The sequence below is a fragment of the Formosa sp. Hel1_31_208 genome (assembly GCF_900104785.1).
Taxonomy (GTDB): Bacteria; Bacteroidota; Bacteroidia; order Flavobacteriales; family Flavobacteriaceae; genus Psychroserpens.
On sequence record NZ_LT629733.1, the window covers coordinates 2,397,033 to 2,512,375 of the forward strand.

110 protein-coding genes and 2 pseudogenes (2 of these 112 cut by a window edge) are annotated in these 115,343 nt (G+C 34.7%); 46 read left to right on the forward strand and 66 right to left on the reverse strand.

What is annotated here, in order from left to right; all coding sequences use genetic code 11:
- A protein-coding gene (nth, locus tag BLT57_RS10830; protein WP_091425630.1) for an endonuclease III crosses the window boundary here: on the forward strand, window positions 1-154 show its end. The gene continues 536 nt to the left of window position 1, outside the view; only the last 154 of its 690 coding nucleotides appear in the window; its start codon lies beyond the left edge, outside the window; it ends in the stop codon at window positions 152-154.
- On the opposite strand, the gene BLT57_RS14140 is transcribed toward nth, so the two are convergent.
- Both BLT57_RS14140 and BLT57_RS10835 read right to left on the reverse strand, forming a co-directional pair.
- Window positions 151-294: a hypothetical protein gene (locus BLT57_RS14140; protein WP_172827448.1), complete on the reverse strand. Its 144-nt coding sequence runs from the start codon at window positions 292-294 to the stop codon at window positions 151-153. The two genes, nth and BLT57_RS14140, sit on opposite strands and share 4 nt — an antisense overlap.
- 57 nt (window positions 295-351) lie before the next feature.
- Window positions 352-936, reverse strand: a complete 585-nt coding sequence (locus tag BLT57_RS10835; protein WP_091425631.1) for an RNA polymerase sigma factor — start codon at window positions 934-936, stop codon at window positions 352-354.
- 230 nt (window positions 937-1,166) lie between these two features.
- Here BLT57_RS10835 and uvrA point away from each other — a divergent pair, with 230 nt between their 5' ends.
- Entirely contained in the window at window positions 1,167-3,950 is a 2,784-nt protein-coding gene (uvrA, locus tag BLT57_RS10840; protein ID WP_091425633.1) for an excinuclease ABC subunit UvrA, read from the forward strand.
- Between the two features lie 2 nt (window positions 3,951-3,952).
- Here the strand turns inward: uvrA and BLT57_RS10845 are convergent, their stop codons facing one another.
- Complete coding sequence (locus BLT57_RS10845) at window positions 3,953-5,050, reverse strand: DUF3667 domain-containing protein (protein WP_091425634.1); 1,098 nt, start codon at window positions 5,048-5,050, stop codon at window positions 3,953-3,955.
- A gap of 225 nt (window positions 5,051-5,275) precedes the next feature.
- Here BLT57_RS10845 and BLT57_RS10850 point away from each other — a divergent pair, with 225 nt between their 5' ends.
- Window positions 5,276-5,956, forward strand: a complete 681-nt coding sequence (locus tag BLT57_RS10850) for a hypothetical protein (protein WP_157717178.1) — start codon at window positions 5,276-5,278, stop codon at window positions 5,954-5,956.
- An 86-nt stretch (window positions 5,957-6,042) separates the two neighbouring features.
- On the opposite strand, the gene BLT57_RS10855 is transcribed toward BLT57_RS10850, so the two are convergent.
- Window positions 6,043-6,579, reverse strand: coding sequence for an aspartyl/asparaginyl beta-hydroxylase domain-containing protein (locus tag BLT57_RS10855; protein ID WP_091425638.1), 537 nt, complete (start codon window positions 6,577-6,579; stop codon window positions 6,043-6,045).
- Window positions 6,580-6,828: 249 nt separating this feature from the next.
- Here BLT57_RS10855 and BLT57_RS10860 point away from each other — a divergent pair, with 249 nt between their 5' ends.
- Window positions 6,829-8,007 carry a hypothetical protein gene (locus BLT57_RS10860; protein ID WP_091425639.1) on the forward strand — a complete coding sequence of 393 codons (1,179 nt, stop codon included), beginning with the start codon at window positions 6,829-6,831 and terminating at the stop codon, window positions 8,005-8,007.
- Between the two features lie 120 nt (window positions 8,008-8,127).
- On the opposite strand, the gene BLT57_RS10865 is transcribed toward BLT57_RS10860, so the two are convergent.
- The 4 genes from BLT57_RS10865 to BLT57_RS10880 are packed head-to-tail and all read right to left on the reverse strand — an operon-like array spanning window position 8,128 to window position 13,619.
- Window positions 8,128-9,588 (reverse strand): polysaccharide biosynthesis C-terminal domain-containing protein, encoded by a 1,461-nt coding sequence (locus tag BLT57_RS10865; RefSeq protein WP_091425641.1) that lies wholly within the window; start codon window positions 9,586-9,588, stop codon window positions 8,128-8,130.
- Window positions 9,588-10,865, reverse strand: a complete 1,278-nt coding sequence (locus BLT57_RS10870; RefSeq protein ID WP_091425642.1) for a glycosyltransferase family 4 protein — start codon at window positions 10,863-10,865, stop codon at window positions 9,588-9,590. Before BLT57_RS10870 ends, BLT57_RS10865 begins: the two co-directional genes overlap by 1 nt.
- Before the next feature lie 12 nt (window positions 10,866-10,877).
- Window positions 10,878-13,310, reverse strand: a complete 2,433-nt coding sequence (locus BLT57_RS10875) for a YfhO family protein (RefSeq protein WP_091425644.1) — start codon at window positions 13,308-13,310, stop codon at window positions 10,878-10,880.
- Window positions 13,311-13,340: 30 nt separating this feature from the next.
- Complete coding sequence (locus BLT57_RS10880) at window positions 13,341-13,619, reverse strand: DUF4834 family protein (RefSeq protein ID WP_091425645.1); 279 nt, start codon at window positions 13,617-13,619, stop codon at window positions 13,341-13,343.
- Between the two features lie 103 nt (window positions 13,620-13,722).
- Between BLT57_RS10880 and BLT57_RS10885 the strand changes: the two genes are divergently transcribed.
- Both BLT57_RS10885 and BLT57_RS10890 read left to right on the forward strand, forming a co-directional pair.
- Window positions 13,723-14,706: a transporter gene (locus BLT57_RS10885; RefSeq protein WP_091425647.1), complete on the forward strand. Its 984-nt coding sequence runs from the start codon at window positions 13,723-13,725 to the stop codon at window positions 14,704-14,706.
- 12 nt (window positions 14,707-14,718) lie between these two features.
- A complete protein-coding gene (locus BLT57_RS10890) occupies window positions 14,719-15,840 on the forward strand; it encodes a GTP cyclohydrolase (protein ID WP_091425648.1) in 1,122 nt (373 codons plus the stop codon).
- Window positions 15,841-15,894: 54 nt separating this feature from the next.
- Here BLT57_RS10890 and BLT57_RS10895 read toward each other — a convergent pair whose 3' ends face one another.
- The 3 genes from BLT57_RS10895 to BLT57_RS10905 all read right to left on the reverse strand — a co-directional run bounded on the left by BLT57_RS10895 (window position 15,895) and on the right by BLT57_RS10905 (window position 20,486).
- On the reverse strand, window positions 15,895-17,154 hold the full coding sequence (locus BLT57_RS10895) for an aminotransferase class I/II-fold pyridoxal phosphate-dependent enzyme (protein WP_091425651.1): 1,260 nt from the start codon (window positions 17,152-17,154) through the stop codon (window positions 15,895-15,897).
- A gap of 159 nt (window positions 17,155-17,313) precedes the next feature.
- On the reverse strand, window positions 17,314-18,351 hold the full coding sequence (locus tag BLT57_RS10900; RefSeq protein WP_091425653.1) for a PLP-dependent cysteine synthase family protein: 1,038 nt from the start codon (window positions 18,349-18,351) through the stop codon (window positions 17,314-17,316).
- 74 nt (window positions 18,352-18,425) lie between these two features.
- Window positions 18,426-20,486, reverse strand: a complete 2,061-nt coding sequence (locus BLT57_RS10905) for a S9 family peptidase (RefSeq protein ID WP_091425656.1) — start codon at window positions 20,484-20,486, stop codon at window positions 18,426-18,428.
- A gap of 63 nt (window positions 20,487-20,549) precedes the next feature.
- On the opposite strand from BLT57_RS10905, the gene BLT57_RS10910 reads away from it, so the two are divergent.
- Window positions 20,550-20,873 (forward strand): YbaB/EbfC family nucleoid-associated protein, encoded by a 324-nt coding sequence (locus BLT57_RS10910; RefSeq protein ID WP_091425658.1) that lies wholly within the window; start codon window positions 20,550-20,552, stop codon window positions 20,871-20,873.
- Between the two features lie 6 nt (window positions 20,874-20,879).
- Here BLT57_RS10910 and BLT57_RS10915 read toward each other — a convergent pair whose 3' ends face one another.
- Together BLT57_RS10915 and BLT57_RS10920 are read right to left on the reverse strand one after the other, a co-directional pair.
- Window positions 20,880-21,896, reverse strand: a complete 1,017-nt coding sequence (locus BLT57_RS10915; protein WP_091425660.1) for a low specificity L-threonine aldolase — start codon at window positions 21,894-21,896, stop codon at window positions 20,880-20,882.
- Window positions 21,897-21,899: 3 nt separating this feature from the next.
- Entirely contained in the window at window positions 21,900-24,308 is a 2,409-nt protein-coding gene (locus BLT57_RS10920) for a zinc-dependent metalloprotease (protein WP_091425661.1), read from the reverse strand.
- 132 nt (window positions 24,309-24,440) lie between these two features.
- Here BLT57_RS10920 and prfB point away from each other — a divergent pair.
- The 5 genes from prfB to BLT57_RS14080 all read left to right on the forward strand — a co-directional run bounded on the left by prfB (window position 24,441) and on the right by BLT57_RS14080 (window position 27,885).
- Window positions 24,441-25,551 (forward strand): peptide chain release factor 2 gene (gene prfB / locus BLT57_RS10925; RefSeq protein WP_157717179.1). Its coding sequence is split into 2 segments (ribosomal slippage): window positions 24,441-24,503 and window positions 24,505-25,551, totalling 1,110 coding nucleotides; the frame shifts between segments, so codons are not numbered across the junction.
- Window positions 25,552-25,565: 14 nt separating this feature from the next.
- Window positions 25,566-25,907, forward strand: a complete 342-nt coding sequence (gene arsC / locus BLT57_RS10930; protein WP_091425664.1) for an arsenate reductase (glutaredoxin) — start codon at window positions 25,566-25,568, stop codon at window positions 25,905-25,907.
- Between the two features lie 42 nt (window positions 25,908-25,949).
- Complete coding sequence (locus tag BLT57_RS10935; protein WP_091425666.1) at window positions 25,950-26,360, forward strand: hypothetical protein; 411 nt, start codon at window positions 25,950-25,952, stop codon at window positions 26,358-26,360.
- 126 nt (window positions 26,361-26,486) lie between these two features.
- A complete protein-coding gene (locus BLT57_RS10940; RefSeq protein WP_091425667.1) occupies window positions 26,487-27,749 on the forward strand; it encodes a carboxypeptidase regulatory-like domain-containing protein in 1,263 nt (420 codons plus the stop codon).
- Window positions 27,724-27,885, forward strand: coding sequence for a hypothetical protein (locus tag BLT57_RS14080; protein ID WP_157717180.1), 162 nt, complete (start codon window positions 27,724-27,726; stop codon window positions 27,883-27,885). The genes BLT57_RS10940 and BLT57_RS14080 overlap by 26 nt, the downstream gene beginning before the upstream one ends.
- A gap of 69 nt (window positions 27,886-27,954) precedes the next feature.
- Here BLT57_RS14080 and BLT57_RS10945 read toward each other — a convergent pair whose 3' ends face one another.
- On the reverse strand, window positions 27,955-28,137 hold the full coding sequence (locus tag BLT57_RS10945) for a hypothetical protein (protein WP_091425669.1): 183 nt from the start codon (window positions 28,135-28,137) through the stop codon (window positions 27,955-27,957).
- 216 nt (window positions 28,138-28,353) lie between these two features.
- On the opposite strand from BLT57_RS10945, the gene fumC reads away from it, so the two are divergent.
- The 4 genes from fumC (at window position 28,354) to hutI (ending at window position 34,099) form a co-directional block, all read left to right on the forward strand.
- Window positions 28,354-29,751 carry a class II fumarate hydratase gene (gene fumC, locus BLT57_RS10950; protein WP_091425670.1) on the forward strand — a complete coding sequence of 466 codons (1,398 nt, stop codon included), beginning with the start codon at window positions 28,354-28,356 and terminating at the stop codon, window positions 29,749-29,751.
- Between the two features lie 79 nt (window positions 29,752-29,830).
- Window positions 29,831-31,282 carry a T9SS type A sorting domain-containing protein gene (locus BLT57_RS10955; RefSeq protein ID WP_091425672.1) on the forward strand — a complete coding sequence of 484 codons (1,452 nt, stop codon included), beginning with the start codon at window positions 29,831-29,833 and terminating at the stop codon, window positions 31,280-31,282.
- A 64-nt stretch (window positions 31,283-31,346) separates the two neighbouring features.
- Window positions 31,347-32,756, forward strand: coding sequence for a T9SS type A sorting domain-containing protein (locus BLT57_RS10960; protein WP_091425673.1), 1,410 nt, complete (start codon window positions 31,347-31,349; stop codon window positions 32,754-32,756).
- 104 nt (window positions 32,757-32,860) lie between these two features.
- On the forward strand, window positions 32,861-34,099 hold the full coding sequence (gene hutI / locus BLT57_RS10965) for an imidazolonepropionase (RefSeq protein WP_091425674.1): 1,239 nt from the start codon (window positions 32,861-32,863) through the stop codon (window positions 34,097-34,099).
- A 65-nt stretch (window positions 34,100-34,164) separates the two neighbouring features.
- On the opposite strand, the gene BLT57_RS10970 is transcribed toward hutI, so the two are convergent.
- Window positions 34,165-35,046, reverse strand: coding sequence for a chromosome partitioning protein ParA (locus tag BLT57_RS10970; RefSeq protein ID WP_091425677.1), 882 nt, complete (start codon window positions 35,044-35,046; stop codon window positions 34,165-34,167).
- Between the two features lie 121 nt (window positions 35,047-35,167).
- On the opposite strand from BLT57_RS10970, the gene BLT57_RS10975 reads away from it, so the two are divergent.
- Both BLT57_RS10975 and BLT57_RS10980 read left to right on the forward strand, forming a co-directional pair.
- The gene (locus tag BLT57_RS10975) at window positions 35,168-36,190 is read left to right on the forward strand and encodes a formimidoylglutamase (protein WP_091425679.1); all 1,023 of its coding nucleotides are present in this window, start codon (window positions 35,168-35,170) and stop codon (window positions 36,188-36,190) included.
- Window positions 36,177-36,644 carry a GNAT family N-acetyltransferase gene (locus BLT57_RS10980; RefSeq protein WP_091425680.1) on the forward strand — a complete coding sequence of 156 codons (468 nt, stop codon included), beginning with the start codon at window positions 36,177-36,179 and terminating at the stop codon, window positions 36,642-36,644. The genes BLT57_RS10975 and BLT57_RS10980 overlap by 14 nt, the downstream gene beginning before the upstream one ends.
- 37 nt (window positions 36,645-36,681) lie before the next feature.
- Here the strand turns inward: BLT57_RS10980 and BLT57_RS10985 are convergent, their stop codons facing one another.
- The 7 genes from BLT57_RS10985 to BLT57_RS11010 all read right to left on the reverse strand — a co-directional run bounded on the left by BLT57_RS10985 (window position 36,682) and on the right by BLT57_RS11010 (window position 45,071).
- Window positions 36,682-38,382, reverse strand: a complete 1,701-nt coding sequence (locus tag BLT57_RS10985; RefSeq protein ID WP_091425682.1) for a DUF4199 domain-containing protein — start codon at window positions 38,380-38,382, stop codon at window positions 36,682-36,684.
- An 87-nt stretch (window positions 38,383-38,469) separates the two neighbouring features.
- The gene (locus tag BLT57_RS10990; protein WP_091425684.1) at window positions 38,470-39,012 is read right to left on the reverse strand and encodes a hypothetical protein; all 543 of its coding nucleotides are present in this window, start codon (window positions 39,010-39,012) and stop codon (window positions 38,470-38,472) included.
- Window positions 39,013-39,057: 45 nt separating this feature from the next.
- Window positions 39,058-40,293, reverse strand: a complete 1,236-nt coding sequence (locus BLT57_RS10995) for a DUF6638 family protein (RefSeq protein WP_091425685.1) — start codon at window positions 40,291-40,293, stop codon at window positions 39,058-39,060.
- Between the two features lie 48 nt (window positions 40,294-40,341).
- On the reverse strand, window positions 40,342-42,306 hold the full coding sequence (locus tag BLT57_RS11000; protein ID WP_091425687.1) for an AAA family ATPase: 1,965 nt from the start codon (window positions 42,304-42,306) through the stop codon (window positions 40,342-40,344).
- Between the two features lie 46 nt (window positions 42,307-42,352).
- The gene (locus BLT57_RS11005) at window positions 42,353-43,390 is read right to left on the reverse strand and encodes a hypothetical protein (RefSeq protein ID WP_091425688.1); all 1,038 of its coding nucleotides are present in this window, start codon (window positions 43,388-43,390) and stop codon (window positions 42,353-42,355) included.
- Between the two features lie 22 nt (window positions 43,391-43,412).
- Window positions 43,413-43,592: a hypothetical protein gene (locus BLT57_RS14085; protein WP_157717181.1), complete on the reverse strand. Its 180-nt coding sequence runs from the start codon at window positions 43,590-43,592 to the stop codon at window positions 43,413-43,415.
- 138 nt (window positions 43,593-43,730) lie between these two features.
- Window positions 43,731-45,071: a microtubule-binding protein gene (locus tag BLT57_RS11010; protein WP_091426765.1), complete on the reverse strand. Its 1,341-nt coding sequence runs from the start codon at window positions 45,069-45,071 to the stop codon at window positions 43,731-43,733.
- Window positions 45,072-45,240: 169 nt separating this feature from the next.
- On the opposite strand from BLT57_RS11010, the gene BLT57_RS11015 reads away from it, so the two are divergent.
- Window positions 45,241-46,035, forward strand: a complete 795-nt coding sequence (locus BLT57_RS11015; protein ID WP_091425690.1) for an MBL fold metallo-hydrolase — start codon at window positions 45,241-45,243, stop codon at window positions 46,033-46,035.
- A 103-nt stretch (window positions 46,036-46,138) separates the two neighbouring features.
- Window positions 46,139-46,369 (forward strand): hypothetical protein, encoded by a 231-nt coding sequence (locus tag BLT57_RS11020; RefSeq protein ID WP_091425692.1) that lies wholly within the window; start codon window positions 46,139-46,141, stop codon window positions 46,367-46,369.
- Between the two features lie 218 nt (window positions 46,370-46,587).
- Here the strand turns inward: BLT57_RS11020 and ettA are convergent, their stop codons facing one another.
- The 8 genes from ettA to BLT57_RS11060 form a co-directional block, all read right to left on the reverse strand.
- Window positions 46,588-48,279 (reverse strand): energy-dependent translational throttle protein EttA, encoded by a 1,692-nt coding sequence (gene ettA, locus BLT57_RS11025; protein WP_091425693.1) that lies wholly within the window; start codon window positions 48,277-48,279, stop codon window positions 46,588-46,590.
- Window positions 48,279-48,461: a CAL67264 family membrane protein gene (locus BLT57_RS11030; protein WP_040249340.1), complete on the reverse strand. Its 183-nt coding sequence runs from the start codon at window positions 48,459-48,461 to the stop codon at window positions 48,279-48,281. The genes ettA and BLT57_RS11030 overlap by 1 nt, the downstream gene beginning before the upstream one ends.
- Window positions 48,462-48,562: 101 nt before the next feature.
- Complete coding sequence (locus BLT57_RS11035; RefSeq protein ID WP_091425695.1) at window positions 48,563-49,279, reverse strand: pirin family protein; 717 nt, start codon at window positions 49,277-49,279, stop codon at window positions 48,563-48,565.
- Between the two features lie 25 nt (window positions 49,280-49,304).
- Window positions 49,305-50,177, reverse strand: coding sequence for a pirin family protein (locus tag BLT57_RS11040; RefSeq protein ID WP_091425696.1), 873 nt, complete (start codon window positions 50,175-50,177; stop codon window positions 49,305-49,307).
- Window positions 50,178-50,234: 57 nt separating this feature from the next.
- Window positions 50,235-50,672, reverse strand: a complete 438-nt coding sequence (locus BLT57_RS11045) for a MarR family winged helix-turn-helix transcriptional regulator (protein WP_091425698.1) — start codon at window positions 50,670-50,672, stop codon at window positions 50,235-50,237.
- Between the two features lies 1 nt (window position 50,673).
- On the reverse strand, window positions 50,674-51,204 hold the full coding sequence (locus tag BLT57_RS11050; protein WP_091425700.1) for an NADPH-dependent FMN reductase: 531 nt from the start codon (window positions 51,202-51,204) through the stop codon (window positions 50,674-50,676).
- A 20-nt stretch (window positions 51,205-51,224) separates the two neighbouring features.
- Window positions 51,225-51,587: a DoxX family protein gene (locus BLT57_RS11055; protein WP_091425702.1), complete on the reverse strand. Its 363-nt coding sequence runs from the start codon at window positions 51,585-51,587 to the stop codon at window positions 51,225-51,227.
- Between the two features lie 145 nt (window positions 51,588-51,732).
- Window positions 51,733-53,481 (reverse strand): agmatine deiminase family protein, encoded by a 1,749-nt coding sequence (locus tag BLT57_RS11060; protein ID WP_091425703.1) that lies wholly within the window; start codon window positions 53,479-53,481, stop codon window positions 51,733-51,735.
- Window positions 53,482-53,633: 152 nt separating this feature from the next.
- Here BLT57_RS11060 and BLT57_RS11065 point away from each other — a divergent pair, with 152 nt between their 5' ends.
- Both BLT57_RS11065 and BLT57_RS11070 read left to right on the forward strand, forming a co-directional pair.
- Window positions 53,634-55,262: an acyl-CoA carboxylase subunit beta gene (locus BLT57_RS11065; RefSeq protein WP_091425705.1), complete on the forward strand. Its 1,629-nt coding sequence runs from the start codon at window positions 53,634-53,636 to the stop codon at window positions 55,260-55,262.
- Window position 55,263: 1 nt separating this feature from the next.
- A complete protein-coding gene (locus BLT57_RS11070; protein WP_091425706.1) occupies window positions 55,264-56,532 on the forward strand; it encodes a nitrate/nitrite transporter in 1,269 nt (422 codons plus the stop codon).
- Here BLT57_RS11070 and BLT57_RS11075 read toward each other — a convergent pair.
- The 6 genes from BLT57_RS11075 to BLT57_RS11100 all read right to left on the reverse strand — a co-directional run bounded on the left by BLT57_RS11075 (window position 56,529) and on the right by BLT57_RS11100 (window position 62,552).
- A complete protein-coding gene (locus BLT57_RS11075) occupies window positions 56,529-57,866 on the reverse strand; it encodes a M24 family metallopeptidase (protein WP_091425707.1) in 1,338 nt (445 codons plus the stop codon). The two genes, BLT57_RS11070 and BLT57_RS11075, sit on opposite strands and share 4 nt — an antisense overlap.
- 96 nt (window positions 57,867-57,962) lie before the next feature.
- Entirely contained in the window at window positions 57,963-58,580 is a 618-nt protein-coding gene (locus tag BLT57_RS11080) for a hypothetical protein (protein ID WP_091425709.1), read from the reverse strand.
- A 79-nt stretch (window positions 58,581-58,659) separates the two neighbouring features.
- Window positions 58,660-59,736, reverse strand: coding sequence for an AMP-binding protein (locus tag BLT57_RS11085; protein WP_091425710.1), 1,077 nt, complete (start codon window positions 59,734-59,736; stop codon window positions 58,660-58,662).
- 18 nt (window positions 59,737-59,754) lie between these two features.
- Window positions 59,755-60,717 (reverse strand): CPBP family intramembrane glutamic endopeptidase, encoded by a 963-nt coding sequence (locus tag BLT57_RS11090; protein ID WP_091425712.1) that lies wholly within the window; start codon window positions 60,715-60,717, stop codon window positions 59,755-59,757.
- 10 nt (window positions 60,718-60,727) lie between these two features.
- The gene (locus tag BLT57_RS11095; RefSeq protein ID WP_091426766.1) at window positions 60,728-61,777 is read right to left on the reverse strand and encodes an o-succinylbenzoate synthase; all 1,050 of its coding nucleotides are present in this window, start codon (window positions 61,775-61,777) and stop codon (window positions 60,728-60,730) included.
- 85 nt (window positions 61,778-61,862) lie between these two features.
- On the reverse strand, window positions 61,863-62,552 hold the full coding sequence (locus BLT57_RS11100; protein ID WP_172827449.1) for a DUF2490 domain-containing protein: 690 nt from the start codon (window positions 62,550-62,552) through the stop codon (window positions 61,863-61,865).
- A gap of 177 nt (window positions 62,553-62,729) precedes the next feature.
- Here BLT57_RS11100 and BLT57_RS11105 point away from each other — a divergent pair, with 177 nt between their 5' ends.
- Window positions 62,730-63,626, forward strand: coding sequence for a sterol desaturase family protein (locus tag BLT57_RS11105; RefSeq protein WP_091425713.1), 897 nt, complete (start codon window positions 62,730-62,732; stop codon window positions 63,624-63,626).
- A 1-nt stretch (window position 63,627) separates the two neighbouring features.
- The gene (locus BLT57_RS11110) at window positions 63,628-64,419 is read left to right on the forward strand and encodes an SDR family oxidoreductase (protein WP_091425715.1); all 792 of its coding nucleotides are present in this window, start codon (window positions 63,628-63,630) and stop codon (window positions 64,417-64,419) included.
- A 2-nt stretch (window positions 64,420-64,421) separates the two neighbouring features.
- On the opposite strand, the gene BLT57_RS11115 is transcribed toward BLT57_RS11110, so the two are convergent.
- The 6 genes from BLT57_RS11115 to menD all read right to left on the reverse strand — a co-directional run bounded on the left by BLT57_RS11115 (window position 64,422) and on the right by menD (window position 70,319).
- Complete coding sequence (locus tag BLT57_RS11115; protein WP_091425716.1) at window positions 64,422-65,099, reverse strand: metal-dependent hydrolase; 678 nt, start codon at window positions 65,097-65,099, stop codon at window positions 64,422-64,424.
- Between the two features lie 185 nt (window positions 65,100-65,284).
- A complete protein-coding gene (gene menA / locus BLT57_RS11120) occupies window positions 65,285-66,190 on the reverse strand; it encodes a 1,4-dihydroxy-2-naphthoate octaprenyltransferase (RefSeq protein WP_091425718.1) in 906 nt (301 codons plus the stop codon).
- Window positions 66,191-66,205: 15 nt separating this feature from the next.
- Window positions 66,206-67,045 carry a 1,4-dihydroxy-2-naphthoyl-CoA synthase gene (locus tag BLT57_RS11125; RefSeq protein WP_091425720.1) on the reverse strand — a complete coding sequence of 280 codons (840 nt, stop codon included), beginning with the start codon at window positions 67,043-67,045 and terminating at the stop codon, window positions 66,206-66,208.
- A gap of 95 nt (window positions 67,046-67,140) precedes the next feature.
- Window positions 67,141-67,977, reverse strand: a complete 837-nt coding sequence (locus tag BLT57_RS11130) for a S1 RNA-binding domain-containing protein (RefSeq protein ID WP_091425722.1) — start codon at window positions 67,975-67,977, stop codon at window positions 67,141-67,143.
- A 159-nt stretch (window positions 67,978-68,136) separates the two neighbouring features.
- Window positions 68,137-68,475: a DUF2853 family protein gene (locus BLT57_RS11135; RefSeq protein ID WP_091425724.1), complete on the reverse strand. Its 339-nt coding sequence runs from the start codon at window positions 68,473-68,475 to the stop codon at window positions 68,137-68,139.
- Between the two features lie 83 nt (window positions 68,476-68,558).
- Window positions 68,559-70,319, reverse strand: a complete 1,761-nt coding sequence (menD, locus tag BLT57_RS11140) for a 2-succinyl-5-enolpyruvyl-6-hydroxy-3-cyclohexene-1-carboxylate synthase (RefSeq protein ID WP_091425725.1) — start codon at window positions 70,317-70,319, stop codon at window positions 68,559-68,561.
- 96 nt (window positions 70,320-70,415) lie between these two features.
- Here menD and BLT57_RS11145 point away from each other — a divergent pair, with 96 nt between their 5' ends.
- Together BLT57_RS11145 and BLT57_RS11150 are read left to right on the forward strand one after the other, a co-directional pair.
- On the forward strand, window positions 70,416-73,658 hold the full coding sequence (locus BLT57_RS11145; RefSeq protein ID WP_091425727.1) for a S41 family peptidase: 3,243 nt from the start codon (window positions 70,416-70,418) through the stop codon (window positions 73,656-73,658).
- Window positions 73,659-73,672: 14 nt separating this feature from the next.
- A complete protein-coding gene (locus tag BLT57_RS11150) occupies window positions 73,673-74,023 on the forward strand; it encodes a ribose-5-phosphate isomerase (RefSeq protein WP_091425729.1) in 351 nt (116 codons plus the stop codon).
- Here the strand turns inward: BLT57_RS11150 and BLT57_RS11155 are convergent.
- A complete protein-coding gene (locus BLT57_RS11155) occupies window positions 74,020-75,138 on the reverse strand; it encodes a chorismate-binding protein (RefSeq protein WP_091425731.1) in 1,119 nt (372 codons plus the stop codon). The two genes, BLT57_RS11150 and BLT57_RS11155, sit on opposite strands and share 4 nt — an antisense overlap.
- 3 nt (window positions 75,139-75,141) lie before the next feature.
- Window positions 75,142-75,567, reverse strand: coding sequence for a PaaI family thioesterase (locus tag BLT57_RS11160; protein WP_091425732.1), 426 nt, complete (start codon window positions 75,565-75,567; stop codon window positions 75,142-75,144).
- Window positions 75,568-75,607: 40 nt separating this feature from the next.
- Between BLT57_RS11160 and BLT57_RS11165 the strand changes: the two genes are divergently transcribed.
- Window positions 75,608-76,243 (forward strand): alpha/beta hydrolase, encoded by a 636-nt coding sequence (locus BLT57_RS11165; RefSeq protein ID WP_091425734.1) that lies wholly within the window; start codon window positions 75,608-75,610, stop codon window positions 76,241-76,243.
- Window positions 76,244-76,247: 4 nt separating this feature from the next.
- Complete coding sequence (locus tag BLT57_RS11170) at window positions 76,248-76,820, forward strand: GNAT family N-acetyltransferase (protein ID WP_091426769.1); 573 nt, start codon at window positions 76,248-76,250, stop codon at window positions 76,818-76,820.
- A 44-nt stretch (window positions 76,821-76,864) separates the two neighbouring features.
- Here the strand turns inward: BLT57_RS11170 and BLT57_RS11175 are convergent, their stop codons facing one another.
- Window positions 76,865-77,812 carry a nitronate monooxygenase family protein gene (locus tag BLT57_RS11175; RefSeq protein ID WP_091425736.1) on the reverse strand — a complete coding sequence of 316 codons (948 nt, stop codon included), beginning with the start codon at window positions 77,810-77,812 and terminating at the stop codon, window positions 76,865-76,867.
- A gap of 185 nt (window positions 77,813-77,997) precedes the next feature.
- Between BLT57_RS11175 and BLT57_RS11180 the strand changes: the two genes are divergently transcribed.
- Entirely contained in the window at window positions 77,998-78,498 is a 501-nt protein-coding gene (locus BLT57_RS11180; protein ID WP_091425737.1) for a nicotinate-nucleotide adenylyltransferase, read from the forward strand.
- An 81-nt stretch (window positions 78,499-78,579) separates the two neighbouring features.
- On the opposite strand, the gene BLT57_RS11185 is transcribed toward BLT57_RS11180, so the two are convergent.
- Window positions 78,580-79,809 (reverse strand): class I SAM-dependent rRNA methyltransferase, encoded by a 1,230-nt coding sequence (locus BLT57_RS11185; protein ID WP_091425739.1) that lies wholly within the window; start codon window positions 79,807-79,809, stop codon window positions 78,580-78,582.
- A 100-nt stretch (window positions 79,810-79,909) separates the two neighbouring features.
- Window positions 79,910-80,641, reverse strand: coding sequence for a bacteriorhodopsin-like (locus BLT57_RS11190; RefSeq protein WP_091425741.1), 732 nt, complete (start codon window positions 80,639-80,641; stop codon window positions 79,910-79,912).
- Between the two features lie 113 nt (window positions 80,642-80,754).
- Here BLT57_RS11190 and BLT57_RS11195 point away from each other — a divergent pair, with 113 nt between their 5' ends.
- Entirely contained in the window at window positions 80,755-81,657 is a 903-nt protein-coding gene (locus BLT57_RS11195; RefSeq protein ID WP_091426770.1) for a Brp/Blh family beta-carotene 15,15'-dioxygenase, read from the forward strand.
- Window positions 81,658-81,715: 58 nt separating this feature from the next.
- On the opposite strand, the gene dnaK is transcribed toward BLT57_RS11195, so the two are convergent.
- On the reverse strand, window positions 81,716-83,623 hold the full coding sequence (gene dnaK / locus BLT57_RS11200; RefSeq protein ID WP_091425742.1) for a molecular chaperone DnaK: 1,908 nt from the start codon (window positions 83,621-83,623) through the stop codon (window positions 81,716-81,718).
- Window positions 83,624-83,814: 191 nt separating this feature from the next.
- Between dnaK and BLT57_RS11205 the strand changes: the two genes are divergently transcribed.
- Both BLT57_RS11205 and BLT57_RS11210 read left to right on the forward strand, forming a co-directional pair.
- The gene (locus BLT57_RS11205) at window positions 83,815-84,318 is read left to right on the forward strand and encodes a hypothetical protein (RefSeq protein ID WP_091425744.1); all 504 of its coding nucleotides are present in this window, start codon (window positions 83,815-83,817) and stop codon (window positions 84,316-84,318) included.
- A 110-nt stretch (window positions 84,319-84,428) separates the two neighbouring features.
- Entirely contained in the window at window positions 84,429-85,853 is a 1,425-nt protein-coding gene (locus tag BLT57_RS11210; protein WP_091425745.1) for an L-serine ammonia-lyase, read from the forward strand.
- Window positions 85,854-85,857: 4 nt separating this feature from the next.
- Here BLT57_RS11210 and BLT57_RS11215 read toward each other — a convergent pair whose 3' ends face one another.
- Window positions 85,858-86,316, reverse strand: coding sequence for a nuclear transport factor 2 family protein (locus tag BLT57_RS11215; protein WP_091425746.1), 459 nt, complete (start codon window positions 86,314-86,316; stop codon window positions 85,858-85,860).
- Window positions 86,317-86,421: 105 nt separating this feature from the next.
- Here BLT57_RS11215 and panB point away from each other — a divergent pair, with 105 nt between their 5' ends.
- Together panB and BLT57_RS11225 are read left to right on the forward strand one after the other, a co-directional pair.
- Window positions 86,422-87,240, forward strand: coding sequence for a 3-methyl-2-oxobutanoate hydroxymethyltransferase (gene panB / locus BLT57_RS11220; RefSeq protein ID WP_091425748.1), 819 nt, complete (start codon window positions 86,422-86,424; stop codon window positions 87,238-87,240).
- A gap of 16 nt (window positions 87,241-87,256) precedes the next feature.
- On the forward strand, window positions 87,257-87,961 hold the full coding sequence (locus tag BLT57_RS11225) for an RluA family pseudouridine synthase (RefSeq protein ID WP_369825367.1): 705 nt from the start codon (window positions 87,257-87,259) through the stop codon (window positions 87,959-87,961).
- Window position 87,962: 1 nt separating this feature from the next.
- On the opposite strand, the gene BLT57_RS11230 is transcribed toward BLT57_RS11225, so the two are convergent.
- From BLT57_RS11230 to BLT57_RS11275, 10 genes and pseudogenes are all read right to left on the reverse strand, one after another.
- Window positions 87,963-88,619, reverse strand: a complete 657-nt coding sequence (locus BLT57_RS11230) for a sensor histidine kinase (protein ID WP_231928689.1) — start codon at window positions 88,617-88,619, stop codon at window positions 87,963-87,965.
- Between the two features lie 110 nt (window positions 88,620-88,729).
- On the reverse strand, window positions 88,730-89,440 hold the full coding sequence (locus BLT57_RS11235; RefSeq protein ID WP_157717182.1) for a hypothetical protein: 711 nt from the start codon (window positions 89,438-89,440) through the stop codon (window positions 88,730-88,732).
- A 15-nt stretch (window positions 89,441-89,455) separates the two neighbouring features.
- On the reverse strand, window positions 89,456-89,977 hold the full coding sequence (locus BLT57_RS11240; protein WP_091425752.1) for a hypothetical protein: 522 nt from the start codon (window positions 89,975-89,977) through the stop codon (window positions 89,456-89,458).
- A 91-nt stretch (window positions 89,978-90,068) separates the two neighbouring features.
- Window positions 90,069-90,893, reverse strand: a complete 825-nt coding sequence (locus BLT57_RS11245; RefSeq protein ID WP_157717183.1) for a biotin-dependent carboxyltransferase family protein — start codon at window positions 90,891-90,893, stop codon at window positions 90,069-90,071.
- 16 nt (window positions 90,894-90,909) lie between these two features.
- Window positions 90,910-91,641, reverse strand: coding sequence for a 5-oxoprolinase subunit PxpB (pxpB, locus tag BLT57_RS11250; RefSeq protein ID WP_091425756.1), 732 nt, complete (start codon window positions 91,639-91,641; stop codon window positions 90,910-90,912).
- Window positions 91,642-91,650: 9 nt separating this feature from the next.
- On the reverse strand, window positions 91,651-92,385 hold the full coding sequence (gene pxpA, locus BLT57_RS11255; protein ID WP_197675471.1) for a 5-oxoprolinase subunit PxpA: 735 nt from the start codon (window positions 92,383-92,385) through the stop codon (window positions 91,651-91,653).
- A gap of 6 nt (window positions 92,386-92,391) precedes the next feature.
- Window positions 92,392-93,618, reverse strand: coding sequence for an Nramp family divalent metal transporter (locus BLT57_RS11260; RefSeq protein WP_091425757.1), 1,227 nt, complete (start codon window positions 93,616-93,618; stop codon window positions 92,392-92,394).
- Window positions 93,619-93,622: 4 nt separating this feature from the next.
- Window positions 93,623-96,850 carry a S41 family peptidase gene (locus BLT57_RS11265; protein ID WP_091425758.1) on the reverse strand — a complete coding sequence of 1,076 codons (3,228 nt, stop codon included), beginning with the start codon at window positions 96,848-96,850 and terminating at the stop codon, window positions 93,623-93,625.
- Window positions 96,851-96,917: 67 nt separating this feature from the next.
- Window positions 96,918-98,030: a DUF2891 domain-containing protein gene (locus tag BLT57_RS11270; RefSeq protein WP_091425760.1), complete on the reverse strand. Its 1,113-nt coding sequence runs from the start codon at window positions 98,028-98,030 to the stop codon at window positions 96,918-96,920.
- Window positions 98,031-98,072: 42 nt separating this feature from the next.
- Window positions 98,073-98,786 (reverse strand): annotated as a pseudogene (locus tag BLT57_RS11275) (YifB family Mg chelatase-like AAA ATPase); the annotation flags it as partial.
- Window positions 98,787-98,838: 52 nt separating this feature from the next.
- On the opposite strand from BLT57_RS11275, the gene BLT57_RS11280 reads away from it, so the two are divergent.
- The gene (locus tag BLT57_RS11280; protein ID WP_091425761.1) at window positions 98,839-100,608 is read left to right on the forward strand and encodes a recombinase family protein; all 1,770 of its coding nucleotides are present in this window, start codon (window positions 98,839-98,841) and stop codon (window positions 100,606-100,608) included.
- Window positions 100,609-100,633: 25 nt separating this feature from the next.
- Here the strand turns inward: BLT57_RS11280 and BLT57_RS11285 are convergent, their stop codons facing one another.
- A complete protein-coding gene (locus tag BLT57_RS11285) occupies window positions 100,634-101,323 on the reverse strand; it encodes a recombinase family protein (protein WP_091425762.1) in 690 nt (229 codons plus the stop codon).
- 169 nt (window positions 101,324-101,492) lie between these two features.
- On the opposite strand from BLT57_RS11285, the gene BLT57_RS14290 reads away from it, so the two are divergent.
- The 3 genes from BLT57_RS14290 to BLT57_RS11295 all read left to right on the forward strand — a co-directional run bounded on the left by BLT57_RS14290 (window position 101,493) and on the right by BLT57_RS11295 (window position 102,758).
- A complete protein-coding gene (locus tag BLT57_RS14290) occupies window positions 101,493-101,624 on the forward strand; it encodes a hypothetical protein (protein ID WP_255361751.1) in 132 nt (43 codons plus the stop codon).
- A gap of 139 nt (window positions 101,625-101,763) precedes the next feature.
- The gene (locus tag BLT57_RS11290) at window positions 101,764-102,132 is read left to right on the forward strand and encodes a hypothetical protein (protein WP_091425764.1); all 369 of its coding nucleotides are present in this window, start codon (window positions 101,764-101,766) and stop codon (window positions 102,130-102,132) included.
- Window positions 102,133-102,194: 62 nt separating this feature from the next.
- Window positions 102,195-102,758: a hypothetical protein gene (locus tag BLT57_RS11295; RefSeq protein ID WP_091425765.1), complete on the forward strand. Its 564-nt coding sequence runs from the start codon at window positions 102,195-102,197 to the stop codon at window positions 102,756-102,758.
- Window positions 102,759-102,866: 108 nt separating this feature from the next.
- On the opposite strand, the gene BLT57_RS11300 is transcribed toward BLT57_RS11295, so the two are convergent.
- The 3 genes from BLT57_RS11300 to BLT57_RS11310 all read right to left on the reverse strand — a co-directional run bounded on the left by BLT57_RS11300 (window position 102,867) and on the right by BLT57_RS11310 (window position 104,661).
- A complete protein-coding gene (locus BLT57_RS11300) occupies window positions 102,867-103,181 on the reverse strand; it encodes a hypothetical protein (RefSeq protein WP_091425766.1) in 315 nt (104 codons plus the stop codon).
- A 66-nt stretch (window positions 103,182-103,247) separates the two neighbouring features.
- Entirely contained in the window at window positions 103,248-103,604 is a 357-nt protein-coding gene (locus BLT57_RS11305) for a hypothetical protein (RefSeq protein ID WP_091425768.1), read from the reverse strand.
- Between the two features lie 124 nt (window positions 103,605-103,728).
- Window positions 103,729-104,661 (reverse strand): hypothetical protein, encoded by a 933-nt coding sequence (locus tag BLT57_RS11310; RefSeq protein ID WP_091425769.1) that lies wholly within the window; start codon window positions 104,659-104,661, stop codon window positions 103,729-103,731.
- 269 nt (window positions 104,662-104,930) lie between these two features.
- Here BLT57_RS11310 and BLT57_RS11315 point away from each other — a divergent pair, with 269 nt between their 5' ends.
- From BLT57_RS11315 to BLT57_RS11345, 7 genes are all read left to right on the forward strand, one after another.
- Complete coding sequence (locus BLT57_RS11315) at window positions 104,931-106,145, forward strand: phospholipase D-like domain-containing protein (RefSeq protein WP_091425771.1); 1,215 nt, start codon at window positions 104,931-104,933, stop codon at window positions 106,143-106,145.
- Window positions 106,117-106,719 carry a hypothetical protein gene (locus BLT57_RS11320; RefSeq protein WP_091425772.1) on the forward strand — a complete coding sequence of 201 codons (603 nt, stop codon included), beginning with the start codon at window positions 106,117-106,119 and terminating at the stop codon, window positions 106,717-106,719. Before BLT57_RS11315 ends, BLT57_RS11320 begins: the two co-directional genes overlap by 29 nt.
- Window positions 106,709-107,809 (forward strand): tetratricopeptide repeat protein, encoded by a 1,101-nt coding sequence (locus tag BLT57_RS11325; RefSeq protein ID WP_091425774.1) that lies wholly within the window; start codon window positions 106,709-106,711, stop codon window positions 107,807-107,809. The genes BLT57_RS11320 and BLT57_RS11325 overlap by 11 nt, the downstream gene beginning before the upstream one ends.
- A 158-nt stretch (window positions 107,810-107,967) precedes the next feature.
- A complete protein-coding gene (mutT, locus tag BLT57_RS11330; RefSeq protein ID WP_091425776.1) occupies window positions 107,968-108,360 on the forward strand; it encodes an 8-oxo-dGTP diphosphatase MutT in 393 nt (130 codons plus the stop codon).
- The gene (locus BLT57_RS11335) at window positions 108,335-108,679 is read left to right on the forward strand and encodes a nucleotide pyrophosphohydrolase (protein WP_091425778.1); all 345 of its coding nucleotides are present in this window, start codon (window positions 108,335-108,337) and stop codon (window positions 108,677-108,679) included. The genes mutT and BLT57_RS11335 overlap by 26 nt, the downstream gene beginning before the upstream one ends.
- Complete coding sequence (locus BLT57_RS11340) at window positions 108,676-109,842, forward strand: MrcB family domain-containing protein (RefSeq protein ID WP_091425779.1); 1,167 nt, start codon at window positions 108,676-108,678, stop codon at window positions 109,840-109,842. The genes BLT57_RS11335 and BLT57_RS11340 overlap by 4 nt, the downstream gene beginning before the upstream one ends.
- 60 nt (window positions 109,843-109,902) lie before the next feature.
- Entirely contained in the window at window positions 109,903-110,340 is a 438-nt protein-coding gene (locus tag BLT57_RS11345) for a hypothetical protein (protein ID WP_091425781.1), read from the forward strand.
- A 94-nt stretch (window positions 110,341-110,434) separates the two neighbouring features.
- On the opposite strand, the pseudogene BLT57_RS11350 reads toward BLT57_RS11345, so the two are convergent.
- A pseudogene (locus BLT57_RS11350) lies at window positions 110,435-111,277 on the reverse strand (YifB family Mg chelatase-like AAA ATPase); the annotation flags it as partial.
- Between the two features lie 306 nt (window positions 111,278-111,583).
- Between BLT57_RS11350 and BLT57_RS11355 the strand changes: the two are divergent.
- Window positions 111,584-113,056 carry a DASS family sodium-coupled anion symporter gene (locus BLT57_RS11355; RefSeq protein WP_091425785.1) on the forward strand — a complete coding sequence of 491 codons (1,473 nt, stop codon included), beginning with the start codon at window positions 111,584-111,586 and terminating at the stop codon, window positions 113,054-113,056.
- Here BLT57_RS11355 and BLT57_RS11360 read toward each other — a convergent pair.
- A complete protein-coding gene (locus tag BLT57_RS11360) occupies window positions 113,053-114,018 on the reverse strand; it encodes a YheT family hydrolase (protein ID WP_091425787.1) in 966 nt (321 codons plus the stop codon). The genes BLT57_RS11355 and BLT57_RS11360 overlap by 4 nt on opposite strands.
- 14 nt (window positions 114,019-114,032) lie before the next feature.
- Window positions 114,033-115,343, reverse strand: the 3' portion of a protein-coding gene (locus BLT57_RS11365) for a CocE/NonD family hydrolase (protein ID WP_172827450.1). 573 nt of this gene lie beyond the right edge of the window; only the last 1,311 of its 1,884 coding nucleotides appear in the window; the start codon falls outside the window, past its right edge; its stop codon occupies window positions 114,033-114,035.

Here is a 115,343-nt window from a genome sequence, read left to right on the forward strand (position 1 = left end):
AATTATTTGGTACGGCCGAGAATACTCTCCAGCACGTGGTTGGGATTTAGAAAAAGATATTATTACTAAAACTATTGGCAGAGCAACAGTCTTAAAAGAGTACTACAAAAAAAAAGTCCTGAAGACTAACGATTCAGGACTTTTTCAAATTTAGTTTTGAAGTGCTTCAAACTTCAAATTATTACAATGTATAACACTTAAAGCCTTGCTGTAATTCAAAAGAAAATCCACTGTCTCTTCTTTTGGGTTTAGGTTGTTTTGTTTTTGGGGACATTCTGAGTAAAGTTTTGCCATTTTACGTTTTTTAGTTTGTTATAATCACATAAACGCAACAAAACTTAACTTATTGTATCAATTTGTTAAAATGATATTATTCTTGTCTATTACCTTCCTCAAATTTATGAGTGCATAACGCATTCTGCCTAAGGCAGTATTAATGCTCACACCTGTTCTATCAGAGATCTCCTTGAAACTCATATCGCGATACATACGCATCATAAGGACCTCTTTTTGATCTGCAGGTAATTCTTCAATCAAACGTCTTAGATCACATTCTACCTGATCTTTAATTAATCGTTTTTCAGCATTTAAAGATGAATCTCCTAACACAGAAAATATATTGAAATCACCAGAATTATCAAATTTTGGCATACGATTATTCTTTCGGAAATGATCAATCACCAAATTATGAGAAATACGCATTACCCAAGGTAAAAATTTACCTTCTTCATTGTATTTTCCAAGTTTTAAGTTCTTAATGACCTTAATAAAGGCATCCTGAAAAATATCTTCAGTGATATCTCTATCAAAGACTTTTGAATAAATAAAACTGTAAATTTTCTGTTTGTGTCTGTGGATGAGAATTGAAAGGGCACTTTCATCTCCATTCATGTAGTTCTTAACTAAAACAGCGTCTGTGATAAGTTCGTGTCTCATAATTATTACTTTAAATGCAAAGAATTAATCTTAGCTTGGGGTTAAATTTTATAAAGTAATATTATGTTATAGGCAACTATCTTTGAACTGTTTATGTTCCAAATATAACAACATTCATTCCGAAATTCCAAAAAAAACCGAGAAACTTTAACATTTTAATGAGTTGATATCCATTTTATAAGCTTCTATAAAAGCACTATCTTTGCACATTCTTATTCGCAAAAACACCAATGAACAGTAACATTCTAGACCTTAATCCGAAGGAAAATATCATTATTAAAGGAGCAAAATTGCATAACCTTAAAAATATTGATGTTGTTATTCCAAGAAATAAACTCGTAGTGATTACAGGTTTGTCAGGTTCAGGGAAGTCTACTTTAGCATTTGACACCTTGTATGCCGAAGGTCAGAGACGTTATGTAGAAAGTTTATCGAGTTATGCTCGTCAGTTTTTAGGTCGGCTCAATAAACCTAAAGTGGACATCATTAAAGGTATTGCTCCTGCCATTGCTATTGAACAAAAGGTCAATAGTACTAATCCAAGATCTACGGTAGGTACAACAACTGAAATCTACGATTACCTTAAGTTACTATTTGCGAGAATTGGTAAAACCTACTCTCCTATTTCTGGAAAATTAGTTAAAAAACATCGCACAAAAGATGTTCTAGAATTGGTGAAGTCTTTTAATGATCGTGAAAAATTACTCCTCCTATCTCCTATTCATTTAGAAGAAGGGCGAACCATGGAAGACAAACTTAATGTTTTGAAACAACAAGGTTATGCTAGGGTTCAGCGCAACGAAACAGTAGTTCGTATTGAAGAAGCACTAGAGCAAAACCTTAAAACAGATATCTACTTAGTCGTAGATCGAATTATTGTAAAACACGAAGAAGATTTTTATAACCGATTAGCGGATGCCATAGAAACAGCTTTTTTTGAAGGTAAAGGGACTTGTGTCATTGAATCGTTATCAGACCAAAAACGTACAGAATTTAATAATCGATTCGAACTAGATGGAATGACCTTTTTGGAGCCTAATCCTCATTTATTCAGTTTTAATAACCCATATGGGGCGTGTCCTAAATGCGAAGGTTATGGCGATGTTATAGGTATCGATTTAGATTTAGTTATTCCAAATACAGGGTTATCCATATATGAAAATGCTATTTTCCCTTGGAGAGGTGAAAGTATGAGTTGGTATCGAGACCAATTGGTTAATAACTCACATAAGTTTGATTTCCCTATTCACAAACCGTTCTTTGAACTTACCAAAGAACAAAAACAGTTGATTTGGGAGGGTAATCAATATTTTGAAGGTTTGAATTCATTTTTTACTGAATTAGAATCGAAAGCCTATAAAATCCAAAATCGCGTCATGTTATCGCGTTATCGCGGAAAGACAAAATGTAATGTCTGTAATGGAAAGCGTTTACGTGAAGAGGTTAATTATATTAAAGTCAGTACTGTTACGATTACCGATTTAGTAGAAATGCCTTTAATAAAGTTGACTAGTTTCTTCAAACAATTAGAACTGGACACTCATGATACTACCATTGCCAATCGTTTATTAAAAGAAATCAATAACCGATTATCATTTTTAGGTAATGTTGGTTTAGACTACCTCACGTTAAACCGGAAATCTAATACTTTATCCGGTGGTGAAAGTCAGCGTATCAATCTTGCGACCTCTCTAGGAAGTAGTTTGGTTGGATCAATGTACATATTAGATGAACCGAGTATTGGATTGCATCCAAAAGACACTGAAAAACTGATCCAAGTGTTAAAAGCCCTTCGGGATTTAGGAAATACTGTCATTGTTGTAGAACACGATGAAGATATTATGAAAGCGGCCGATGAAATCATTGATATTGGTCCTGAAGCAGGTACTTTTGGCGGTGAAGTTGTGGCTACTGGGACATTTAAAGAGATTTTGAAATCAACGTCTTTAACTGCACAATATCTAAACAAAACATTAGAAATAGAAGTTCCTAAACAAAGAAGAACATCCAAATACCAAATTGATATTTTGGGTGCAAGAGAGCACAATCTTCAAAATATAGATGTAACCTTTCCATTGGAAATGCTTACAGTAGTGACAGGAGTTTCAGGGAGTGGAAAAAGCACCTTGGTAAAAAAGATCTTATTTCCGGCAATCCAAAAACAACTTACCGGATTTGGAGACAAGCCGGGTCAATACACAGAACTTAAAGGCAATTTTAAAAACATCAAGCAAATTGAGTTTGTAGATCAGAATCCCATAGGTCGTTCGTCTCGCTCCAATCCTGTGACTTACATCAAAGCTTATGATGACATTAGAGCCTTATTTTCTAATCAGAAATTGAGTAAAATTCGAAATTATCAAGCCAAACATTTTAGTTTTAATGTAGATGGTGGTCGCTGTGAAACCTGCAAAGGTGATGGTGAGGTGACAATCGAAATGCAATTCATGGCCGATGTACATCTGACTTGTGAAGTTTGCAATGGAAAGCGCTTTAAAAAAGATGTTTTGGAAGTTGCTTTTGAAGGAAAAAATATTGATGATATTTTAAAAATGACTATCGATGATGCCATTGACTTCTTTGAGAAACATATGGTTACAAAAATTAAAAACAAACTACAACCTTTGCAAGATGTCGGTTTAGGCTATGTCGCTCTAGGGCAAAGTTCGTCTACACTATCAGGAGGTGAAGCACAGCGAATTAAACTAGCTACTTTCCTAGGAAAAGGATCAAAAAGTGACAATGCACTCTTCATTTTTGACGAACCAACCACTGGTTTGCACTTTCATGATATCCAAAAACTACTCACATCATTTCAAGCACTTATCGCAAAAGGTCACTCAATAATTGTAATTGAACATAATCTTGAACTCATTAAATGCGCCGATTATATCATAGACTTAGGCCCTGAAGGAGGCAGTCGTGGCGGACAACTTATTGCGCAAGGGACTCCAGAGGATATTGTTAAAAATAAAAACTCTATTACAGGTGAATTTTTAAAGGATAAACTTTAAAATCAAGAGGTCAAAAACGAAAACACTAGCATCAATCCTGCTGCTGTTGGTATCACAAAGAGTAAAAACACAAAGGTGATCACTCCGCTCTTAATCCATGTAAGAAACCAATGCTGCACATAAAACCTTTTAAGGGCGATGAAAAAATAGATATAAGTTGATATAGCAATTAGCCAATCAACCCAATCCGGAATGTCATAAACAAATCTATTGACAGCGAACAAAATACTAAATACTGTAAATAAGAACGAAAAGTAATAAAAGCTAAACACCAAATGATGAGCGTACTTTCCTTTATTGAAATAAAATATCTTTAATATCAAAGCAAATAAAGGTAGTAAGAAAAACATCGAAATTGGAATGCTATCAAAAAATGCTTGAATCACAGCTCCAGCACCCTTTCCCTCAGTCAAATTTAGCATTCTAGCAAAGAAACGTCGTTCTATAAAACCCGCATCATCAGACATACCCATTTCTTTATAAATAATGTCTTTATCAGCACCAGCAGCAACGAGAGAATCCACTTTCTTTTTATCAAAATCCCACGAGGTATTTAAATTCTTTGGATTTGCAGCCTGCGTTTTTAAAATAGAATCTGTAATCTGAAAATCTTCATCTTTAAGTCCAAGTGCCTCCGAGTTATCTTTCAATGGCTTCATTAATTTTGCCATTTGCACAGAATCTAACGTTGGTTTCATACTATCTAATTCCGTTTGTATCGCATCTGATTTAACGACTTTCTCATTTAGTTTATTCGCCTCTTGCACTAGCTCTCTGGTACTAAAAGATATGATAAAAAAGAAAACTACCGAAATGAACAGATACATTTGCGCTGGATGAAGGTAAAGCAATCGTTTACCTTCCAAAAACTTTTTGGCAAGATAGCCTGGCCTCAATAAAAGTGGTAAAAAACTCTTTAAAAAACGTGCATCAAATGAAAAATAGTTACTTATCGTGTTGTAAAACAAAACACTAATTGTAAGTTCTTCATTAGTTTTTTGACCGCAATGTGGACAAAAGTCATAGTGCTCTTTGAGTTCTTTGTCACAGTTTTGACACTGTAAAGATTCATCTGTAGTCTGTAAAGATTGATTTGCCATAGGAAAGCTCTAGTTGGTGATATAAATGTAATGAATAATTTGATGTCTCAGCCTATCTACAAAACTTAGAAATTCTTCACAACCTCTAACCTACCACTCAATAAATTGATTTTAAGCGCTTTATATGTTTTGGCACACATATTGTTTCATTAGAGGCATATAGCGTAAGTCTTAAAGCTTCTAAACGAGTTAGAAGTGCAGACTAAAATCTAAAACCTTAATACTATGAAAAAACTAGTACTATTATTTACAGGATTGTTAATGGGATTAACAACTGTAGCAACAGCAGAAACTATGACTGCATCACAAGGAACAGATTTTGATAATTCACGCTATCGTTTTGCCGAACCTATAGTGTTCATTGAGCGTGGTGTGGAATTCTTAATCTTTCCTGACGGAAGTTTTGATTTCAACACAGACCTCTATAATAACGTTTCAAACGTGTATTATAGAAGCCCAAGAACCCGAAGAGGTTCTGTGAACACCACATACGGTGCTCCAGGAACAACCACAAGAAGTCATTATACCAACAATGGGATAAGAGGTGTGATCATTACACACAACAGTAATGGACAAGTGCGCAGAATTGGCAACGTTTTTATTAATTATGATAGACAAGGACGCATCAAACGCGCTGGAACCGTATACATGAGCTACCAGAGAAGAAATGGTGTGCTTAGACAAGTTGGTGGTTTACGAGTAAACTACAACCGCTGGGGAGAAATCATTCATATCAGTGGAATTGTCAACCAAAACAATGCCCAACTTAATTGTGGAGTGGGTTCTGGACTTGGCGGTTATGAATATAATGATTTAGGAGATTACGGAGATTTTGACGAAGATTACTATTACTACCGTAAAAATGGTAAAGTAAAAAAGCAAAAGAAACGTCAGTTTAAATCTTAATTTTTTTAGTTTGTTGTTCACATTGAATGTGAATCTATAAAAGGTCCCGTTAGACATTAATATGTCTGCGGGGTTTTTGTATTCTATTAAAAAGCTTTGGGTTGCGAAATATCTTCTATTAATTGACGTAATAAGTCATTAGGAACCATGTCAATAGTGAGATTTACACGTTCTGTATCTCCATAATTTGTGATCCTATGTGGATCTGTTAGTTTTAAATACCAACATTCTCCTGGCTGCATCAATACAGGAACTCCATTGAGATAAAAAGTAACCTCATTTGAAGTAATTATTGGAATCGTTAAACGAATTACCGAGCGCTCCACTTCTATCCCCATTGTAGGATCAGTATGCTCTCTTACTTCCGAATGTGGTGCTAATCGCAGTAATCTTACCAATGTAACTTTAGTGATTTTACAAAAAAAATCTACAATACTTTTAAAATATGTCGATTTATTTAATTCATCAGCATTCAACCAATCTGTCCAAGACCCATCTGCATAATCCTCCGCTGGAGGAGGCAATGGTAGGGATGAATCAATTACATGCGCAGGGCCCCTAAGCTGAATGACATTATAATATTCAAAATCTCGCGCTTTAAGAGCTTTATATTCATCATGCATTTTTTTTATATCAAACTGATAAGGCAGTTTTACACGATCATTAATCGTTATGTTTTCTTATACAATGTCCATCTTATGAGTTCAAATAGTGATTGTTTTTAGATAGCTCTAAAATAAAATGATTGTGCCTATTCTATATGGGTAATTCTACCTGTTTTTAGCTAGAAACAATTCTAGACTATCATTTCAATTTCAATCTTTGGCACACTAATTGTTTTATCATAACTATAATCAAAAACCCATACAATTATGAAACGACTAGTAACACTTTTTACCGCATTGCTCCTTATTGGAATAACGGTAAATGCAGGAACCACCAACAACGCAGTATCTGATTTTTCAAACAACTTTGTTAGAGGTTATGGTAATTCTTTCATATTTGTTGAAAATGGAATTGAGTTTTCAATTTTTCCTGATGGACAGTTTGATTTTTACATCCCAAATTATGGACCCAATGTTAATGTAGGCTTTAATTCACCTAATGTATCAATAAGTTTTAATACAGGATTCGATTATAATCCTTATGTACAGTATGATGAATTTGGTGCGATCATTCAAATTGAAAATACACCCATATTTTATGATTATTACGGAAGAATCACTCAAGTAGGTAATGTTAATATTAACTATAATACTTGGGGTCGTATTGCTCGAGTTGGAGGGTTATTTGTTCACTACAATAGGCTAAGAGCTTTTACACATTGTTCAGGTTTTATAAATGTATATAACAGAGGCTATGTCTTTAGACCATGGCACCGATTTTATGCTGTTCCGGCTGTTAACTACTGCATAGTTTATGCACATCCATATAGACAGTTTTACACGCCTGTTCGACATACATGGTACCGACCATATAGAGACAATTATAGACAGCCTGTAAGAATTAATAGCAGACGTGGAGCTGTAGCTACAACTGGTCGTCGTTCATCTAACTATAGTGATCGATACAGACAAGATAACAGCAACGGACGTCGCGGAGACAGAGCTGCAACATCAAGACTAGGGAATGATCAAAGAGCATTGACTTCTAATACAAGACGTGGTAACGAAAGAGGATTGTCAACAAATTCTTCGAGCAACACAAATACAAGAGCTATAACGAGATCTGATAGAGATGCAAGAGCAAACACTAGAACTATTAGAAATTCTAATGTCTCACCTCGACCAACTAGAGCGAATTCTGGTAATGTGACCAAATCACCTAGAACTGTGTCTAACAATAAAACGAATACTAGAACCGTTAGAAAAAATACGACTGTTAGAAAACCAAAAACTAATAATACTCGTATATCTAGTAACAACCGAAGTAACAAATCTTCAAAAACTGCAACACAGTCTAGAAGTAGAAAACAGTCTTCGGCAAAAAAAGCAAATACAAGAACGTCATCTAAAAGCACAAGAACAGCAAGAACTAGATCACGTTCATAACCTTATAAACGTTTTGGTTGGTTAGTAGATTGTCCCGTAAGTCGTATGCCTCAAAGCACCTTATGGGACTTTCTCGTTTTGAGCCCTGCATAAGTAGGGCTCTTTTATATCTCAAGGGTTTTAATCTCTAAACTTTAAAAACTTTAATACTGTTTGAGTAATATCGTCAGAAATGTTAAACTTTAAGACCAATACAGCGTAGACAATAGCGATAAGCGTAGATTTCAGTGAGATGTTTAATAACGGATGAAAAGGAAAATCCCAGAAGTAAAACCCTAAAGTTAAAAGCACGAGCAAGACTGTAATTTTTAATGTTTCCGATGTGAACGGAAGCATATTAAACTTAAGCTTAACAAATATAACTTTGATGGTATTATATATTACAATCGCAATAAAAGTTGCAAGTGCTGAACCATTAATGCCATATAAAGGAATAAAAACCATATTCAGTGTAATAGCCATGATAGCTAGTATTACACCAAATATCAATACAATACGATAATGATCACTATTGAATAATATGGCATTATTATTACCCAACAGGTTATCATATAATTTTGCCAGACTGATTAAAAACACCACTAGCAACCCACCACTAAACTCAGACGGAATAATCCTATATAATTCCTGAATATTAAGAACAATAAGAAGAAAAATTAATCCACTAATAACATATAAGGTTAAAGAACTGCGCTGATACAAATCTTTGAGGTCTTTTCGATTATTATCATTTAAAAACTTAGCCGTTAGAGGTAATAGAATTTGATGCATAGCTCTTTGTGGCACCGCAATTACCGTTGCAATAAAAACGGCTACACTGTAATAGGCGATAGTCTTAATATCTAAATAATTATTTAGCATAAACTTATCAAGATCTAAAATGATAGTCGCTACAGAGCCTGCAATAATAATTAATGATGCATATTTCAATATGTCAGTGAGGTTGTCAATTTTAGAAAACCGAAATACAGGCAGTCTTTTCTCAAAAGCATACAACATCATGACAATGGCTCTTAATGCATAAATTCCAACGACACCCATTAAAAACTGATCTACCGAAATAAATTCGAAAAACAACGACAGCAACAATAACATGGCACCCACCCTATGAAAGACCTCCTTCATGAAGTTTCCAAATACAGTTTGCATCTGTACTTTTACCCAGGCATAACCTACTTCAAAATAAGCCATAGAGATAGCTGTAATAAATATATACCACAGATAAGCTCTTACAATGGTGTTTTTACTAGATAGTAAATCGGCAATGATGTCGTAAGCGAAATAGCCAATAATCGCAATTGGAATTGCAAAGACTAATGGTAAAAATAACATTAGTGTTAAAAAACTATTTAATGAGTTTTTTGATCGAAATGATGAATAAAATTTTACGATGGTATTGTGAACCCCAAAGGCCATAAGCGGCATCATGATATTAGCCGCTGAAAGAATATAAGCCACTAATCCATAGTAGTCATCAGAAAGAAAATTAGTATATAAAAATAGTGCGTTTATAGCCCCAATTCCAAAGCCTAAATAGGTTGTAATCGTATTTCGTAAGGATTGATGAAGAACAATTCCCATTAGATGATTTCAGACAACATTTTGGTTAACGACTTTCTACTATATTGCTCCAATCCTATAGCATTTACGACTAAAGTATCAGATTTATATGCTTCAAAATACAATAAAATTTGCGATTTGATACGTTCTTTATCGCTGTAGTAAAAATAACAACCTGTATTTGTAGACTTCAAAATTCGTTCTACATCTGAGTCTTTAGGTCCAACTGAAATAATTGGTGTTGATGACGCCATATACTCAAATAACTTGCCTGGTATGATGACTTTGGTGTCTTCAGAATCTATTTCAACCATCAACAATACACGTGATGCCATTTGTTGTTTTATAGCATCTTCATGTGGCAAATAACCCAAATTATTCAAATAACTATCCAGTTGATTTTCTTTCAAGGTTTGTAACACCTCTTCACTAACAACACCAATCAATTTTAATTGAAATTCCTCTTTGAAGTCGTCATTCTCATCAATAAGTTCTGTGATTGCTTGCCATAATTGTTTTGGGTTACGTTCTGACAACAATGAACCTATATGGGCTAACGTGAATTTTTTATCTTTCGGTGGTCTTTGTATATGATGAGAATCATACCCATTGGTTATTACGGAAATGGGTTGAGTCGTTTTCGATAAAAATTCCTGTTTTGTGTTTTCACTAGTGACAATAATATGATCTGCCAATTGTAATACATTAGACTCCAGTGCCAAGTGTTTTTCTTCGGATGATTTACTTAATTTTAAAGCTTTATGATAACCAATGGTTGTCCATGGGTCTCTAAAATCGGCCAGCCAAGTCACATTTAATCGATGTTTCAGTTTTAAACCTATAAGATGTAAACTGTGTGGTGGACCAGTAGTTATTACAGTTTTAATTTGATGCTTTTGTATATAGTCTGAAAGAAACACGACCGATGGTTTTACCCAATTTTTACGTGCATCAGGAATAAAAAAATTACCTCGAATATACAGCATTAACTTTTGAATCACTGACTGTTTCTTTGACTTCGGAATGACACCAGAACTGATTTTTTTGGAACTTTCACTAGACAACACACTTGCAAAACGATAAGGCTCATTTATAGGCTGTTTAATAACTTTGATGTTATCTGCAACCTCATTTAATAAACTCTTATCAACAATCGGATAACTCGGATTTTCCGGACAATACACAATGGGTTCTATTCCAAATTCAGGCAAATATTTTACAAACTTTAACCATCTCTGCACACCAGGACCTCCCGCTGGTGGCCAATAATATGTGATAATCAAGATTTGTTTTTTCATTATAAAAACGACCTAGTGTGCTGATTCCTTTCTTAATCCAAACCACAATCCACCAAGGAGTAATAGTCCAAAGATTACTGAGCTTGCTAAAGAAATTGTACTTCCTGTTTCTACAACCTGTGGTACAAACTTAAATACAATCTCATGATTACCTGCAGGAATATGGAGTCCGCGAAGTGCATAGTTCACGCGTTGAATTGGCGCCTCTTTACCATCAATAGTTGCTTGCCATCCGTTTCCGTAGTACATTTCAGAAAAAACCGCAAAACCAGTATTAGTATTCGTCGACTCGTATTTTAAATAGTTAGGTTTAAATTCGGTCAAGGTGATTATTGAGGTAGAATCAACTGTAAAACGTGTGGAGCTTAAATCAGGAGCTGTGGTTACCGCTTTTCGAAACGTTTCTAAGCTATCTAGTGACTTAATCTCAGTATTAGCAGAATTTAATTTTTCCAATTCACTTATGAACCAAGCATTACCATTAGCATCTTCATTCACAAATGGAAATATTTGTCCCTCTTCTTCGGCTATAATGTATTTCGCGTTGAACATATTGAGGACATTCATATTATTTCTAGAAATATGAAAATCAAATAACTCTTCAAAACGTTTTAGTTTTGCCGCGTGATAACCATTTAATGAATTATGAAAATAAGCTGCTTTTGCAGGCGCTCTACTACCCTCTTGTGAAATATCCCAAACTCTGAAATGTGCATCATCTTGCAAAATTTCTTTATCAGCAGCATTTGCCTGATACGGCTTGTTTACTTGAATAGCAGAAATAAAATTATCAGTGTTTACATAACGTCGGTCTACTCCAACCAAATCAAATAGAATTAAGACGGCAAATATGCCTACCACTAAAGTTTCCGATAGTTTCTTTTTTAGAAACATGAAAATTGTTGCCGCAGACAATAACACTAGTGCCAATGTGCGTAATGTGTCATGAGTAAAAAACGCTTGTCTATCTTCTTTAAGTGCGTCAATAAAGCCTATGCCATATTCACCATAAACCTGTCTATAATAACCGTCATTAGCACCAACAAAATCAAATAAGGAAGATTTGAATACTAAAAATAATAATGCTAATCCTCCAGTGATTAAGGTTGAATATTTTAAAGCTTTGAGTTTGTCTTCAACCTTGTCAAAATTATTAAAAAGCTTGACTAATCCAAAGATGGCCATCACTGGAATGCAGAGTTCCAAAAGTACCTGTATCGAGCTTACAGCTCTAAACTTGTCATACAACGGCACATAGTCAATAAAGAAATCGGTTAAGAATCCTAAATTTTTACCAAAAGATAATAATAACGAGAGTATCGTGCTTCCAACAAGCCACCATTTAAGTCTTCCTTTCATCAAGAATAGTGCAAAAACAAACAAAAATATAACAACTGCTCCTATATAGGCAGGTGCTTCAACAATAGGTTGATCTCCCCAATATGTTGGTGCATTTTTTGACTCTTGTAGGGCCTGTGTTGGAGTCGCTCCTATCTTTCTGAAGAATTCATAAATCTCCGAATCTTTACCAACATCTTCTCCACTACCTCCACCCAATACGCGTGGAATAAATAAATTAAAGGTTTCTGTAAAACCGTAGCTATACTCAGTGATATAATCTTTACTCAACCCTGAAATAGTCTCCTTTGGAGTTCCATCAGGGTTAATAGTCAATTCTGTTTTACCTCGAGTACTTTCTTTTACATACTCTTGAGTTGCCATGATATTAGTAGCATTGAGCCCTATGGCTAAAATTAAGGCAACAATCATAACTCCTACCGCCTTAAAAAAATGTGGTAGTAATTGTTTTTTGTAGGCATCTACTAGATATGCAATGCCCAAAACGAGTACAAGCAACATCAAATAATACGTCATTTGAAAATGATTGGCACCAATTTCTAAAGCTAAAGCAACTGCTGTGAGTAAAAATCCTAATATATATTTTTGCCGAAATGTGAGGATAATACCGCTTAAAACTAACGGCATATAGGCAATAGCGTGTGCTTTACTATTGTGTCCCACACCTAAAATTATAATCATATAGGTTGAAAACCCAAAGGCTAATGCGCCCAGTGCTGCTAGTTTAAAATCTACCTTAAAGGATAATAATAAAATGTAAAAGCCTATAAAATAAATGAATAGATAGTCGGCTGGGCGCGGCAAAAATCGCAATACCGAATCTAGTTTCTTAATATAGTTGTGAGGATAGCGCGCACCTAGTTGATACGTTGGCATTCCTCCAAAGGCACTATTAGTCCAGTAGGTTTCCTCTCCGGTAGCTGCTTTAAAATCTTTTTGTTGTTTTGACATGCCTATATAGTGCATGATATCACTTTGAAAGATTTGTTTCCCTTGTAAAACCGGACTAAAATACGCTAATGAAATGACCACAAACCCTGTAAGAATCAAAAGGTGTGGCAAAACTTTTTTAAATGAAAATTGCATAGAATGATTGACTTTCAATAGACTCGAAAATTAGTCAATTTCTTCGTAATCTATGTACTCTCCTACTTTTTTATTTGAAGATGAATCTCTATTTGGCACTTTATCAATTACGGTTTCACCCTCTTTATGCTGTGGTCTAGGGTCTTGTTGCTGCTGAAACTGTCCCCCAAATTTCTCTTGCATCTTCTTTGACATATAGCGCACGAGATACGGTGCAAAAATACGGGATAAAATTTTTATTCCGTAATACACCAAAAGTATAATGAGGATGGTCCTTAAAAACCCTGTTAATGATGCTTCCTGTAACATTACTTTAAATTTAATTCAAAAATACAATTATATGTCTTTAAAAAACTGATTCGTTACTTAAAAAAAATATAAATTCTCTATATTTGACTTAAATCGACAACCTATGAATCTCACCAAAAACGTTCTATTATTTGCAGCTTTATTAGTTACACAGTTGACCTTTGCTCAATATACAGAAGTGATTAACTCTAATAGACCTGGAGTTTCTAGAAGTGCTTTTTCTGTAGGAACCAATGTTGCTCAAATTGAAGTTGGCCCTTATATCATTAAGGAAGAACATACACCTCTCAAATATGAAGTTTCTGGATTTGGCGCTGATTTCTCAGTACGCTATGGGTTGTTATTTGAACAGTTAGAACTTAACTTAGAAGGGACTTATCAAAATGATACTTTCACCGATAGACGTTCTGCTATTATTTCAGAAGATTCGCGCTCTAATTTTAAAAGTTTTACCATTGGTGCGAAATATCTAGTGTATGATCCATATAAAAATTCTGAAGAAGAAGATAAACCTAATATATACAGCTATCACGCGAACCGCTCATTTAAGTGGAAATCACTCATACCCGCTGTTGCCGTTTATGCTGGTGCAAATTTTGATTCTAAAAACAATCCATTTACAGCTCCTGGCATCGAAGGCTTTAGTCCGAAAGTAATGGTTGCGACACAAAACAATTTTGCAGGAGGCTGGGTATTAGTAACCAATATTTCTAAAGATCGTATAGGTACTGATTTTTCAGATTTCCAATACATCATCACTTTAACACATTCTTTTAGTCCACAATGGGTGGTTTTTGGAGAAACACAAGGTATTAAAAGTGATTTTTATGCCGATAATTTATTACGCTTTGGAGGTGCCTATTTATGGAGTAAAGATTTCCAGTTAGATACAGCGGTAACGTTCAACACAAAAGATACACCTTCAGTATTTGCTGTTAATTTTGGAATGTCATACCGTTTCGATTTTCATAAGGATAAAGAAATTGACAACGGTACTTCTCGCAAAGATGCCGATAAGAGGAAGCCTAAGAACAAAAAAGGCAAAAAGAAAAGAACTGATGATTTTGACGATGACGGAAGTCTTTAAGCCAAGCTATATATGATAACAGTTAAAGAACTATTTTCTAAAAAGGAATTGAAGACATTTGTCAAATTTCCTTTTAAACTTTATAAAGACTCTCCATACTGGGTACCACCTATTATTAAACAAGAATTAGAAACTTTTAATAAAGACAAGAATCCTATTTTTAAAGATGCTGAAGCTAGATACTTTTTAGCTTATAAAAATAATGAGATTGTCGGACGTATTGCAGCTATTATCAATTGGCTCGAAGTTAAGGACCAAAATCAAAAGAAAATGCGTTTTGGTTGGTTTGATTTTATTGATGATCAAGAGGTTTCAGCAGCGCTACTGGCTGAAGTTGAACGCATCGGAAAAGAGAACAACCTTGAATATACAGAGGGACCAGTTGGGTTTTCAAATTTGGATAAAGTTGGTGTAATGACTGAAGGTTTTGACAGTATAGCTCCTATGGTTACTTGGTACAATCATCCGTATTATGTCAAACATTACGAAGCATTAGCTTATAAGATTGAAAAGGAGTATTCAGAAAGTAAGTTTCCTTTTGAGAATGTTAAACCCGAATTTTTCAAAAAGGCTCAAGAACTTATCAAACGTCGTTATCAACTAACAGCATTAAAGTTTACTAAGACTTCTGAAGTCATGCCTTATACTGATAAGATGTTTGATTTGTTTAATGAAAGTTATTCCTCATTATCATCATTTGTAGCCATTACAGATATACAAAAAGAGTATTTTAAAAAGAAATTTATCAGTTTTGTGAATCCGGAATACATCAAGTTTGTTGTAGACAAAAATGATGATTTAGTTGGGTTTGCCATTGTAATGCCTGCATTTGCAAAAGCTTTACAAAAAGCTAATGGAAAGTTGTTTCCCTTTGGTTTTAAACATATACTGAAAGCGAAGAAGAAAAGCAAGGATGTGATTTTTTACTTAATTGGGATTCACCCAAGCTATCAAAATAAAGGTGTTCATGCTGTTATTTTTAATGAATACTATGAAACTTTTACAGAATTAGGAATTAAGACGTGCTATAGAACTCCAGAATTAGAAGACAACGAAGCGATACATAAAATTTGGAAACACTTTTTTCCAGTGGTATATAAACGTCGTAAGACATTTCGAAAGAATCTTAAATAAAAAAGTCGCTTAACCTTCAAGTTTAGCGACTCATTCATTTATATATTTTAGTTACTACTCACCCATTGCAGCCATAACTGCAGCAGATAAGCGTTTGTAAGTTCCATTTTCTAAACGTTCTCTAATTGTATCGAAAGCATCAAGAGTTTCACTCACATCCTGCAGTGTATGCGTCGCTGTAGGAATCATTCGCAATAGAATCAATCCTTTTGGAATTACTGGATACACCACAATAGAACAGAAAATACCATAGTTTTCACGTAAATCTCGCACTAAAGCCATAGCTTCAGGTATGCTCCCTTTTAAATATACTGGAGTTACACAACTTTGTGTTGTTCCAATATCAAAGCCCCGTTCTTTTAATCCAGACTGAAGTGCGTTAACATTCTCCCAGAGTTTTTCTTTCATTTCTGGCATAGTTCTTAGCATTTCTAAACGCTTTAATGCACCAACTGTAAGTTGCATTTGCAGCGATTTTGCAAACATCTGAGAACGTAAGTTATATTTTAAATAATCTATAATTTCTTTATCTCCAGCAATAAAAGCTCCAGTACTCGCTAAAGATTTTGCAAATGTTGCGAAGTATACATCGATGTCATCTTGAACACCTTGCTCTTCACCTGCTCCCGCTCCTGTTTTACCGAGAGTTCCAAATCCGTGAGCATCATCAACTAGAAATCTGAAGTTAAATTTCTTTTTAAGCTCTACAATTTCTTTTAAGCGTCCTTGTTCACCTCTCATTCCAAACACACCTTCAGAAATCACAAGAATCCCTCCTCCAGTTTGTTCTGCCATTTTAGTAGCACGCTCTAAATTTTTCTCTAAACTTTCAATATCATTATGCTTATAGGTAAATCGTTTTCCCATATGCAAACGCACACCATCAATAATACAAGCGTGAGCATCTACATCGTAAACAATAATATCATCTTTAGCGACCAAAGCATCAATCGTAGACATGATTCCTTGATAACCAAAATTTAATAAATATGCAGCTTCCTTACTTACAAAATCTGCAAGTTCATTTTGAAGTTTTTCATGAAGATCTGTATGACCAGACATCATTCGCGCTCCCATTGGATAGGCTGAACCATATTCTGCAGCGGCCTCTGCATCAACCTTACGAACCTCAGGATGGTTCGCCAAACCTAAGTAATCGTTTATACTCCAAGTAATCACTTCTTTTCCTTGGAACTTCATTCTATTAGAAATTTGCCCTTCTAGCTTGGGAAACACAAAGTATCCTTCAGCTTGAGAAGCCCATTTTCCTAAAGGTCCTTTATCCTTATAAATCTTCTCAAATAAATCCTTCATTAAAGCGAGTTTTTAGTCTTATTAGTTGGGACAAAATTAGGTAATTATATTATGACAGCATAATATTTTTATGAACCAATGTTTATATCCCATTTTAACATAAAAAACCTATCACGATGATACGTGATAGGAGTTATATGTTTTTTTCATTATCGTTTACTATTTTATGTACTGAATTTTTTCAGCAGTTTCTGTCTGACTATCAAAAAATCCTTGATCTTGCATCCATGAATCACTATAAACTTTACTCATATAACGTGAACCATGATCTGGAAATACAACAACTACTTTATCTCCTGATTTAAACTCTCCTTCGTCATTCAATTGTTTTATGGCTTGCATTGCAGCCCCACTAGTATACCCAACAAATAAGCCTTCAGATCTAGAGATTTCTCTCGCAGTATGAGCACTTTCTTCATCTGTTACTTTTATGAACTTATCAATAAGATCGAAATCGGTTGCTGTAGGAATTAAATTTTTTCCTAAACCTTCAATTCGATATGGATAAATCTCTTTATCATCAAATTCACGAGTCTCGTGATATTTCTTTAATACCGAACCATAAGCATCAACACCAATTACTTTAATCCCCGAGTTTTGCTCTTTTAAGTATTTTGCAATACCTGAAATTGTTCCTCCAGTTCCACTACAAGCTATCATATGTGTGATTTGCCCTTCTGTCTGTTCCCAAATTTCAGGACCTGTTGTATTATAATGAGCGTCTATGTTTAAGGCATTAAAATACTGATTAATATAAATTGACCCCTTAATTTCATCATGTAAACGCTTAGCTACCTGATAGTATGATCTCGGATCATCTGCACTCACATTTGCGGGACAAACATATACTTGTGCACCCATAGACTTTAACATGTCAATCTTATCAGCAGAAGACTTAGAACTCACTGCCAGTATACACTCATACCCTTTTATGATACTCACCATTGCAATACTAAAACCAGTATTACCCGATGTCGTTTCAATAATAGTATCTCCTGGAGTTAAGATGCCTTGTCTTTCAGCTTCTTCTATAATATGAAGTGCAATTCTGTCTTTTGACGAGTGACCTGGATTAAAGGCTTCTACTTTAGCATAGAAATCTCCCTCAAACCCTTCAGTCATTTTATTTAATTTGATGAGGGGTGTTTTACCTATTAACTGTAAAACATTATCAAATACTTGTATGTCTTTTTTCATAAATGCTATTTATCAGTTTCATCTTTGTCAGAAAAGAAACGTAAAACCTTGCAAAATTAACATTTTTTTTTGAATTAGCTAGAAATTCCCTCTAACTCTAACAAAAATGCAAATTCTTTCGCGTCCTCTTTTAAAGCGTCAAATCGCCCAGAAGCTCCGCCATGACCCGCTTCCATATTAGTCAACAAGTACAGTTTGTTAGTATCCTGTTTATAAATTCTCAACTTTGCTACCCACTTTGCAGGTTCCCAATACTGCACTTGAGAATCATGTAAGCCCGCCGTTACCAATAAGTGAGGGTAGCTTTGTTTTTTGATATTATCATAAGGTGAGTAGGACTTCATATAGTTGTAATACGTTTCCTCATTCGGATTTCCCCATTCATCATATTCTCCTGTAGTAAGAGGAATAGAATCATCAAGCATTGTTGTTACAACATCTACAAAAGGTACTGCTGCAATAATACCATGATATAATTGTGGCGCTTCATTAAGTATGACACCCATTACTAAACCTCCAGCACTTGCTCCCATTGCATATAAATGTTCTTTAGATGTGTAGTTTTGCTTAATTAAATGTTTTGAGCAATCTATAAAATCGGAAAACGTGTTTTTCTTATCAAGTAACTTGCCCTTTTCATACCAAGGTCTACCTAAATATTCACCGCCTCTCACATGGGTAATGACATAAATAAATCCGCGATCCAGCAGAGATAATCTAATTGTAGAAAAATATGGATCTACAGTAGAGCCATAACTTCCATAGGCGTATTGCAATAAGGGAGCTGTCCCATCGAGCTTGGTGTCCTTCCGCCTTACTAATGACATTGGGATTTTAGTCCCGTCTTGTGCTGTTGCCCAAATGCGTTCAGACGTATAATTATTTTTATCAAATGTGGGATCTAAAACTTCTTGCTCTTTCTTGATTTCCTTTGTATGGGTTGTCATATTAAAATCAATCACTGATGCCGGTGTTGTTAAGCCATTGTATGTGTAACGTAAAATATCAGTGTCAAAATCAACATTTGTACTCAAATTAGCAGTGTAGGTTTCACTCTTAAATGGTAAATAATAATCAACGGTATTGTCCCAACGCTTAATTCGTATCTGGTTCAGACCATTAGAACGTTCATTAATCACCAAGAACGCTTTAAAAATTTCAATATCTTCAAGTAAAACATCCTCCCTATGTGGAATCACCTCAACCCAATTTTTAAGTTCCGTTTGAGTTTCATGTGTTTTCATTAATTTGAAATTGGTAGCTTTATTTAAATTTGTTAAGATATAAAAGTGATTTTTAAAATGAGCAAGACTATATTCTAATCCGCGTATTCGTTTTTGAAACACCGTAAAACTATCATCAGGTTTATCCGATTTCAGAATATGAAATTCATTAGTTAGCGTACTATAGCAGGCTATAATAATATATTTCCTTGATTTTGTCTTGTATACGGCCACTCCAAATGTTTCATCTTCTTCGGTAAACACCAAAGTATCTTGATCTGCAACATCACCCACTTTATGTTTAAAAATTTGATTCGCCCTTAAAGTTTGCTCATCTTTTTTAGTATAAAACAAGGTAGCATTGTCACTGGCCCATGTCGATGAACCCGTTGTATTCTTAATACAATCAGGGAAAACCTCTCCGGTAATTAAATTTTTGATTTGAATTTTATACTGTCGTCTACCAACTAAGTCCGTTCCAAACGAAATCATTGTGTTATCAGGACTCACACTTAGTCCTACCAATCTAAAATACCCATGATCTTCTGCCATTTGGTTGCAATCAAAGAGCAATTCTTCTTCTGCTTCTAAGTTTTCTTTTTTACGCGTATAGATCGGATAGTTCTTTCCTTTTTGATATCTAACAATGTACCAATAACCATTATATTTATAAGGAACTGAGGTATCATCCTGTTTGATTCTCGCTTTCATTTCTTCAAACAGTGACTTCTCAAAGTCTTTGTTATGTGCGGTTTCTTGTTCGTAAAAATCATTTTCAGCCTTAAGATAATCCAATACCTCTTGGTCATCTCTTTCGTTAAGCCAAAAATAATTATCTAATCGCGTATCGTTATGGATAGTTAATTGCTTTGAAATCTGTCTGGCAATAGGTGCTTGAGTAATCGTCTTCATTTTCTTTTTAAAAAGTGCGGCAATTTAGTAATTTTGCATCTGATAATTTTAATACTTAACATTATGTTTGGAGATATGATGGGAATGATGGGGAAACTCAAAGAAACCCAAAAGAAAGTAGAAGAAACAAAAGAGCGCTTACACAGTGTTTTAATTGATGAGAAGAGTCATGATGAAAAACTAAACGTAACGATTACCGCCAATCGGACCATAAAAGCAATTGATATTGACGATGAATTACTTCAGGACAAAGATATGCTTGAAGATTATCTAATTCTTACTATCAACAAAGCAATTGCAAGAGCAACTACCGTGCATGAAACTGAGGTGGCTGCTGTGGCTAAAGAAGGTATGCCTAATATCCCTGGAATGGATATGTTTAAATAACGGCGTTTAAAAGTTATTGAGCACCTCTAAAAGTCGGTGATGCATAGCGTCAGTGTAATCTAAATGTGTCACCATTCGCAACTTATTGCTTCCCATACCAATTATGTGAATATCATGATCTCTAAGTTGTTTTAAGAACTCACTTTCATCGACATGACTTTCAAGCTCGAAAATTACAATATTAGTTTCTATGGGTTCAACTTTTTTGATAATTGACATATCTTGCAAGACCCCTCCTATCTCTTGTGCTTTTTTATGATCATCAGCTAATCGATTCATATTATGATCTAGAGCATACATGCCAGCTGCTGCTAAATATCCAACTTGTCGCATGTTACCTCCAAAAACTTTCCTAAGACTAATCGATTTTTTCATTATGTCTTCATCTCCTATCAATACTGAGCCAATCGGACACCCAAGACCCTTGCTCAAGCATACAGAAATAGTATCGAAAATAGCTCCATATTGTTCAGTCGTTTCATTTTTAGCCACTAAAGCATTCCATAATCGTGCTCCATCTAGGTGATAGCCTAAGTTATGTTTGTCGCAAACAGTTCTAATTTGTTGTAATTCTTCAAAATTCCAACACGCCCCTCCTCCTTTATTGGTTGTGTTTTCAATTTCCACCAAACTTGATTGACTGTAATAAAATTCAGAAGGGTTTATGGATGCAATCACTTGTTCTGTAGTGAACATCCCTCTATGCCCATCAATAAGATTACAAGAAACACCACTATTAAAGGCGGCTCCTCCTGCCTCATAATTAAAAATATGAGCATACTTATCACAAATTATCTGTTCTCCAGGATTCGTATGTAATTTAATAGCTGTTTGATTTGCCATGCTTCCAGAAGGAAAAAATAGTGCTTTTGGCTTTCCAAACATTTTAGCTAAGCGTTCTTCCAAAGCATTTACAGTGGGATCTTCTTTAAATACATCATCTCCAACTTCAGCAGTCATCATAGCGTCTAACATCCCCTCGGATGGTTTTGTAACGGTGTCGCTTCTTAAATCTATTCTCATGTCTTAATATTCATTATAATTACAAAAATCACTTCCAATGGGAGAGCCATCTGGAATTTTTGGTGTTTTTTCAAGTTTAAACTTTTCTGGATGCTCTCTAAATTCTCTAATCATCAAACCGTATTGAGTCGCATAAGGAGATGGTTTCTTTTTATCTGATAGATAATTTCTCAAAAGAGTATTGATGGCATCATTTGCTTTAGCTTTCACTTGCAAAAAGGAGTTATCACTCACTGCTAAATTCATCATATGTATTAATACGCGTTCATTAATAAGTTGCTGAATTTGATTGATATACGCATCTTCATAACGCTTACCAAAAGACGCCTCTAAAACCTGAAGTAGCATGTCATCAAATCCCAGTTGCTTATCGTCTAAACTTTGTTGCTGAATCATTCTGTTAGCACGCTGGGGATGTAATAATAAACTTAACGTCATATCACTTGCTGTTGCCGCTGCACTCATAGGATCAAAAGCGACACCTGTTTTTCCTGTAAATGATTCACGACTTCTATAATATCCAAATGCTCTTGGCGGAAAGAGTTCTAATTTATCCTTGGGAATAGCTAATGCCTCCGCAGAAATCGTATTTAAAATTTGATTTAATGCCTCTTTTTGATTCTTAACAGCTATGGGTTTTACAATATCTTGACCACCACCTTTAATAGCGTAGTTATAATCTAATCCACCTACGACCTTTGTCGCCGCTTCAGTTTGATACCGATGGAAAAAATAAAGTGGTACAAACACATCTTCCAATACCGAATACGGTTCGCCTTGTCTAATATTATCTTTTGAAAAATTAGAAATCGCTTTTGCTCTTATTTGTAATATATTGTCTAATTCTTCAGAAGCACTTTTACCATTATCCCATAAGTGGGCTAGTGCATGCGCCCCACCTTGAGCTCTCGCATCAGAATCAGTAATAAAACGATGTCCTGCAAAAGTAGCAACCTTTAATAGGTTATTTAAAGCTTCTTTTTCATCTTGATTCTGGCTGAATTCAGAATAACTATAGCCCACAGTCACTTTATCCCAATCTCCTATACCTCTGGCATAGGCGTCACTAAAGTCAATGTTTCCATTGGTCATTTTAATTGTAGGGTGTGGATAATCCATAACCGATGATCTGTCATTAGTACTCGCTGCAAAATTATGTGCAAAACCAATAGTATGACCAACTTCGTGAGCACTTAACTGACGGATTCTTGCTAATGCCATATCAAGCATGGGTTGATAATTATCATCACGTTCAGCAAATGGTTTGTCCATTAGTGCCTGAGCAATTAAAAAATCCTGACGAATACGCAAGCTTCCTAAGCTCACATGTCCTTTAATAATTTCTCCGGTTCTTGGATCAACGACACTACCTCCATAACTCCATCCTCTTGTTGAACGATGTACCCACTGGATAACATTATACCGACAATCCATAGGATCGGCATCTTCTGGTAGCATTTTAACTTGAAAAGCATTTATAAATCCGATAGCATCGTAAGCCTCATTCCACCAACGAGCACCTTCCAAAAGTGCTGAGCGCACAGGCTCTGGAGTCCCTGGATCAAGGTAATAAATAATAGGCTCCTTAGCTTCACTTCGTGCTAATTCAGGATCCTTCTTTTCTAAGCGATGTCTTATGATGTAACGCTTTCTAATTGGTTCTTGAATTGGTGTTGCGTAATCAAGATACGACATCGCAATTGCACCACTTCGCACATCAAACTCACGCATTTTATACGAATCATCTGGCAATTCAATAAAACTATGATGTTGGATAACAGACACCAGTGAAGCTGTTGGCGCAACACTTCTTATGTTTCGGCCTTTTGGCTCACCTTTAAAAGTTAATAACGCTTCAAACTCTACATTTTTGGGAAACGCTTTCGTTCTATTCAAGGCTAATGCACTTTTACTCGCATCAACTTTATAAGTGCCTTCAGATTTCAGACGATTAGCTACACCATGTGCATCAAGCAGTAAAAATGGGGTTAGGTCTATGATATAAGCACCTTCCTTCTCTTCAACTATTTTAAAGCCATATAGTACCGACTTGGCGAACGCTTGTTCGATACTCTTTTTTTCCAAGGTATTATTCGTTATGGCTCGATAATCCATGTTAGGTTGAACCAGTAACAACTTATTTCCAGCTTTCTTAAATTTCACCAATCGTTCTTGACCTAATTGTCCTCGGTCTAAACCAATGTCATTAGATCCGATACCTGTAGCTAATGAATTGATATAAAGAAACTCTTTTTCTAATGCTTTTACTTCCAGAAAAATTTTATCTGTCGCAACTTCATAATGAAAATTAAAGAAACCGTTATATGATTCGAGATTTTTCTTCGTTAGAACTTGAGCAAAATTTAGACTTACAGCTAAAAGAAAGACGAGTAATGATAATTTTTTTTTCATAGCAGTGATTTATGCCATAAAACTACGTAATTTCATACAAATGACACGATTGGGAAATCAAAATCATCAGATTTTTGAGTTAAAATTTTTTCTGTTGAATTTATATATTAATTTCGCTGAAAAGAACATGTTATGATAACATCAGATCATATAAAGGATCTCAATTCACGCCTTGACAAACTAAGGCACTATCTTTGACATAGATGCCAAACTCATAGAAATTTCTAACGAAGAAGAACAAACTTTCGACCCAAATTTCTGGAATGACTCTAAAAAAGCCGAATTGGTAATGAAGTCGATTCGTGAGAAAAAAAGTTGGGTTCAAGATTATAATACCTCAAAAACTTTAATTGAAGACCTTGAAGTCATTTATGAGTTTTTCAAAGAAGAAGAAGCCTCTGCCGACAATGTACAAAGTCGCTACAATAAAGCACTTTTACTTATTGAAAAACTAGAATTCAAGAACATGCTATCTGCTGAGGGTGACTCCCTAAGTGCTGTTCTTCAAATTACAGCTGGTGCTGGCGGAACAGAATCTTGTGATTGGGCAAGTATGTTGATGCGTATGTATTTGATGTATGCTGAAAAGAGCGGGTTTAAAGTCAAAGAACTTAACTTTCAAGAAGGTGATGTCGCTGGTATAAAAACGGTAACATTAGAAATTGAGGGTGATTATGCCTTTGGTTGGCTAAAAGGTGAAAATGGTGTACATCGTTTAGTACGTATTTCTCCTTTTGATAGCAACGCTAAACGCCATACTAGCTTTGCATCTGTCTATGTATATCCTTTGGTGGATGATACTATTGAAATTGATATCAATCCAGCAGATATTGAAATCACTACAGCGCGCTCTAGCGGTGCTGGTGGTCAAAATGTAAACAAAGTAGAAACAAAAGTACAACTAACGCACAAGCCCTCTGGTATTCAAATTTCATGTTCAGAAACACGCTCGCAACATGATAACCGCTCACGTGCAATGCAAATGCTAAAATCTCAACTCTATGAGATTGAATTGCAAAAGCAAATGGCACAACGCGAAGATATTGAAGCTGGAAAAATGAAAATTGAATGGGGAAGTCAAATCCGTAATTATGTCATGCATCCTTACAAATTAGTCAAAGATGTGAGGTCAGGTCATGAAACTGGAAATGTCGATGCTGTCATGGATGGTGATATTGAACCATTCTTAAAGGCCTATCTCATGATGATGGGGCAAAAAGAAGAACATTCAAACGAATTATAATCTAATAAAACCACATGATTACTATCTATCACAACCCAAGATGTCGCAAATCTAGAGAAGGATTACAGCTCATAGAAAATTCTGGCAAAGATTTTGCAATCATAAAGTATTTGGATGAGCAATTTTCCGAAATACAACTAAAAAAAGTGATTTCGCTTTTAGAAATATCACCTTTAGAATTAGTTCGGAAAAATGAACCCATCTGGAAATCTGATTTTAAAGGCAAAACCTTAAGTGATGAGGCGATTATTTCAGCAATGGTAAATCATCCCAAATTGATAGAACGACCTATTGTTATCAACGGTAAAAAAGCTGTGGTCGGCAGGCCACCAGAGCAGATATTAGAAATTATTTAGTAAAAAATATAAACATTTGTCAAACTTATTATCAAACATAAAATGAAAACATTTAACCTCACTGTACTGTTATGCTTTACTTTAATGAGCACTGCATTTTCTCAATCTCGAGAAGAAAAGGCCAAACTTAAGTACGAAGCGCAAATGGAAGAAAAGAAAGAAGAATACATTAGCGATTTTTTGGCAACATTAAATATTGATGATTTTCAAAAAGAAATTATTGCGCAAACCATGGAGTCTTACTTTGAAGAATTTAAAAAGATAAACATGCTGGGACTTCGCGAATTAGAGCGGCAAGAGCTCATCAATAAATTAGATGACTCCCATTTTAAAGATGTTAAAACCATGGTTTCAGAGGATGATATGTCAAGCATAATGGATGCTGTTAAAGGCAAGTGGAAAAAAAACAGTAAAAAAAAGAAAAAGAAACGAAAAGAGAAGAATAAGAACTAACTTACTTTCTAACTACTTATTTTGAACGACTTAAAATAAGAAGGTCATTTGTTGCTTTAACAAAGGATTAACCATAAGTCTTTTGAATTGGCTTTACTTTTGCACAAAATGTAAATCAACTTTGAAATGAAGCTAAAAATACCAAGCCAACTACTACTCTGTTTTTTATCTGTAATGAGTTTTGCTCAGAATGAAGTAACCGTCTCTGGAACTGTCATTGATGCAGATGATAAGGCACCCTTAGAGTATGCAACCGTATCATTTTTCAGTAAAAAAGAAAATAGAATGGTAACGGGTGGTATTACAGATACTAAAGGTGTATTTAAAATTGATGTTCCTGTTGGTGTATATACTGTTGCAGTAGAATATTTGTCTTATAAAACCAAAACTTACGAAGATAAATCCATTGAAAAAGATATAAATCTCGGCACTGTTACTTTGGCTTTGAATTTGGAAGCGCTTAAAGCTGTAGAAATCATTGCTGAGCGCACTACAGTAGAAATAAAATTGGATAAGAAAATTTATAATGTTGGAAAAGATCTCACTGTGAGAGGTGGCACAGTAAGTGATGTTTTAGATAATGTGCCTTCTGTTTCTGTGGATGTTGAAGGCAATGTAGCCCTTCGTGGAAATGATGATGTTCGAATATTAATTAATGGTAAACCATCTGGACTTGTTGGTTTAAACTCTACCGAAGCCTTACGCCAATTACCTGCGGAAGCTATAGAGCGTGTGGAAGTTATTACTGCGCCTTCTGCCCGATACGACGCTGAAGGTACCGCTGGTATATTAAATATCATTTTAAGACGAAGTAAACTTCAAGGCATCAATGGTGCGATTACAGTTAATGCTGGTTATCCTTCACAAGCTGGTATATCAGGAAATATCAATTATAGAACAGGTGATTTCAACTTTTTCAATACAACTAGCTATAACTACAGAAATGTCCCTGGAAATTCTTTTTCTGATACTGAATTTTTTCCAGATAATAACCGATTAGAAGAAACACGTGATTTTGATCGTATCCGTAAAGGACTAAATTCTAATTTTGGCGTGGAATGGTACATTAATGACTCAGCATCTTTAACCACTTCCATTCAATATCGCAACAGCAATAACGAACGAGAATCTAATAATTTTATAAGAGAATTTGATACAAATGGACTTCTAACGTCATCAAGAACTCGTTTTGACCCTGAGTTTGAAGATGATAAAACAATACAATATACTGTCAATTTTGATAAGCAATTTGGCGATAATAGTGATCACCGATTAACCTTAAACTTTCAATATGAAGAAAGTTCGGAATTGGAGGAATCACTTATTGTTCAAGATAATGTTCCTGTTGAAGACGTGGCCACAGATGAAAATCAAGACCGCATATTTTAATTCAGAAAGCGAATTTCAATGGCGCGTAAGAACATTTAATGTCTCTTTTACTTATCGCTTTAATCAACAGAAAAATCGTGAACGCGATGGACGCGGCAATAATGGTGGTGGAGATGATTTTGACTTTGAAGGTTAATTCCTAAATGATGCCATAAAAAAAGGAAACCAATTTGATTTCCTTTTTTATTTATGAGATTTTACAAGTTTAGAGACTATCAGCCTCACGTTTTGCCTTCTTTTCTTCTTTAATTTCTTTCATACGCTCAATTAGCGAACCACCAATCCAATATGGTACTACAAATGTGATTAAGAAAATCATTAACCAAAACCCTATGGTTAAGATGGTTAAAAATGCTAAAAATCCTAAATATTGGTCAAATTCAAACATGTGGTTTTTTTTTATTACTGCAAAGATATAATAAAGCCATTTATTTTGCAATAAGAAAGGTGAGAATTATTATCAGTTTATCAAAAAATATAATATTACTAAAAATGCTAAATCTCTTGTTTTATCTTTATTTTTCAGACTAATAAAAGCCTGAATTCTATCAAAAAAACCCATCAAAAACCCTAACTTTGTAGCTGTGAAATTACATTATATATTATGGATTATAGAATAGAAAAAGATACCATGGGCCAGGTTAAAGTGCCTGCCGATAAACTTTGGGGTGCACAAACGGAACGCTCGCGTAATAATTTTAAAATTGGCGCACCTGCCTCCATGCCATTAGAAATTGTTTATGGCTTTGCTTACCTTAAAAAAGCCGCAGCATATACCAACGCTGAACTTGGCGTTTTAGATACTGAAAAACGGGATTTAATAGCACAGGTTTGTGACGAAATTCTTGAAGGAAAACATGATGACCAGTTTCCATTGGTTATTTGGCAGACTGGTTCTGGAACCCAAAGCAATATGAATGTCAACGAAGTTATCGCCAATCGTGCGCATCAAATAGCTGGAAACATAATTGGTGAAGGTGAAAAAACGATTCAACCCAATGATGATGTAAATAAATCACAATCGTCTAACGATACCTTTCCTACTGGAATGCACATAGCTATCTATAAGAAAGTGTTAGAAACAACAATTTCTGGTGTTATCAAATTGAGAAACACCCTTCATGAGAAATCTGTAGCCTTTAAAAATGTAGTCAAAATTGGTCGTACACATCTTATGGATGCGACCCCTTTAACACTAGGACAAGAATTTTCCGGCTACGTATCTCAATTAGATCATGGGCTTAAAGCTCTAGAACATACCTTACCACATTTATCTGAGTTAGCTCTAGGAGGAACTGCTGTAGGAACTGGTTTGAACACCCCTGAAGGCTACAGCGAATTGGTCGCTGACTATATCGCTAAATTTACTGAACTCCCTTTCGTTACTGCCGACAATAAATTTGAAGCACTAGCGGCTCACGATGCACTCGTGGAAACCCACGGTGCTTTAAAACAGATAGCTGTCTCTTTAAATAAAATTGCGAATGACATTCGTATGATGGCTTCAGGACCTAGAAGTGGGATTGGTGAGATTATCATTCCTGCTAACGAACCTGGAAGTTCAATCATGCCTGGTAAAGTTAACCCAACACAATGTGAGGCACTAACCATGGTTTGCGCACAAGTCATGGGTAACGATGTTGCAGTAACTGTAGGTGGTACTCAAGGACACTATGAACTTAATGTATTTAAGCCAATGATGGCGGCGAACGTATTGCATTCAGCCCAACTCCTAGGTGATGCTTGCGTAAGTTTTGATGAGCATTGTGCTTCTGGCATTGAACCAAATCATGAAGTTATCAAGCAATTACTCAATAATTCCTTGATGCTCGTAACCGCTTTGAACACAAAAATCGGGTATTATAAAGCTGCGGAAATCGCTAATACCGCGCACAAAAATGGAACTACCTTAAAGGAAGAAGCCATTAATTTGGGCTATGTAACGGCTGAAGACTATGATGCATGGGTTAAACCTGAGGACATGGTTGGCACTCTTAAATAACGATAAAACGCAAAATATTCCGATAAACGGATGTGTTATTGATACTTTAAGCTATATTAGCACCTAAAACTAATTGATTATGAAAAAAACTTTACTTTATGTATTAACGATTGCTGGTATTAGCAATTTAGCTTATGCTCAACCTTTCGCTGCCAGCCAAATAATTGATCCAAATACAGGTGAAGAGCCTTATGAAATTGCTTCAGGAGATCTAGATGGTGATGGTGATATCGATATTGTTATGGCAACTTACAATGCCGCTGGTACTCAAGACAACATTAAATGGTATAAAAATGATGGTTTTGGTAATTTTAAGTTTGAACCTGTTGATTTGACAGATCCTTTTAATCCTCTCGTTTCATCAACTATAACTTGGATAGACGGTTTAACAGTTGCTGATGTAGATGGCCAATTTGGTGATGACATCATAGTTACTTCAGTACTTGATGATAAATTAGTCTATTTCCCTGCCCTGGCTTCTGGCGAAGGTTTTGGTAACGAAGTTGTTATTGATGGTACGTTAGCAGCTCCTGGAGAAGTTATTGCTGGTGATATCAATAACGACGGACATATAGATATTGCTACTGTGGTTTATACTGACAATAAAACTGTATGGTATTCTGGTGATGGAGCCGGTAATTTTACAAGTGAAGCGGATATCGAAAACGGTACCGTAGATGGTGCCTATTATATGGACCTAGGAGACTTTGATGGCGACGGTGATTTAGATGCACTTGTTGGTTTTGCAAACTCCCAAACTGTGGAAATATATTACAATCAATATGATGGAATGAACGCTGCGACTGCAACATTTACCCAAGATTTGGAAACAGTAAGTAGTGGTAATTCTTTTTTATTGCAAGTTGCAATTGCTGATGTTAATAATGATGAGGTCATGGATATTGTCCTCCTCGATAATTCCTCCGGTGATGTTGAATGGATTGAAAAAGCTAAAGATGCTGTGCCTGCTCCACCTAACCCAATATCTAATGAGCTTATAATTGATAGGCCTGGAAGATTTGCTGTTGTTGATATTAATGGTGATATGCAAAACGATGTCATCCTTACCGACAGTGGTGTCGTGGATGTAGCGATACTATTTTTTCAAGGTGCTGATAATGCTGCACCAAGCGCAACCCCAACAACAATAATAGATAAGAATATTCAAATGCAGAATATTACCATTGCAAACTTTGACAATTTAAGTGGTGACATACATTTGGATATTGCCGTTGTTGGTAATTCTAGTGATACAATAGAATGGATTAAAAATGAACAATCCACCCTAAGTGTACCTGAGTTTACTTCTGATGCATTGAGTATTTATCCAAATCCGGCAAGAAACATATTAAATTTTTCAGGAATGTCTTCGGAAAATTTAGATCTTGAAATTTTTGATATTGTTGGTAAATCGGTGATGCGTACTTCTATTGCACAAAATGAAAACTTAGATATCACAAACTTACAGAGTGGTATGTATATCATTAAATTTAATAATCTAAGTGACACACTAAAATTCATTAAACACTAATAATTATGATCCTTATTATAAGCTGATAAATCTTCGATTCATTGGCTTATTTTTTTCAATCGCTATGTATAAATTATCAATTTGTAGTTTGCTCATACTTCTTGCATGTTTCGATGTACTCGGACAAACAACATTTACTAAAACACAATCAATTGCACTCCCAATACCTGGAGGTAATGCGCCGTATAATATAGCCTCCGGACTTATTGATGATGATAGCTATCCAGATATTGTGGTGAGTACCACACTTGGTGACACCGTTTATTGGCTAAGAAATGATGGCACAGGAAACTTTACGCTACAGCCAACTCCAATTGGAATATTAGACAGTGCTGGAGGGGTGGCTATTGCAGATATTAACGGTAATGGATTTAACGATGTGGTATCTACCTCGTCAATCGATGGAACTTTGGTTTGGTTTCCAAATGATGGTTTAGGCAATTTTGGAGTTGAACAACCTATATCTTCTTCTTTGAATGGACCCGGACAAGTCTATGTAAGGGCTATCGATAACAATTCCACATTAGATGTGGCAGTTTCGGCTTATAATGGTAATGAGGTTGTTTGGTTTGCTAATGATGGTTTAGGTAATTTCAGTTCAAAAAATATTATCAATAATACCATCCCTAGTCCTGGTGCTTTTGCAATGAAAGATATTGATTTTGACGGTGATATTGATAGTGTAATTGCTAATGCCGTTGCTTTTGGCACACCTAATGACTGCAGAATAGAAGTGTTCTATAATGATGGTGATGGTAATTTTACAGCGGATACTAATGCCGTTTCAGTGAATACCAAAGATTATATTTTCAGTGTGATGGCTGAAGATGTTGACAACGATTCAAGTTTAGATATATTAGTCACCGATCTTACTGGAAATGCATCTTGGTTTAAACGCACTCAAATTTCACCAGGCACAGCAACATACAGCGAAACTGTGATTCCATCTAGTATTGCTAATCCAGCGTGTTTGGACTTGAGAGATCTCGATAATGATAATTTGAAAGATTTTATCCTTACCAGCGCTGCGTCTGGTTCTGGCAATGACATCATTTGGTTTAAAGGCGATGGTTTGGGAAATTTTGGTCCTGAACAAATTATTGATGCAACTCAAAATCAAGCGTACACGATTACCTTTGCCGATTTCGAAAATGATGGTGATCTTGATACGGCAACAATTGCCTATGCAGATGATCGAGTGAATATATTTCGAAATGAAAACATCACCTTATCCCTTCCTGCAATAGATAGTCACGAGGTTAAGGTGTATCCCAATCCAGTTTCTAACCAATTATACATTCAGTTAAACACCGAAGTATCGTTTTCAATTTCAATTTATAATAGCATTGGTCAATTAATTGCCTCCCAAACAATTTCAAATAACAACTTTATCGATGTGTCTCATTTTGAGAGTGGTGTATATTTTATTAATATCAATAATTACGCTAAAAGTTATAAGTTTGTAAAGTACTAAGGCACAGTATAAAAATTTAAAATACTACCTCTTCTTGGTATTGGGTCGCTTTTTTTTGTCAAAGATTTATATATTTATGACATCAATGATTCATACCTAACCAAATGTCTTTACTTATTATCAATATCAAAGAACTCATACAAGTAAGAAAAACTAACGTCACCATTGTTACTGGCGAAGACATGAAAGTCTTGCCTATTCTAAAAAATGCGTATTTACTTATTGAACATGACACAATTGTAGAGTATGGCCCAATGGAAGATTGTGATGATATTGAAGCCGAAGAAGTTATTGATGCAAGTGGTAAAATTGTTCTTCCAACATGGTGTGATTCACATACGCATTTAGTTTATGCTGGTGATCGCGTTCAAGAATTTGTTGATCGCATTGATGGCTTATCATACGAGGAGATAGCTAAACATGGTGGTGGCATCTTAAATTCGGCTGAAAAGCTCCAAAATACGTCAGAGGATGAGTTATACAACCAAGCCGCTAAGCGATTAACCGAAGTTATTAAAATGGGGACTGGAGCCATTGAAATTAAGTCCGGTTATGGTTTAACCGTTGAAGCCGAACTAAAAATGTTACGCGTTATTAAACGTTTGAAAAAGGATTTTCCTGTGAAAGTGAAACCTACATTACTAGCAGCGCATGCATTACCTAAAACCTTTCAAAAAAATAAAAAGAGTTTTATCGATTTGGTAGTTAATACGATGATTCCTGCTGTAGCTGCAGAACATTTGGCAGAATATATAGATGTGTTTTGTGAAAAGGGCTATTTTGATCTTAAAGATACCGAACAGGTTCTAGAAGCTGCCAAAGCACATCGCTTAATTCCGAAAATACATGTTAACCAATTCAATGCTTTTGGAGGAGTTGCCCTAGGAGTTAAATACAATGCGTTGTCAGTAGACCATCTCGAAGAACTAGCTCCTGAAGATATTCCAGCATTGCAAAACTCCAATACCATGCCAGTTGCATTGCCTTTGTGTTCCTTCTTTTTAGGAATTCCCTATACACCAGCACGATCACTTATTGATGCCGGTTTACCATTAGCAATTGCTAGTGATTATAATCCAGGGTCTACACCTAGCGGAAACATGAATTTTGTAGTTGCGTCAGCATGTATTAAAATGAAGTTAACACCTGAGGAAGCTATCAATGCGGCAACGATAAATGGTGCCTATGCTATGGGAATTTCTAACCAATATGGAAGTATTTGCCGAGGAAAAAAGGCGAATGTAATCATTACTAAAGAAATTCCTAATTATCAATTTTTACCTTATGCTTTCGGTGATAACCATATCGATACGGTAATCATTAATGGCCAAGTCTATAACTAATAGTATCAAAAAAACCCGAAAGCATCTAAACGCTTTCGGGTTTTTAACCTAAAACATGGTATGTCTTATTTCAGTGTAAATTCTGAAGAAGACACTAAATCTTTTTCATTAAATACATTAACGATATAACGCCCTTTCTCGAATTCATCATTTGGTGCAACAAATTCACATATATTTAAATTTCTGTTTTCATAATTAAACTTACTAATCAAACTATAGTTTAGCACAACATCTTCAAACTGAACTTGCTCATTAGCACCTAAAATATTGTTTTTAGGGTCTAAAACCTGAACATAGAGTTCTTTGTCACCTGCTCCGACTAAAGCGTTCTTAGCGATTGTAAAACAGACTCTTATTTTATCGCTACGACTTGCTCGTTCAGTTGGAATGAGCTTACCTGAACTTCGCTCAATCACTCCAAACCCTTTAAGATTTACAGTTTGTAATATAGCTGCGTTTTCTACAACTTCAGCCAATTGTGTATTTTGAACCAAAAGCGAATCTGTAAATACGGTACGTTCTGCTAATTGCACACTCGTACTATCGAGGGTTGTTGCTAATAAAGAATTTTCAACTTTGAGCTTATCATTTTCGGCTAAGATGACATTCATTTCATCTTGTAGTGCCAAAAATCTCTTTTTATATCGCCATAAGCTATTGACACTATTTTGTGAAATTTTTAATGAATCCATCAAACCTTGAATACGCTCTCTGGCATCTACAAGCTTCTCGCTCGTATCTTCGTTTTCTAAAATAGCCACATCATATTGTTTCGCCATCGTACTTAAATCTGCCATGACTTGTTCTTTCTCTCTGGTGAGAGTGGCTTCATTTTCCTTTTTCTCTTTGTACAACTTAGAGGTGTAAAACCCTGTACCTAAAAATAATGCTAATAGAATTCCTAAAGCAATTTTTAATCCGATATTCTTACTATTTGAATTTTCCATAAGTTACTTTTCTTTCTAATTAATAATTAAACGCTAATTCTTTTATATTTATTTGACTTTGTATAAAGCTGAATACAAAAAAACTGTACTTTTAATATTCCAAAATTAATCAATTTTGTTAATGGAACACTTAAAACCTTTTACAAGTTCAGATTTAAAATCCCTTTTAAACAAACGCTCAAAGGAATCAAAGTTTGGAGAACACATCTCTATACTTTCCGACTACAGCAATATATACGAGCAGCTTATTAATTTAGACGTCAACTATGTGATTTTTGGAATTAAAGAAGATGTAGGTGTGTTCGCTAATTATGGTCATACCGGGACCTCTAGGGCTTGGGATGCCGTAATTAAAAGTCTATTAAACATGCAAAGTAATGCCTATACCCATCCAAAAAAAGTATTAATACTGGGCCATTTGGAGTTTGATACTTATCAAAGTAAGATTAACGAATTAGATCCTCACATAAAAAAAGACATTACTAAAGCGCGTAAACTAGTCTCTAAAATTGATCAATCTGTTGCATTTCTCGTGTCACAAATCGTTAGTGCAGGTAAAATACCAATCATTATTGGAGGAGGCCATAATAATGCTTTTGGAGCTATAAAAGGAACAGCATTAGCCTTGAAGAAACCAATAAATGCAGTGAATTTTGATGCGCATCATGATTTTCGAGCAGAGGAAGGCCGTCATAGTGGCAACGGCTTTAGTTATGCTTTTGCTGAAGGTTTTCTAAAACAGTATTTTGTTTTTGGGCTACATGAAAACTACACTTCAGAGAAAATATTTAATACTCTAAAAAAAATTAAAGAAGTAGCCTTTACAACTTTTGAATCCATAGCGATTCGGAAAGAAGTTAAGTTTAAGGCTGAATTACAACGTGCTTTAGATCATATGTCGACCACAAAGTTTGGATTAGAAATAGACTGTGATGCTATTCAAGATATTCCTAGTAGTGCTATGACACCTAGCGGATTTTCTGTAAATCAAACCAGACAATTTGTTCATTATTTTGGATCACAAGAGCATGTCGGTTATTTGCATATTTGTGAAGCTGCTCCAACAGTTATGAACGAAACACAAGTTGGCAAACTCATTTCACACCTTATTACCGATTTTATAAGAGCCCATGAGACCGTTTGATATTATTCCTTTTGACACTAGCTATTCAAAAGACTTTTACCGTTTAAATATCGAATGGCTACGAACCTATTTTTATGTAGAGCCTTTTGATGAGGAAGTTTTAAGCAACCCTGAAAGCTATATCATCAATAAAGGCGGATATATTTTCTTTGTAAAAAAAGACGAAGTTATTTTAGGGACGGTAGCTTTAATGCCTACCGAAACGCCTTTAGTTTTCGAATTAACAAAAATGGCTGTTTCACCCGAAGAACGTGGTCAGAATATCGGACAGCAATTACTTCAATATTGCATAGATTTTGCTAGAGAACAACAGTTCAAGTCACTCATGCTCTACTCTGCCACCAAATTAAAGAATGCCATTTATATTTATAGAAAATATGGGTTTGTAGAATTAAAACTTGAAAAAGATAGTCCATATACCCGAAGTGATATTAAAATGGAATTAAAATTATAAAGTTTGTCATGCGCTACTAAAACCAAAAAGGGGCTGATTACAGTTCGTTTTCGCTCAAAGCCTTCAGGGAATCAATTTTTCGTTTCAAAGCTTGAATTTCCTTAGACTTATCAGTTGCTTTTGGAATAGTCGTTAAAGAATCTATAGTTTCCTGGAGGTCTTCATCTGTGATTTCTTTCTGATAGTAGTAGCCTATTCCTTCACTAGCTCGCCATGCTTCGCCTAATTGCTCATACACCTCTTTATCCCACGTACTTGGATGCTTGACATCAATCCATATGACATCGCGATATTCGCTATCAATTAAAACTAAATCTGGTGTTGCAGCACCATCAAATTGTTGAGAATTCGTATCACTGATAGCTGATATAGTTCCTAAAAAGAACATGCGTTTACGTCCTGCAATATCTTTGATATAAGGTCTAAACTCTACTGGTGTATTGGCAGTCCAATCTATTTCTTTTCTTGACTCCTTGACTTTTAGAGGCATTGCCGAAACACCTGCATAACCTTGTTTTTTAGTTGCATGATCATAGTAATATAGCTTATCCATTCCATCAGCAGGAACAAACACACTGTAGCTCAAACTTGTACGCTCATCGCCTACAGGTTCTAATCCGAACCAGTGATACAATCCACTATAAGCATCGCTTTCTGAACCCGCAAAATCAAAATCGGTAACAAATGGTTGCTGGTTTTGATCTTTTGGCATGTCAGGAATTTTAACAGCTGTTTCCATATTCCATGGCAGTGGATCACTAAAGCCTCCCAGAAACTTTAAAGACTCTGCTTGAAGTCTTGATACTTTTTCAGACAAAGTATTTTGTTTATTCAAATATGGGAAATCTTTCATTTCATCAGGCCCAATAAAGGTACCTTTACCAATAGCAATGCGCTCTAAATAATCATTAAAGTCGTGTTCTCCATTCTCTATTACCATCACGCCTCCGAAACTAGGGTAAGGAAAGAAAAAGCCCTTCCATTTAATTAAACTTACCACTTGTACCCAAGCTCCTGCATCATTTTTCATGTAAAAAGTATCACTCGGCTCGTAATTTAATAACATCCAAGGATTGAATCGCTGCACAACCGCGTTGTACGTGTTACGGCTAAACTTTAAAGATTCTCCAATAGAAAATGTTACTGGTATTCGATTTTCCGCAGAAAACCTTGGAAATGGTGTTGTACTAGATACAGAAAACACCTCTTCTGTATTATCACTAATACGCTGCATAATATATTTCTCACTTGGCTGAATAGCCATAGTCCATTTGTTTTGGTCATCCACGCGAACCAAATGAGGTAAAGAGACATCTTTTGTTTCACCAACACTTTCATTTGCCATCGAAAAGATATTTCTCAAGGGCTGAATCCGCTCATTTTGCGTAAGCGGTAATTCGTTGATTTCAACTTTATTTAGGTTATTAAAGACATTATAGGTTTTCATATAATCATAAAGTCCAAGATGCCATCCTAAGACATATAGCAGACCGAAAAAAACAATCAACAAACCAAGAATACCGAGACGTTTTCCTGTACTAGCTTGATTTCTGAATTTTCTTAAACCAAAAAACAATACAACTAAACTCAATAGTATAATAAAGATGTATTTTCGAAAAAACAGTAAAACAGGTTGATAATCATCGCGCAATACAAACAATGCTATGAGTAAGAGTATCACAAGAAAAACAACGATGCGTTTTTGCTTTTTTCCTTTGTTCCAGTAAGATCTAATCATTAGTTATATGTTGTTGTTTTGCGCTACCACGCCGAATCAATTTATATGTATTGGATGCCACATCAACTGTGGAATAACCGTCGAATATTACATTAAACCTTTATCTTTCAAACGATCTCTTGCAGATTTCTCTTCAGATTTAGATTTAGACTCTATTTTGGGGTCCTCTTGAGTTTCCTGAACAGTTTTATTGTCCTTGTTTTTTAAATCGTCGATAAAGTCCTTTCCTTTTTCTACTGCATGTTCGATCTTCTCTTCTATGGAATCACTTTGTTCTTCAATGACTTTACTCGACTTGATCACAAAATTAGCCACATAGGTTCCTACTATAGTTCCTAGTATGGTTGATGAAAAGGCTGACAAGCCATTATAACTCCCGAAAATTTCGAATGGTGTTAAAAACTGCACTAATACTGCAACAATTAAGAATAATGACACCACAAAAATCAATCGAGGAATAAAAGTTTGCTGATAAATGAACCCTTTTTTACTATCTGGAGTCATTTGTAATTCTTTACTATTGACCATTTTATTGACAAATCGATAAGCGCCATTACCATTAGATTCTCTCCAGTAAAGAAAGATCCCAAAAAGTATCGAAGCTATAAATATGATTAATTCTAGTCCCATGAGTATTGTGTTAATTAGACGCTTTATAAAGTTAGTCTAAATTTCTTAAATATTGTTACTAATCGTCTCTATGACCCAGTCTTGAAATGAGTCGCTCCACGTATCATACTGCTTATAAAACTCCTGTTTATCATACCAATACAAGAATAGTACATCCTTTGGAGCTATATTTACTAATAACTTCCATATAAGATCTTGGTGTTTTGGATGTAAACTAGAATGAGGCTCATGCATCGCTTCAAATAAGTCAGCATCAACGATATCTGCAATCTTGAATTGATTACTCGTTTCTAATTTTTCTAAATACCGCTCAACACTCATCACTTTTTTGCGTGTATTGATATCTACTTTATTCAAATAACTCTTAAATAATAAGGAGTCGTTCAATATATCTCTGATAGGATGTTTGGTGTCTTTTAAATATTGAGCAAACTCAAACTTCTTTATTCGATCGTAACGTTTGGTGTTTACGATTTCCTCTAAATCATAGGCGATAATAATATGGTCTCGAAGTTTTTCTATGAGTTCAGGCTGTGAAATATGAAAAATCAGCACGTCATGAATGGTGTCTTTAATGGATTCTCTATACCACTTTTGATCTTCAAATACTACGATTGGTGAAATAAAATCTCTCAATACATAAACGCCTCCAAACGATTTGGTATAAAAAGAATCGGTTTGAAAGAGCAAAGGACTAAGGTTTAAATCGCGTTCTCTAAGATCACCATATTTAAGGGCTGAATCAAGAAGTTCTTGATGAATATCCTCATCAATAAAATTATTACCATGCTTAAATCTTTCTATCAACTGTAATTGTTCATCTCTTACATGATCGAGGTTTTCAATAAGGTGAAAACGGATGGTAACTGTTTGATATTTCAAAACATCTAAAGGTTCATAGAACGCATCAATACCTTGGTCAAAATCTATACAGATTGCTGAATCTCTAGTAATATCATTGATTTTATCACCATGTGTTTTAAAGACCAATTGCATCATATCTCGATCAAAAGTATGATACGGTAAGTATACCGGTTTTTTATTTTGAAGGGGCGAAATAATAATTCCATGTGGATTAGACTCTCCATTACATAGATAGTTCTCATCTCCTTTCTCTTCGGCAATTTCAGGGCTCCAACCCATCCCATCAATAGAAAAATGAGCAAGCTTTGTTTCGGTAAAGCCCATTTTCAGTAAGCATTTATTATAACGTTCCACTAGCTTTCCTGATACTGGAATGAGTTCGCTTCGATATAGATTTGCTGCTATAAGTTTGTTCATTATTATTTTCCCCTTAGTTGAGAATCATAGGTTTTTAATTTCGCTATTTTATGAGTTTAATTTCCCAAATCGCTCTCTAGCTTCACTATCAATATTCAATTGATTAACTCTAGCGTCTACTTTACGTTTAAAGTCAGTATCTGCAATGGTCGCAACGTTATCGAGATATCTCACCACTTCTTGTCGGCGGATTTCAGAAAAATCTAAACCTTTCATATTGGCGCGCATCAATTCTTGCAACATATTGTATTTGGTGTCATAATCTTTTTTGAAATAAATTTCTGGGTTTTCAAACCAATCTTCTTCTAAATCAAAATCTGTTAAGCGCAATGAAATGGCACTTTGAATATTACGCACATCTCTAGATGAGAAAAACGGAAATATCTTCTGAATTTCCGTATACAAATTTGCAAAGAATAAGTGCTGATTTGTTTTAAAATTATTTTCAATTTTATCATAGGCTTCTAAAACGCGTTCCTCGGATGGTTTATCCGAATGTTTTAATATCTCACCCATGTTTTTAGCTAGGCCTTGGTCTTGAAGATAGCTATAGTTTTCAGGACCTTGCATGTTGACAAAGTCTGGCATTGTATCATCAAATTTTCGCCACCATAAATGATCCTGATCTAAAAAATCATACTCTGTTTTGGCACCATCAATTTTAAATCGACCCTGCACACGTGAAATTACGGCTTTATCCAACATTTCTGGAAGATTTGTAAATAAGCCTATCGAGCTATTTCCATAATTCACAGCATAAGCTCCTTCGGTGTATCTTAGAAACACACCTATAACCTCTTTAACACCGGCAGAAACACCTTGAGCGGTGCGCTCTTGCAAATTATTTTCTGCATCATCGATTGGTGCAAAGATTAATTTTGAAGGATCTTGTAGTGGTTTCATCCACTCCACCATCTTCTCTGCTGAACCACCTTGAAAGGTCGAAATCAATGTGTCTGGCATAGGGTGAAACAAAAACGGAATATCTAAGCTGTCACAATGTTCTTTAAGTCGTGTCGCAATTGCTGCTATCAACATACTCTTTCCAGTTCCTGGAATACCATAACCCATAAATACAGGCATAAAACCGCCGAGTTCTTGAAACGGATTCTTTTTAGCTGTAAAGTCATAGCTTAACATACGCTCGGTTAAACGACGTGCAAAATGCTTGGCGTCTCTATTTCCAACGATTTGTTCAAACTGAATTTTATTAAATTCAACGCTCTTAGCGGCTCCTTGAAATATGTTCTCCCATCCTGAAACGGCAAAATCAGAGTTCTCTAACTTATAGGTTCTATCGGAAATCGTTTCAGTGTACTCCAAGCTACTTTTACGCATTTGGATTTCAGCAATTAAGGCTTCAAAAAAGACAACGGTAAAATCGATGACATCTTTATCTGTTTTAATAATTTCTGGATGACCTAAATATTTATCATAATAAAATAAGGCACATGAAATACCTTTCAAAGGCGTCATTAAAGACACCTCTGGAATTCCGGCAAACTTATTCTTCATCACACTTAAGTCATCAGAGGCCAGCGTTTGAAGATCATGTAAAATTTTATAGGCTGTCGAAAAGAGCATGAACGCGGTCGCCGTTTGCATTTTACTTTCATATTCTCGTTTTCCCGAATTATCAAGGGCTGTTCTGTTTTCGGCTAGACTAGATAATCCTGAAGCATCATAATAGCTATCTTTAATCCATATTCCCAGGGCAATTCCTTCTTGCACTGCATACAGAGTTTGGTTCAAATAAATTGGAATAGCTATTGATTCTGGCAGTAAGCGTTTTTTTAATTCAAGAATGGTTTTTGAAACAGAAGTAATTTCGGTTCCTCCATTTCCTTTAGCTCTCGACAAATACAGTAAGATCGACTCATCCTTATTATCTTTATCTTTGTTTTTTGCCCGTTGACCTTGTTCCCATTGTATACTTTTAATATAAGATGTAGCTTCATCACGAAGCATGTCAAGTTCATTTTGTTTGATAGGAAAGGTAGAATTATGTTCCATGTTTTAGTTTTCGATATTCTGTTTGGTATCCCAAACTTATCTGCTTTTATTTTAAACCTGAAATTTGAATTGGTGCTTTTGCCAATGTATTCATTATCTCTGGTGTTTTATTATAAAGTAATTGTATAATACGATGTGGTGCAAAGACATATTTTTGACGGTATATATCGTCCCATCTTTGAAAAATTTGTTTGTTAAAGAAACTACCCTCTTTAAATTCACTTCTTGAAGACACTTCGTTAATTTTTAGCGAGATGGCATAAGATTCTAAAGGAATGGTCTTTTTGGAGATCCCTTCAAGAATAGCATGTGTAATTGCATTTTCATCTTTTGCAAACACATTGTGAATTGGTCCCAAATCGACACGTTTAATTAATTTAGGAGATACTTTTGGTAATCTTTTATCAATGCCATAAGCCATCATATCTAGAGCCAATTCTCTATCGGCAACAGTTTTGAGCGCATAATAGATTTCCTCCCGGTCATTTTGAACATTATTACCGTCATAATTAAAATACATATAGCAAATAAACGGTCGGTTATGAGATACTTCATAAAAACTCCAACTCACTAAATATTCACCAGGTGAACCTTCAGGTGCCTCTATAATTTTTCCTTGTACGAATCGATTAAAAATATATTCTTTTTTTGCAGACGTATAATACACAATTGACGAGGCCTGAAACAGTTTACGTTTAGCAATAGGTTCTTTCTTGCGCAATAGGGTATCTAAAAATTCTTCTTTTAATAATTCAACATCTGTTAATTTGCCCAAATACTCTTCGCGTAAACCGAGATCATTAAATAAATAGCGGAATTCTAAATAATTTGGAAATCCAGATTCGGTAAGATCGACCTTCATATTTTCCTCATCATCATACATATATTTCACGCGCATGGCTTCGATAGAGTACAGTAATAAATCGGAGTATTGTTTGAATAGAAGAATTTCTTTTTTATTCAATAGTTCTTTTTGCTGCACAGCCACAATAAGTTCTTTGAGCGAAAAGTCTATCATTTTGTGATAGAAAACGTACTGCTCTTTAGAATCTAATACTGCCGAATCTAATGGTGTTACAATCATGTTTTACTATAAATTCTAAAATTTATAAGTTGTATTTTTCGTTACAAATGTGTGTTTCGGTGGTTATTTTTTCTCCTGCTTTCCCGTAGGTAACTATAGAAGTTCTTTCACATTCTGAATGGTCATTTGAGACATACATGAACGTTATTAGACCAGCACCAACTATCACAATTGCTAGTGATATTAAAAACAATTTTTTCATTTCTATAGTTTGCGTTAAGGATGGAGCGCTTGTTGGAGCTCTCCCGATAACTATCGGGAAGCGACTTGCGAGAGCCTGACCTTCTTCGCTTAGCCTCGTTTAAGGAGGGTAAATGAAGAAGGAAACGCCATCAAAAATTTATGACAACATATCATCATCTTTAGCCTCTGGTTTTGGTTCACCTTCTGGCTCACCTCCATCAGCCGGTGCATTTGGATCTGCTTTATAATACTCATCAAAAATTTCTTTCATATCAATTCCGTAACGATCTGCAAAATTCTTTTGGATCTCAGAATCTTTAGATCTAATCTCCTTTAGAGCCTCTGCGTAGCTACCATAGATTCCTTGCATTACCTTTTCATGAACCGGAATATTATCCATCATTTCCTGACGTGCTTTGGCAGATGCCGTATGCATTGCTGCTAAAGTTTCACCAATATGCTCATCGGTTTTCACCCCTAAATGTTCTAAAATAGCAGCAAATTCTTGATCGGTTCTAGCTTTTAAAGCGACGATATAACCGTCATAGTACTTCAAACGTTCATCTGTATCACTTTTAAGCTTCGCGCGATGAGTTTGTAAGTTGCTTCGCAAAGATGTCAATACTTTAATAGTTAAATTGTGTTTATGCACAAAACTGTCTTTAGACGCTGCTAAAGTCGTGTAAGCATTCTTTAGCCCTTCTAGTTCTTCTACCTGTTGTTCTAGTTGCGTCACCTTTTCTAACGCCTCAGAGTACTCTGTTGATTGTTTATCGGCTACTTCTTCAAGTGCCTGACGTGCTTGTTTTAACAAAGCATATTTCTCTTCCAGTTGTGTTTCTACTTGCTTCTTTTTCTCTAAAGCTTTGGTATGGTTATTACTTGCTTCAACGATTGCTATTTTCAAACTTTCTTCAACTTCTTTAATCTCAAGTTCTCTGTCTTTTAAACGTTTAATAGCGGCTTGACTCTTAAACGACAACTCATTGAGTAAAGTCTGAACGTCAGCACTTTCAATACGCTGTTGAAATAAAGCTTTTGCTTTATTATCAGAAGCATCGCGTTCCTTTTGAGCCGCAACCAATTCATCTTCGGCCTTTTTGATCTTACTTTTTCTTCCCCATAGATTATTCCACCACGTATCTGGTGTGTTTTGAGCGTCTTCAAGTTCAACTTTAGCGCGTTCTAATCGCTTAACAGCATCATCAATTATTTTTTGTTCTGCTGCATTTAAGGCAGAAAACCCTTCAAACATAATACCTACCTCATCCTGATAATCGGTAAGATCTTTAATGGCATCCAGCAATGTAGATCTATCCTTTTCCGCCATATCAACAACATTATCTAGGGTTGCATTTAATATTTTCTGACGACTTTCCGGATCATCCTCTTGTGCCAACTTAGACTTCATTTGGTCTATAGCCTTTCCCCAATTAACATCTACTTTATCGGTTTTTTCGTTGGAATTCGTTTCTAATAAATCAAAATCATCAGGCATATTATGTTGTGTATTAAGTTGAACAATATTTATGATAAGCAATTTCGTCAAAAAATATGATTTTTAAAACTTAATCTGCTTAAAATATCAGTAGTAAAACTTAATGTTTTGTTACAAACTTTACAGACTTATCATTTGTTTTTATCTTTATCATTAAAAATAATTAACTATGAAAAAATTAAATTACCTCCTGTTTTTAACTTGTTTAAGTATTATTGCATGTAAAACAGAACCCAAAGCGCAATTAGCCGATACCGCGGACAAAGGGAATACGGAACTGGTTGCTGAAGATCCTTCAGAAAATAAGCGCTTAGAAATCAATCCTATTTCACATGCTACTATGGTGTTACAATATGGTGATGCTATCATCTATGTTGATCCTACTGGAGGTGCTGATGCTTTTAAAGAATTTTCAACTCCGGATATTGTTTTAATTACAGATATTCATGGGGATCATATGGATATTGAAACTTTAAAAGACATAGATTTATCTTTGACGACAATCATCGGACCTAAAGCTGTTATAGATCAACTCCCTAAAGATTTAGCTAAAATAATGGTGACGTTAAATAATGGTGACTCTTATGAACCTAAAAATGTATCTATAGAAGCAGTTCCAATGTACAATCTACGTGAAGAAGCTTTAAAATTTCATGAGAAAGGGCGTGGCAATGGATATGTATTGACCATTGGAGGCGAACGTATCTACATTTCAGGTGATACTGAAGATATTCCAGAAATGAGAAGTCTAGAAGCTATTGATAAAGCTTTTGTTTGTATGAATTTACCATATACCATGACTGTTGAAAAAGCAGCTGATGCTGTACTAGCCTTTGAACCTAAAGAAGTATATCCTTATCACTACAGAGGAACCGACGGATTGAGTGATACCACCAAATTCAAAACGCTTGTGAACGAAGGAAATGCGGATATAGAGGTTATTCAACTGAATTGGTATCAATAACCATATAGAAAAACATCGACAAAGTGTAAGTTTTCATAGATAAATAACTTGTGTATTAAATATTATTGTATATTTGAGAACCAAATCTTAACAACGAAGTGTAATGCTAACCACTTATACAACAAATATTTCCCTTGCAAGCACGATGCAACTTACAATAGTACTTATCGTAACAGCGTCTATTTTTCTAGTATTTATTGCGGTTGCAATTTTCAAGATGTACAAGCTGAAAGCTGAGAACAAACGATTAACTGATAATAGTTTTTACAAAACTAAAGTCGATAAAAGTTATCAGGACTTTACTGATGGTCATTTATACGATAACAACAATTAATATATGGATACCGCGCTCGCTAAGATAACTACAATTTTATCTATTGCAGTAATAACCATATGAGGTTTGTTAGTCTTAAATTTAATTAAAGTTCATTCCTTAAAAAAAGAAAACAAGGTGCTCAAACAACAAATTAAAAACAAATAAAAAAAGCCAGCGAATGCTGGCTTTTTTGTTTTATCAATACTTTAAGGTTGCTCTAACAACTATTTACTAGTTTATCTAACTAACTTTTTATACTTGATTCGTTTTGGCATTAAATCACCGCCTAAGCGTTTCTTTTTGTTCTCTTCATAGTCTGAAAAACTTCCTTCAAAGAAATACACTTGACTATCCCCTTCAAAGGCTAAAATATGTGTACATATACGATCTAAAAACCATCTATCGTGAGAAATCACTACTGCACAACCTGCAAAGTTTTCAAGCCCCTCCTCTAAGGCTCTAAGTGTATTGACATCTAGATCATTTGTTGGCTCATCTAAAAGCAGGACATTTCCCTCCTCTTTTAGTGTCATTGCCAAATGCAAACGGTTCCGCTCACCTCCTGAAAGTAAGCTTACCTTTTTATTTTGTTCACTTCCAGAGAAATTAAATCGACTTAAATAGGCTCTTGAATTTACTTGCTTTCCGCCCATCATAACAAGTTCTTGCCCGTCACTAAAGTTTTCCCAAATTGATTTGTTTGGATCGATATTAGAATGCGCCTGATCGACGTATGCAATTTTAGTCGTTTCACCAACAACAAACTCCCCTTTATCTGGTGTTTCCTCTCCCATAATCATACGGAAAATTGTGGTCTTACCAGCTCCATTTGGACCAATAATACCAACAATCCCAGCTTGTGGTAAATTGAAATTTAAATCTTCATATAGTAATTTATCTTCATAACCTTTACTTACACCCTTAGCCTCAATAACATTGGTACCTAAACGTGGACCGTTAGGAATATAAATTTCTAGTTTTTCATCCAACTGCTTTTGGTCTTGACTCATTAATTTGTCATAGTTATTCAAACGCGCTTTTTGTTTGGTTTGACGACCTTTAGCTCCTTGGCGTACCCATTCTAATTCTCGTTCCAGGGTTTTTTGACGCTTAGATGCTGTCTTGCTTTCTTGGGCCATACGCTTAGATTTTTGATCTAACCATGATGAGTAATTTCCTTTCCATGGAATACCTTCACCTCTATCAAGTTCTAGAATCCAACCCGCCACATTATCTAAAAAGTACCTATCGTGTGTTACCGCAATTACCGTACCTTTATATTGTGCTAAATGATGTTCTAACCAATGCACTGATTCAGCATCTAAGTGGTTAGTTGGCTCATCTAATAGCAAGACATCTGGTTCTTGTAATAATAAACGACACAAGGCCACGCGACGACGTTCTCCACCAGACAAAACTCCAATCTTCTTATCTCCTTCTGGCGTGCGTAAAGCGTCCATAGCAATCTCTAATTTGGTATCTAGTTCCCAAGCATTAGAAGCATCAATTTGATCCTGAAGCTCTGCTTGACGATTCATTAGCTTTTCCATTTTGTCTGGATTGCTATATACTTCTTCTAAACCAAATTGGTCATTAATTTTATTGTACTCATCAAGAATTGCTACAGTTTCAGCAGCACCTTCACGCACCACTTCCATCACTGTCTTATCATCATCAAGTTTTGGTTCTTGCTCTAAATAACCTACAGAATAATCTTGAGAGAATACGACGTCTCCTTGATAATTTTTATCAACACCAGCTATAATTTTCAACAAGGTTGATTTACCAGAACCGTTAAGACCTAAAATTCCAATTTTTGCTCCGTAAAAAAAGCTTAAATAAATATTTTTTAATACCGGTGTGTTTGCTGATTGATACGTTTTAGTAACACCAGACATTGAGAAAATTATTTTTTTATCATCACTCATTATACTCTACCTTTTAAAGCGTTAAAGACCCATGCTATAGCGAAAAAACCAATACCTACAGCTGCAAACCCCCAACCTGCCACGTCATCATATCGAAATGCGCCAAGAGCAATTAAACCTAATCCTACTATTATCATTATTGTGGTAGCCCAAGCCAACACTGTATTTTTATTCATTGCCATAATTCTATTGTTTGTATAGGGAATTACAAATATCGCATTTTTAAACTAAAAAAAGCATCCTTAATAAGAATGCTTTTTAGTACTTAATTAAATTATTTTAATTATTTCATAGGAACCTCAAGGATAACCAATTCTGAATTATTTATTGCTTTTATTTTCATAGTGTTTAACTCGGAAACACCTATTGCGTCTCTTTTTACTAAAGCGATATTGTTCACTTCAATACTTCCCTCAATCACAAATACATAGAAACCATTATATTCAGATTTCACATTTAGATCCAAAGTATGCGCTGCATCTAAATTAGTTCTGTAAATGAATGCTTGCTGACTTATTGGTAAGGCATCACCTTCTAATTGATTCTTAGGAGCAACTACAGTTTGTAACTGATTTTTTCGCCCTTGGAAAGAAAATTTTCGTTGTTCATAGTTGGGCTTAACACTCATTTCCTCAGGAATAATCCATAACTGCAAAAAGTTCACCTCATCCGTCTTACTATCATTAAATTCAGAATGGGTTAAACCTGTACCTGCACTCATTACTTGGACTTCCCCAACTTCTATAGCACGCTTATTTCCCATACTATCTTTATGAGATAATGCGCCTTTTAACGGGATCGAAATGATTTCCATATTTTGATGGGGATGTGTCCCAAATCCCATTTTAGGTTGCACTACATCATCATTTAACACTCGAAGTACTCCAAAATTCATGCGTTCCGGATTTTGATAACTTGCGAAACTGAACGTATGGTGTGATTTCAACCATCCATGATTTGCGAATCCTCGTGTCTCTGCTTTATGTATTATCGTTTTCATATCTATCTTTTTTTAGCAATTATTATTAGTTTGCTGGAAGAAATCCCATTTTACCCATTTGATAATCTCTCATAGCTTCCATTAATTCTGTTTGTGAATTCATCACATATGGTCCGTAAGTCGCAACAGTTTCTTTTAACGGCTCTCCAGACAAGAATAATAATATACTATCTGTTTCAGCTTTTATGGTAATTCCATTACCATCTTGCTGAAACTCCATTAATTGATTGTGGTCCAACTCTAAAGCTTCAACACCATTAATCGTTACTTTTCCTTTAAGTAGGTACAATAAACTTTGATGCATATTGGAATAAGAAATACTTTGTTCTCCGCCAGCTTTTGCATCAATCATAAATGCGTTAACCGCTGTTTGCGTTCTAATTTTCCCATATAAGTCATTTAATTCACCTGCAATTATTCTGGTTTCTATTTTACGGTCTTCGGAAATAATCACGTTAAATTCCTCGTGTTTTGCATGTTGATAATTGGCTGGAATCATTTTCTTTTCTGCCGGAAGATTCAACCACAACTGAATTCCTTCAATAGTTCCGCCTTTTATTACAAATTCTTTAGAAGGTTTCTCTGCATGAATAATTCCGCGTCCAGCTGTTGTCCATTGCACGTCACCAGCTTGAACAATACTTTCATGACCTAAAGAATCACGATGTAGCTGCTCCCCTTGAACTAAAAATGTAACAGGTTCAAATCCGCGATGCGGATGTGGACCTAGGTCAAACGGGTTATTAGTTTCTGATATTTCATAAGGACCATAATGATGTAGCAAAACAAAGGGATCGATCATTTCAATGGCCTGTGTTGGAAATGGCTGTCTCAATCGTATTGGACCCATATTAACGAAGTGACTTCGTCCTGCTCTTTTTATTGTATTTAGTTTCATTTTATTTTCATTTCATTTTAATAGTCTCCATGGAAACTATTTTGTTAAAAAAATACGCTAACGTATTTTATCTAGCAGATTACTTAGCTGATCTGCTTCTTTTTCGCTTAAATTTTCTAATAAATCTTCTTTAAACTCTTTAGAGATAAGATCTATTAAATCAAGCCCTTTGTTAGTTATTTGAATATGAACTACTCTTCTGTCTTCGGGGCAAGGTAATCGTTCAATGAACTGTTTATCACATAATTTATCCATTAATCGGGTTGCGTTGGGAGCACGTTCAAGCATTCGTTCTTTTATGGTTTGTACTTTAATAGGCTTACCTGCTCCACGAAGAATTCTTAAAATATTAAACTGTTGTGGCGAAATCCCAAAAGGTTTAAAAAAAGCATTTTGATGGCTACTTATCCAGTTGGCTGTATAAATAATATTTAGTAATGCTTTTACTTTACTATTTGGAAACGTAGAGTTTATATCTTTGGAAATGTCTCCCATTTTACAAACTCTCTTGAAATTGTTTAATCTCTTCTAACAATTCCGTATTTAAATTAGCATCAATGATTTGTCCATTTTCAAAGTGAGTGCCAAAAGATGGAAGTGAGAATTTCCCAACAATATTGGCGTCATGTCGTGGAAATCGATCAGCTGCTGCTTCTAATACAGATTCACCTCCTCGACCACCTGGTGATGTTGCCATTAAGAGCATAGGTTTTCCAAAAAATGTTTTAGCTTCAATTCTGGACATCCAATCAAATAAGTTTTTAAAAACTGTTGCATAACTGCCATTGTGTTCTGCAAGTGATACGACTATGCCATCAGCTGATTTGATATGCTCTAAAAATTGTTTTGCATTATCTGGAATTCCATGCTCAATTTCATGGTCCATACCGTATAAAGGTAAATCAAAATCGTTGAGATCTAATAATTGTACTTCAGCCCCATCTACCTTAGATGATGCATATGCTACTAATTCTTTATTTATTGAGTTTTTACTGTTGCTGCCTGCAAATGCTAATATTTGTTTCATATATCTACTTGGTTAATTTTTTATTGTTGTACGCGAGTTCTTTTGTGAAAAATGTACGATATTATCAATAGAATCAAAGCAATAATCGCTACACCTTGTTCTCCATCTCCTATCATGTAGTGTGCAAAAAACGCCAAAACGAAAGCATAAAAGAAGCCTGCGTAAGCCCATTCCTTGATTGTTTTTAATCTCGGCATCCATAGTACCACCAGTCCTAATAACTTTATGACTGCATATGGATAAATGATATAAGTTGGATATCCAAAACTGGTAAATGCGTTTACAATATCTTCATATTTAATGAAATACATACTAACAGAAAACAGCAAAAGCATTGTAAGCAAACCTGTAGCTGTATAATAAATAAGTCTATCTTTTTTCATTCTAACATCGCACTGAGTTTACAAATATAGAATAAAATTATTTATATTCCAAGGAATATACTTCCTAGGCATAATGTTGTTGTTTATGGAATAAAAAAAAGTACTTTTTCAAGCACTTTTTTTATTATGAGTAATCACTACAATTTTAAAGTTTAATAATCTTTTTATTTACAGTCCCAAAATCACCTTCGAAAACGACATATAGCATACCTTGCCATTCGGCATTCAACTCCAATTCTATACTTCCTCTACTGACAAGAATATTATCCTTAAATAACTGTTGCCCTAAATTATTATAAATAGAGACATCGATGAGGCCATTAAGATTATTGACATTAAAAGACACATTATCTTTTGTAGGGTTTGGATACGGCGCCGAAATATTATAATCTGCCCAATCTTCTATGGAAAGTGTACTCGTTGATGTTGTCCAAAATCCTGATGGAGCAACTAACGGTCTGGTTAATACCTTACCAGAATTGGCTTCGGCTGCAATATAATAATCAATATTAGTGGCGCTAGCCGCGAGAGGTAAATCTGCGGTCCAATCATCACCACTAACATAGGACATGGCAGTTTCATTAAATGTTAGATTCCCTATTTCTCTCCAAAATACTGTGGCATTAGTTATTCCCGAAACATGTTTAATGAGAGCATCTATGGTAATTGTTGTACCTGTATTTACTATATCCACTGGTTGATGGACTATCCATAGTGGTTCAGCAACTCCTATCGTATGTGTAATACAATGTATTGCTCCACTTGATGCGATAAGATTTTCTCCACTGTTATCCACGTCAATGCCAACGACATTATATCCTGGCATTAATTCTTCATATTTATCAAGTGCAGGTCCATCGACAGATGGTCTGTATGTTGGTACAAGAATGGATTTGTTTAAAATTAACGAATTACTAAATGTGCGATAGTAGCCACCATTATCTGGATAGAGTCCTGATGTACTTGGCGGTGAATCTATCCATTCTACTTTATACGGTGTCCCAAAAGGGGATTGAAAATTATTAAGCACATATTGCATATTTGCTTCAATCTGAGGTCCATCGGCTACTCCACTAGGATATCTGCTCACCAATAAAGTTTCCTCATCCAACAACTTCATATGCATATCTATATGATGGATACCGTCATAGGGTAAAGTTGGCATTTTAATATAATTTGAAATTCCCATGTAATTATACATGATATTGTCAATTTCCGTTTCTGTTTTTACTGTTACACCGTAGGGATTGCCTGCTTCATTTTCTTCTAAAATAAGTTCTGAAGCAAATGCGTTCCCTAAGCCGTCAGACATGTAATTACCTCCTGTATTAACCATGTCATTGGTGCCCGAATCTGTCACATAAATAGGCAGACCAAGCATATTTGCGTGCTCAGTTGGTACAACATCATCATCTGGTCTTGGTCGATTATAAATCCAATCTACTAAACCTCGTTCTCCTACATCATCCGTATAAATAGTATTACCGGCATAATCACGAATCCAAATACTATTGGAAGCCACGTTTAAAAAAGAGACATTAGTTAAATCGATACCATTTGAGCTTAGGTAATTTGATACCGAAGTCTGGTTCTGTGTGACGATAATGACTTTACATTCAGTCACCCCTACTTGGACAATTTGACGTAAAATATTTTGATATCCAGACGTCCATCTTACAACAAGATATTCAACCTCTTCCCATTCAGCAGCTGCTCTTACAGCGCCTGAAGGGGCTGCAGAAGTTGTTGTGCTTCTAAATTGAAATTGAGAGACTAAGGTCTTTTCGTTTTCGGATAGACCTTTTGGTAGGGTTTGCTCTTCTTGAGCGACGTTAAATTGGATAAAAAATAACAGACAAATAAAGACAGAAAGCTTCTGTTTAATTGATTTCATAATAGGTAGGTTAATGATTTGGTAATTCAAATATATAAAATAATAAATTAATCTACTGATTTCTAGTTATTCTAGGTTTCACCTTCGAACTATAAAGATGCTTTCGTTTAAGTATTAACTTTCGTATTTTTACAACAACAAAAATTAAATGAATGGATTTAAACTTCAATAAAAACGAAGATCACAATAAATTACTTCTTTCCGAATTAAAAAGACGACTGGCAAAGGTCAAATTAGGTGGCGGAGAAAAACGTATTGAAAAACATCACGCTAAAGGTAAAATGACAGCAAGAGAGCGTGTTGATTACCTCTTAGACTCAAAGAAATCATCGATAGAGATTGGTGCTTTTGCTGGTGAAGACATGTATGCAGAACACGGTGGTTGTCCGTCTGGTGGCGTTGTCGTGAAAATAGGTTACGTTAAAGGGAAACAGTGTATCGTTGTAGCTAATGATGCTACGGTAAAAGCTGGAGCATGGTTTCCTATTACAGGAAAAAAGAATTTAAGAGCTCAAGAAATAGCTATAGAAAACAGATTACCCATAATTTATTTAGTAGACTCTGCTGGCGTTTATCTTCCTATGCAGGATGAAATTTTTCCTGACAAAGAACATTTTGGGAGAATTTTCAGAAATAATGCGGTTATGAGTAGCATGGGAATCACACAAATTGCGGCAGTAATGGGCAGTTGTGTTGCTGGTGGTGCCTACCTACCAATTATGAGTGACGAAGCTTTAATTGTAGATAAAACAGGAAGTATCTTCTTAGCTGGAAGCTATTTAGTAAAAGCAGCTATAGGAGAAACTATTGACAATGAAACTCTAGGTGGTGCTGCCACACATTGTGAAATTTCAGGAGTTACAGACTATAAAGCAAAAGATGATAAAGATGCATTGGAAACCATTCAACGATTAATGGATAAAATTGGTGATTATGATAAAGCTGGTTTTAATCGTGCTGCTTCAAAAAAGCCAAAAGAACAACCAGATGAAATTTTCGGAATTGTTCCACGTTCTAGAGCTGATCAATATGACATGAAAGAGGTTATCAAGCGATTGGTTGATAATAGTGAATTTGACGAATATAAAGAAGGTTATGGACAAACCATTATTACTGCTTATGCCAGAATAGACGGCTGGGCTGTCGGTATCGTAGCCAATCAACGTAAACTAGTAAAAACCAAAAAAGGTGAGATGCAGTTTGGAGGTGTGATTTATAATGATAGCGCTGATAAAGCTACGCGCTTCATCGCAAATTGTAATCAGAAGAAAATACCTTTAGTCTTTTTGCAGGATGTCACTGGTTTTATGGTAGGCAGTAAATCTGAACATGCCGGTATTATTAAAGACGGTGCCAAAATGGTGAATGCGGTTAGTAATTCGGTAGTACCAAAATTCACTATTATTATTGGTAATAGTTATGGTGCTGGGAATTATGCCATGTGCGGAAAAGCATACGATCCAAGATTAATTGTAGCTTGGCCAAGTGCTGAATTAGCTGTGATGAGTGGAAACTCTGCCGCGAAAGTATTATTACAAATTGAAAAAGCGTCCTTAGAAAAGAAAGGTGAAAAAATCACCACAGAAAAAGAAAAAGAACTTTTCGATACTATAAAAAACAGATACGATAATCAAGTGTCCCCTTATTATGCCGCAGCGCGCATATGGACAGATGCTATTATCGATCCCTTAGACACCAGAACATGGATTAGTATGGGTATTGAAGCCGCTAACCATGCCCCTATCAAAAAAGCTTTTAATTTGGGTGTGTTGCAAGTTTAGGATGCAACAAAAATCAATAAATAAACAGCCTCCATATGTTATCATCTTATTGATTTTAGCAGCAGAGGCTGTTTTTATTTTACCCTTTGTCTTACAACGTATTTTCAGACCCACTTTTTTAGAGACATTTGCTATTAATAATGAAGAATTAGGCTATTGTTTTTCAGTATATGGTATTGTGGCTCTATTTTCTTATTTATTTGGAGGGCCTTTAGCTGATAAGTTTCATCCTAAAAATTTAATGGCATCGGCACTTTTATTGACCGCCTTAGGAGGTGTTTATCTTGCTTCCTATCCCTCTTTAGAAAACCTGAGACTCCTATACGGATATTGGGGTTTTACCACCATATTTTTGTTCTGGGCTGCGATGATTAAAGCGACCCGAATATGGGGAGGTCAAGACAAGCAAGGTGTTGCCTTTGGTTTCTTAGATGGTGGACGAGGTTTAGTTGCCGCTGCTTTCGGTTCTGTTGGTGTTTTAATATTTGCCTTATTCATTGATGTTGATGTTTCCGATAGCTCATTATTAGACCGAAAATACGCCTTTAAACAAGTCGTATTAACGTGTTCAGCTATCGTAGCATGTATTAGTGTGTTGGTCTTCTTCTTTCTAAAACCAATTAAAGCAGATATGAGTACAGGCGCACATCTCAAATACTTCGACTTATCGGCTTTTAAGCAACTTATTAAAATGCCCTCTATACGATTACTTATGCTCATTATTCTTTGTGCATATACTGGTTATAAAGCCACCGATCTATTCACACTTTACGCTACAGACGTCATGGGATATGATGCCATCAAATCGGCGAGTGTAGGAACATCATTATTATATGTGCGACCGGTGATTGGAGTGGTTATTGGGTTCATGGCAGACAGAACACGTGCTTCATTATGGCTTGTGATAGGATTTATATTAACCATGTTATCAAGTATCATCTTTACTTTGGATATCGTCAATGCTAGCACTACATTACTTTTTATCATTAATATCTTACTAATGGCTATTGGCGTGTATTCTTGTCGTGTCTTGTATTTTGCTACTTTAGAAGAAGCTAAGATACCTGTTGCTTTAACTGGAACTGCAGTAGGTCTCGTGTCTGTTGTTGGCTATACCCCAGATATTTTCTCTGGACCAATGTTTGGCATACTTGTCGATAATCCAGATAAAGTTGCCGGATTACAAAATGCATTTTTGGTACTCACTTTGTTTAGTATCATTGGTTTATTAGCCTCTTTTCGGTTTTATAAGCTGCACAGGAGATCTTAATTCCCTTGATGAGTTTTTACTCTAGGAATCGTTAGAAGTTTTGTTTGTCTACCATTGACATATCGAAATCCGTCTTCTCCATAAAAACCTGCCTCTTCAAGCATTATTCTGATATCTCTTTTCCACTCAGGAATAGTGACTGTTGTATTCAATTCAATAGCATAAACGGTATTTGGATATAGAGGATAATCACCTGTTCCCGCGACACCTCCTTGAGAATCCCACATACCTATAGTAGGGCCTGAAGAATGTCCGTAGCTCCCTAAAGGATGGGTATAAATAGACGGTTTTAAACCTTCAGCTTTTGCTTCAGATAAGGATTTTAATAGAATTTCATTACCTGTTCTACCCGTTACAAAATTCATTGTAAATATATCTTGAACGCGATTCCCCGCTTTCAATGCATTAACTAAAAACTGTGGCGCTACTGTTTCATTGGGTTTTAGAACATAAGCCAATTCCTGACAATCAGTATTAAGACGCAAATAGGTAATTCCGAAATCACAATGCACTAAATCACCTGGCAATATAACCAATTGTTCAGGTCGATCTGAAAAGGAATACAAATGTCCTTTTAAATCATCTTTTGTACGCTGTACATCTACTGTGGGATGAAACCATGTTTTCAATCCGAGATCGCTTACCTTTTGTCGCATCCACCACTCTACATCGGTTGTACTCGTTATACCAGGTGTAATTACCTGCTCTGAAAAAGCTTCTGCAATAATATCATGCGTAATATCTACGAGTTGATGATATATCACCATTTCACGTTCTGTTCGAGTTTCTATCCACCCAATGGCCAACTTTTCAGCTGAAACAACTTTACTATGACGACTTTTTGGTAAATAAGACATGAATTCTTCATAGTCGGTTTTTACTAGGCCATCGGCAATATTAAAATGCGTTGAAAAGTTAAGACCGATAGTTTTTGGGTTTCGTTCTTCAATGAGTTGCATAAGCCTTTTCCATTGATTTGGTTCTTTGTCTTTATCCCAAGCTGAAATGATATTATCTCCAAAATTGTAACGAGCTACTGCTAATTTTTCAATGGTATTTTTGACTTGATCTCTATAAAATAAAATAATGGTACGTCGTCTAGCATTTAACCAGGTTGCTGGCAACATCGTTTTTAGCACTGGATCTTCATTGTATTCTCTAGAAATCACAATCCACATATCAATATTTGCGCGGTCCATCAATTTCGGTAAGAGATTATTAAAACGATCGGCCAATATCTCATCTATGATTTGAGCTTGATGTTTAACATCTAAGACCTGCTGCGCATTAATTTGAGTGATTAGAAATAAGGTAACAATCCAGAATTTTTTCATGAGTAAACAATTTTCCCTAAAAATATGGATTATTCAGCTTCAAAAAAAGCACTAATGCTATAGAGACCTAAGAATTAACAACTTTAGCACCTAGGCTTAGTCTTTGATGACCGAAATTATTTGAGGCAACAGAGTAATTGCAGTAAGCCAAACGGCATTGCCTTTTTTAGGATTTTCTGTAGTATTTGAATTAACTATTGCCGGATTTGCTGAAGCTCTAGCGATCATTGCTTTCGGATTTCTAATCATTACAATAGTACTTTGTACATCTTCTACTTTTGTGGATTCCGCAAAAGTGTATGCGACTTCTATACCATCTTTTTGAGGTTCCTTTATACTTGATTTTAAATGTTCGAGGGTATAAGTAATCCCTTTTAGATCTTTGGCAGATACTCTATTTAGTGCAATACCATTCAACCCAGAATAAGCAATTAAAGATAAGTGATCTTCAGTACTTAACCTCTTTGATATTAATTTAAATGCCTGTTTAAGGATGACTTTGTCCTCTGCTATTAAATCCCCAACAGGTGTTTGAAGAAGAAATATATAGTGTTCTGGATTCTCCGTAGAGTCTTCCTTTTTATTTTCAATATGATCAACAATAAAAGTAATTAGGTTGTCAATAGATACTGATTTCGTGTTGATGTTCTGGTCTTGGGTATTTCCTAAAAAAGAAACTAGGATGCATACGAGTGTTGTGATTTTTGTTTTCATTCTCCTTGGTTTTTAAATTCATATTAAACTTACAACCAATAGATTACACTTAAAACCTACAATGAGGGAAAGGGTGGTTTCAATGAGTAACCTTACCGAGAATGACATCCAATGTTTTTTGTCTTTGGATTTTTGCATTAGGTGTTTCAAGAAATTTCGGAATGTGGTACACTGTTTTCGGAATTTCAAACTTTTCCAATCCACTATAAACCTCAGCATCTAGTTGGTTAGATTCGGCTTCTATAACCATAATCACTTTTTCCCCTAAATCTTTATCCTTTTCCGAAGTGATAAAAAATCGTTTGTCAATCTTGTCCTGAAGCTTTGCCTCTATGAGCTCTGGAAACAACTTTACGCCTCCAGAATTAATCATATTGTCATACCGACCAATAATATCAAATTCGGTATCCGAAATCATATCGACGACATCGTTGGTCAACACTACATCTTTTGAAAGTTCTTTAGCGTCAATAACTAAGCAATCCCTATCATCTTTTGAAATGAATATGTCTCTTAAAATTTTAAAATGAGTTTGATTTTCCGACGCATGATTTAATTGGCGGACAGCAATATGGCTCACGGTTTCTGTCATGCCATAAGTTTCAAATACTGACGCTTTAACCTTCTGAAGTTTTATTCTTAAATCGTTTGATACTCTCGCGCCACCAACGATTAAAACTTTTATATGATCTAATCGCTGTATAGAATTTTGCAACTGTAATGGAATCATAGCACAAAAGTCATAGGCTTTTTGATCATCATAAGACGGGATAGAAGAAGGAGCTACAATATCTAACTCTAAACCCAAAATCATTGCTCTTACCAGCATCATTTTTCCAGCAATGAACTGACTTGGCAAACAGTGTAATGCCTTATTTCCGGGCTCCAACCCAAAATAATCTCCAGTCATAACAGATGAGTTCACCATCTCCTGCTTTTTAATCTTTATAAGCTTTGGAAGCCCTGTTGAACCCGAAGTTTTTGTTAGCACATCATCTTTATCATCTAACCAATCTAACAAAAAATCTCCCACCGTTTTCTCATAAACTTCTCCTTCTTTTACCAAATTATAGGCAACTTCTTTGAGTTCATCATGATCAAAGTGAAAACCATTGAGTTTAAATCTTAGATGTATTTTATCAAATGTTGGTGTCATATGCGTACCATCTCAAAATTAAGATTCTCCAATAACTTTGTAATCTTCAGTAGGCGGCTCATGAATTTCACCAAATAGTTTTTCTTTCCAATTTCTCCAATGATAGACTTTTGAAAAAATAAATATGATAATTGGAAAAATAATAAATACCGGTAATACCATATCAATAAAACTCAGTTCAGGCTCTGCAACATCCTTTAAAATAGAGTGTGTTTGAAATGCGGTCCAATCTGAAGTAACTAATAAAGCCGTAAATAAGTTATTAGCAGCATGAAACCCTAAAGCCAACTCAATTCCTTCATCCATTAATGTAATGATTCCTAAAAACAACCCTGTTCCTATGTAATACATAAGCAAGCCATATCCTAATTTTTCAATTTCAGGATTTGCAAGGTGAAGGCATCCAAATATCACTGAGGTCATTACTAAAGGAAACCATCGGTTTTTTGCTAACATCCCAAAACCTTGCATAAGATAACCTCTAAAAACGTATTCTTCTAAACTTGTTTGTATTGGTATTAAGGCGACAGCAATAACTAATAAAATTAAGAATCGCTGTGGTTCGAAATTAAATTCATAACCTTCTGGCGATAAATAAAAGTAATCGATTAATGTCAAGCCAGACGAAATGATTCCCCAAAAAATAAAGGCAAACCAAATCCGTTTCCAGTCTAACTTATTCCTAGACGTCGCAATTGCTCTTAAATTTTGACCATGTAATGTTTTTAATAACAATTTAAGCGCAATAAAAGCAACGACAAACGAAATCAGAATAAGAAATAAAAACGTGTTTGGTTCTAAAATCGTAAACAGGGCGCTTTCATCCAATAAATCAACATTCATTCCATCTTGGACAGTCTTATAAATTATGGCTACTATTAATGGAACTTGGCCAATAAATGATGCTGCGGCGATAATAACAGATCCAATAAGGTATCTCCAGAAATCGTGTTTTGCATTATATGCTTGTGCTATAAACATAAGTGTAAATTTAAATTTTTATATCAAGTTGAGACAAATCCCAAGGGTGTTCATTTTCGTAGCGCAATGTACCATTTTTTACAACTAATGACGAATCAAAATTATTGGTATACAAACTCCCTGTGCCCAGCCCCTGTGGTAATTTGTTCTTAAGCGTGTATGTCCATTGAGCAATGGCATTTAAACCTATATTACTTTCTAATGCACTCGTTACCCACCACCCAATTTGTTGACGTGCCGCGAGGTCAATCCATTCTTTACTGCCTTTAAAGCCTCCTATTAATGTTGGTTTTAAAATAATGTATTGCGGGTTAATAATTTTTAAAAGTTCTTGTTTTTTAGATTCTGAAAATAGGCCTATTAATTCTTCATCTAAAGCAATAGGTAAAGGCGTCTCTTTGCATAATTTTGCCATCTCTGCCCATTGTCCTTGTTTGATGGGTTGTTCAATAGAATGTAAATCAAACTCAGATAAACGTTGTAATCGATGTAAAGCTTCCGATGGTAAAAATGCCCCATTAGCATCCACTCTGAGTTCTATATCATGAATCGTGAATTCATGTCTTATAAATTTCAACAGCTCCAATTCTGTATCGAAATCTATGGCGCCAATTTTCATCTTTATACAACGAAACCCCGTTTTAAGCTTGTCTTTGATTTGTTGCTTCATAAAGTCTTTAGTTCCCATCCATATGAGGCCATTAATGTCAATAGGAGCCTGCTTTTGTGTGAATGCTGAAGGAAATAATTCAAAACTATCTCGACTAGACAGCGACTTAAAGGCTATCTCTAACCCAAACTGAATACTAGGAAATTCGGTAAGCTCATCTCGTAATTTTTCTAAGCCTAAATGGATATTACTACAAGTCCATTCTAGTTTTGTTTCAAAATCTGGTCTATCATCAATACTTAGACCTCTAAACATTCCACATTCGCCAATTCCAAACCTACCATTTTCTCTAAGTATCATAAACCAAGTGTCCTTTGTTTTTAAGACACCTCGTGATGTTCCACTGGCTTGTTTAAATTGTAGCGTATAGGGTTTGTATGTTGCGTTAATCATAAGTGCAAAAATAAGCATAATAAAAAAGTTGTCATTTGATTAAGACACCAACTTCATGACTAAGCTTAGTTTATGAATTCATTTAAAATTTGTGGTGAAAACTAAATTGTAGTTGACCTTTCCCTGCGGTAACAGTTTTCTGATTCATCCAACCTAATTGAAACCGCATTCCTTTTTTTAAAACATAACCAATACCTATGTAGGTTCTATTTCTATCAAAAAGCTCTACCTCTCTATCATCTCCAATATCGGTTTGACCATTAATAAATAATTCGTTATACAGTGCCGCATAGACGGCTCCTTTTTCTAAAGCACTTTTATTAAAAGGCACATTCATAAATAAGTTATAGCGATAACGCGTTCTAAAATCCTGATTTTCTACAAAACGCTGCTCATATCGAAATCTGTGAGTTAGATAAATACGTTTACCTAATGATTGTGAAAACAAGGCTTCTTGGTATATACGATGTTCTCCAGATGTGTCATTAGATTCTCCAATTTCACCTGAAGTGATATTTGCATATCCTAAGGTTAATAACACATCAGTATCTTTTGGTGTGAAAGTAATTCCTGTTCTTAGTAATAATTGTTCTAAATCTCCAATTGTGTTCCAATTCCGATATTGTATATCACCTTGTATACCAAATTGACTGTCTTCAAATTGATGGTTAAAAAAGTACATATACCATGCTCCCGTTTGAGACTGATTTTCTTGTGCATTAGTTGTCTTAAAAAAGAAAATAACAATAATAAAAAGGCTTATATTTCTCATATTAATTATTTTAGTTGCAAATTTAATATTATTATTAACTATGCGTATTACGCTCATATTTAAAGTCATTATTAATGTATTGTTTTTTCTAATAATTTTGAAGACGAGTTCTTTATATGTTTCATAAAACCGCTACTAAACAAACTATTTTGTAACTTAGTTGATACTTAAATTTAAATGCAAGATCCTAACTTTCCTAATATTATTCTTTATGCCATTCCCTTTTTTGTTTTGGCTATGCTCTTAGAATTATTTGTTACAGTGAAACAAGGGGTTAAAACCTACGAAACCAGAGACGCCTTCGCATCTATCGCTATGGGTTTAGGAAATGTGTTTTTAGGTTTTATAAGCAAAGCCATAGTATTCGTTATCTTTTTTTATATCTACGAGCATTTTAGATGGTTTACTATTCCTATTGCGTGGTGGAGTTTTATTTTAATTTTCTTTGTTGATGATCTTGCCTATTATTGGTTTCATCGTATTTCGCATGAATGCCGCTTGTTTTGGGCATCTCATGTGGTGCACCATTCGTCGCAACACTATAATTTAAGTACTGCCTTGCGACAAACCTGGTCAGGTGGGTTTTATTCATTTGTATTTTGGCTATGGCTGCCATTGTTAGGGTTTCATCCTGGAATGATCATATTTCAAATGTCTGTGAGTTTATTGTATCAATTTTGGATACATACCGAAACCATCGATAAATTACCGAAGTGGTTAGAAGCCGTTTTCAATACACCATCCCATCATCGCGTACACCACGGAAGTAATCCCTTATATTTGGACAGAAATCATGCAGGTATATTGATTATTTGGGATAAGTTGTTTGGCACCTTTCAACCAGAATTAAAAGAAGAACGAGTGGTCTATGGTTTAGTGAAAAATATTGACACCTATAATCCTGTGAAGATTGCTTTTCTAGAGTGGTTCGATATGTTTAAGGATGCGTTTTCTGGTCATAAATCATTAAAAAACAGATTTTTATATTTGATCAAACCACCAGGCTGGAGACACGATGGTAGTGGAAAAGTAAGTGAGGACTTAAGAAAAGAATGGGAAATTAACAATTCATAATATGACATTTGATGATAAAGTTATTTGGATTACAGGTGCCTCAAGTGGTATAGGTAAAAGTCTCGCTATTGCCCTATCAGAATATAACTGTAAACTCATTTTATCTGCTCGACGTGTCATAGAATTGGAAAAGGTTAAAGTATTGTGCAGGCGTCCTGATCAAGTCTTCGCACTTCCTTTAGACTTAGAAGACGTACATGCTATGAAAACCATTACTGCCACTGCGATTTCTACCTTCGGAACTATTGATGTTCTCGTTAATAACGGAGGAATAAGTCAACGCTCTCCAATCATTGATACGACTATTGAAGTGGACAAAAAACTTATGGATATTGATTATCTGGGCACAGTTGCACTATCCAAAGCATTGTTGCCTCATTTTGTGGCACAGCAAAGCGGTCATTATGTTGTGGTTTCAAGTTTGATGGGAAAATTCAGTTCTCCTTTGCGCTCAGCATATTGCGGCGCCAAACATGCGCTGCATGGTTTTTTTGATGCCTTACGTATGGAGCACGATAAGGACAATATCATGGTCACTATGATATGTCCAGGATTTGTCAATACTAATGTCGCCAGAAATGCTTTAACTGCTGATGGCAGCCAGCAAGGTTACCAAGATGAAATGACAGAAAACGGACTCGATGTTGATTTATTTGTCAAAAAAATGATAAAAGCCATACGCAAAGGAAAGTATGAGGCTTACATTGGTAAGTTTGAAGCTTTTGGTGTCTATGTGAAACGACTCTCGCCACGTTTACTGCATTGGCTAGTGTCGAGGAGTAAGGTTAGATGATTTTACAACTCAATGCTTTCACCAATTTCCAATAACATCAAATCCTTATCCTTATCAAAAAATTTACGTTTAGCAGCTTCATGATCAATTTCGATATAGCCAAAAGTATCATAGTGGTAGCCTAATACTTTATCACATTGGATAAAGTCACTGGCATGAATGGCTTCTTCAATTCCCATGGTAAAATTGTCTCCAATTGGTAGTATGGCTAAATCAAGTGTAGTGAACAATGGAATAAGTTTCATATCCATTGTAAGGGCAGTATCGCCCGCGATGTAAATGTTTTTATGTTCACCTTCAATCACAAACCCTCCTGGCTGACCTCCATAGCTACCATCAGGAAAAGACGACGTATGAATGGCATTCACATATTTTACAGTACCAAATTCAAAATCCCATTGTCCTCCATGATTCATAGGGTGGTTTTCGATACCCAGTTTGTCATAATGGGTCGCTATTTCAAAATTAGATACCACGACTGCCCCTGTGCGTTTTGCAATGGCTTCTACATCAAGAATATGATCTTGATGTGCATGAGTGACCAAAATATAATCGGCTTTTAAATTGCTAATGTCAATATGAGCAGCTTTCGGATTACCAGAAATAAAGGGATCTACAAGAATGTTAATATCTTCTATTTTAAGTCCTAAACAGGCGTGGCCGTAAAAAGTGATTTGCATGGTTGGTATTATTTTAGTTGAAGCTCTAAAGTACGAAAAAACTCAGACAGATTTGAGAAATATGTCTGAGTTTTAAAGCCCCAAATTTTATTGCCAACAGAATAGCAATTCGTGCCGACCTACAAAATTTCTAGCTTAAATATACGAATTAAATAATTGATTTACAAACTTTTATGTTAAAAATATTATAAAATGTAGCCGAGTCCTAAAAGGATGGATAATACAAACGTTGTCAATGCTAACACTTTTAATTGCGGATCAAATTCTTGAGGTGTGGTCGCTTTTATTATTGTATTGAGATGAATAAGCAATGGAATATATGCCACATAGAAGAGTAAGTTATAAAAACTAGAAAAATATAATATCGAAAATATAAACGAAATGAGTATCGCTAAAACGATAAGTGTGATATGATACTGCTTTGCTTTTTTCTTTCCTAGTTTAACAGCTAAAGTTTGTTTTCCAGCTATAATATCAGAATCGATATCTCTCATGTTATTCAGATTAAGAACGCCAACGCTTAATAAACCTAAAGTGATTGCCGGAAGGATGACATGATGATCCACTTGTTTCGTATAAAGGAAGTAACTACCAATAACGCCCAACAATCCGAAAAATAAAAACACAAATACATCTCCTAAACCTTTATACCCATAAGGTGAGCTGCCTACCGTATAATTAATTGCTGCATAAATAGATAATCCTGATAAGGCAAAAAACAATAAGGCATATAGAAAATACTTACTTCCAAAGGATACAAAAATCAAGCCTACTGTTAAAATAATCACCACAAGGATGTTTATTTTAATTCCATCAAACATTTCTTCTGGAGTAATAGCTCCACTTTGAATGGCACGCTCTGGGCCTATTCTATCTTCATTGTCGGTTCCTCTTACGCCATCACCGTAATCATTAGCTAAATTAGAAAGCACTTGTAAACTTATAGTCAATAACATGGCAAAAGCCATAATCATCCCATCAAATTTGCCATTAAAATGGGCGAAACAAGAGCCAATAATGATTCCCGAAATAGATAGTGGTAAGGTACGAAGCCTAAAAGCTGAAATCCAAGGCTTTATATTTTTAAGCATAACGGTGTGTTAAGTTTATGGAATCCACTTTTTATCAAAGTTAGGCTTTCGTTTTTCTAAAAAAGCATCTCGCCCTTCTTTCGCTTCGTCGGTCATGTATGCGAGACGAGTTGCTTCACCAGCAAACACTTGTTGCCCAACCATCCCGTCATCGGTAAGGTTCATAGCAAATTTCAACATTTTAATTGAGGTGGGTGATTTCGCTAAAATCTCTTGTGCCCAATCATATGCGGTATCTTCTAACTCATTATGAGGGATTACAGCATTAACCATTCCCATTTCAAAAGCCTCTTGAGCTGAATAGTTTCTTCCAAGGAAAAAGATTTCACGTGCGCGCTTTTGTCCAACCATCTTTGCTAAATACGCCGAACCATAACCTCCATCAAAACTTGTGACATCAGCATCGGTTTGTTTAAAAATAGCATGTTCTTGGCTGGCTAAGGTTAAATCACAAACTACATGAAGACTATGACCACCTCCTACTGCCCACCCAGGTACTACTGCTATGACGGCTTTTGGCATAAAACGAATTAATCGTTGTACTTCTAGAATATTCAAACGATGATATCCATCATCACCTACATAACCTTGATGTCCTCGTGCTTTTTGATCTCCTCCTGAACAAAAACTCCAAATACCATCCTTAGTTGATGGTCCTTCAGCTGAAAGTAACACAACACCAATATTGACGTCTTCATTAGCGTTATAAAGGGCGTCGTAAAGTTCACTGGTTGTTTTTGGGCGAAATGCATTTCTAACATTTGGACGATTAAAAGCAATTCTTGCCACGCCATTGCACTTCTTATAAGTTATGTCATCATAGGTTTTTGCAGTTACCCATTCGGCTTTTTTCATAGTCAAAAATATTTTATGCAAAAATACTGCTTTTATATCTAATACGTCAATCCAAAACGTTGATTAAAACCATAGTATATCTAAAGACTCGCTAACTAGTTTGCCAGTCTAATACCGTCCGCCTCAATAACGATTAGACGCTGCTTATATAAGGTGCCTATAGCTTTTTTAAACGTTTTTTTACTCATCTGTAATTCGCGTTTTATAGCTTCTGGATTCGACTTGTCATTGAGTGGTAAAAATCCATCAGAACTGTCTTCCAAATACTGCATCACAATATCTGCGTTAGGCTCAATTTTACGATAGCCTATTTTACCTAAAACAATGTCTAGTTTATTATCTGGTCTTACCTTTTTAACGAAACCTTTTAGTCGGTCACCAACACTAATGTCTTTAAAAATATCTTCAGAAAATATCAATCCTAAATGCTCATTATTCACTATTACATTCATTCCCAATTCTGAGGGATGAGACACGATTAAATCGACTTCATCAAACTGCTGTACGGTCAAGTTCGTGTTATCTAAAAACCGATTGGTTTTACTAGACGCTACTAAACGGTCGGTTTCTTCATCCAAATAACAATAAACCAGATACCAACCACCTGCTTTCATTTTAAAAGCTTGTTCTTTAAATGGGCAGAAGAGTTCTTTTACCATTCCCCAATCTAGAAATGCACCATGAGATGTGACTTGATTACATCGTAATAATGCAAAATCGTCACGAACAATATAAGGCTCATCAGTAACTGCAACAGGACGTTCTTCGTTATCTAAATAAACAAAAACCTCAATTTCTTCCCATACTTTAAATGATTCGGGAACATAACGGTTAGGGAGCAAAATTTCATTACCCTCTTTATCGGCCAAATATAATCCTTGATCCGTTTCACGAATGATTTCTAATATATTGTAGTCTCCAATTCTTATCATGCGTCAAAGATATAAAAAGACTTTAAGACCACTTCGTTTTTAGACTTTAGATATCTCATGCTTTAATAACAAATGTCATCCTGATATGATTTTTGAACTAAAAAAGCGTTACAATTCACAAAGAACTGTAACGCTTAATATACTTAGCTAAGATTCAGATTAATACACTGATTCTTTCTTGAAGTGTTTTGTTAATAAATAATAAACAACAGCTCTGTATTTGTTTCGGTTAGATTTTCCGTAGGTTTCAATCACTGCATTAATACCTTTGTCTAAATCCGCGCTATCTTTTAAACCAAGTTTCTTGATTAAAAAATTATTTTTTACTGTTTTCAATTCTGATTCATCCGATCCTGAAACTGTTGCTGAGTCGGCGTTGTAAATTGAAGGTCCGCAACCTATGGTTACTTTAGTCAATAAATCCATATCTGGATTTACTCCACATTTGTCTTTTAAATCTGCAGCATATTTTACTATCAAATCATCTCTTTTACTCATCTTAATACTATTTTACGATTAATAAATTATTGTACTATAAATATAGCTATTAATAAGACACCTAAAAATGAGATTGGTCACATTTATTTGACATAGTTAAAATAATCTAGCAGTATTGTATCATTTGCCGTTCTTGGTGTAAATATTTCAAGAAGTCGTGGGCTTTTAGACGCATTATAAAAGGTTTTTAGACACGTTTCTAATTCTTCCTCATTACGAGCAGTAAGATATTCAAAGTGAAACATCTCACACAATTGCTTTGCTGTTAAATGGTGTGTGGTTTCAAAAAAATAATCAAAATTATCTGTGTTTTTATGGCCTGGTAATATTCTAAATATTCCACCTCCTTCATTATTAATTAGTATAATTCTAAAATTCTTTGGGATGTAGTTATTCCACAAGGCATTGCTGTCATAAAAAAAACTTAAATCTCCAGAAATAAATACTGTTTGTTTATTAGTTGCTGTGGCGCAACCTATGGCTGTTGAAGTACTGCCATCTATACCACTAGTACCGCGATTACAATAAACATCTACTAACGGATTCATATTAAACAATTGCGCATAACGCACTGTAGAACTGTTTCCTAGTTGTACGATAGATTTATTAGGAAAGGTTTTCAATACCCTACTAAATACCTTAAAGTCACTAAATGGAATTTGTTTTACATACTCCAGATGTTTCTTAGTTCGATGCCGTTTTATAGCTGTCCAAGTTTCTAAATATTTACTCTTAGTGACATGTGTGATTTTAGGTAAAAACTCTGATAAGAAATCATTAGGTTTAGCTACAATATGCTTGTCTAAACAGAAAAAAGTATCATTAGCTTTTTTCTCATCAATATGCCAATGGTGTTTTGGTTGATACTCCCTTAAGAAAGCTTTAATTTTTTTTGAAACCACCATACCTCCGAAAGTGATTAATATATCAGGCTGTAATACTTTAAAATCGTCTTCCTCTAAAGGTGCTATAATTTTATCAATACTAGGAAATAAATTCGGATGATGTAAATTTGAAGTTGTCTCTGTAAAGATGATAACACTATCATCATCCACTAATTCTTCCAACCATTGTTGTTCAATCTGATTAGGCTCTAAAACTCCAATAAGAATCATTTTTTTTGTGGCGACATACCATTCATCAATACAGTCTTTTAAATCTACCTGATCAATTTTTGGGATTTTAAAATCTAATTCAACAGACTTAGGGCTTACCGTTAATTCTTCAATACGTTCATAAAGCGGTTCGTCAAATGGCACATTGATATGTACAGGGCCTTTCTTTATACATGATAAATTAAGAGCTTTGTTGATTTCCTCTTCATTAAACGATTGAATATCACGTTGCAGCCCCAAAAAACGCTCAAGTTTATTCTCTAAATTCTTAAATATTGGAAGTTCATCTTTTTCTGAGACCCCATTTTTATCATGAAGATCCAACTTCAAATTGGTCGCAAATAAAATGTGGTTTGCAAATACATCTTTCTGATTAATGGTTTGACCATCACCTATTCCGATTAAATGCTTTGGCCTATCAGCAGACAATACCACCAAAGGAATATCACTAAAGAATGCTTCTGATATTGCTGGGTAATAGTTAAGCAAAGCACTTCCCGAAGTACAGGCAATCACAACTGGTTCTTGAATTTGTTGTGCTATTCCTAAGGCAAAAAATGCCGCGCAGCGTTCATCAACAACACTATAACATTTAAAAAAAGAGTCACTTGTAAATCCTATAGTTAGAGGTGCATTCCTACTTCCTGGAGAAATAACGATGTGTTTGATATTTTTGAGTTTACATAACTGTACGACAGTTTGTGCAAGTGGAATTTTAGAGTGTATCATCAATTAGCAAAGTTATTCAAATTACCTCTCAAATAAAAACATGAATCGATACAATTATTTTATTAACTTCACAGCTCAAAATCAATAATTTAATCCATGAAGCTGATACGTATCCTCCCTCTTATTTTAGCCTTGACTATTTTACAAATAGCCTTTGCTCAAAAAAACGCAAATTTATGGCTTCGAAATACAGCCATTTCACCAAACGGTAGCCAAATAGCATTTACTTATAATGCTGATATCTATGCCGTTTCAGTGGATGGAGGAAAGGCCACACGACTCACTACCAACAGTGCCTATGATACCAAGCCTGTTTGGTCGCATGACGGACAACAAATTGCATTTGCTTCAAATAGACATGGTAATTTTGATGTGTTTGTAATGTCAAAAACAGGAAGCAACGTCAAACGCTTAACTTTTCATTCTGCCGATGATATGCCTACCGACTTTTCACAAAACAATGATGCGGTATGGTTTAATAGCATTCGATTAGATACTAATAAATCCCTGTTATTTCATCGGTTAGGTGAATTATATAGTGCGTCTTTAAACGGCTCAACACCTGAACAGCTTACGAGTTATCCTGCATATGAGGCAAAGAACACTAGTAATGGTGGGATATTATTTGAAGAGATTAAGGGCTATGAAGATGAATGGCGTAAACATCATACATCTTCGGTAACAAGAGATATATGGCTAAAGTCGTCTACGGGTAGCTTCCAGAAACTTTCAAACTTTAAAGGTGAAAATCGTAATGCGGTTTTCGGTTCAGGTGATTCCTTCTATTATTTATCTGAAAAATCAGGAACGTTTAATGTTTATGTATCGAATTTTTCTAATCCGAGTCAATCTACTCAGGTTTCAAATTTCGATATGCATCCTGTTAGGCATCTTTCGGTATCAAATACAGATCTATTATGTTATAGTTTCAACGGAAATGTTTACACGCAAAAGGTAGGTGAACGTCCGAAAAAATTAGCCATCGATGTTGGAGGTGATCAATCATTATTGGACAATGAATTATTATTTGTCAATGGAAATGTCACTGATATGGTGCCTTCTCCAAATGGAAAAGAACTAATTTTTATTCATAGAGGCGACGTCTTTGTAACGTCGGTTGATGGCAGTTTAACACGCCGATTAACTGAAACCCCTGAACAAGAGCGAAGTATTGATATCAGTCCAGATGGCAGGACAATTGTCTATGCAGGTGAACGCAACAACAGCTGGAATCTTTACACTCAAACTATTGCAGAAAAGAATGAAAAATATTTTGTAAATGCGATTGAACTGAAAGAAGAGATCTTATTAGCAGACGCCAAAGAAAGTTTTCAACCTAAATTCTCACCAACAGGAGAAGATATTGCATACTTAGAAGAGCGCACCAAATTGAGAACAATCAATCTAAAAACCAAAAAAGTGACTCAAATTCACGAAGGTGAAAACCATTTCTCTTATGCCGATGGCGATCAACAATTTGAATGGAGTCCTGACGGAAAATGGCTTGCAATTACCTTTTATCCTAATCAATATTGGTTTGGAGAAATAGGCATCTTAAAAGCCGACGGTACTGGATCGTTAGTTAATGTCTCTAAAAGTGGATTTAGTGATTATTCTCCTAAATGGTCATTAGATGGTTCTATGATATATTGGGCATCAGACAGAAATGGGATGCACAGTGTTGCAAAAACAGGTCCGTCACAATCAGATGTGTATGCCGTATTTTTAACTCAAGAAGCTTACGATAAATATCAATTAAATAAAGATGAATTCTCGTTTGTAGTAGACGATAAAGATGATGAAGACAAAAAAGAAGACGATAATGATTCAAAAAATGATAAGAAAAAGAAAGATGAAGATGCTGAAAAAGAGGAGAAAAAATTAAAGCCAATAACTATTGAGTTTGATAATTTACATAAACGCAAGGAAAAGCTCTCTTTATTCTCAACAAGCCTTTCAGATGCATTAATCACTAAAGATGCTAAATCGCTCTTGTATTTAGGTCGAATTGATAATAAAGCTAATTTATGGAAGCTCGATTTACGAACTAAAGAAATTAAATCTTTAGGTACTTATGGTCGCGGTGGATCTATGAGTTTTGGAAAAGATGCCAAGGAAGTTTTTATATTAAGTGGTGGTCGAATTTCAAAAGTTGAAGTAAGTTCGGGTAAGAAAAAACCTGTGGCTATAAAAGATGAAATGTCTTTTAATTTATCTCATGAACGTTTATATCTAATGGATCATGTGTCTCGTCAAGTAAAGAAAAAATTTTTAGATCCTAATTTACATGGAGCGCCATGGGATGAGTTATCTGCCAATTATAAAAAGTTTGTTCCACATTTAAACAACGATTATGATTTTAAAGATATTCTTGGTGAATTATTAGGCGAACTTAATGCTTCGCACACTGGCGCAAGATTTAGGCAAGCAAATGCAAAAGGGGATCAAACGGCTGCCTTAGGAATTTTTATAGACGACAATCATAAGGGGAACGGCTTGAAAATTTTAGAAATAATGGAAGGAAGTCCGTTAATTAATGGCAGTAAGAAAGTCGTATCTGGTGTAATTATTGAAGCCATAGATGGAGAAAGTATTACACCAGATCTTAATTACTTTGCATTACTCAATCGAAAATCGGCGAAAGCAACCATATTATCTTATTACAACCCAGCAACAAATACGAGGTGGAAAGAGCGCGTAAAACCTATTTCTATTGGAGCTGAAAACGAATTACGTTATCAGCGTTGGGTTAAGAAAAATCGTGATCTGGTGCATACGCTTTCTAACAATCAAATTGGATACATGCATATTCGTAATATGAGTGACGGAAGCTTTAGAGAATTTTTAGATGAAGTTATGGGTGAAGAAGTTAATAAAAAAGCCTTAGTTGTTGATACACGTTTTAATGGCGGAGGTGATTTGGTTGATGATATCACGACATTTTTAAGTGGCAAAAAATACATGGAATTCTCAAACGGTGGAAAAGTAGTTGGTATAGAATCACAACGTCGTTGGACGAAGCCGAGTATTATGTTAGTTGGAGAATCTAATTATTCAGATGCACACTGCACTCCTGCTGGTTATAAAGACTTAAAGATTGGAAAATTAGTTGGAATGCCGGTTCCTGGAACCTGCAGTTTTGTATGGTGGGAACGAATTCAAAATGGTATTGTTTTTGGAATTCCAAACATGCAAGTTTTAGATATTGAAGGTGATGTATTAGAAAACAAAGAATTACTTCCAGACATTGAGGTCAAAAACGGATTTGAAAAGATTACCAGTGGACAGGATGAACAAATAGAAGCTGCAGTAAAGGAGTTATTGAAATCTATGGACTAAAAACTTATAAGTTGATGGCCAAAACTCAATATAGCATTTACGTCATAGAATTATCCAAACGGGTTTTTACCGAGAACGCCAAATTTCGTGCTGCGAATCCGCAATTCAATGGTGTATTGCAATGTTTGTATGTTGGTATGACTAGTAAGACTCCGAAAGAGCGATTTGTTCAGCATAAAACAGGATATCGAAATAAAAAAGGCTACAAATTGTCTTCAACTATCGTAGAGAAGTATGGCAGCTATTTACGACCTAGTTTATACAATCATATTGACCCAATGACATCAAGAGCCGATGCATTAAAAATGGAAGAAACACTGGCTTTAGAATTACGCAGACAACGCTATGCGGTTTGGTTTAATTAGTTTTTTAAGACTGATAACATTGTTTGTGCCTTGTTAACTGTTTCCTCCCACTCTTCTATCGCATTCGAGTCTTTAGTAATTCCACCTCCTGTATAAATGAAAGCGTCTTGCTGTTTAAGTTGCATGCAACGTAAATTTACATAGAGATGAGTTGTTAACTTTACCGTTTGGTATGCACTGTTTTCAACATTGCGGCGATTAGTATTTCTTGTCTTAGCGGTTTTAAAATTTAACTCTCCTAAAAATCCGGTATAATACTCCCTATTATAATTTTCGTGAGCTAAAATAAATGCTTGAGACGCTTTAAGAGGCATTCCACAGACGGCAGGTGTTGGATGCAAATGCGTAATAACGTCTTTTAGTGCACCAGGCTGAAACACACCAGAAATCTTCGTTTTTAAATGGAGTAATTGTCCGGCTTTTGCAGTTTGAACTTCACCGGTATCAATACGATCAGTATACGGTTTTAGTGTTTCAGTTATATAATGAGTTACTAATCGCTGTTCTTCTATATTCTTGGCATCCCAAGATACATGCTTCGAATTCGCGTAAGGTTGAGTTCCTGCTAACGCCATGGTATTAAAACGCTGACCTTCAACTGAGAGCAATATTTCTGGCGTAGCACCTAACCATAAACCAATACCTGGGTGATACCATAGATATACAAATGCTGATGGATATGTTTGTAATAAGGATTCAAATAGCTCTATCGGACTTTTATCATCAAGTGAGATCTTTTCAACTCTAGAAAGCACTACTTTTTTAAATCGTTCAGCTTTGATGTCATTAATCCCTTTTTGAATTAATTTGAGATGGGCATCTCTAGTATTTTTATCGAGTTCAAATTCTATCGGTTTAGCGTCAAGGTTTGAGGCCGGTTTAAATTCAGCAGATAAACATTGAGATGTTTCCAAAGGAAAAATAACTATTCTATCCTGTAAGTTAAATGGTGCAAAGACAAATCCACGTTCCTTGAAATCAGTAACCTCATAAACAGTATCATTATTTTGAAGTATCGCATTTATAATTTTCTCATTTGGCTTACGGTAAGCCACAAAGGGCAACTGCGAAAGATACTGTGTTTCAATATGCGAAAAGAACGCTGTCTGAAGCATTACTTATTTATGTTTTGGTAAGGAGATCGTTGAGAGTCGACAAATAGAGATTAAATTATCCTGATCATCGGTAATTCTTATATCCAATAACTGTGTCGTTCGTCCTTTGTGCAAGAAGGTCGCTTTGGCATAGACATAACCATCAGTCACACTCTTAATGTGATTAGCCGTAATTTCTAAACCACGAACAAAATAAATTTCGGTATCGATAAAAATATGTGAGGCAAAACTTCCCACGCTCTCAGCTAAAGCTGCTGTAGCTCCGCCATGCAATACCCCGTCTGGCTGGTGTACTTTTGGAGTCACTGGCATTCTTGCAACTAAGAAATCGTCACCATAATCGACCATCTCAATATTTAAGGTTTCCATTAAGGTATTTTTACTGATCGCATTTGCTTTGACCAGCAAGTCTTCTTTAGATAGTTGCATAGAAAATCTGTATTTTTAAAGTCGATTACAAAAATACGAAATGAATTCAACAGAAAAGGAAATTTATTATACCATTAACAACAGTTATTCCACATTAAACGAATACAGTGAAGACACAAAAAACGTTTGGTTTGTTTGTCATGGTTTGGGGTATTTAAGTCGGTTTTTTATACGTTATTTCAAAGGTTTAAATCCAACGGAAAATTTCATTATTGCACCGCAAGCACAAAGTAAATATTACCTTACTAATGCCTACAAGCATATAGGTGCAAGTTGGCTAACACGAGAGAATACAGCAGAAGAAACGGAAAACATCATGAGGTATTTCGATTCTATTTTTGAAAAAGAGCAGTTATCAAAAGCTCAAAACCTTATTGTTTTGGGGTATTCTCAAGGCGTTAGTGTTGCAATGCGATATCTTGCAAAACGAAAAATTCAATGTTCGCAATTGATACTCCATTCTGGAGGCATTCCAAAAGAACTCACTAGAGACGATTTTAAATTTTTTAAAGGTGAAGTTAAATTAATCTATGGCACGAAAGACGAATACCTTAATGATGCACGTATGGCTCAAGAGACGACTATGGCGAATACGTTGTTTCCAAATAATTTAACTTGTATTCCCTTTGATGGTGCGCATGTTGTCAATGTAAATTTGATTAATCAATTGGTTTGAGATGATGCAGGTTTCTACCCTAGAAAATGAGCGTGTTAAACTATCGCTACTCGATTTAAGTAATTATAAAGAACTCATATCAATAGCTCAGGAAGAAAAACTCATTAAATATTCACCAAGTAAAATTGATACTGAAGCTGATTTGAGAGCTTATGTGCAACTGGCTTTGGACGGTTACTACCACAAGGCCATAATCCCCTATATTGTTTATGATAAAACCTATGCATCATATGCTGGTAGTACGCGTTATGGCCTCATTAATTGGAATCATAAAACATTACATATTGGTTGGACCTGGATTGGACATAGATTTCAAGGAATCGGTCTTAACGCTCAAATAAAATTTTTGATGCTCCAGTATGCTTTTGAAACCTTACATTTTGAAAAAGTAGAATTTAGGATTGACGTTAGAAATATAAAATCTAGAAAAGCTATTGAAAAAATAGGAGCTACTCTAGAAGGTATACTTCGAAAAGACACACTGATGAAAGATGGTTATAGAAGAAATACATGTTGCTATAGTATCTTGAAAGAAGAATGGCCTAAAATTAAACACACTTGTTTTAAAAAACCATGAGATAAAGTTTGTCAAATAGTTTTAGTCATCAATTATTGAAATATCTAATTAATTAAATTTTCAACGATGCGCTTCACTGGCAGTATTTCTTTAGTATGTTCAATACTAGGTCCTGCGACCCAAACCGTTTTATAGGTTGCTTTTTTAGCCGCTTTTTCGGTAGCTTTCATACCAATTGAAAAACGAACCATTTTGACCCATTTTTTAAGTTTTCGGTTTTTATTTAGAACATTTTCTAGCCAAGTCGCTTTAGTTCCAATTTTTTGAACATAAGGCGTATTTATTACCGTACAAGGCGTTCCTGAAATACGCTCTGTCATTATGATGTCATCTGCGCCATAATCTACACAAGCCTGTTTATACTCATCGGTAACACCTGCTTCTTCTGATGCAATAAATGGACTTCCAACACTAACGCCTTCGGCTCCATAACTTAACATATTATCAATATCTGCCTTACACCCTACACCTCCTGCGGAAATAACAGGAATGGATAAATGATTATTTAACTGCTTAATAAGTTCCTTGGGTGATAATTTTCCTCTGTGTCCTCCAGCTTCATTATTCACTGCGATTGCAGCATCAGCTCCCAAACTCTCTACCTTTTGAGCAAATCGTAAATCGGTGACATCACAAAACACTTTTATACCTGCTGCATGGGCTTGATTAATCGTTTCTTCGGGACTCCCTAAAGACGTTATTATAAAATCACAGCCTTCTTCACATAAGACTTCTAATTGACCCATATATTTTAGATTTGATTTGTTAACAATCAAATTAAATCCGAAAGAACCTCCTTCCACCTTATTGGCTTTTAAGGTTCTTATAGCCTCTCGTAACTCATCAAGTGACCTATAATTTAACGCTGGAATGCAACCAGCTATTCCAGATTTCATCGCTTCCGTTACCATTGCCACGTTGGATACCAGAAACATTGGTGCTTGAATTATTGGGTATTTAATATTGAGTAATTGAGTGAGTTTAGTTTGCATATCGGTTGTATGGTATTAAAATCTAACATTGAAATTATGGGTTAGATCATGACAAATATAATAAATATTATGCACGCATAGCAAATGAAGAGCGTGATGACTAAAATTGTTAGATGACTGATATATATCATTTCCGTAATCACTTACATTACATACATTTAACTGTTAATCTTAAAAAAATAATCATGAAAAAAACAATCTTAATCTTACTTGTAGTTGCGATAAGCAATCAAGTATATTCTCAAATTATAAAACTTCCCGAAGTCGTTATTACTGCGGTTAATTATAAGTATTTAAATGCTGTTGACTCTGATAAAAATGCGCTTACTGTTCAAATGTTAGAAGAAAAAGTAGCTATGTTTGATCTTAAGAGTTCTGAATATTACAATGATGAATACGATACACATTACGTATCATTTTATATTCCAGACGGCAAAATTCTCGCTGCTTATGATAAAAACGGAAAGCTTATAAGAACCATTGAGAAATTTAAAAATGTTAAACTACCTGAAAAAGTTCGAGAAGCCATTGCTAAACGTTTTCCGAATTGGACAATGACTAGTGACGTTTACAAAGTAGACTTCCATAAAAACAATGTCGTCGCTAAAAAACAGTACAAGGTGCGTCTTGAAAATGGTGATAAAAGAATGAAAGTAAAGCTTGATGAGAAGGGTAATTTTGAATAACTATCACTTTTCATAATTTCAAGTAGTTGAAAAGTCCAACAATTTAGGTTGTTGGACTTTTGTTTTATATCGTGTAATGTGCTAATCTAAAAAACGGTAATACCCACATTTTAAATATGCGCCTTCTTCAAAACCGATGGGATGATCAATATCATGTTGCGTTTTTCGTTCTACTGAAAATAATCGTTGAGATCTTTTTAAGGTCTGCGTATTAATGTCATAAAATGCTGTCGCAGATACCCGAGACGAACAAGATGCCAAGACTAATAAACCGTTTGGGGTTGTGAGCTGTTCACCTAAACTTGCTAATTGAGCATATTTCTTTTTAGCGAGTTGGGTTTCAGATTGTTGTTTTGCAAAACTTGGCGGATCAATGACCACTACATCAAATGTCCTTTTTTCTAAAATAAGCTGTTCTAAGATTTTAAAAGCGTCACCTGCTAAAGTAAAATGCTCCCCAGAAAACATATTTAGTTTTCCGTTTAGTTTCGCTATCTGAAGGGCTTGTTCACTAATATCTAAACTGATAACCTCTTTTGCACCATTTGCTAAGGCATGGACTGAAAATCCACCAGCATAGGAGAATACATCTAAAACTGATTTGTCTTTACTTAATAATCCCACCAATCTCCTATTCTCTCTATGATCTAAAAAGTAGCCTGTCTTGTGACCTTTAATCACATTGGCCGAAAAGTTAACCCCATGTTCAACAAATTGAACAACTTCATTTTCTAATGTTCCATAAACCACCTCTCCATCTTTAATTTGATGTGTCACTGAGTTTTGCAATGAACGACTCAATCTGATAACTGCGGTCTCACAAGCTGAAACTTTAATTAAGCTTTCTAAAATAGTTTTGAGATAGGGTAACCAGATTTCAGAATATAACTTTAGAACTAAAACCGTATTATAAATATCAACTATCAATGAAGGAAAGCCGTCATTCTCTCCAAAAAGTAATCGGTAACTATTAGTATTTGTTTTTAATAATGGCTCTCGTTTTTGAAAAGCAGTTTTAATTTTCCGAAGAAAAAAAGAATCATCAATTTTAATAGGTGCTGAAGCATTATAAATCATTTTAATACGAATAGGTGAATTTGGATCATAAAGACCAATACCAATCATACTGTTCTTCTTTTTTCCGAAAATGATTGCTAAGTCACCTGCTTTAGCATTATCATTAATTTTGATGATACTATCAGAAAACATCCATGGATGACCTTGTTGAACGTAGTGCTCTCCTTTTGCCGTAAGTTTTACAGCAAGACGTTTAGGTTGATATGTTGATTCTATTGTATTGGAAAATATCATAAATGCAAATTAACAGGTTTTAAATAGAATTTCAGGTTAAAGCAAAAAAAAAGCGCAACCCTATAAGGTTACGCTCTTTCGTGGTAATTTATCTTTTCAATTAAGCGATTGCTTCTTGCTTTTTAACAGCTAAGGCATAGATTACTAATCCAAATCCAATTTTGTTAATGGCATCGGCAATGTTGTAAGCTACATCTACACTACCAGATCCTAATATACTAGTATACCATCCATCTGTCCCTAACATGTAACCTAATGGGTAAATAGCCCATCCTACAAGTACGAACCAACATAGTATTTTGTGAGCTTTTAAGATTTCTCCTCCAGCAGCTACTGCTAATTTCTTTGCGCTTCCTAACCAGATTTCGTAAACAATAACAAAGTAAGCTAATCCAGAAATTCCACCCCATAAAGCGGCTTGATCTGTAAACACTGCCTCTCCAAAATAACCTGTAACAAGCATTACAACGGATAACCCGATTAATTTCCACATTAAAGAAGGTTTTGCACCTGCAACTTTAAGAATTAAATAGAATTCTACACACATTAATGGCACCGTTAAAATCCAATCCACATATCTGAAGAATGTTGGTGATTCCATGTTAACAGCCCAATAATCTCTCATGTAGAAATAATGAACCGCTGCGATAAAAGTAATTAGTCCTGAAACTAATACTGAAGTTCGCCATTTTTTATCAAATTGATTTAATGATAAAAAGAAAAATGCTGATGCAGCCATCATAGCCATGCAACCAACAAAGAACGTAAATCCAACGTAATCTGTTGGATCCATTTTAGACGTAACGTCTACTAAAAGTGAGATGGTTTTCATATAAATTATGTTTAGTTAATTATTTTGTTAAAGCAAATTTAAACATTGTTAAACAAAATAATTTCTGTTTTAACAAAACTTTTAGTTATTTATTACTAATCTTACAAATTATTATGCAAAATATTTACAATATATCAATAGTTTTAAGTTTCGCAGGTTTATGGGTAACATCCATGTTCTCTGGTAATCTTGAAATTATTCTTGGGTTTATTTTTATATTTTCATTTGGAATTTTACATGGGTCTAACGATATCCTTCTTATCGACTCATTATCATCAGTGAAATTAAAACATCCATTTATAAGCGTACTTGGTATTTATGTATTGACAGTGCTATCTGCAGTTGTGGCTTTTTATTTCATTCCAATTCTTGCTCTGAGTTTGTTTATCATCTTTAGTGCGTTTCATTTTGGTGAACAGCACTGGGAATATAGGAAAGTGAATCCATCGAAAGGCATAACTAATGTATTCTACTTTATTTATGGTATGCTTGTATTAGAATTATTATTCTTGTTGAATCCGGCAGAAGTCATTGAGGTTGTTGAAGCGATTACTACATATCAATTAACGGAAGCAATTATCACATATAGTTTTATAATTACATTGACGCTGTTTTTGATGTCTTCGTTGTATTTATTTATGACATCTAAGGTGTTTAAAAAAATCATTTTTAAGGAATTATTTTATCTCTTGATTTTTACGATCATTTTTAAAGTATCTACCTTAATTTGGGGATTCGCTATTTATTTTATTCTCTGGCATAGTATTCCATCGCTTTACGAACAAATCACCTTCATATATGGTGATTTTAATAAAAAGTATTTAATAAACTATTGTAAAAATGCTCTTCCATATTGGGTGATATCACTAATTGGAATATCGGTTGTGTATTTATTGTTTAAAGACAAAACTATTTTTTCTGCAGTTTTCTTTTCATTTATAGCAGCTGTAACATTTCCTCATGCTTTAATCATCAATAAAATGTTCTCCAATAAAAAAACGCAACCAAATACATGATTGCGTTTTCAAATGTTTAAAAAATCTTAATTCAATTCTGAATAATCTTCAGATATTGTTATTTCACTTCTTCAAAATCTACGTCTTCAACATCGCTTCCTTCCGCTTCGCCATTTTGACTTGCATCTGGTCCTGGTGCTTCTGCTCCTCCTTGTTGAGCATCTGCTTGTGCTTTATACATTTCTTCTGAAACTACTTTCCATGCTTCATTAATTTTTTCTAAAGCCGGCTCGATAACTGCAATATCTTTAGTTTCATAAGCCTTCTTCAATTCTTCAAGCGCATCTTCGATGGGCTTTTTCTTATCATCAGATAATTTATCGCCAAATTCTTTGAGCTGACTTTCCGTTTGGAAAATCATTGCATCTGCTTGATTTAATTTATCTGCAGTTTCTTTTAATTTAGCATCTGCATCTGCATTCGCTTCAGCTTCTTGCTTCATTTTAGCAATTTCTTCTTCAGTTAAACCTGAAGATGCTTCTATACGAATATCCTGAGTTTTATTTGTAGCTTTATCTGTTGCAGATACTTTAATGATCCCATTAGCATCAATATCAAAGGTAACTTCAATTTGAGGTGTTCCTCTTTGTGCTGGTGGAATACCATCTAAGTGGAAACGACCAATCGTTTTGTTATCTACTGCCATAGGACGCTCTCCCTGTAATACATGGATTTCTACCGATGGTTGATTATCTGCTGCTGTTGAGAATACTTGTGATTTCTTAGTTGGAATCGTCGTATTAGCCTCAATCAATTTTGTCATTACGTTACCCATAGTTTCAATACCAAGAGATAATGGTGTCACGTCTAATAAAAGGACGTCTTTTACATCACCAGTTAATACTCCACCTTGGATACCTGCTCCTAGCGATACAACCTCATCTGGATTCACACCTTTACTTGGTGTTTTTCCAAAGAACTTCTCTACAGCTTCTTGCACTGCAGGAATACGTGTTGATCCACCTACTAAAATAACTTCGTCAATATCACTCTTAGTTAAGCCTGCTGCTTTTAAAGCCGATGCACAAGGTTCAATAGTACGCTTTACTAAATCATCAATTAACTGTTCAAATTTAGAACGAGTTAATGTACGCACTAAGTGCTTAGGTCCTGAAGCTGTAGCCGTCACATATGGTAAATTGATTTCAGTTTGTGCAGAAGATGATAATTCAATCTTCGCTTTTTCAGAAGCTTCTTTTAAACGTTGTAACGCCATTGGGTCTTTACGTAAATCGATACCTTCTTCTGAGTTAAACTCATCGGCTAACCAATTGATGATCTTCTCATCTACGTCATCACCACCTAAATGCGTATCTCCATCTGTAGATAACACTTCAAATACGCCATCTCCTAATTCTAGTATAGATACATCATGTGTTCCTCCTCCAAAATCGAAAACAACGATTTTTTGGTCAACACCTTTTTTGTCCATACCATAAGCTAATGCTGCTGCCGTAGGTTCGTTAATAATTCTACGAACTTTTAATCCTGCAATCTCACCTGCTTCTTTAGTAGCTTGACGTTGAGAATCATTAAAGTAAGCTGGTACAGTAATTACTGCTTCAGTTACATCTTGACCTAAATAGTCTTCAGCAGTTTTCTTCATTTTCTGAAGAATCATTGCTGATAATTCTTGTGGTGTATATAAACGACCATCAATATCAACTCTAGGTGTATCGTTGTCACCTTTAACCACTTTGTATGGTACACGTTCTGCCTCTTTTTTAGATTCAGAATATTTGTTTCCCATAAAACGTTTAATTGAATAAACTGTTTTTGTTGGATTTGTTACTGCTTGTCTTTTCGCTGGGTCTCCAACTTTAATTTCACCTCCTTCTACAAAGGCAATAACTGAAGGAGTTGTTCTTTTACCTTCAGCGTTTGGGATCACAACAGGTTCGTTACCTTCCATTACAGAGACGCAAGAGTTTGTTGTTCCTAAATCGATTCCAATAATCTTACTCATAATTTTATATTTAGTGTTTTCTATTTCCTTTGCTTGGGAAATGTCATATTAATTTTACTTTCGATATCTATATGTCAATGACTATGCCATGACAAAAAATATGACATGATGTCATAAAACTTTATAGACATTCTTGAATTAAATTGTAGTTTTGGTACGCGATTTGATTCTTAATAACAAATCTTAAACTTATGAAACATATATCTCACTTTATTTTAGTTGTTACCGCTTTGTTTATGGTGTCTTGCGAAGGTGAACCAGGTCCTCCTGGTCCTGCAGGCCCTCCAGGCGGCTTGTTAGTGTCTTCTGCTTTTGAAATTGAAATCGATTTTAATGCGCAAAACAATTACTCTTTCATTGAAAGTTATGGATTTACTGTGTTCCCTTCAGACGTGACTTTGGTCTATATTTTATGGGACACTTTAGATGGTCAAGACATTTGGCGTTTACTTCCTCAAAGTGTAGAGTTTGATGACGGAACACTCATCTATAATTACGATTTTACACAAATTGACGTTAGCTTCTTTCTAGATGGCACTACCAATTTTGATGCTTTAGGTCCTGAATGGACCCAAAACCAAGTATTCAGAGTTGTTGTTATTCCTGCGGATAACGTAGACAGTATTGATGTATCAAATCTCAATATTGTCATGCAATCTAATGGTATTGAAAACTTTAATGTAAGATCAAATTAAAATAGATGTCCGAAATTAATTTCGGACATCTATTTTGAAATCTTTCGCTCCTCGTGTCACACGTCTTTAACAAAACGTATATTTGCGCCGCAACTAAAACGATTTCGTGAATGGAATGTATTTCTGTCTTTGATATGCTTAAAATAGGTGTTGGGCCTTCGAGTTCTCACACGCTAGGTCCGTGGCGTGCAGCAGAGCGATGGATTCAAGAACTTAAAGCCACTAATAAGTTTGACAAGGTAGAAAAAATAACAGTAGATCTCTATGGTTCCTTGTCTTTGACAGGAAAAGGACATGCTACTGATTATGCTCTGCTTTTAGGATTAAGTGGTGCTGATCCTGAGTATATTCCTGTAGAAAGCATCGATGTCATCATTGCCAACATTAAAAACACAAAATCAATACGCCTTAATAACGACAGAGTACTTCCATTCGAGATATCTAAAGACATCATTTTTAATAGAAAGTTTTTACCATTTCATTCAAATGCTCTAATATTCTCCGCACAAATTAATGGCAGGCGCTATCGTTCAACATACTATTCTATTGGTGGAGGCTTTGTAGTTCAAGAAGAACGTAAAGTTTCTAAAGCCAATAAGATTATTTTTTATTGCACATTACCCTACCCAATATCTAATGGGAAAGAACTTTTAAAATATTGCCACGATTTAAAATTACCAATATCTGGTGTTGTTTTAGAAAACGAAAAATCTATTCGGTCAGAAGAAGCAATAAACACAGAAATCAAACGCATATGGGATACCATGCTAGAATGCATGTATGTTGGCTGTCATACTGAAGGTCATTTACCTGGAGGGCTAAATGTGAGACGCCGTGCTTATGACATGCATCAGAGTTTGAAAGGAGATATTGCTTACACAAATCCAGTGGAATGGCTATACTCCATAAGAAATACTGAAGTAAAATTTAGACAAATCCTTAAATGGGTGAGCTGTTTTGCGCTTGCTGTAAATGAAGTCAATGCTTCTTTAGGACGCGTTGTTACAGCTCCAACAAACGGAAGTGCTGGTGTCATACCAGCCGTATTAATGTATTATCTAGTCATTGAAAATCATGATGGTGATTTTAATGATATCAAACGCTTTCTTCTTGTTGCAGGAGAATTTGGTAGTATCTTTAAGAAAGGTGCCACTATAAGCGCTGCAATGGGGGGCTGTCAGGCCGAAATTGGAGTCTCTTCTGCTATGGCTGCTGCTGCTCTTTGTGAGTTATCTGGTGGAACACCTGAACAAGTTCAGGTTGCTGCCGAAATAGCGATGGAACATCATTTAGGGATGACATGCGATCCCATAGGTGGCTTGGTACAAATCCCATGTATTGAACGCAATGCAATGGGAGCCATCAAAGCTATTAATGCCTGTGAACTTGCGTTAGATACCGACCCTAATAACGTTAAAGTGCCTTTAGATACAGTGATTAACACGATGTGGGAAACAGCTAAAGACATGAATACGAAGTATAAAGAGACTTCTGAAGGTGGATTAGCAGTTGGTGTACACTTGAGTGATTGTTAGACTCCTATTCTTGCATACAATCACGCCGACGTGTATCTATTAAATAAATAATCTTCCAGTTACCTTTCTCTTTAAAGAGCTGAAAAGAGTTTACGCCACAATGACTAAAATTATTATCAAACCAAAAATTATATGGTGTCCAAACGTGGGCCATATCACCATCAATCTGAATCGTATAATCTAAAATCTCCTCTCTGAAGGGTTTATCTTTTGGAATAGAAATAATAGAATTTAAAAACCCTTGAAATTCAGTAGTATTCAATTGTGTCACTCCTTCTCTGTTTTTTCCAATAGACTGCATTTTGATGTCCTTAGAAACGGCTTCTAGCATGATCAAAGTATCCTGCTTATGGAAACCCTCAAAAAATCGTTCTATAGCAGCCTTAACAGTATCCTTTTCCGAAGATTGAGAAAAAGATAGTGTTGAAACTAAAAATACGACTAGGAAGATATAGTGTTTCATGGAATAAAAATTTCTGTTAAATTATAAAATAAATAGTTTTTAAAGCTCAGAATAAATAAAGTTTAACAAAACTCTGTATTTTTACCAATAACTAATTTCTATTTTATGTCTGTAGCCAAAAAAGATTACAAGAGAATTACTGTAAAATCTCTTATAGAGATGAAGCAAAACGGGGAAAAAATTTCGATGCTTACAGCTTACGATTATACCATGGCAAAAATTGTTGATGAAGCTGGTGTCGATGTGATTCTGGTTGGTGATTCAGCAAGTAATGTGATGGCTGGACATGAAACTACATTGCCTATTACCTTAGACCAGATGATTTATCACGCGTCTTCTGTAGTAAGAGCTATTGATAGAGCCTTAGTGGTGGTAGATTTACCTTTTGGAAGTTATCAGAGTGATCCCAAAGAAGCCTTGCGCTCAGCTATTAGAATCATGAAAGAATCTGGTGGACATGCCGTTAAGATGGAAGGTGGCAAAGAAGTTAAAGAATCTATCAAACGTATTCTAAATGCAGGAATTCCAGTAATGGGACATCTCGGTTTGACACCACAATCTATTTATAAATTTGGAACATATACTGTTAGAGCGAAAGAAGATCAAGAGGCACAGCAATTAAAGGAAGATGCATTAATGCTGGAGAAAGCGGGATGCTTTGCTGTGGTACTTGAAAAAATACCAGCGAAACTAGCTCGTGAAGTAGCAGCAAGCATATCTATACCTGTCATTGGTATTGGCGCTGGAGCTGGAGTTGATGGACAAGTACTTGTACTGCACGACATGATTGGAATGACCCATGAATTTCACCCACGCTTTTTGCGTCGCTATATGAATCTCTATGACGATATGACTAAAGCTATTGGTCAATATGTTGATGATGTAAAGGCTGTAGACTTTCCTAATGATAAAGAGCAATATTAATCTAGACGTTTTAAACTTGACGAAAGACAAAATCCTATCCCATAAGAATAATCTTCAGGTACTTTATGAAGATAATCACATCATCATCGTTAATAAGCGTGCTGGTGATATTGTTCAAGGCGATAGAACTGGTGACAAACCACTAAGTGATGTCGTTAAAGACTATATTAAAGACACATATAATAAGCCAGGTAATGTATATCTTGGTGTTGTGCATCGTTTGGATAGACCAACGACAGGAATCGTTCTATTTGCTAAAACGAGTAAAGCCTTACCTCGACTCAATAGATTATTTGCTGAAAAGAAAGCTCAAAAAACATATTGGGCAGTTGTAAAAAATGCACCTGTAAAGACAGCGGATACACTTATCAATTGGCTGAAGAAAAACCCTAAAAATAATAAATCAACAGCCTATCCAAAAGAAATCAATGACAGTAAAAAAGCCATCTTACATTACAAATTGATTAAGTCATTAGACAACTATTACCTGTTAGAAATTGAATTAGAAACGGGGCGCCATCATCAAATAAGAAGTCAGTTGTCACATATAGGCTCGCCAATTAAAGGTGATTTAAAATATGGTTTTGATCGAAGCAACAAAGACGCCAGTATACATCTTCATGCCAAGCGACTGCAATTTATTCACCCTGTTTCAAAAGAAAAAATTGATATTATAGCACCTTTACCAGATGATGCCATCTGGAAGGCTTGTGAACATTAGATTAAAAAGGGTAATCTATTGTTAAAATAACCCCTTCGTTCGTTTGTGATTTCAGCTCTAATGAGGCATTGATCAAATCTGCTCGGCTCTTCATATTAATCAAACCTGAGCCTTTTTCAGCGGTATCAATATCAAAACCCTTCCCATCATCTGAAGCGACTATAATGAGTCTATCAGGTCGGTAGTCTAAAATGATATTTAAACATTTGGCTTCAGAATATTTAACGCTATTGGACAAGAACTCTTGTAAAATTCTAAAAATAATAATTTCGTGTTTTTTATCAGAAAGCTCTAGTATCGTTCCTTTAACCTCTAATTCGACTGAATCAAATTTCATTCGTTTTAGTCGGTTTAACTCATTAGTTATAGAATCTTGAAATCCTATATTGAGTAAGACATCATTATTTAACGACTTTGACAATGCTCGTACTTCTTTTAGGCTTTCTTTAACGACCTCAGATGTTTCTTCTAATTTAATCTTAACATCTTCGGAGACTTTAGTCCCTAACATATTCAGCTGCATACTAGCATAAGCGAGTAATTGACCCACATTATCATGTAGTTCCCAACCTACGTGTTTCAATGTTTGTTCTTGTATTTCGGTTTGTGTACGAGAAATTTCCTCATCGAATGCTTTTTGCTGTTCAATCTTTTCCATCAACAGCTTGTTTTTTCGTTTTTGAAACGTAACAAAAAACGTAATAACGATTATTGAAAGTAAAAGCACAACGAATATCATATAGCCTATTAAGGCTATTTGCTCTTCATTTATAGCTTGCTCTTCTTGAGTGAGTACCAAAAGCCAAAAGCGAAACATAGATAGGTGAAAATATTAATTAATAATAATAGTAATGCTCTAAATTCAATGAATTGAGTATTCACTGCATAGAAATACGCATTAAAAATAAACAAGGGTGTTACCATTAAATACCACAATAATAAAGCAACACTTATATAAAAGGAAGGCAGTTTATAATACATTAAAATAAACTCACTTCGCATTAATTCAATAAAGTAAAACACAACAAATAAGCTTACAATTGCAGATGCGAGTATATTATCGTAAGGTAATCCTTTTATAAAGAAACCATCGGTAAAAATGTAAAAAATGACTGAGAATACCGTATAGAACACAACAACTCCTCTAATGATTACTTTAAATATTTTGGTTGATAATAAATCCGAATAGAATACACCTAATAATCCAATGGTCAATAAGGAATATATGTTGTAAAGCCATATATTCTCACAAAAGAGGCTGTTTTTTAAGTCTATATACCAACTGTAATTATAATTATTTTGCAAGATTTGAGGATAAATACCTAACCATTCTACAATAACCGTCAACCACAAGTATTGAACAAATATTTTGAGTGTATCGTTTTTAGTTTTTATTAAATAAATAGTACCTGACAAGGCTGCAATAAACTCAACGGTTTTAGTTATTACTCCATAATTATTTAACAAAAAATCTTTCAAATATAGTTTACAATTTTATTGCGGATAATTAGCCGAAGGAGGAATTCCATTGCTACCATGATCCAATCCATCTCCTCCTGGTATATCGGGACTTCCGACTTGATAATTCAAATATAGCATATTTCCCTCTGACATATTTTTAGTACCTGTAGGCACAAACAAAATCGTAGTGTATCCAGGAGCATTCTTAACTGCTGGATGAGCTCCTAAATATAATCGCACACCATCCATTGTATATCCAAGATCTTCTGCTTGATTTGCTGCAAGTTCAAGATAATTTTCTAAGTCGGTAAGAGAATACCAAGATGATCTGTTGTCTCCACCTTCAACACCTCTAAAAAACACACTACTAATTGTATCATACCTAGAATTATAGGCTTGTGTCAATGATTTAATCTCATTTGGTTTCACAATTCCTTTTGGCGTCATTGGCGCCAAAGCATCAGTAACTGCAGGTTCTCCATAATATTGAGTGTAATAATACATACCTCCTACACCAATAATAAATCCTAGAATAATTGATCCTAATTTTTTCATAATCTCTTTATTTTGAATTAATTGCGATTGTAATGTATTGAAAATCTCAGTAAAAACCCATGCTTTTTGTTAAAATATGGGTTTTTTCTTACTAATCTATACATTTAAACCGAATCTTCTCCCCAAAAACCTTCTGAGCGAGGATATCAATTGCAGATTCAGAACATTGTAATATTCTTGGATATCCACCTGTTGTTTGACTGTCTCTCATAAGCACAATAAGCTGTCCTGAAGGTGTAAATTGCACGCTTCCCGGCATGACTAAAGACGTAATAATGGGCGTCATCATGTTTGGAAGGCGTTCATTAAATTGGTATGCCATACGATTACTGTCTTTTGAAATACTTAAGTCTAAATGTTCGAGTTGCGCTTGCAATTCATGACCTAATAATCCAAATTCAGGACCTTTATAGACATCTATAAACTGAGTTTCAAAATGATTTTTATTAATTTTCACTGTTGCGAAAGCAGTCGTTTTATCTGCAGCCTTTTCGGTAATTGGCACAAGATCCCCCTTTTTAAGAATATCAGATGTTGTCACCTGCTTATACCAACTGCGACTCGCCAAAACTAATTTAGTTTGGAAACCTCCAAACACTGAAAGGTAAGATCTACATCCATAAATTAACGTTCCAAAATGCAACACATCTCCAGCAGTAACAGTAATAATTGAATTCATTTTAATTGAAGACGAATTTAGGCTAGGACTCATATCGGCTCCTGTAATACAAATAACAGTATTGCTATGAAATTTTAGTCGTGGTCCATACATGGTAATCTCTATCACCGCTGCATTTGCATCATTACCTACAATTGTATTCGCTAAACTGGCCGAATACCTATCCATCACTCCAGAATAAGGAACTCCGTATTGCTGACATTCATACCTACCAAGATCTTGAATGGTGTCGTACAAACCAGTTTTTAACACCTCAACCATCAATCACCTCACTTTCTATATGATACTGCCCGTTTTGAACTTCAAACAAAATTTTATCATATTCAGTTTTGCTAACAGAAACAAACTGAATGGTATCTCCAGATTTTGCAAAACATGGTCTTTCTAGCTTTGGATTAAAAAATTCTAATGGTGAATTTCCAATGATGTTCCAGCCTCCAGGACTTTCATTTGGATACACCCCTGTTTGTTCTCCACCAATCGCAACAGCTCCTTTTTTGACGAATTGTCTCGGACTCATTTTTCTCGGAAAATGTAAGCGTTCATCTAAGCCACCTAAGTATAAAAAGCCAGGTAGAAATCCAATAAAAAAAACAGTATAATTAGTACCTGAATGCAACTTAATAATTTCAGGTTTTAACAGTTTATTTTCTTCAGAAATTACATCCAAATCAAGCCCAAATTCATCATCATAACACACAGGAATCTTCCAATGCCTCAAGGCAGGTTTTATTTTGCTTTCTCTCTTAGAATACAGTGTTTTTAGTGCTATATATTCATCATAGATATTATCAATAGTATATTCATAAATAATTAATATCGAGTTGTATGCATGATTTATTTGAACTATTAATTTAATATCTGAATGTTGAATTTTATTTTTAAAAACTAAAACATCTTCAAGGATGCTATTGTCAATTATTGATGGCCATTCTATTAAAATTGAACGTTCTGAAAAGCGTCGATATGTGAGTTCAAAAGCCATTATAACCAACTAAGAAATTTCGATATTATGCTGCTTCAATTTAGCAATTACATCTTTTAAATTTCGGACTACCTTTTCATGATCCCCATGCACACAAAAAGTCTCTGCTTTTAACGTCAGCTCTACCCCATTTAAAGTTCTCACTTTTCCGTTTAAAATCATTTGATACACATGTTGAAACATGGCTTCTGAATCATGAATCAATGCCCTCTCTTGATGACGAGACACCAAGGTTAAATCTTCATTATAATTTCTATCTGCGAAAGCTTCAAACTTGACTTTCAAGCCTTTGCTGATTGCTAGTTCAGCAATAATCGATTGATAAGGTGCATACAAAACAACATCATCACCAAAACGTTTCACAACCTCAATAACAATCAACGCCATATTTTTATCTATAACAGCAAGATTATATAATGCACCATGCGGTTTTATATGATTCAGGGGTAGCTGTTTTCTATCTAGAATCAACTTCAAACTATTGATTTGCCCAAAAAGGCTTTCACTTAGTGCTTTTGACGACATTTTTACAACCTGCCTTCCAAAATGCACTCTATCCGGAAATGACGGATGAGCACCAATCTTAACCCCATAGTCCTGTGCCAATTCAACAACAGCTTTCATTGTAGAAATATCTCCCGCATGACCGCCACAAGCAATATTGCACGAAGACAATAATGGCATCAAGGCTGCCTCATTACCAATGCCTTCTCCTAAATCACAATTAATATCTATCTTAATCACTTTATATTATAATAAATTGAACACTTTTAAAATACTCTTAACGCCTAAAAATATTGCAATTCCAAAGATGATAAACCCTAGGACATTCTGAATTAAAGAGTTTTTATATTTTCCTAAAATCGCGGACTTATTCATAATCCATAATAAAAATCCGGCAATTACAGGTAAAAGCAGTCCGTTAGCAACCTGTGCGAATTTTATAATTTCAATAGATTTAAAACCAACTGATGAGAACACAACCCCTAAGCCCAAGATAAATATCCAAACCAACCTAAAACGTTTAGATCTCATATCAGAACGCCATCCCAAACACCCTGAAGCGACATAAGCTGCAGCCAAAGGCGCTGTGATTGCGCTGGTGATGCCAGCCGCAAATAACCCTAAAGACAGAAAGTAAGAGGCGTAATTTCCGAAGAGTGGTTCCAAACCTTTCGCTAAATCGGCTGCATTATTAACTTCGGTTGTCTTTATTGCTGCTGCCGAAATGATAATACACATAGAAACGACTCCTCCTAAAACCACAGCTATAATGGTGTCTTTTATTGCGAATTTTAAATCCGTTTTACTTTTCCATTTTTCTTTTACTAGAGAGGCGTGTAAAAACAAGTTGTAAGGCACAACGGTTGTACCAACTAAAGCGATGACAGTTAATATGCTTTCATTTGAAAACTCAGGCGTAAAAAGACCTTTAAATACCTCAGACAGATCTGGTTTCGTTAAAATCGCTGTAATCAAAAACGCCAAACTCATTATAATTACTAAAGAAATCAATGCTTTTTCTAAAACTTTATAATTTCCGATAAACAGCAAAACAAATGCTATTACTCCAATGAGAATGCTTAATACATTCAATTTTAACGCCCCGAATTCTAGGGTTGAATTCCCTAAAATGGTCTCTAATCCTAATACACTACCACTAATGTTTCCAGCTTCATATGCAGCATTTCCAATAACTATGGCAGATAGAATTAATATAATTGCTAAAGTTCTAAATAACGGATTAGAAATTTCGGTTCTAATAACTTCGGACAACCCTTTTTGAGATACAATACCTAAACGCGCTGACATTTCTTGCAGGATAACTGTCGCAACAATTGAGAGCAACATCGCCCAAAGTAGAGAAAACCCAAAATTAACACCTGCCAGAGTACAAACAGTAACTGTGCCTGGCCCTATAAATGCCGCAGCAATTAAAGGACCTGGCCCTATATTTTTAAACCAATTTTGAATCAAAAAATTATAATTGTTTTAGTAATGTCTCTACTGCTTTTTTCAACTGAGTATCTTGTCCTTTCGACTTGTCATCAGGATTGTTTTTTATCAAAATATCTGGAACAGCAGGTCCCAATTCCATATTAGCTGTTGACTCCTTGACATACCATCCTCTAAAAGGCATTCTTACTCTAGATCCATCAATAAGTCGCGCAGCTCCCGTAGAAATAACTGCACCAAATGTGGGCTCCCCAACTAATGTGCCTAATCCTAAAGCTTTATAGGCATGAGAAAATATTTCTGCATTTGAGTAACTTGTACTATTACAAAGCGCAATGGATGGTTTTGTCCAAGATGCAAGAGGTAAACGTTCGCTAAATGGATAATGATCTACAAATTTTAGCTTATCTTTTTCTAAATTTTTAGCAGCTCCCCTCGGAACAGTAAAAGCATGTTGTTTGACATTTAAAACCGCCATCAAATAATCGGTAGTCCATCCACCTCCATTAAATCTCACATCAATAACCAAACCCTCTTTCCCTAAACCTGCTGCAGTTAATTCTCTTTCAAAATTCTCAAAACTTTGCCAATTCATACCCTGAATATGGATATACCCTAACTTACCGTTGGAATATTTTTCTGTTAGGCGCTTGCGCTCTTTTACCCACGCCTTATAGTTTTCATAACGATTGCTTGACCCTGGCCTAATGATAACTTCAAGGTTATTATTACCTCTTTTTATTTCTAAATATATTTTTTCATTTGAAGTCCCTTCTAACAAACTGTAAAAATTAAGATTTTTCGTAAGTTTTGTTCCACTAACAGCAGTAATAACATCACCAACCATAACACTACTTGCACTTTTATCTGCTGGCATATTAGCAACGACTGCAGTAACTTCTATACTTCCATTAGCATTTGGCTTTACTTCAATACCTAATAAACCCGTTCGTTCTCGTTGCAGGTCTTCACGGTTTTCACCGACATAAAAACCCATATGACTTGCATTGATTTGACCTAACATCCAATTGAATATATTTTGAAAATCTCTTCTCGTTGAAGCTTTCATAGCCAGTGGCTTAAAGGTGGTTTTTAAAGCTTCCCAATCTTGACCATGAAAATCAGGATCGTAAAACCCATCATTAATTGCTTTCCAGGCTTCATCAAAAATTTGATTAGATTCTTCAAAATAATCAACATCCATTTTGGCGGTAATCGATAACGTTTCTGATTTATCTGTTACTAAATTAAGTACCGACAAGCTTCCTGACCCTTTTGTCAATAAAAATTTTGTTCCTTTTTTATCGGCCGTAATATTAGAAGGTCTGGCATTTTTCGTTGTTATCGCCTTTTTATCTTTGCCTTCCCAAGATATTTTATACAAATCGGAATCAACTTGGGCATCACCTCTACTGCCATTACCCGTAGTGTAATATATGGTTTCACCATCTTTTGATATAAACTCCCCAAATTCACCCCCTACAAACGAAGTTACTTGCACTTGTCTTTCATAAATATCTTCAAAATCTATGGTAATATCTTCAACTGTATCTTTAGAATTGTCAGCTTTATCATTTGTATCCTTGTTTTTTTCCTTCTTCTCACCTTTATTTTTTTCATCTTCCCAATCCTGAGGTGTTTTTTCCCAATCGGCTTTATTCAACCAAGTGAACCAAACATCGTAATCCCCATTATTTCGATTGGAACTAAACACCAATTTTTTTCCATCATCACTCCAAATAGGACCGGCATCTTGCTTAGGGTGCATTGAAATATTTACAGGTTTTTGAGAGTTATCTGCTTTGTGAATATATACTTCCCTATTAAAGTCTAAATCACTTAAACTATAGGCGAGCCACTTAGAATCTGGCGACCAAGACACATCATTTGCAGTAGCCCAACCATCTAACAACAGCTTTTGACTGGATAGCTTTCCGTTGGCATCAATTTTTGCAACAATAAATTCGCCTCTACCTCTTTTATAAGCTATCGATTTACCATCAGGTGATAATATCGGGTCTTGTTCGCTTTCTTTAGTCTCTGTTAACCTAAGTACTTTATACTTTAATGTGTTTAACAAATCAGGTTCATTAGTGTCATCAGACGTTAAAAGATACAAATCGTTTTGACCATCACTATCAGAAACAAAAACTAGAGTACTATCACTTAGCCATACTGGCATTCTATCTCTATAAGCTGACTTAGAGATATTGACTGTTTTTTTATTATCCTTTTCCGTAGACCTTACAAACAATTCACCTCTAATAACTATAGCTGTTCGCTTTCCGTTAGGTGATAATGCAATATCTTCAATTCTATTGGTGAAGGTTTTGTGCTCAATAGGATCAAATCTATAATCTGAACCAATATATAATTTCACCTCTTTTGGTGAGTTTGATGATGTATTAGAAATAAATAATTTATCGCCTTTAACCATAGCCAAATCTTTACCATTTGCACTTAAGCTAAACGAAAAAATACCCATGTCTTTAAATGCTGTTACAGCTTCTATCTGACCCATTTTTTGTCCTGAAGCATCAATATTCAGCTTGTGGATGTTATATTTTCCGCTTTGTGAAGACTGAAAGTAAATAACAGAATCATTACTCCATTGTGGATAAAAGTCATTACCATCGTATGTGGTTAACTGCGTATAAGTATCTTTTTCAATATTGTACAACCAAATATTTCTATTCGCTGGCCCTCGGTAGGACTCTCTTGCAATTCTACAATTTCCTTTTACAAAAACAATAAATTTTCCGTTTGGTGATAGTTTAGCATCGAAGCCTACAGAAGTCATCAATCTAGTAGGCGTGCCTCCTGTATCATTTACCTTGTGTATTTCATTCTCTCGTTCAACTTGAGCAAAATCACGTCGTGTTTCAAATAAAATTGTACCATTTTTTGTGTAATCGGATAAATAATCAGTAGCTGAATGAAATGTAATGCGCTTTGGTAGTCCTCCTTTTGAAGACACCACATAAATATCATTATTACCGTATCTATCACTTTCGAATGCAATTGAAGCACCATCATGACTCCACATAGGATTGGTATCGTAAGCTTCATGAACCGTTATACGTTTCAAATTCTCACCTTCAATCGTGGAGGTCCAAATATCCCCTTGAAAATTAAAAGCAATATTTTTCCCATCTGGACTTATAGACGGTAGGTTTATTAAAGGGTTTTGTGCCATGATATTGGCTGAAAATGCTAAAACAATAATTATTGAAAATTTAAACGTTCGCTTCATAGTGATGGTTGATTTTAAAATTTTTATTTAAAGTTAAACATTTTACACATTTTAATATTAAAATCAATTACTTCTCAATTGAATTTAAGGCATAAATAGCGAAGCTACCGAGCCAATGCCCACCTTCATAACTATCTCCAACGATGCTTGGTAATGAATAATTAATGTGTTGATTGGCTATGTTTTTTAGATGTGCATATTCAGGTAAATCACGAGCAATCTCATTTAAGCTCCAAGCTCTCGAAAAATTTACACCATCAAGGTGTACTAATTTTCCATCGGTTCGATCACTCACTCTACCCGTTTCTAAGTTAAAATTTTCGTTTTTTAATTGCGGAAGAAACTCATTAAGCCATGTTTTAAATACTTCAGCAGGTAATACGCGCTTCATTAAAGCGGCTTCTTCAAAACAAGGTGACAAGAAATCAAATCCGCTAGGCTCCCAACTCAACGGACAACCAGCATCATTACTATAAAAATCTTTAGCGCGCTGTTCTATTAGTGCTTTTAGCGTTTCATCTTCAACAGCTTTGGCATAATCGTAAGCAAATGATAATCCAAAAGCCGTATTAGGATGCTCACCAACACGAATAGGATAGTTCAGTTTAGGTAAGAATTCAACATACTTATTGACAATTAAATTTGTAAGTGGTTGAAGATTTGCTTCTAACTCTCGGGCTACAGGATCATCCCAAGTATGCAGTTCTTCTGCCAACTTTAACAACCAAGCCCAACCATAAGTGCGCTCATAGGTTGTATTATGTGTTCCGAAGAAATAATTGACTTCAACTTCGATATTGGCTTTAGACATATTTTGTAAAAGCATTTTTTTAGCGTCTTCGGCATATTCTAATTCAGGAAATTGCTTGAGCAAACTCACCAAACTCCAATGTCCGTGAACCGCAGAGTGCCAATCAAAGCAACCATAAAATGCCGGATGCAAAGTTTGTGGTGATTTTAAATCGGCATCGCTACCAATCGTTTGGTTGAGTTTATTAGGATATTCGGTTTGAATACAATGAATAGGCAATTGCGCTAAGCGATTAGCTTGTACCATATCGATTGTTGGTATATCAGCCAGTTTGATTTTGGTGCTTTGCTCGGTAGTAGTCGTTTTGTTTTCAGAAGTATTGCAACTCAACACAAAAAGCGCAAAACAGAGTACGTAGTAGTTTTTCATGTTATAAATTTAAGGTTTTAAACGATAACATTTTTATAAAAATCAACCTAACCAACCGTCACGATCCATACTGCGATATTGAATGGCTTCTGAAATATGTGACCCATTAATCACTGGAGAAGCCTCTAAGTCGGCAATTGTTCTCGATACTTTTAAAATTCGGTCATAAGCTCTTGCTGAGAGACTTAAGCGCTCCATAGCCGTTTTTAGCAATTGCATAGACCCATCATCTAATTTGCAATACTTCCGAATTTGTTTGGTATTCATTTGTGCATTGTAGTGCACACTTTTAGAATCATAAAAACGCTTTGTCTGCAATTCTCTTGCTGCTGTGACCCGTTTTCTTATCGCAACAGAGGACTCGCATTTACGTTCATCAGATAGTTTATCAAAAGGTACTGGTGTGACTTCAATATGAATATCGATACGATCTAATAAGGGACCAGAAATCTTGCTCAAATACCGTTGCATTTCCGCGGGACTAGATGTTACAGGTGCATTAGGATCATTAAAATAACCACTAGGACTCGGATTCATACTCGCCACCAACATAAACGACGATGGATAGGTCACTGTAAATTTTGCTCTGGCAATAGTGACTTCACGATCTTCTAGAGGTTGTCGCATCACTTCTAAGACTTCCCGTTTAAATTCTGGTAATTCATCTAAAAACAAAACACCATTGTGTGATAGCGAAATTTCGCCAGGCTGCGGGTAACTTCCGCCTCCAACTAAGGCGACATTTGTAATTGTGTAAGTTGTGTACATTTATAATAATTATATATATTTGCTTAAATATTAAAGGACTATGTTAGCAATATATACGAGATTATCTAGAGAAGATGAAGATAGTAATTCTATTAAGAACCAACTTAATGAAGGTATATTATTTGCAAAGGCTAAAGGGTTTACAGAATATCAAATCTATAATGAAGGCGAAGGTGTTAGCGGTGGATTACAAATAGATGAACGACCAGAACTAAAAAAACTAATTGATGACATAGTCAGCGGTAAGATAACAGCGGTTTGGTTTAGGAATCAAAATAGATTAGAACGCAACAGCTTTACATTTCACACTTTTGTGAAGGTTATAAAAACAGCTAAAATAGATGTGTATTTTGGTGATAAGTTGAACGATTATAATGATGCTAACACATTTCTTCAAAGTAGCATTATAAGTGCTTTAAATCAATACAATAAGGAACTACAAGGGCAACAAACAAAGAAAGTTTTAAAGCAAAGAGCGATTGAAGGAAAAGCACATGGTATAATGGCTTATGGCTACACTAAAGACGAACATGGTTATCTAGTAATAGATGAAGAAGAAAGTAAAGTAGTAAAGCGAATCTATAAGATGTCTTTAGAAGGCATTGGCACTAACAAAATAGCCGAATTACTAAACAAAGATGATATACCAACACGATACAAGAGCAAATACAAAGGAACGTATAAGGTCAAGCATAAATTTAACGGTACTAAAAAGGTTAAAGAGAAAAGCAATGTTACTTGGAAAGGTGGTACAATCAGAAATATTTTACTGAATACTATCTACTACGGTAAAAGAAACTTTAGCGGCGATCTATACGATGTGCCGAATATTATTTCAGAGGCTTATTGGCAAAAAGTAAATAACAATCTTAAAAACAATAGAAACAACAGCGGACAATCCGTAAAGCACAACTATTTACTGCGAGGTAAAATAATATGCGGTAAATGTGAATCTAACTATTATGGTAGAACTAGAGTAAACAAAAAGGATAATTATTACATGTGTTCTAGTAAACGCTACAAAGATAAAAATTGTGGTAATCGGAGTATCAATATTGATGTGATTGAAGATTTTATATGGCAAAGGTTTTTTGCTGATGAAGTCTTAAAAGATAAAATAATTGAACACTTCTCAAATACCAATGCAGAAGAAGATATAAAAGGCATACAAGCCGATTTAAAGGCACTTGAAAAGGAATTAATAAAGAACAGCGAAAGACAACGTAAAGCTGTTAGTTTGGTCTTAGATGGTGTATTAACTAATGATGCTGTAAAGTATGAATTAGACAAATTAAAGAAGGAAGCATCAGCCATAAAGATTAATATTGAGAATAGAAAAGAACACATTTCATCTTTAGAAAATATAGAGGTTATTTCTAGCAATATGATTACAGAATTAGATGAGGTTAAAAAGAAAACATCATTTGACGAAAAGAAGATATTGATTGATAAATACATTGATAAAATTGAAATTAACACACATCGTATTGATAAGACTAAAGGCTATTTTACTTTGTTAATATATTACAAGCAAATATTAGAAGGTTGTGAAGGCTACTATTTAGACTTTCCAAGATATGATTATGCAATTGAAATGTATAATGAAATTATAGTACCACTATCTGACGAATACAAAAGCAAATCAAAAGACGAATTAGATATGATTGTGATGCAAGTCTATTCACAAATGGGTAGAACAAAAGTAATTACAAGCTATGATGAAGAAACCGATACAGAACAATACTATTGGGAAAGTGAAGAAAAAGGCATAACAGAATACTATCGGAAAAATGAAGATGATAAAGATTAAGAAATGTTAATGAAAGACGTTTCGTTTACCTCTCTCCTCTCATTAGGTCATTATCCCTCTGAGTATAATAAGCCATTAATTTAGCTTTCCCAGTTTCATTTTTATCTTCAGCAGTTTCCTTTATTGCAACAGTTAGCAATCCCTTCTTAATGTATGAATAAATACGAGGTCTAGATATAGAATGCATTTCAGCAATCTTAGATATAGATATACCCTTATCTAAATCAGATTGAACAGCAGTAATAAGCGTATAGTTCTTTTTCATTAAATCACTAGATGCACCACGTTTACGACCTTTATATACACCATTGACTTTAGCAATTTCTCTACCCTCTTGTGTACGTTCATTTATGATACTTCTTTCATGTTCAGCAATAGCACCAAACATAGATACCATTAATTGACCATAAGCACTCAGCTTACCATCTACCATCAAATTAAGACCTAAGTTCTCAATACGAATATCTATACCTTTATTAGTAAAGTATTCAATAGTATTCAAGATGTCCTTCAAATTTCTACCAAGTCTTGAAATCTCTTTAACTTCAATAGATGTTATCTTAGAGTTCTTCATCAATTTACTTGCCTCTGGTCTGTCTTTAAAAAGAACACCACCCGAACACACATCAATATATGCTTTTATGGTTTTATCCTTTTTTAACTGTCTGTCAACTTTTTGATTAGGTGTTGAGATTCTAACGTATAAAGCCTTCATTTAATGTAATGTTTTAAGTTATTATTCTATTTAATTACAAATATACGTATTTAATACAATACAAACAGTCTTTATTGTAAATATTTATGTTGTAATCTATTTCTTTACAGTACAAACAATTATATAATTTTTTTGTTATGTAATCGAGAATCAAATAATAATAAATATCATGGATAAAACAGAAACAACAATTGCAATTAGATTGACTAACGATGAGAAATCGCAGATACAACGCAAAGCACATGAAAACTATAAGACGCTAAGTGCCTATTTAAGAGATTTAGCCTTACAACGTGAGTAAGAAATTAAAAGAATAATTAAAGACATAGTCAAAATAGAGACTATAAAATACTGATTTACAATTAAATAAAGCAATTGGTTCAAAATAACCTCTATACGTTAGTTATGTCTAATCGTCAAGCAACAAAACAACTACAACAATGAATAAAATAGGATTAGAATACGGTAAATGGTTAGCACCAATGGGATGGGATTATATAGCTACTATCAGAAGGCATTATCCTCTAACAGAAACTAATGCACCAGTATTAATGCAAAGAGCAGTAAATAAAGCTAAAGTTACAAGACTATTCTATTCTATAGAGCCAGATTATAATGATAAGCATACACACGCACACTTATTGCTTTCTTGTAATTATAAATTAGATCGAGATTCTATGGCTAAGGCGATGAACATACAGCCACAATCTATAAGTTATTTTGAACCTGTAATAAATCAAGAAGCAGTTACCAACTACTGTACTAAGTATGTTGGTAGAAGTAATGTATTCTACAATTTAATTTTCTAAATATTCGTAATCAAACTAAACCCAAGTATCAAAGTTCCCTAATAATTTAGGTTATAAATAATATGCCAAAGCCTTATACATTTCCTATCATCTACGATGAAGTATTGCAGATAAGTATTACTAAGTTAAAAGAATGGGGTTATCTAAATAGTCAACGCTTTAGATCGAATATTATTACTTGGAGTACAAACGGTGAAAAAACATCTAGTATTTTAATTAAGTTAATTACTAGAGGTGAACAATCATACATTGAATTAGATTATAAATTTGGAAATGAAGCTAGAAAGTATAAAGTTGGTTTGGTCTCTGTGCCGTCAAACTTAGGTAAGGGTGTTATTTGGTATTTTCTATGCCCTCAAACCAATAGAAAGTGTCGTAAACTATACTCTATTAGTGGTTACTTCTTACATAGAGAAGCCTTTGGTGGTTGTATGTATGAAAGTCAAACACAAAGTAAGCAATGGAGATACTTTAAGTCTGTTTATGGCACTTTATTTGACTTAGAAAGATGTTATGATAAACTTTATTCGAAACACTTTAAAACGCATTACAGGGGCAAACCAACGAAGCGCTATTTAAGGTTATTGCGACAAATAAATAATTTAGAACACCAAAACATATTATAAAAAAAGAACTAAACTTTCAAATGAGAGAAAATAATAAAAATAACGAAAGATTTGAACTGACTATATTGATTATATTTATAATCCTTGAGTTGCTTCAATTATTTTAATCTAAAGTTGCATTACAGAATATATTGCCATAATTAATCCTAGAACAAACATTATTCCAATAAAAGTAACCCAACCCTTGATTGCGTTAGTATTTTTATTTGTTAATTTAACTTCATTGATTAATTCAATTGTTAAAAAACTAATCTTGTCTTCTTTAATTAGTGTTAATTTTTTTTGAGCTGAAGCATCATATTTGTCTTTAACATTTTGTTTAACACCTTTTGACTCATACATCTTTACTCTACTTTTATAGAGCGCGGTTGTAATTAAGCCTAATTCTTTTTTTTCTTCTAATAATTCTAAATAATTGCTCATGATTTATAATTTACTATTATGTTTAATTAATCTTTATTAATAATCTTTTACGACAAACTATTATCACTAGTAGCAATTACATGTGTAATCTCTTATATATTCATGAAATGACTCACCCCATGAGCCGCCATACATACCATTTGTTTTAAAAGCGCTCCATCGCTGCTGTGATATGCCACAAAAAATATATGGGCTACCATTAAAATCGTAAGCATTACTTTTTATATAGGCTACTACAAATCCATTTCCTTCAATTTTATAATATTCAACTTTGACTAACATTGTTGAGCCTAAGCAGGTTACACTATCATTTGAATAATACTCTGTAACAGTTTCAAAGAGTTCTTGACAACTAATAGATTGTGCTTTTACTTGAAAAGAAAAAAAAGTGCTAAATAATAACAGAAATAAGAATTTTTTCATGATAAATAGGTTTTCATTAATGCAACAATATTAGAAATAATTCAAAGAGAAGTGTTACGGGATTCCCTAGTCAATAACAGTATTGATTATTAAAATTCTAGGAACAAGTTTCGACTTAATTTTTTTATTCTAAACATTTCAACTTATCTAAAAAGAACTCTTTATATTCAATATCTTCAATATCCTTATAATAATCAGTACCTGTCAATCTTATCGATTGAATAGGTGACTTTTTTAATCTTTGAATATCTTTAGAAGTCAATCTTCCAAAAAGCGTAAAATCTGCACAGTCAACGTCACCAATATGATAAAAAGTTAGCATGTCATTATTTTCTAGATAAACTTTGACTGATGATTTACTTGATTCATAACTACTCGCGCAACCCAAATCTTCATCAATACTAAAGTAGACATACTTTATACCTGCAAACATATATAACTGTATTGCTAAATAATAATCAGAAGCAGAATCCGATTTCAAACCATAATATTCTGTCAGAACTACTTTAACCTTTTCATATTTATCAATCTCATTACGAACATAATGGCAATTATTTCTTAATTCAAGTTTAGCAATACTGTCAAGTTCTGCTATTTTTTTTAGTGCTTTGGCTTGCCTTTCTATTTTTACTAATTTAACGCTATCGGCGATTCTTTTTTTGTTTAATTTTTTGATTCGATCTTTTTCTTCTTTTTCCTTCTCCTCAATAATTTTGAGCCTTTCTCTTTCTCTTTCTTCTTTTTCTAAAAGCAAGTTATAATTCTTAAGAGCCTCTTTCATCTCATCATTAATTTCTATTGTTAACCCAAGAATCCAACCTTCACAATTCTTTGATTTTCCATACCACCAATCACCATTACCTACTTTAGTTATTATAATGGATTTCTTTTTTTTGTATTTACATATTGAACGTCCGTTATTTGAGGGAAGAGTTTGAAAATACCCATCTCTAATAGCCTTAGTCTCTATATTTAAATTTTGACTAAATGTCTGAAATGAAAAAAAACATAGCATAAGTAAGAGAATAGTAATTCTAGGTAAATTTGATTCAGTCATAATATGTAGTTTAATTAAGTAACAAATTTAAATCTATAAGAGTAAGTATTCTATGACAAATATCATTGATGCAAGAATATTAGAAATAAATCAAAGAGAGTTGCTATGGGATACCGTAGTTTATAATATATAACTTACGTTATTACATTTCTATTAGTATGATGTATATTGTTAATCACTTGATTTTTTATACTTTTAAACATATAATGTGGATATAGTTAATACGTATATCCAATTGTTGGCAGTCATTAAAAACACAAAAATATTAAATGATAATACAGGCACATTTTGAGAATATAAAACAAATACTTACTGAGGAAATTAACGGCTCAAGAAGCTCAATAAAAGTTGCAGTTGCTTGGTTTACGGATTTAGAGTTATTTCAAAATCTAATTGAAAAAGCGTCTCAAAATATTGAAGTTGACCTACTTATTCTAGATGATGATATAAATAATTCAAGTAATATTGATTTTGAACTGCTCAAAGAACACAATGGAAGAGTATGGAAAATATCTGAAAGAAACAGAAAATCATTAATGCATAATAAATTTTGTATAATTGACCAAAGTACTATAATTACTGGTTCGTATAACTGGAGTTATAAAGCACGGACTAATCATGAAAATATTACTGTTGTAAAAGAAAATCATGACCTAATCAAACAATTTGATAGAGAATTTCAACGCATTGTTAAATACTACTTCCCTAATGACCAAACTAAAAGACAAAAAGATAAAACGGTAAATAGTAAAGAAGTAGTCTCACACTCAAAATTTTCCGAATCAGTTCTTATCGCAGAACTACAACTTCTAAAAATTCAGGTTCTGGGTATTGAAAATGAACTCGCATTTGTGGAAAAATCTATAACTGATTTCACTACTTTATATGATATTAAACTAGGTCCAATGTTAATGGAACTTCTTGAACTCAAGAAAAAGGTTATCGAAAATTTAGATGAAAATAAACAAAGTCAAAAAGATGCTGAGGAACAATTTAACAACTTTAAAGAATCTTATGAAGATTCTAAAAATAGAGGATGGAAAGATTTGACATCAGAACAATCAAAAGAACTAAAAAAGGTATTTCGTCAAGCTACAAAGTTATGTCATCCTGATCTGGTTAATGAATCTGAAAAAAGGAATGCTGAATCAATTTTTAATGAATTAAAAAATCTAAGCGAATTAAATGATTTACAAGGTGTTAAAAACCTATATACTCATTTAAAGAAAGGAGTTTTTACTGAAATTAATATTAACTCTGAAAATCATGAAATTCGAAAATTGAAAGCTAACATTAATCGATTAAAAATTAAGCGTGAAACATTTGAAAAACGCATATTGCAACTAAAAAAATCAGAAACTTATATTACTGTAATTAACATTACAAGTAAAGATGAATATTTTCATTACATGCAGCTCAAAATAAGAAATCAAATACAAGATATTAGGGAAAATTATGAAAAAAAACTTGCCACAAAAAAGTAATAGAAATTTAAGTGGTTTTGAGCAACGATTGACTATTGGTTCTGAGTTGCTTAATCAAGAAGAATCAAATAATGATGAAGTATATTTTCATTTTATGTGTGGTAAAAATGCGCTATTTGAAAATCGCGTTTATGCAGCCATAGAATACTTTAACAAAGTAATTACCTATTTTGAAAACATATCTGCTGATAAAAGGTTCATCATGAAACTTGGACGCAAGGTTCCTTATGATGAATATGTTAATTCCTTATTATTAAGGGGTAATGCAAATTATTCTCTGCAAAACGAAAATCTTGCAATAAAAGATTATTCAAAATGTATAGTCGCAGATAATTCAAATATTGGTGCTTATAGAAATCGAGCAATATGCTATATGAACACAAATTTAATCGATTACGCCATTAAAGATTTTTCTGTTATAGTAAAGTTAAAAGAATATTGTCCTGAAATTCATCGTTATTTAGGATACTGCTATGAAAAAATAAAAGATAAAAATAATTCGAAATTACATTTTTCAATAGCTGCAGATCAAGGAGATAAAGAATCAATAAAAAAATTAATAGATGATAAATAAAAACGCTTTAAATATTTTTGAAAGGGGATTACAAAAATCAATTCAAGGAGATTATTTTGGTGCAATAGAAGATTTTACTAATGTAATTGAAATCAACCCGAAATATACTTCTGCTTATATAAAAAGAGCACAAGCCAAAATATCTACAGAAGAGATAAGTCAAATTTTAGATGCCTACTCTGATTATGATATGGCGATTTCCTTAGATGCTAATTGCGCAGAAGCAATAGCAGGAAGAGGAACTTTAAAAATTTTATTAAATCCAGAAGATGAGGATGGATTAATTGATTTAGAAGCGGCTGCAGAAATTGATACAAATTACTCTTCTTATTTCAATATTGGTATTTCCAAATTACAATTAGAAGATTATAACGGCGTCATTGAGGCCTTTAGCAAATATATTCAGATTGAAAAACCACAAGATTTTTGGATTGGAGAAGCTCATTATTTTATTGGATTAGGATTTCACAATTTAAATGAAATGGAAGAAGCAGTAAAAAATTATTCCCTAGCGATTAAAAATAAAGCTCAAGAAAATTATCATTCGGCTTTTTTTAATCGAGCGATGTGTTTTGAACAGTTAAATCTAATTGATAAAGCTTCATCAGATTATGAAAATTTAATCGAGCTTAAACCTGACTTTATTGACGCGTATGTTAACCTGTCAAAGATTTTAGTCTATAAAAATTTAAGAACTGAAGGAATTGTACAACTGAAAAAAGCTCTTAAATATGATGAAAACAACAGCAATATTTTAGATGAACTTGCAAAACAATTATTATATATACACGATTTTGATTCTGCCGTAAATTATAATTCAGTTCTTATTAATCTTAATCCAAATAAGTTTCACTATTACTTGAATAGGGGCTTATGTTATCTTCAATTAAATAAATTTGAAGAAAGTATTAAAGATTACAACAAATCAATCGAGTTGAATGATAACATATCTCATGCCTATTATTATCGAGGTTTAGCACATTTACAATTAGGAAATAACCAAGCATGTATTGATTGGAAAATAGCTCTTGAAAAAGGCTTTACTGATGCAAAACCATATCTAGATAAATACTGTAAATCCAGAGTGTAAACTCAAAAATAACGCCTGCCAACAACGTATATAAAAAATAGCGGTTTTAGTGCTTAATCGAAAGAAAATGAAAAAATTAAAGGTCTGTTTTAATACGAATAATTAGTGAGTGAAATCCGCTACTTTTCATATACAAGACCGTTGGGTGTAATTAAAAAATGATTGAAGTAACAGCAGCTATAATAGAAGAAGGTGATAAGTTCTTGATTGCACGCAGAGCAAAAGGGAAACACCTAGCTGGTTATTGGGAATTTCCTGGCGGTAAGATTGAAGCGGGCGAGACAGCAGAGGCCTGTTTATCTAGAGAGCTTAATGAGGAATTTCAGATAAATGTTTCTGTTAATAATTTCGTGGGTGAATCAGTATATGAATACCCGAATAAAAAAATAATCTTGAAGGCATTCACATGCAGAATAATCAGCGGAGAAATTCAGCTTAATGATCACGATAAAATCGAATGGATTACAATTGATGAAATTAAGCAATATGACTTAGCTCCCGCTGACATACCATTAATCCGATTATATGATAAAGCAAGAAACAATAGATAGGATTTTAAAATTCAGAAATGATCGTGATTGGGGTCAATTTCACACCATTAAAGATCTTTGTCTTGGTTTAAACATTGAAGTATCTGAATTACAAGAAATATTTCTTTGGAAAGATGATAAAGAGTTAAAGGAAACTATCAATAATAAGAAAGAATCAATTGGGGATGAGCTCGCTGATATCTTCATTTTTCTAGCATATTTAAGCAATGACTTAAATATTGACTTAAATGAAGCGATTAATAGAAAAATTGATGAAAATGGAAATAAATACCCTATTACTGAATCAAGAGGCAGCAATAAAAAATACAACGAACTATGATTAGAGAAAACCTAGCGAGTTTTTTTAATAACTGGCAAATTGACAAAGCCAGAGCCACAGAAGTTTTAAGTGAGAATAAGAAATATAATTCTGATCTAAAATCTGGCAAGATACCAGGCAAGACCCATCCAGCAGATAAAAAAACGTACTCTCTTTATGATCTAAATAGTGCTTTTATAATAAGCAAAGAGCTTCCTACTCTACTTCATACAAAAGGAGGTCTCCCAAAAAGCAAATACAAAATACAAGGTTCTATCGGGCAAGGGAATCCTGCTGAAATACCATGGATATGTGTCTTTGATATAGATATTACTAAATCTGCACAAGATGGCTTTTATATAGTTTACTTATTCGCGTCAGATATGTCAGGAGTTTACCTAAGTCTAAATCAGGGATGGACACAATATGAAAGAGAATATGGTACAAAAGAAGGACGCATTGAGATTAAAAAGAATGCTACGGTCTCTAAAAAATTACTAAAGAGTGATCAAGGTTTTTCATATTCGCCAATTGATTTAAAAGCCACTAAATCCCTTGGTAAAGGATATGAGTTAGGTAACATTTGCAGTGTATACTATGACGCGAACGCCATTCCCTCTGAAGAAGACCTAATAAATGATCTTCGGAATCTTATTGGTGTTTATAGAGAACTTAAAGGACGTGTAGGATCTGATATCATAGACATTAAAGGTCAACTAGATGAAGATTCTTTCCAAATTGAAATTCAAAAAGGAAAAAGAAAAGAACTTCAATCTGGAGCAATTCAGAAAAAAGAAAAGAAACAAGGTTCCTCTTCTACTTCTTGGGCTAGAGATTCCAATATGGCATTTACTGCACTGGATAATGCTAATTTCCAATGTGAGAATGATCCAACTCATAAAACATTTATATCTGCTAGGACAGGTAAACAATTCGTTGAAGCACATCATTTAATACCAATGGAATATCAGGGGGATTTTGCTGTAAGTATTGACGTGCCTGAAAATATAATTAGCCTGTGTCCTAATTGCCACAGAGCTTTTCATAATTCAGAACCATCAATCCAAGAAGGTTTGATAGCTAAATTCTTCTCTCTACGTTCATCCAGTTTGGAAGAAAGAGGTATTTATATCAGTTTAGATAAATTATTAGAATATTATAAAACTACACCCAACAATGTATAAATTGCATTAAAACGCATTTTATACTCACCGTTGGCAAACATTTAAGAAAACCGAAAACCTATGGCATTAATCAATTGTAAGGAATGTAAACAAGAAATAAGCAGTAATGCGGATAAATGTCCTTATTGCGGAAATAAAATGAAAAAGGGCGGATATGGTTGTGGAACTATGATTATTATTGGAATTGTAATTTGGATAGCGATACAAATAATCAGTGGGAATTCTGACAGTGGAGGAATTATTACGGATGAACAGACTTACTCACAAAGTTGGAGGTCACCACAGGGAACTGAATTTACTGAAATCGGCAGAATCATAGTTACAAACGGAATTAAGGTATGCGGAGAATATTACGTGAAAGAAATTGAATTGAACGAATACGTAATTGCGTGTAGTTCTGACGGAACAACTTGGGACTATTTTGTTGTTTATACAAGTCTGGAGAAAATTTATCGAGCGAATGACGAAATGGAATCTAAATTGAATCCGCCAAGATAGAATTGAAAATAAAACACGATTTGCCAACACCGTGTATAATTAATTGCTTGTTCTCGCCTACTTCTGAAAATTACACCCACACATTATACACTATAACATTACTTATGGTATGGTGCGGACTTCGAAATGGCCGTTGTGACATCAAGCCAGAATGTGCCTTCACTCGCCCTACAACCGAATGAATTTTAGTCGTTTCTAAAGCTTCATGCAAGGTCATTGGTGGCAAAATACTAGGCAAACGTTTTGCAAGCATTGTTTTTCCTGCACCTGGTGGACCAATTAAAATGATGTTATGACCACCTGCCGCTGCTATTTCCATGCAGCGCTTGATACTTTCCTGACCTTTAACATCACTAAAATCAAATTCAGGGAAATTGAGACTTTTATTAAACTCTTCTCGAGTATTGATAATTGTTTGCTCTAAAGGTTCGTCTTTATTAAAATAATTGATAACCTGAGTGATATTATCGACACCAAATACCTCTAAACCATCTACAATAGCCGCCTCTTTAGCGTTTGACTTCGGAAGAATAAAGCCTTTATACCCCTCTTCTTTAGCCTTGATAGCAATAGGAAGTGCGCCTTTGATAGGTTGCAAATTTCCGTCGAGTGATAATTCGCCCATAATAAGATATTGATCGATGTCTTCAGCCTTAATCTGCTTAGAAGCCACAAGAATGCCAATAGCTAAAGTAAGATCATAAGCCGAACCCTCTTTACGTAAATCGGCAGGAGACATATTGATAATAATCTTCTTTCCTGGAATTTTATAACCATTGTTTTGAAGTGCAGCAGCAATGCGAAAATTACTTTCTTTAATTGCATTATCTGGAAGACCAACCAAATGATACCCAATACCAGAGTCGACATTAACCTCAACGGTTATCGTTGTCGCTTCAACCCCAAAAACAGCACTTCCAAAAACTTTCTTAAGCATGCGTAGAAATATTTCTATAAATATAGAAAATAATCTACCACATAAAGATTGATACCTCGAAAATATAAACTTTTATAATCTTACAATATCAATCACGGCTTCCCTAGAGTTCCATATGGATACTGAAGTAATCTGGCGTAATGCGAAGCAATACCATTAATAGCATTAATTGTTTTCATAAGTAATGAGTTTAAAATAAATTAAGCTATAAATCAGCATTTTAAGATAGAAGTTAAATTTACAAATACTTTTACAATCAGATCGTTTTATTAATTTCTATCTTAGAAGCGTCAACAATGTAACGCTATGAGTTTCACAAAACGTATTGGATTGGTTTTAGGGCCTCTACTTTTTGCTTTAATTCTTTTATTTTTTAGACCTGATGGTCTGTCTGCACAGGCTAATGCCATACTTGCATCAACGGTATGGATTGCGATTTGGTGGATTACAGAAGCCATTCCTATTGCAGTAACCGCTTTACTGCCTATTGTATTATTTCCTCTGTCTGGCGGATTAGACCTCCCTACTACAACTGGTGCTTTTGGACATAAGTATGTGTTTTTATATTTGGGCGGATTTATCATTGCAATAGCCATTGAAAAATGGAATTTACACAAACGTATCGCACTTAACATCATTCATATTATTGGTACTGATGTTCGTAAAATCATCCTAGGGTTCATGGTAGCAACGGCTTTTTTGTCCATGTGGATCTCCAATACTGCAACTTCTGTTATGATGTTACCTATTGGTATTGCCATTATTAAACAACTTAAAGACAATCCAAATACCCTTGAAAATGAAAATCTTATCTTCGGAAAAGCGCTCATGCTCGCCATCGCTTACAGTGCATCTATTGGAGGTATAGGTACATTAATTGGCACACCCCCTAATCTTGTATTAGCAGGAGTTATCTCTGATATTTATGACTACGAAATTACCTTTTCACAATGGTTTATATTTGGATTTCCAATTTCGATTCTTTTGCTTTTTATCTGTTGGAAATATCTCACACGATTTGCATTTACCTTTAAACAAACAGAGTTTCCTGGTGGAAAACAAGAAATAAAACGGCTTTTAAAATTACTTGGAACTATTAGTTATGAAGAAAAAATTGTAGCTTTTGTTTTCGGTCTCACCGCCTTTTGCTGGATCACGCGTTCGTTTCTTTTAAAAGGTCTTCTGCCTACCGTTGACGACACCATTATTGCGGTCTTTTTTGCGATTATCTTGTTTTTAATCCCAACAAAATCTAAAACACAACAGATTATTAATTGGGAAGAAGCTGTTAAACTGCCTTGGGGAATTATATTACTTTTTGGAGGTGGTATGGCTTTAGCCAAAGGGTTTGAAACTAGCGGACTCGCGGCATGGATTGGAAGTCAAATGACGACCCTAGCTGGCATAACTACAATTTTGTTGATTTTCTTGCTAATAGCAGCGGTCAACTTCTTAACGGAAATCACCTCTAATCTAGCTACAACAGCCATGTTATTACCTGTTCTTGCGCCAATGGCACTCATTGTAGATATTCACCCATTTGTATTAATGGTTGCAGCAGCAGTTGCTGCCTCTTGTGCTTTTATGCTGCCTGTGGCGACACCTCCAAATGCAGTGGTATTTGGGTCTGGTTATTTGCGAATACCAGATATGGTAAGCAAAGGCATCGTCATGAATATTATATCCATTATCGTAGTGACGCTTTTTGTTTACTTTTTACTTCCTGAAGTTTGGGATATCGTAATTGAAGGATTTCCAGCCGACTTAAAAGCGCATTAATCACGAAATTGTGTTGCAAATTCTAAAGCACGTTTCTCATTGTAGTAAAAACCTCCTTTTTGAATAAACCCAACATGACCTCCATATTTTGGCATTTCTAAATATACGTAGGCGTTATTTTTAGCTTCTTTTATAGGATAACATTCATGAGATAAGAATGAATCATTTAAAGCGTTTATAATCAAAGTAGGCACCTTGATATTGTGTAAGAATTGTACGCTACTTGCCTTTTGATAATAATCTGAAGCATCAGCAAAACCATGTGCTTTAGACGTATATACCTCATCAAAATCTCTTAAAGTTTTAATTGAATTAATTTCTGTAATACTTATATTATCAGGAAATTGCCTAATTTTAACTTTTAATTTATCCACCAAGTGTTGCTTAAACCTGATAGCGAAAGCCTTGTTCTTTGCCTTGTGCAATTCATTCGCTGAACCTGTGAGATGAACAGGTACTGATATCGAAATAGCAGACTTAATTTCCTTTGGAATTTCTCGATCTTCACCTAAATATTTTAAGGTAATATTGCCTCCTAAACTTATGCCTTTAATATAAATTTTCGAATAGCCTTTATTGAGAATACAATGCTGGACTACATCATCGAGATCATCAGTAGCTCCAGAGTGGTAACTATGGTAATAACGATTATCTTCTCCACTACAACCTCTGAAATTCACACATACTGCATCAATGCTATTTTGATTGAACAATTTAGCTGCTCCTGTCACATATGGTCGTTGCGCATGACCTTCTAATCCGTGAAGTAAGATAATCACAGCATCAGACTTTCGCTCGGCATAACTCCAATCTAAGTCTAAAAAATCTTGGTCGCGGGTTTCTATGCGTTCCCGCTGTTGCTTTAATCCATTAACCTTTCTTATCAACCCAGAATACACGGTAGCTATAAATCCGTTTTTGAACTGAAATGGTGGTTTAAAGCATGATTCTAATAGTGGCATTTAATAGTCTTGAATTACTTTAAAATCGTAAACTCAATAGATGAATCGCTATAAACCTTATGCGTTTGTGCTTTAAAATCTTCAGCCTTGGCTTCAAATATATTATCAACATAAGTTTGAGGATTTGCATCTATATAAGGAAAAAATGTGCTCTGCACTTGCACCTGAATCTTATGCCCCTTCTTAAAAGTATGAAATACATCCTGCAGCTTTATATTCACGGCCGTCTTTTGGTTTGGCACAAAAGGCTCCGGATTACTCATGCTATTTCTAAAACGTCCTCGCAACACTTCACTTCTCACCATCATATGATAGTTACTCAGCTTTAAGTGATCCTGAACATCATCGGTGTTTTCTGTATCTGCAGGAAATACATCAATCACTTTTACAATCCAATCTGCAGCATTTCCTGTGGTTGATACATTCAGTTTCGCTAATATATCACCAGACAAGGTCATATCGTCTTCTAATAGTTCTGTTTCAAACGTGAGCACATCTGGTCGCCGAGACACAAAACGTTGATCATCAGTCATAAACTTTCTTGGTGTAAATACAACCTTAATATCTTCGGTATATGGTACTGGTTTTTTAGGATCACTCACAAAATCTGAAGTCGCTATCATACGATTCGCCTGTTGTGTTAGCTTTTCGTAAGGCTGCATGAAGTATGTTTCTTTTGACATATTTTCTGGTGGCCAAGAATCAAAACTCACCCATTCTTTTTTACCTGTGTCGAACATTTGAGCTTCTGGCAGATTTGGTGCTCCTTGACCATCTCCTTTTAAGAAATGATTAAAGAAAGGTGTTTCAATTTCTTTCTGAAAATAATCTGAAATGTTATCTCCGAAATGAATATTACCAACTAACTGACGTTCTCTCGTTCTTGACCAATCCCCATGACTCCATGGGCCAAATACTATGGCATTATAATTATCGCTGTTGTTTTCAATACTTTGATAAGTAGAAAACGGACCGTATAAATCTTCAGCATCAAACAAACCTCCCACAATCAATGTTGCTGGTTTAATATCTTTTAAATGTTGTATAATCCCTCTACTCTGCCAAAATTCATCATAATTAGGATGCGTTTTAATCTGTTGATAGAATACATTATTTTCATCATAATAGGTGTCAAGATTACTCAAAGGCCCAGCATCTAAGAAGAACTGGTATTGATCTTCAGTTCCAATATCTGGAGTTTCATACCAAGCTTCTTTAACTGGGTTGTCTTTCATATAGCCGAAAACAGCCGTTGCTCGCCAATAGCTTAGTAAGAATGCACCATTATGAATAAAATCATCAAAATAGAAATCTCCTATACAGGC

What these genes read in the sequence shown, in the direction of transcription:
- BLT57_RS11185 (WP_091425739.1), bottom strand. Translation starts at nt 79,809, where the DNA reads ATGATATTTTCCAATACAATAGAATCAACATATCAACCTAAACGTCTT.
- BLT57_RS10900 (WP_091425653.1), bottom strand. Translation starts at nt 18,351, where the DNA reads ATGAAAAAAGACATACAAGTATTTGATAATGTTTTACAGTTAATAGGT.
- pxpB (WP_091425756.1), bottom strand. Translation starts at nt 91,641, where the DNA reads ATGGCTTTTGAACTCACATATCGACGCTTTTCAGAACGTTCAATTTTA.
- BLT57_RS11345 (WP_091425781.1), top strand. Translation starts at nt 109,903, where the DNA reads ATGGCATTAATCAATTGTAAGGAATGTAAACAAGAAATAAGCAGTAAT.
- arsC (WP_091425664.1), top strand. Translation starts at nt 25,566, where the DNA reads ATGATTACTATCTATCACAACCCAAGATGTCGCAAATCTAGAGAAGGA.
- BLT57_RS10835 (WP_091425631.1), bottom strand. Translation starts at nt 936, where the DNA reads ATGAGACACGAACTTATCACAGACGCTGTTTTAGTTAAGAACTACATG.
- BLT57_RS10945 (WP_091425669.1), bottom strand. Translation starts at nt 28,137, where the DNA reads ATGTTTGAATTTGACCAATATTTAGGATTTTTAGCATTTTTAACCATC.
- BLT57_RS11240 (WP_091425752.1), bottom strand. Translation starts at nt 89,977, where the DNA reads ATGAAAAAATTAGGATCAATTATTCTAGGATTTATTATTGGTGTAGGA.
- fumC (WP_091425670.1), top strand. Translation starts at nt 28,354, where the DNA reads ATGGATTATAGAATAGAAAAAGATACCATGGGCCAGGTTAAAGTGCCT.
- BLT57_RS10890 (WP_091425648.1), top strand. Translation starts at nt 14,719, where the DNA reads ATGATAACAGTTAAAGAACTATTTTCTAAAAAGGAATTGAAGACATTT.
- BLT57_RS10880 (WP_091425645.1), bottom strand. Translation starts at nt 13,619, where the DNA reads ATGTTACAGGAAGCATCATTAACAGGGTTTTTAAGGACCATCCTCATT.
- BLT57_RS11050 (WP_091425700.1), bottom strand. Translation starts at nt 51,204, where the DNA reads ATGAAACAAATATTAGCATTTGCAGGCAGCAACAGTAAAAACTCAATA.
- dnaK (WP_091425742.1), bottom strand. Translation starts at nt 83,623, where the DNA reads ATGAGTAAGATTATTGGAATCGATTTAGGAACAACAAACTCTTGCGTC.
- BLT57_RS11080 (WP_091425709.1), bottom strand. Translation starts at nt 58,580, where the DNA reads ATGAAAACAAAAATCACAACACTCGTATGCATCCTAGTTTCTTTTTTA.
- BLT57_RS10875 (WP_091425644.1), bottom strand. Translation starts at nt 13,310, where the DNA reads ATGCAATTTTCATTTAAAAAAGTTTTGCCACACCTTTTGATTCTTACA.
- BLT57_RS11020 (WP_091425692.1), top strand. Translation starts at nt 46,139, where the DNA reads ATGCTAACCACTTATACAACAAATATTTCCCTTGCAAGCACGATGCAA.
- BLT57_RS11105 (WP_091425713.1), top strand. Translation starts at nt 62,730, where the DNA reads ATGCAAGATCCTAACTTTCCTAATATTATTCTTTATGCCATTCCCTTT.
- BLT57_RS11300 (WP_091425766.1), bottom strand. Translation starts at nt 103,181, where the DNA reads ATGAGCAATTATTTAGAATTATTAGAAGAAAAAAAAGAATTAGGCTTA.
- BLT57_RS11040 (WP_091425696.1), bottom strand. Translation starts at nt 50,177, where the DNA reads ATGAAACTAAATACAATAAAAAGAGCAGGACGAAGTCACTTCGTTAAT.
- BLT57_RS11320 (WP_091425772.1), top strand. Translation starts at nt 106,117, where the DNA reads ATGAAAAAAAACTTGCCACAAAAAAGTAATAGAAATTTAAGTGGTTTT.
- BLT57_RS10990 (WP_091425684.1), bottom strand. Translation starts at nt 39,012, where the DNA reads ATGGGACTAGAATTAATCATATTTATAGCTTCGATACTTTTTGGGATC.
- BLT57_RS10975 (WP_091425679.1), top strand. Translation starts at nt 35,168, where the DNA reads ATGGAACACTTAAAACCTTTTACAAGTTCAGATTTAAAATCCCTTTTA.
- BLT57_RS11190 (WP_091425741.1), bottom strand. Translation starts at nt 80,641, where the DNA reads ATGAAAACCATCTCACTTTTAGTAGACGTTACGTCTAAAATGGATCCA.
- BLT57_RS11010 (WP_091426765.1), bottom strand. Translation starts at nt 45,071, where the DNA reads ATGCCTGATGATTTTGATTTATTAGAAACGAATTCCAACGAAAAAACC.
- BLT57_RS11055 (WP_091425702.1), bottom strand. Translation starts at nt 51,587, where the DNA reads ATGAAAAAAGATAGACTTATTTATTATACAGCTACAGGTTTGCTTACA.
- BLT57_RS11165 (WP_091425734.1), top strand. Translation starts at nt 75,608, where the DNA reads ATGAATTCAACAGAAAAGGAAATTTATTATACCATTAACAACAGTTAT.
- BLT57_RS10940 (WP_091425667.1), top strand. Translation starts at nt 26,487, where the DNA reads ATGAAGCTAAAAATACCAAGCCAACTACTACTCTGTTTTTTATCTGTA.
- BLT57_RS11035 (WP_091425695.1), bottom strand. Translation starts at nt 49,279, where the DNA reads ATGAAAACGATAATACATAAAGCAGAGACACGAGGATTCGCAAATCAT.
- panB (WP_091425748.1), top strand. Translation starts at nt 86,422, where the DNA reads ATGTCTGTAGCCAAAAAAGATTACAAGAGAATTACTGTAAAATCTCTT.
- BLT57_RS11005 (WP_091425688.1), bottom strand. Translation starts at nt 43,390, where the DNA reads ATGATTGTAACACCATTAGATTCGGCAGTATTAGATTCTAAAGAGCAG.
- BLT57_RS10995 (WP_091425685.1), bottom strand. Translation starts at nt 40,293, where the DNA reads ATGAACAAACTTATAGCAGCAAATCTATATCGAAGCGAACTCATTCCA.
- BLT57_RS11175 (WP_091425736.1), bottom strand. Translation starts at nt 77,812, where the DNA reads ATGCAAACTAAACTCACTCAATTACTCAATATTAAATACCCAATAATT.
- BLT57_RS11130 (WP_091425722.1), bottom strand. Translation starts at nt 67,977, where the DNA reads ATGATAAGAATTGGAGACTACAATATATTAGAAATCATTCGTGAAACG.
- BLT57_RS11205 (WP_091425744.1), top strand. Translation starts at nt 83,815, where the DNA reads ATGAAACATATATCTCACTTTATTTTAGTTGTTACCGCTTTGTTTATG.
- BLT57_RS11215 (WP_091425746.1), bottom strand. Translation starts at nt 86,316, where the DNA reads ATGAAACACTATATCTTCCTAGTCGTATTTTTAGTTTCAACACTATCT.
- BLT57_RS11075 (WP_091425707.1), bottom strand. Translation starts at nt 57,866, where the DNA reads ATGAAAAAATTCTGGATTGTTACCTTATTTCTAATCACTCAAATTAAT.
- BLT57_RS11090 (WP_091425712.1), bottom strand. Translation starts at nt 60,717, where the DNA reads ATGTTTATAGCACAAGCATATAATGCAAAACACGATTTCTGGAGATAC.
- BLT57_RS10845 (WP_091425634.1), bottom strand. Translation starts at nt 5,050, where the DNA reads ATGGCAAATCAATCTTTACAGACTACAGATGAATCTTTACAGTGTCAA.
- BLT57_RS10860 (WP_091425639.1), top strand. Translation starts at nt 6,829, where the DNA reads ATGAAACGACTAGTAACACTTTTTACCGCATTGCTCCTTATTGGAATA.
- BLT57_RS11015 (WP_091425690.1), top strand. Translation starts at nt 45,241, where the DNA reads ATGAAAAAATTAAATTACCTCCTGTTTTTAACTTGTTTAAGTATTATT.
- BLT57_RS11265 (WP_091425758.1), bottom strand. Translation starts at nt 96,850, where the DNA reads ATGAAGCGAACGTTTAAATTTTCAATAATTATTGTTTTAGCATTTTCA.
- menD (WP_091425725.1), bottom strand. Translation starts at nt 70,319, where the DNA reads ATGATACACTCTAAAATTCCACTTGCACAAACTGTCGTACAGTTATGT.
- BLT57_RS11210 (WP_091425745.1), top strand. Translation starts at nt 84,429, where the DNA reads ATGGAATGTATTTCTGTCTTTGATATGCTTAAAATAGGTGTTGGGCCT.
- BLT57_RS10955 (WP_091425672.1), top strand. Translation starts at nt 29,831, where the DNA reads ATGAAAAAAACTTTACTTTATGTATTAACGATTGCTGGTATTAGCAAT.
- BLT57_RS11110 (WP_091425715.1), top strand. Translation starts at nt 63,628, where the DNA reads ATGACATTTGATGATAAAGTTATTTGGATTACAGGTGCCTCAAGTGGT.
- BLT57_RS11100 (WP_172827449.1), bottom strand. Translation starts at nt 62,552, where the DNA reads ATGAGAAATATAAGCCTTTTTATTATTGTTATTTTCTTTTTTAAGACA.
- BLT57_RS11180 (WP_091425737.1), top strand. Translation starts at nt 77,998, where the DNA reads ATGAAAAAAACAATCTTAATCTTACTTGTAGTTGCGATAAGCAATCAA.
- BLT57_RS11295 (WP_091425765.1), top strand. Translation starts at nt 102,195, where the DNA reads ATGCCAAAGCCTTATACATTTCCTATCATCTACGATGAAGTATTGCAG.
- BLT57_RS11325 (WP_091425774.1), top strand. Translation starts at nt 106,709, where the DNA reads ATGATAAATAAAAACGCTTTAAATATTTTTGAAAGGGGATTACAAAAA.
- BLT57_RS10855 (WP_091425638.1), bottom strand. Translation starts at nt 6,579, where the DNA reads ATGCATGATGAATATAAAGCTCTTAAAGCGCGAGATTTTGAATATTAT.
- BLT57_RS11060 (WP_091425703.1), bottom strand. Translation starts at nt 53,481, where the DNA reads ATGAAATCAATTAAACAGAAGCTTTCTGTCTTTATTTGTCTGTTATTT.
- BLT57_RS11290 (WP_091425764.1), top strand. Translation starts at nt 101,764, where the DNA reads ATGAATAAAATAGGATTAGAATACGGTAAATGGTTAGCACCAATGGGA.
- BLT57_RS11065 (WP_091425705.1), top strand. Translation starts at nt 53,634, where the DNA reads ATGGATTTAAACTTCAATAAAAACGAAGATCACAATAAATTACTTCTT.
- BLT57_RS11360 (WP_091425787.1), bottom strand. Translation starts at nt 114,018, where the DNA reads ATGCCACTATTAGAATCATGCTTTAAACCACCATTTCAGTTCAAAAAC.
- BLT57_RS11335 (WP_091425778.1), top strand. Translation starts at nt 108,335, where the DNA reads ATGATAAAGCAAGAAACAATAGATAGGATTTTAAAATTCAGAAATGAT.
- BLT57_RS14140 (WP_172827448.1), bottom strand. Translation starts at nt 294, where the DNA reads ATGGCAAAACTTTACTCAGAATGTCCCCAAAAACAAAACAACCTAAAC.
- BLT57_RS10980 (WP_091425680.1), top strand. Translation starts at nt 36,177, where the DNA reads ATGAGACCGTTTGATATTATTCCTTTTGACACTAGCTATTCAAAAGAC.
- BLT57_RS11070 (WP_091425706.1), top strand. Translation starts at nt 55,264, where the DNA reads ATGCAACAAAAATCAATAAATAAACAGCCTCCATATGTTATCATCTTA.
- mutT (WP_091425776.1), top strand. Translation starts at nt 107,968, where the DNA reads ATGATTGAAGTAACAGCAGCTATAATAGAAGAAGGTGATAAGTTCTTG.
- BLT57_RS11305 (WP_091425768.1), bottom strand. Translation starts at nt 103,604, where the DNA reads ATGAAAAAATTCTTATTTCTGTTATTATTTAGCACTTTTTTTTCTTTT.
- BLT57_RS10920 (WP_091425661.1), bottom strand. Translation starts at nt 24,308, where the DNA reads ATGAAAAAAAAATTATCATTACTCGTCTTTCTTTTAGCTGTAAGTCTA.
- BLT57_RS10865 (WP_091425641.1), bottom strand. Translation starts at nt 9,588, where the DNA reads ATGGGAATTGTTCTTCATCAATCCTTACGAAATACGATTACAACCTAT.
- BLT57_RS11270 (WP_091425760.1), bottom strand. Translation starts at nt 98,030, where the DNA reads ATGAAAAACTACTACGTACTCTGTTTTGCGCTTTTTGTGTTGAGTTGC.
- BLT57_RS10915 (WP_091425660.1), bottom strand. Translation starts at nt 21,896, where the DNA reads ATGAGAATAGATTTAAGAAGCGACACCGTTACAAAACCATCCGAGGGG.
- BLT57_RS10970 (WP_091425677.1), bottom strand. Translation starts at nt 35,046, where the DNA reads ATGGAAAATTCAAATAGTAAGAATATCGGATTAAAAATTGCTTTAGGA.
- BLT57_RS11155 (WP_091425731.1), bottom strand. Translation starts at nt 75,138, where the DNA reads ATGCTTCAGACAGCGTTCTTTTCGCATATTGAAACACAGTATCTTTCG.
- BLT57_RS11115 (WP_091425716.1), bottom strand. Translation starts at nt 65,099, where the DNA reads ATGCAAATCACTTTTTACGGCCACGCCTGTTTAGGACTTAAAATAGAA.
- BLT57_RS10850 (WP_157717178.1), top strand. Translation starts at nt 5,276, where the DNA reads ATGAAAAAACTAGTACTATTATTTACAGGATTGTTAATGGGATTAACA.
- BLT57_RS11280 (WP_091425761.1), top strand. Translation starts at nt 98,839, where the DNA reads ATGTTAGCAATATATACGAGATTATCTAGAGAAGATGAAGATAGTAAT.
- BLT57_RS11145 (WP_091425727.1), top strand. Translation starts at nt 70,416, where the DNA reads ATGAAGCTGATACGTATCCTCCCTCTTATTTTAGCCTTGACTATTTTA.
- BLT57_RS11355 (WP_091425785.1), top strand. Translation starts at nt 111,584, where the DNA reads ATGAGTTTCACAAAACGTATTGGATTGGTTTTAGGGCCTCTACTTTTT.
- BLT57_RS11315 (WP_091425771.1), top strand. Translation starts at nt 104,931, where the DNA reads ATGATAATACAGGCACATTTTGAGAATATAAAACAAATACTTACTGAG.
- BLT57_RS11310 (WP_091425769.1), bottom strand. Translation starts at nt 104,661, where the DNA reads ATGACTGAATCAAATTTACCTAGAATTACTATTCTCTTACTTATGCTA.
- BLT57_RS11125 (WP_091425720.1), bottom strand. Translation starts at nt 67,045, where the DNA reads ATGAAAAAAGCCGAATGGGTAACTGCAAAAACCTATGATGACATAACT.
- ettA (WP_091425693.1), bottom strand. Translation starts at nt 48,279, where the DNA reads ATGAGTGATGATAAAAAAATAATTTTCTCAATGTCTGGTGTTACTAAA.
- BLT57_RS10870 (WP_091425642.1), bottom strand. Translation starts at nt 10,865, where the DNA reads ATGAAAAAACAAATCTTGATTATCACATATTATTGGCCACCAGCGGGA.
- BLT57_RS11085 (WP_091425710.1), bottom strand. Translation starts at nt 59,736, where the DNA reads ATGACACCAACATTTGATAAAATACATCTAAGATTTAAACTCAATGGT.
- BLT57_RS11030 (WP_040249340.1), bottom strand. Translation starts at nt 48,461, where the DNA reads ATGGCAATGAATAAAAATACAGTGTTGGCTTGGGCTACCACAATAATG.
- BLT57_RS11230 (WP_231928689.1), bottom strand. Translation starts at nt 88,619, where the DNA reads ATGGAAAAGATTGAACAGCAAAAAGCATTCGATGAGGAAATTTCTCGT.
- BLT57_RS10910 (WP_091425658.1), top strand. Translation starts at nt 20,550, where the DNA reads ATGTTTGGAGATATGATGGGAATGATGGGGAAACTCAAAGAAACCCAA.
- menA (WP_091425718.1), bottom strand. Translation starts at nt 66,190, where the DNA reads ATGCTTAAAAATATAAAGCCTTGGATTTCAGCTTTTAGGCTTCGTACC.
- BLT57_RS11340 (WP_091425779.1), top strand. Translation starts at nt 108,676, where the DNA reads ATGATTAGAGAAAACCTAGCGAGTTTTTTTAATAACTGGCAAATTGAC.
- uvrA (WP_091425633.1), top strand. Translation starts at nt 1,167, where the DNA reads ATGAACAGTAACATTCTAGACCTTAATCCGAAGGAAAATATCATTATT.
- BLT57_RS14085 (WP_157717181.1), bottom strand. Translation starts at nt 43,592, where the DNA reads ATGAAAAAATTGTTTTTAATATCACTAGCAATTGTGATAGTTGGTGCT.
- BLT57_RS11000 (WP_091425687.1), bottom strand. Translation starts at nt 42,306, where the DNA reads ATGGAACATAATTCTACCTTTCCTATCAAACAAAATGAACTTGACATG.
- BLT57_RS10895 (WP_091425651.1), bottom strand. Translation starts at nt 17,154, where the DNA reads ATGAAGGATTTATTTGAGAAGATTTATAAGGATAAAGGACCTTTAGGA.
- BLT57_RS11195 (WP_091426770.1), top strand. Translation starts at nt 80,755, where the DNA reads ATGCAAAATATTTACAATATATCAATAGTTTTAAGTTTCGCAGGTTTA.
- BLT57_RS11160 (WP_091425732.1), bottom strand. Translation starts at nt 75,567, where the DNA reads ATGCAACTATCTAAAGAAGACTTGCTGGTCAAAGCAAATGCGATCAGT.
- BLT57_RS11285 (WP_091425762.1), bottom strand. Translation starts at nt 101,323, where the DNA reads ATGAAGGCTTTATACGTTAGAATCTCAACACCTAATCAAAAAGTTGAC.
- BLT57_RS10985 (WP_091425682.1), bottom strand. Translation starts at nt 38,382, where the DNA reads ATGATTAGATCTTACTGGAACAAAGGAAAAAAGCAAAAACGCATCGTT.
- hutI (WP_091425674.1), top strand. Translation starts at nt 32,861, where the DNA reads ATGTCTTTACTTATTATCAATATCAAAGAACTCATACAAGTAAGAAAA.
- BLT57_RS11150 (WP_091425729.1), top strand. Translation starts at nt 73,673, where the DNA reads ATGGCCAAAACTCAATATAGCATTTACGTCATAGAATTATCCAAACGG.
- BLT57_RS10905 (WP_091425656.1), bottom strand. Translation starts at nt 20,486, where the DNA reads ATGAAGACGATTACTCAAGCACCTATTGCCAGACAGATTTCAAAGCAA.
- BLT57_RS10960 (WP_091425673.1), top strand. Translation starts at nt 31,347, where the DNA reads ATGTATAAATTATCAATTTGTAGTTTGCTCATACTTCTTGCATGTTTC.
- BLT57_RS11170 (WP_091426769.1), top strand. Translation starts at nt 76,248, where the DNA reads ATGCAGGTTTCTACCCTAGAAAATGAGCGTGTTAAACTATCGCTACTC.
- BLT57_RS10885 (WP_091425647.1), top strand. Translation starts at nt 13,723, where the DNA reads ATGAATCTCACCAAAAACGTTCTATTATTTGCAGCTTTATTAGTTACA.
- BLT57_RS10935 (WP_091425666.1), top strand. Translation starts at nt 25,950, where the DNA reads ATGAAAACATTTAACCTCACTGTACTGTTATGCTTTACTTTAATGAGC.
- BLT57_RS14080 (WP_157717180.1), top strand. Translation starts at nt 27,724, where the DNA reads ATGAAAATCAAGACCGCATATTTTAATTCAGAAAGCGAATTTCAATGG.
- BLT57_RS14290 (WP_255361751.1), top strand. Translation starts at nt 101,493, where the DNA reads ATGGATAAAACAGAAACAACAATTGCAATTAGATTGACTAACGATGAG.
- BLT57_RS11135 (WP_091425724.1), bottom strand. Translation starts at nt 68,475, where the DNA reads ATGAGTAAAAGAGATGATTTGATAGTAAAATATGCTGCAGATTTAAAA.
- BLT57_RS11045 (WP_091425698.1), bottom strand. Translation starts at nt 50,672, where the DNA reads ATGGGAGACATTTCCAAAGATATAAACTCTACGTTTCCAAATAGTAAA.